General features: G+C 63.4%; 89 protein-coding genes and 8 pseudogenes (2 of these 97 cut by a window edge). 51 read left to right on the plus strand and 46 right to left on the minus strand.

The genetic code is table 11. From position 1 onward, the window contains the following. The 4 genes and pseudogenes from ACLIVD_RS38635 to ACLIVD_RS38650 form a co-directional block, all read left to right on the plus strand. Positions 1 to 1,956, plus strand: partial view of an acetate--CoA ligase family protein gene (locus ACLIVD_RS38635; protein WP_491933239.1) — the 3' portion only. It extends 198 nt beyond the left edge of the window; 1,956 of the gene's 2,154 nt are visible here — the last part of the coding sequence; its start codon lies off the left edge, out of view; it ends in the stop codon at positions 1,954 to 1,956. 972 nt (positions 1,957 to 2,928) lie between these two features. Then, positions 2,929 to 3,966, plus strand: a complete 1,038-nt coding sequence (locus ACLIVD_RS38640) for an extracellular solute-binding protein (RefSeq protein WP_164061873.1) — start codon at positions 2,929 to 2,931, stop codon at positions 3,964 to 3,966. A 352-nt stretch (positions 3,967 to 4,318) separates the two neighbouring features. After that, a pseudogene (locus ACLIVD_RS38645) lies at positions 4,319 to 4,462 on the plus strand (alkene reductase); the annotation flags it as partial. A 695-nt stretch (positions 4,463 to 5,157) separates the two neighbouring features. Continuing rightward, positions 5,158 to 6,067, plus strand: a protein-coding gene (locus tag ACLIVD_RS38650) for an IS5 family transposase (protein WP_491933075.1) whose coding sequence is annotated in 2 segments (ribosomal slippage) — positions 5,158 to 5,532 and positions 5,534 to 6,067 — 909 coding nt in all. Because the reading frame shifts where the segments join, the coding sequence is not laid out codon by codon here. A gap of 172 nt (positions 6,068 to 6,239) precedes the next feature. On the opposite strand, the gene ACLIVD_RS38655 is transcribed toward ACLIVD_RS38650, so the two are convergent. The 6 genes from ACLIVD_RS38655 to ACLIVD_RS38680 all read right to left on the minus strand — a co-directional run bounded on the left by ACLIVD_RS38655 (position 6,240) and on the right by ACLIVD_RS38680 (position 13,010). Further along, positions 6,240 to 7,373: an IS701 family transposase gene (locus ACLIVD_RS38655; protein ID WP_491933241.1), complete on the minus strand. Its 1,134-nt coding sequence runs from the start codon at positions 7,371 to 7,373 to the stop codon at positions 6,240 to 6,242. 415 nt (positions 7,374 to 7,788) lie between these two features. Then, positions 7,789 to 8,016: a hypothetical protein gene (locus ACLIVD_RS38660; protein WP_491933242.1), complete on the minus strand. Its 228-nt coding sequence runs from the start codon at positions 8,014 to 8,016 to the stop codon at positions 7,789 to 7,791. 339 nt (positions 8,017 to 8,355) lie between these two features. Then, complete coding sequence (locus ACLIVD_RS38665; RefSeq protein ID WP_164061874.1) at positions 8,356 to 9,411, minus strand: acyl-CoA dehydrogenase family protein; 1,056 nt, start codon at positions 9,409 to 9,411, stop codon at positions 8,356 to 8,358. Positions 9,412 to 9,419: 8 nt separating this feature from the next. Further along, positions 9,420 to 10,643 (minus strand): acyl-CoA dehydrogenase family protein, encoded by a 1,224-nt coding sequence (locus tag ACLIVD_RS38670; protein ID WP_491933244.1) that lies wholly within the window; start codon positions 10,641 to 10,643, stop codon positions 9,420 to 9,422. Then, positions 10,640 to 11,404, minus strand: a complete 765-nt coding sequence (locus ACLIVD_RS38675; RefSeq protein ID WP_061043360.1) for an enoyl-CoA hydratase-related protein — start codon at positions 11,402 to 11,404, stop codon at positions 10,640 to 10,642. Before ACLIVD_RS38675 ends, ACLIVD_RS38670 begins: the two co-directional genes overlap by 4 nt. A 7-nt stretch (positions 11,405 to 11,411) precedes the next feature. Continuing rightward, on the minus strand, positions 11,412 to 13,010 hold the full coding sequence (locus ACLIVD_RS38680) for an AMP-binding protein (protein WP_491933245.1): 1,599 nt from the start codon (positions 13,008 to 13,010) through the stop codon (positions 11,412 to 11,414). 221 nt (positions 13,011 to 13,231) lie between these two features. Here ACLIVD_RS38680 and ACLIVD_RS38685 point away from each other — a divergent pair, with 221 nt between their 5' ends. From ACLIVD_RS38685 to ACLIVD_RS38700, 4 genes are all read left to right on the plus strand, one after another. Beyond that, a complete protein-coding gene (locus ACLIVD_RS38685; RefSeq protein ID WP_082764675.1) occupies positions 13,232 to 14,023 on the plus strand; it encodes a FadR/GntR family transcriptional regulator in 792 nt (263 codons plus the stop codon). Between the two features lie 147 nt (positions 14,024 to 14,170). Beyond that, the gene (locus ACLIVD_RS38690) at positions 14,171 to 15,523 is read left to right on the plus strand and encodes an MFS transporter (RefSeq protein WP_095869595.1); all 1,353 of its coding nucleotides are present in this window, start codon (positions 14,171 to 14,173) and stop codon (positions 15,521 to 15,523) included. Between the two features lie 589 nt (positions 15,524 to 16,112). Next, positions 16,113 to 16,739 (plus strand): GIY-YIG nuclease family protein, encoded by a 627-nt coding sequence (locus ACLIVD_RS38695; RefSeq protein WP_206016734.1) that lies wholly within the window; start codon positions 16,113 to 16,115, stop codon positions 16,737 to 16,739. A 101-nt stretch (positions 16,740 to 16,840) separates the two neighbouring features. Continuing rightward, positions 16,841 to 16,984 (plus strand): hypothetical protein, encoded by a 144-nt coding sequence (locus ACLIVD_RS38700; protein ID WP_491933246.1) that lies wholly within the window; start codon positions 16,841 to 16,843, stop codon positions 16,982 to 16,984. 107 nt (positions 16,985 to 17,091) lie between these two features. Here the strand turns inward: ACLIVD_RS38700 and ACLIVD_RS38705 are convergent, their stop codons facing one another. After that, entirely contained in the window at positions 17,092 to 17,649 is a 558-nt protein-coding gene (locus tag ACLIVD_RS38705; RefSeq protein WP_491933247.1) for an FAD-dependent oxidoreductase, read from the minus strand. A 12-nt stretch (positions 17,650 to 17,661) separates the two neighbouring features. Between ACLIVD_RS38705 and ACLIVD_RS38710 the strand changes: the two are divergent. Further along, positions 17,662 to 17,850 (plus strand): annotated as a pseudogene (locus ACLIVD_RS38710) (transposase); the annotation flags it as partial. 188 nt (positions 17,851 to 18,038) lie between these two features. Here ACLIVD_RS38710 and ACLIVD_RS38715 read toward each other — a convergent pair. From ACLIVD_RS38715 to ACLIVD_RS38730, 4 genes are all read right to left on the minus strand, one after another. Then, positions 18,039 to 18,413 (minus strand): hypothetical protein, encoded by a 375-nt coding sequence (locus ACLIVD_RS38715; RefSeq protein ID WP_206016993.1) that lies wholly within the window; start codon positions 18,411 to 18,413, stop codon positions 18,039 to 18,041. Positions 18,414 to 18,868: 455 nt separating this feature from the next. Continuing rightward, positions 18,869 to 19,975 (minus strand): 2-oxo acid dehydrogenase subunit E2, encoded by a 1,107-nt coding sequence (locus tag ACLIVD_RS38720; protein ID WP_206016737.1) that lies wholly within the window; start codon positions 19,973 to 19,975, stop codon positions 18,869 to 18,871. Between the two features lie 16 nt (positions 19,976 to 19,991). Continuing rightward, positions 19,992 to 22,328: a thiamine pyrophosphate-binding protein gene (locus ACLIVD_RS38725; protein WP_491933520.1), complete on the minus strand. Its 2,337-nt coding sequence runs from the start codon at positions 22,326 to 22,328 to the stop codon at positions 19,992 to 19,994. Between the two features lie 303 nt (positions 22,329 to 22,631). Then, positions 22,632 to 22,919 (minus strand): hypothetical protein, encoded by a 288-nt coding sequence (locus ACLIVD_RS38730; RefSeq protein ID WP_133987642.1) that lies wholly within the window; start codon positions 22,917 to 22,919, stop codon positions 22,632 to 22,634. A gap of 410 nt (positions 22,920 to 23,329) precedes the next feature. On the opposite strand from ACLIVD_RS38730, the pseudogene ACLIVD_RS38735 reads away from it, so the two are divergent. After that, positions 23,330 to 24,021 (plus strand): annotated as a pseudogene (locus ACLIVD_RS38735) (thiamine pyrophosphate-binding protein); the annotation flags it as partial. Between the two features lie 50 nt (positions 24,022 to 24,071). Here ACLIVD_RS38735 and ACLIVD_RS38740 read toward each other — a convergent pair. From ACLIVD_RS38740 to ACLIVD_RS38800, 13 genes are all read right to left on the minus strand, one after another. Then, on the minus strand, positions 24,072 to 25,694 hold the full coding sequence (locus ACLIVD_RS38740; protein ID WP_491933248.1) for an AMP-binding protein: 1,623 nt from the start codon (positions 25,692 to 25,694) through the stop codon (positions 24,072 to 24,074). Between the two features lie 167 nt (positions 25,695 to 25,861). Next, a complete protein-coding gene (locus ACLIVD_RS38745; RefSeq protein WP_206016740.1) occupies positions 25,862 to 26,965 on the minus strand; it encodes a 3,4-dihydroxy-2-butanone-4-phosphate synthase in 1,104 nt (367 codons plus the stop codon). Next, complete coding sequence (locus ACLIVD_RS38750; RefSeq protein ID WP_332113150.1) at positions 26,965 to 27,540, minus strand: flavin reductase family protein; 576 nt, start codon at positions 27,538 to 27,540, stop codon at positions 26,965 to 26,967. Before ACLIVD_RS38750 ends, ACLIVD_RS38745 begins: the two co-directional genes overlap by 1 nt. 156 nt (positions 27,541 to 27,696) lie before the next feature. After that, the gene (locus tag ACLIVD_RS38755) at positions 27,697 to 28,428 is read right to left on the minus strand and encodes a creatininase family protein (protein WP_491933250.1); all 732 of its coding nucleotides are present in this window, start codon (positions 28,426 to 28,428) and stop codon (positions 27,697 to 27,699) included. Between the two features lie 32 nt (positions 28,429 to 28,460). Beyond that, on the minus strand, positions 28,461 to 30,380 hold the full coding sequence (locus ACLIVD_RS38760) for an AMP-dependent synthetase/ligase (protein ID WP_477925037.1): 1,920 nt from the start codon (positions 30,378 to 30,380) through the stop codon (positions 28,461 to 28,463). Continuing rightward, positions 30,377 to 31,534, minus strand: a complete 1,158-nt coding sequence (locus ACLIVD_RS38765; protein ID WP_206016743.1) for an ABC transporter substrate-binding protein — start codon at positions 31,532 to 31,534, stop codon at positions 30,377 to 30,379. The genes ACLIVD_RS38760 and ACLIVD_RS38765 overlap by 4 nt, the downstream gene beginning before the upstream one ends. Before the next feature lie 232 nt (positions 31,535 to 31,766). Then, complete coding sequence (locus tag ACLIVD_RS38770; protein WP_206016744.1) at positions 31,767 to 32,486, minus strand: ABC transporter ATP-binding protein; 720 nt, start codon at positions 32,484 to 32,486, stop codon at positions 31,767 to 31,769. Next, the gene (locus ACLIVD_RS38775) at positions 32,473 to 33,258 is read right to left on the minus strand and encodes an ABC transporter ATP-binding protein (RefSeq protein ID WP_206016745.1); all 786 of its coding nucleotides are present in this window, start codon (positions 33,256 to 33,258) and stop codon (positions 32,473 to 32,475) included. Before ACLIVD_RS38775 ends, ACLIVD_RS38770 begins: the two co-directional genes overlap by 14 nt. Beyond that, positions 33,258 to 34,247, minus strand: a complete 990-nt coding sequence (locus ACLIVD_RS38780; protein ID WP_206016746.1) for a branched-chain amino acid ABC transporter permease — start codon at positions 34,245 to 34,247, stop codon at positions 33,258 to 33,260. Before ACLIVD_RS38780 ends, ACLIVD_RS38775 begins: the two co-directional genes overlap by 1 nt. After that, positions 34,244 to 35,110, minus strand: coding sequence for a branched-chain amino acid ABC transporter permease (locus tag ACLIVD_RS38785; protein WP_065491475.1), 867 nt, complete (start codon positions 35,108 to 35,110; stop codon positions 34,244 to 34,246). The genes ACLIVD_RS38780 and ACLIVD_RS38785 overlap by 4 nt, the downstream gene beginning before the upstream one ends. Positions 35,111 to 35,120: 10 nt before the next feature. After that, positions 35,121 to 35,915 (minus strand): enoyl-CoA hydratase/isomerase family protein, encoded by a 795-nt coding sequence (locus ACLIVD_RS38790; RefSeq protein ID WP_491933253.1) that lies wholly within the window; start codon positions 35,913 to 35,915, stop codon positions 35,121 to 35,123. Between the two features lie 3 nt (positions 35,916 to 35,918). After that, positions 35,919 to 36,785: an enoyl-CoA hydratase/isomerase family protein gene (locus tag ACLIVD_RS38795; protein ID WP_133987632.1), complete on the minus strand. Its 867-nt coding sequence runs from the start codon at positions 36,783 to 36,785 to the stop codon at positions 35,919 to 35,921. Further along, on the minus strand, positions 36,782 to 37,975 hold the full coding sequence (locus ACLIVD_RS38800) for an LLM class flavin-dependent oxidoreductase (RefSeq protein WP_477926210.1): 1,194 nt from the start codon (positions 37,973 to 37,975) through the stop codon (positions 36,782 to 36,784). Before ACLIVD_RS38800 ends, ACLIVD_RS38795 begins: the two co-directional genes overlap by 4 nt. A 339-nt stretch (positions 37,976 to 38,314) precedes the next feature. Here ACLIVD_RS38800 and ACLIVD_RS38805 point away from each other — a divergent pair, with 339 nt between their 5' ends. Beyond that, positions 38,315 to 38,917 carry a TetR/AcrR family transcriptional regulator gene (locus tag ACLIVD_RS38805; protein ID WP_065491471.1) on the plus strand — a complete coding sequence of 201 codons (603 nt, stop codon included), beginning with the start codon at positions 38,315 to 38,317 and terminating at the stop codon, positions 38,915 to 38,917. 843 nt (positions 38,918 to 39,760) lie between these two features. Here ACLIVD_RS38805 and ACLIVD_RS38810 read toward each other — a convergent pair. Then, on the minus strand, positions 39,761 to 41,017 hold the full coding sequence (locus ACLIVD_RS38810) for a CynX/NimT family MFS transporter (RefSeq protein ID WP_491933254.1): 1,257 nt from the start codon (positions 41,015 to 41,017) through the stop codon (positions 39,761 to 39,763). A 48-nt stretch (positions 41,018 to 41,065) separates the two neighbouring features. On the opposite strand from ACLIVD_RS38810, the gene ACLIVD_RS38815 reads away from it, so the two are divergent. Continuing rightward, on the plus strand, positions 41,066 to 41,731 hold the full coding sequence (locus ACLIVD_RS38815) for a FadR/GntR family transcriptional regulator (protein ID WP_164065310.1): 666 nt from the start codon (positions 41,066 to 41,068) through the stop codon (positions 41,729 to 41,731). A gap of 231 nt (positions 41,732 to 41,962) precedes the next feature. Beyond that, on the plus strand, positions 41,963 to 42,316 hold the full coding sequence (locus ACLIVD_RS38820; protein ID WP_491933255.1) for a VOC family protein: 354 nt from the start codon (positions 41,963 to 41,965) through the stop codon (positions 42,314 to 42,316). Positions 42,317 to 42,800: 484 nt separating this feature from the next. Here ACLIVD_RS38820 and fdhD read toward each other — a convergent pair whose 3' ends face one another. The 3 genes from fdhD to ACLIVD_RS38835 form a co-directional block, all read right to left on the minus strand. Then, entirely contained in the window at positions 42,801 to 43,628 is an 828-nt protein-coding gene (gene fdhD / locus ACLIVD_RS38825) for a formate dehydrogenase accessory sulfurtransferase FdhD (RefSeq protein WP_491933256.1), read from the minus strand. Next, entirely contained in the window at positions 43,628 to 45,931 is a 2,304-nt protein-coding gene (locus ACLIVD_RS38830) for an FdhF/YdeP family oxidoreductase (protein ID WP_317571283.1), read from the minus strand. The genes fdhD and ACLIVD_RS38830 overlap by 1 nt, the downstream gene beginning before the upstream one ends. A gap of 81 nt (positions 45,932 to 46,012) precedes the next feature. Then, positions 46,013 to 46,927, minus strand: coding sequence for a LysR family transcriptional regulator (locus tag ACLIVD_RS38835; protein ID WP_133987626.1), 915 nt, complete (start codon positions 46,925 to 46,927; stop codon positions 46,013 to 46,015). Between the two features lie 729 nt (positions 46,928 to 47,656). Here ACLIVD_RS38835 and ACLIVD_RS38840 point away from each other — a divergent pair. The 3 genes from ACLIVD_RS38840 (at position 47,657) to ACLIVD_RS38850 (ending at position 52,687) form a co-directional block, all read left to right on the plus strand. Further along, the gene (locus ACLIVD_RS38840) at positions 47,657 to 50,965 is read left to right on the plus strand and encodes a protein kinase domain-containing protein (RefSeq protein WP_491933521.1); all 3,309 of its coding nucleotides are present in this window, start codon (positions 47,657 to 47,659) and stop codon (positions 50,963 to 50,965) included. A gap of 262 nt (positions 50,966 to 51,227) precedes the next feature. After that, positions 51,228 to 51,674, plus strand: a complete 447-nt coding sequence (locus tag ACLIVD_RS38845; protein WP_164065315.1) for an RES family NAD+ phosphorylase — start codon at positions 51,228 to 51,230, stop codon at positions 51,672 to 51,674. Between the two features lie 251 nt (positions 51,675 to 51,925). After that, positions 51,926 to 52,687 carry an NADPH-dependent F420 reductase gene (locus tag ACLIVD_RS38850; protein WP_317571288.1) on the plus strand — a complete coding sequence of 254 codons (762 nt, stop codon included), beginning with the start codon at positions 51,926 to 51,928 and terminating at the stop codon, positions 52,685 to 52,687. Positions 52,688 to 53,228: 541 nt separating this feature from the next. On the opposite strand, the gene ACLIVD_RS38855 is transcribed toward ACLIVD_RS38850, so the two are convergent. Continuing rightward, positions 53,229 to 54,239, minus strand: coding sequence for an NADP-dependent oxidoreductase (locus tag ACLIVD_RS38855; RefSeq protein ID WP_095869568.1), 1,011 nt, complete (start codon positions 54,237 to 54,239; stop codon positions 53,229 to 53,231). Positions 54,240 to 54,474: 235 nt separating this feature from the next. Between ACLIVD_RS38855 and ACLIVD_RS38860 the strand changes: the two genes are divergently transcribed. The 12 genes and pseudogenes from ACLIVD_RS38860 (at position 54,475) to ACLIVD_RS38915 (ending at position 63,821) form a co-directional block, all read left to right on the plus strand. Further along, entirely contained in the window at positions 54,475 to 55,443 is a 969-nt protein-coding gene (locus ACLIVD_RS38860; RefSeq protein WP_005571151.1) for a polysaccharide deacetylase family protein, read from the plus strand. Positions 55,444 to 55,495: 52 nt separating this feature from the next. After that, positions 55,496 to 57,016 carry a long-chain-fatty-acid--CoA ligase gene (locus ACLIVD_RS38865; RefSeq protein WP_491933259.1) on the plus strand — a complete coding sequence of 507 codons (1,521 nt, stop codon included), beginning with the start codon at positions 55,496 to 55,498 and terminating at the stop codon, positions 57,014 to 57,016. Positions 57,017 to 57,102: 86 nt separating this feature from the next. Then, positions 57,103 to 58,056, plus strand: a complete 954-nt coding sequence (locus ACLIVD_RS38870) for a helix-turn-helix transcriptional regulator (protein WP_491933260.1) — start codon at positions 57,103 to 57,105, stop codon at positions 58,054 to 58,056. Between the two features lie 117 nt (positions 58,057 to 58,173). After that, complete coding sequence (locus ACLIVD_RS38875; protein WP_491933261.1) at positions 58,174 to 59,010, plus strand: SDR family oxidoreductase; 837 nt, start codon at positions 58,174 to 58,176, stop codon at positions 59,008 to 59,010. Between the two features lie 54 nt (positions 59,011 to 59,064). Beyond that, positions 59,065 to 59,257, plus strand: a pseudogene (locus ACLIVD_RS38880) (thiolase family protein); the annotation flags it as partial. A 132-nt stretch (positions 59,258 to 59,389) separates the two neighbouring features. Then, positions 59,390 to 60,163 (plus strand): 3-oxoacyl-ACP reductase FabG, encoded by a 774-nt coding sequence (gene fabG / locus ACLIVD_RS38885; RefSeq protein ID WP_005563657.1) that lies wholly within the window; start codon positions 59,390 to 59,392, stop codon positions 60,161 to 60,163. Continuing rightward, complete coding sequence (locus ACLIVD_RS38890) at positions 60,160 to 60,615, plus strand: MaoC family dehydratase (RefSeq protein ID WP_283335927.1); 456 nt, start codon at positions 60,160 to 60,162, stop codon at positions 60,613 to 60,615. Before fabG ends, ACLIVD_RS38890 begins: the two co-directional genes overlap by 4 nt. A gap of 613 nt (positions 60,616 to 61,228) precedes the next feature. Then, positions 61,229 to 61,648 (plus strand): MarR family winged helix-turn-helix transcriptional regulator, encoded by a 420-nt coding sequence (locus ACLIVD_RS38895; RefSeq protein ID WP_283335926.1) that lies wholly within the window; start codon positions 61,229 to 61,231, stop codon positions 61,646 to 61,648. Positions 61,649 to 61,684: 36 nt separating this feature from the next. Further along, complete coding sequence (locus ACLIVD_RS38900; protein ID WP_283335925.1) at positions 61,685 to 62,140, plus strand: hypothetical protein; 456 nt, start codon at positions 61,685 to 61,687, stop codon at positions 62,138 to 62,140. After that, complete coding sequence (locus tag ACLIVD_RS38905; RefSeq protein ID WP_283335924.1) at positions 62,137 to 62,403, plus strand: hypothetical protein; 267 nt, start codon at positions 62,137 to 62,139, stop codon at positions 62,401 to 62,403. Before ACLIVD_RS38900 ends, ACLIVD_RS38905 begins: the two co-directional genes overlap by 4 nt. Then, positions 62,400 to 62,723, plus strand: a pseudogene (locus ACLIVD_RS38910) (rhodanese-like domain-containing protein); the annotation flags it as partial. The gene ACLIVD_RS38905 and the pseudogene ACLIVD_RS38910, both read left to right, overlap by 4 nt. Positions 62,724 to 63,380: 657 nt before the next feature. Then, the gene (locus ACLIVD_RS38915; protein ID WP_283335923.1) at positions 63,381 to 63,821 is read left to right on the plus strand and encodes a hypothetical protein; all 441 of its coding nucleotides are present in this window, start codon (positions 63,381 to 63,383) and stop codon (positions 63,819 to 63,821) included. A 43-nt stretch (positions 63,822 to 63,864) separates the two neighbouring features. On the opposite strand, the gene ACLIVD_RS38920 is transcribed toward ACLIVD_RS38915, so the two are convergent. Then, complete coding sequence (locus ACLIVD_RS38920) at positions 63,865 to 64,305, minus strand: excalibur calcium-binding domain-containing protein (RefSeq protein ID WP_283335921.1); 441 nt, start codon at positions 64,303 to 64,305, stop codon at positions 63,865 to 63,867. A 132-nt stretch (positions 64,306 to 64,437) separates the two neighbouring features. On the opposite strand from ACLIVD_RS38920, the gene ACLIVD_RS38925 reads away from it, so the two are divergent. From ACLIVD_RS38925 to ACLIVD_RS38940, 4 genes are all read left to right on the plus strand, one after another. Then, on the plus strand, positions 64,438 to 64,875 hold the full coding sequence (locus ACLIVD_RS38925; RefSeq protein ID WP_283335920.1) for a helix-turn-helix domain-containing protein: 438 nt from the start codon (positions 64,438 to 64,440) through the stop codon (positions 64,873 to 64,875). A gap of 942 nt (positions 64,876 to 65,817) precedes the next feature. After that, positions 65,818 to 66,306 carry an Ig-like domain-containing protein gene (locus tag ACLIVD_RS38930; protein WP_283335918.1) on the plus strand — a complete coding sequence of 163 codons (489 nt, stop codon included), beginning with the start codon at positions 65,818 to 65,820 and terminating at the stop codon, positions 66,304 to 66,306. A 456-nt stretch (positions 66,307 to 66,762) separates the two neighbouring features. Then, positions 66,763 to 67,002, plus strand: a complete 240-nt coding sequence (locus ACLIVD_RS38935) for a hypothetical protein (protein WP_283335916.1) — start codon at positions 66,763 to 66,765, stop codon at positions 67,000 to 67,002. 258 nt (positions 67,003 to 67,260) lie between these two features. After that, positions 67,261 to 70,236, plus strand: a complete 2,976-nt coding sequence (locus ACLIVD_RS38940; RefSeq protein WP_283335915.1) for a UPF0182 family protein — start codon at positions 67,261 to 67,263, stop codon at positions 70,234 to 70,236. Between the two features lie 330 nt (positions 70,237 to 70,566). On the opposite strand, the gene ACLIVD_RS38945 is transcribed toward ACLIVD_RS38940, so the two are convergent. After that, positions 70,567 to 72,273: a DEAD/DEAH box helicase gene (locus ACLIVD_RS38945; RefSeq protein WP_491933262.1), complete on the minus strand. Its 1,707-nt coding sequence runs from the start codon at positions 72,271 to 72,273 to the stop codon at positions 70,567 to 70,569. A 1,573-nt stretch (positions 72,274 to 73,846) separates the two neighbouring features. On the opposite strand from ACLIVD_RS38945, the gene ACLIVD_RS38950 reads away from it, so the two are divergent. Both ACLIVD_RS38950 and ACLIVD_RS38955 read left to right on the plus strand, forming a co-directional pair. Continuing rightward, on the plus strand, positions 73,847 to 73,987 hold the full coding sequence (locus ACLIVD_RS38950) for a hypothetical protein (RefSeq protein ID WP_200887862.1): 141 nt from the start codon (positions 73,847 to 73,849) through the stop codon (positions 73,985 to 73,987). Positions 73,988 to 74,151: 164 nt separating this feature from the next. Further along, positions 74,152 to 74,433 (plus strand): hypothetical protein, encoded by a 282-nt coding sequence (locus ACLIVD_RS38955; RefSeq protein WP_269592235.1) that lies wholly within the window; start codon positions 74,152 to 74,154, stop codon positions 74,431 to 74,433. A 767-nt stretch (positions 74,434 to 75,200) separates the two neighbouring features. Here ACLIVD_RS38955 and ACLIVD_RS38960 read toward each other — a convergent pair. Both ACLIVD_RS38960 and ACLIVD_RS38965 read right to left on the minus strand, forming a co-directional pair. Then, the gene (locus ACLIVD_RS38960) at positions 75,201 to 75,950 is read right to left on the minus strand and encodes an IclR family transcriptional regulator (protein WP_164063825.1); all 750 of its coding nucleotides are present in this window, start codon (positions 75,948 to 75,950) and stop codon (positions 75,201 to 75,203) included. Further along, a complete protein-coding gene (locus tag ACLIVD_RS38965; RefSeq protein WP_164063827.1) occupies positions 75,947 to 77,419 on the minus strand; it encodes an APC family permease in 1,473 nt (490 codons plus the stop codon). The genes ACLIVD_RS38960 and ACLIVD_RS38965 overlap by 4 nt, the downstream gene beginning before the upstream one ends. A gap of 455 nt (positions 77,420 to 77,874) precedes the next feature. Here ACLIVD_RS38965 and ACLIVD_RS38970 point away from each other — a divergent pair, with 455 nt between their 5' ends. From ACLIVD_RS38970 to ACLIVD_RS38980, 3 genes are all read left to right on the plus strand, one after another. Beyond that, positions 77,875 to 79,812 (plus strand): primary-amine oxidase, encoded by a 1,938-nt coding sequence (locus ACLIVD_RS38970; RefSeq protein WP_164063829.1) that lies wholly within the window; start codon positions 77,875 to 77,877, stop codon positions 79,810 to 79,812. Between the two features lie 2 nt (positions 79,813 to 79,814). Next, positions 79,815 to 81,302, plus strand: a complete 1,488-nt coding sequence (gene eat, locus ACLIVD_RS38975) for an ethanolamine permease (protein ID WP_283336429.1) — start codon at positions 79,815 to 79,817, stop codon at positions 81,300 to 81,302. 163 nt (positions 81,303 to 81,465) lie between these two features. Next, positions 81,466 to 81,981 carry a hypothetical protein gene (locus tag ACLIVD_RS38980; protein WP_164063833.1) on the plus strand — a complete coding sequence of 172 codons (516 nt, stop codon included), beginning with the start codon at positions 81,466 to 81,468 and terminating at the stop codon, positions 81,979 to 81,981. A 983-nt stretch (positions 81,982 to 82,964) separates the two neighbouring features. Here ACLIVD_RS38980 and ACLIVD_RS38985 read toward each other — a convergent pair. Next, positions 82,965 to 83,897 carry a LysR family transcriptional regulator gene (locus tag ACLIVD_RS38985; protein ID WP_164063835.1) on the minus strand — a complete coding sequence of 311 codons (933 nt, stop codon included), beginning with the start codon at positions 83,895 to 83,897 and terminating at the stop codon, positions 82,965 to 82,967. Positions 83,898 to 84,335: 438 nt separating this feature from the next. Here ACLIVD_RS38985 and ACLIVD_RS38990 point away from each other — a divergent pair, with 438 nt between their 5' ends. Next, a complete protein-coding gene (locus tag ACLIVD_RS38990; protein WP_491933266.1) occupies positions 84,336 to 85,226 on the plus strand; it encodes an APC family permease in 891 nt (296 codons plus the stop codon). On the opposite strand, the gene ACLIVD_RS38995 is transcribed toward ACLIVD_RS38990, so the two are convergent. Further along, positions 85,180 to 86,493 (minus strand): IS256 family transposase, encoded by a 1,314-nt coding sequence (locus tag ACLIVD_RS38995; protein WP_242324308.1) that lies wholly within the window; start codon positions 86,491 to 86,493, stop codon positions 85,180 to 85,182. The two genes, ACLIVD_RS38990 and ACLIVD_RS38995, sit on opposite strands and share 47 nt — an antisense overlap. Between ACLIVD_RS38995 and ACLIVD_RS39000 the strand changes: the two genes are divergently transcribed. The 10 genes and pseudogenes from ACLIVD_RS39000 to ACLIVD_RS39045 form a co-directional block, all read left to right on the plus strand. Then, positions 86,486 to 87,247 carry an APC family permease gene (locus ACLIVD_RS39000; protein WP_491933268.1) on the plus strand — a complete coding sequence of 254 codons (762 nt, stop codon included), beginning with the start codon at positions 86,486 to 86,488 and terminating at the stop codon, positions 87,245 to 87,247. The genes ACLIVD_RS38995 and ACLIVD_RS39000 overlap by 8 nt on opposite strands. Positions 87,248 to 87,294: 47 nt before the next feature. After that, a pseudogene (locus ACLIVD_RS39005) lies at positions 87,295 to 88,100 on the plus strand (IS5 family transposase). A gap of 720 nt (positions 88,101 to 88,820) precedes the next feature. After that, the gene (locus tag ACLIVD_RS39010) at positions 88,821 to 89,627 is read left to right on the plus strand and encodes an SDR family NAD(P)-dependent oxidoreductase (RefSeq protein ID WP_164063856.1); all 807 of its coding nucleotides are present in this window, start codon (positions 88,821 to 88,823) and stop codon (positions 89,625 to 89,627) included. A 115-nt stretch (positions 89,628 to 89,742) separates the two neighbouring features. Further along, the gene (locus ACLIVD_RS39015; protein ID WP_283336427.1) at positions 89,743 to 90,897 is read left to right on the plus strand and encodes an ATP-NAD kinase family protein; all 1,155 of its coding nucleotides are present in this window, start codon (positions 89,743 to 89,745) and stop codon (positions 90,895 to 90,897) included. A gap of 35 nt (positions 90,898 to 90,932) precedes the next feature. Then, positions 90,933 to 92,342 carry an aminomethyl-transferring glycine dehydrogenase subunit GcvPA gene (gene gcvPA / locus ACLIVD_RS39020; RefSeq protein WP_283336426.1) on the plus strand — a complete coding sequence of 470 codons (1,410 nt, stop codon included), beginning with the start codon at positions 90,933 to 90,935 and terminating at the stop codon, positions 92,340 to 92,342. Continuing rightward, positions 92,332 to 93,888, plus strand: a complete 1,557-nt coding sequence (gene gcvPB / locus ACLIVD_RS39025) for an aminomethyl-transferring glycine dehydrogenase subunit GcvPB (RefSeq protein WP_283336425.1) — start codon at positions 92,332 to 92,334, stop codon at positions 93,886 to 93,888. Before gcvPA ends, gcvPB begins: the two co-directional genes overlap by 11 nt. A gap of 314 nt (positions 93,889 to 94,202) precedes the next feature. Beyond that, positions 94,203 to 95,855, plus strand: a complete 1,653-nt coding sequence (locus ACLIVD_RS39030) for an AMP-binding protein (protein ID WP_491933269.1) — start codon at positions 94,203 to 94,205, stop codon at positions 95,853 to 95,855. Positions 95,856 to 95,979: 124 nt separating this feature from the next. After that, positions 95,980 to 97,287, plus strand: a complete 1,308-nt coding sequence (locus ACLIVD_RS39035) for an ArgE/DapE family deacylase (protein ID WP_164063845.1) — start codon at positions 95,980 to 95,982, stop codon at positions 97,285 to 97,287. Between the two features lie 326 nt (positions 97,288 to 97,613). Further along, positions 97,614 to 98,170: pseudogene (locus ACLIVD_RS39040) on the plus strand (malate synthase G); the annotation flags it as partial. A 521-nt stretch (positions 98,171 to 98,691) separates the two neighbouring features. Next, positions 98,692 to 98,820: pseudogene (locus tag ACLIVD_RS39045) on the plus strand (DUF4193 family protein); the annotation flags it as partial. Between the two features lie 409 nt (positions 98,821 to 99,229). Here the strand turns inward: ACLIVD_RS39045 and ACLIVD_RS39050 are convergent. The 11 genes from ACLIVD_RS39050 to ACLIVD_RS39100 all read right to left on the minus strand — a co-directional run bounded on the left by ACLIVD_RS39050 (position 99,230) and on the right by ACLIVD_RS39100 (position 113,803). Beyond that, on the minus strand, positions 99,230 to 99,820 hold the full coding sequence (locus ACLIVD_RS39050) for an ATPase (protein ID WP_283336422.1): 591 nt from the start codon (positions 99,818 to 99,820) through the stop codon (positions 99,230 to 99,232). Continuing rightward, positions 99,817 to 100,200 carry a TA system antitoxin ParD family protein gene (locus ACLIVD_RS39055; RefSeq protein ID WP_283336421.1) on the minus strand — a complete coding sequence of 128 codons (384 nt, stop codon included), beginning with the start codon at positions 100,198 to 100,200 and terminating at the stop codon, positions 99,817 to 99,819. The genes ACLIVD_RS39050 and ACLIVD_RS39055 overlap by 4 nt, the downstream gene beginning before the upstream one ends. Positions 100,201 to 100,859: 659 nt before the next feature. Then, a complete protein-coding gene (locus ACLIVD_RS39060; protein WP_491933270.1) occupies positions 100,860 to 101,864 on the minus strand; it encodes an acyl-CoA dehydrogenase family protein in 1,005 nt (334 codons plus the stop codon). A gap of 257 nt (positions 101,865 to 102,121) precedes the next feature. Next, entirely contained in the window at positions 102,122 to 103,180 is a 1,059-nt protein-coding gene (locus ACLIVD_RS39065) for a Rep protein (protein WP_491933271.1), read from the minus strand. Between the two features lie 1,592 nt (positions 103,181 to 104,772). After that, positions 104,773 to 106,197: a VldE C-terminal domain-containing protein gene (locus tag ACLIVD_RS39070; RefSeq protein WP_491933272.1), complete on the minus strand. Its 1,425-nt coding sequence runs from the start codon at positions 106,195 to 106,197 to the stop codon at positions 104,773 to 104,775. 227 nt (positions 106,198 to 106,424) lie between these two features. Beyond that, the gene (locus ACLIVD_RS39075; protein WP_491933274.1) at positions 106,425 to 108,704 is read right to left on the minus strand and encodes a hypothetical protein; all 2,280 of its coding nucleotides are present in this window, start codon (positions 108,702 to 108,704) and stop codon (positions 106,425 to 106,427) included. Then, complete coding sequence (locus tag ACLIVD_RS39080; protein ID WP_491933275.1) at positions 108,701 to 111,211, minus strand: ATP-binding protein; 2,511 nt, start codon at positions 111,209 to 111,211, stop codon at positions 108,701 to 108,703. Before ACLIVD_RS39080 ends, ACLIVD_RS39075 begins: the two co-directional genes overlap by 4 nt. A gap of 14 nt (positions 111,212 to 111,225) precedes the next feature. Continuing rightward, complete coding sequence (locus tag ACLIVD_RS39085) at positions 111,226 to 111,846, minus strand: hypothetical protein (RefSeq protein ID WP_491933277.1); 621 nt, start codon at positions 111,844 to 111,846, stop codon at positions 111,226 to 111,228. 158 nt (positions 111,847 to 112,004) lie between these two features. Then, positions 112,005 to 112,331, minus strand: coding sequence for a hypothetical protein (locus ACLIVD_RS39090; protein WP_005563479.1), 327 nt, complete (start codon positions 112,329 to 112,331; stop codon positions 112,005 to 112,007). 6 nt (positions 112,332 to 112,337) lie between these two features. Further along, positions 112,338 to 113,543 carry a conjugal transfer protein gene (locus ACLIVD_RS39095; RefSeq protein WP_491933279.1) on the minus strand — a complete coding sequence of 402 codons (1,206 nt, stop codon included), beginning with the start codon at positions 113,541 to 113,543 and terminating at the stop codon, positions 112,338 to 112,340. Then, entirely contained in the window at positions 113,540 to 113,803 is a 264-nt protein-coding gene (locus tag ACLIVD_RS39100; RefSeq protein WP_016880438.1) for a hypothetical protein, read from the minus strand. Before ACLIVD_RS39100 ends, ACLIVD_RS39095 begins: the two co-directional genes overlap by 4 nt. A 334-nt stretch (positions 113,804 to 114,137) precedes the next feature. On the opposite strand from ACLIVD_RS39100, the gene ACLIVD_RS39105 reads away from it, so the two are divergent. The 3 genes from ACLIVD_RS39105 to ACLIVD_RS39115 all read left to right on the plus strand — a co-directional run. Continuing rightward, positions 114,138 to 114,980 (plus strand): sigma-70 RNA polymerase sigma factor region 4 domain-containing protein, encoded by an 843-nt coding sequence (locus ACLIVD_RS39105; RefSeq protein WP_491933281.1) that lies wholly within the window; start codon positions 114,138 to 114,140, stop codon positions 114,978 to 114,980. A 31-nt stretch (positions 114,981 to 115,011) separates the two neighbouring features. Continuing rightward, the gene (locus ACLIVD_RS39110; RefSeq protein ID WP_491933283.1) at positions 115,012 to 115,242 is read left to right on the plus strand and encodes a hypothetical protein; all 231 of its coding nucleotides are present in this window, start codon (positions 115,012 to 115,014) and stop codon (positions 115,240 to 115,242) included. A gap of 73 nt (positions 115,243 to 115,315) precedes the next feature. Next, on the plus strand, positions 115,316 to 115,343 hold the 5' end (the start) of the coding sequence (locus ACLIVD_RS39115; RefSeq protein ID WP_491933285.1) for a cutinase family protein. It continues 1,928 nt past the right edge of the window; the window shows 28 of its 1,956 coding nt (coding positions 1–28); its start codon is at positions 115,316 to 115,318; its stop codon lies beyond the right edge, outside the window.

The following is a 115,343-nucleotide window of genomic DNA, read 5'->3' on the forward strand; positions in this document are numbered from 1 at the left end:
CACCAGTCGTGCGCCGAGATCGGCGAGCAGGTCGACCTGGCCTTGCTGCTGGTGGCCGCCGAGGCTGTCCCGAACGCGTTGCGCGACATCGCTGCGGCGGGGATCCGCTTCGCTGTGGTGCTAGCCGCCGGCTTCGACGAGATCGGCGCCAACGGACGTGCCGTGCAGCAGCAGATCACCGAGCTCGCTCTGGAGCTCGGGGTAACCTGCGTGGGACCGAACTGCCTGGGGTTCATCAACCTCGTCGACAAGGTGCCCGCTTGGTCCGGCCGGATGGCCGAGCTCACCACGGGCGGAATGGCGGTCGTGTCGCAGAGTGGCGCGACCGCGCACACTATCTCGGCCTTCGCAGCGCAGCAGAACATCGGCGTCAGCCACGTCATCTCAACCGGCAACGAGTCGATGGTCGACACGACCACGATGGCGACCATCCTCATCGAGGACGAGCGGGTCCGCTCCGTGGCGATGTTCATCGAGTCGATCCGCGATGCCCGAACCTTCCGGGGTCTGGCGCGTCGGGCGGCCGAGCTCGGCAAACCGATCGTGGCGCTCAAGGTCGGCTCGAGCGAGCTCGCTGCCGAGATCGCCCAGAGTCACACCGGTGCACTCGTTGGTGACGACCGTCTCGTCGATGCGGTGCTTCGGCAGTTTGGGGTCATCCGGGTCCGGTCTTTGGAGCAGCTGGTGATGACGGCTGGGCTGCTGTCGCGTACCGGTCCGCTGGCCACGGGTGACCTGGGCGTCGTGTCAATGTCCGGCGGCGCCTGCGACCTTGTTGCAGACCGGGCCGATGCATTGGGTGTCAGGCTTCCCGTCCTCGCGGATGCGACGAGGGCGCGGCTCGCCGAGTTGTTGCCGGAGTTCTGCACCCCGCGCAACCCGCTCGACTCGACGGGTGCGGCGTCGGCGAAGCCAGCGCTGTTTCGCGACTCGATTTTCGCGCTGGCCGATGATCCGTCGGTGGCGATCGTCGCTGCGATCCACGTTCATCCCACGGACGAACGTGGCGAGGCGATCAAGGAGCGGCTGCGGATCGATGCGCCGGCACTCGCCGATTCCGCCACGCCGGTGATCCTGCTCGACCAGACGATCGCGACGATAGACCCCGGGACGGTGCGCAATCTCGAGGAGCTTGGCATCCCGCTCGCCATGACCGGTCTTGACCACGTCGTCGAGGCGGCTGGCCATGCGATCTGGTGGTCGCAGTGGCTTCGCAGGGACCACCTGCCTATTGGGAGCGCACCCGATCTGTCCGACGTCGCCGGGTCCGGTGGGGTGTGGAGCGAGGTTGAGTCGCTGTCGCTGTTGGTCGAGCACGGTGTTCCAGTGGTTCCGTACGCCCATGTCAGGGGAGAGGAGGCCGCCGTCGAGGCGGCGGGTCGGCTCGGTTTGCCCCTCGTGGTCAAGCTCGTGTCGCCCGATATCGTCCACAAAAGCGACGTCGGTGGAGTCCTCCTCGGCGTGGATTCGCCCGAGGCGGTCCGGCGGGCGTACCGCCAGGTGCAGGCGGCGGTGCTGGCAGTGCCGGGCGCACAGTCCGAAGGTGCCCTGATCGCATCGATGCGATCTGGAGGCGTGGAGATGATCGTCGGGGTCGTGCGTGACCAGCAGTGGGGGCTCACTCTCGCGGTCGGCCTCGGGGGTGTCCTCGTGCACATCATCGACGATAGTGCGCTGCGGACCCTACCCGTGAGCGAGACCGATGTGCGGCAGATGTTGTCCGAGTTGCGTGGGAAGGCTCTGCTCGACGGTGTCCGCGGCTCCAAGCCCGTCGACCTCGATGCGTTGGTGGCTGCGATCCTCAAAGTCGCGAGCCTGGCCGAGCGGCTCGGCGACTCGCTCGAATCCATCGAGATCAACCCGTTCCGCGTGGAGGGCTCGACCGTCGAAGCCCTCGACGCATCGATCGTCTGGGTGTCCCAACGGCAATGCTCGCGACCGAGCGGAAGTCAGTGAAGCGGGAGACGGAGCGGCAGCGCGCCCGTGGGTCCTCCAGCGGGGAGAGGCGCCTATCGCCGCCCTCCGAAGGCAGGCGCCGGAAGGAGTCGAGGTCCACTTCGACAATGTTCGGCGGCGACCATCTCGAGGCGGCGCTCGCCGCGATGCGGCCCCTTCGGCCGTGTTCCCCTGTGCGGGTCGGTGTCTGACTGCGAGTCGGAGCCGGCCGGCCCGCGCAACATCTTCCTCCGCGCGGCGAAGAACCTCACTCTCCGGGGATTTCGCGGCAGCGCGAACTTCGACCTCTTAAAGGCGAGGCGGCAGGGGCTCGCGGCCTGGTTGCGCGAGGGCACGACGATCCATCGCGAGATAGCCTACGACGGTCCGAAAACGCGCCGACCCGCATGAACGACGAGCTGGCCGCCCGGACGACCGGCAAGACACTAGTAGGGCTCTGGGACCGACAGGCCGCGACATGCAGTTGTGATTGGTCGAACGGGATGACTCCACGGTGCAGCCGACGACGAGCACGGTGGCGTCATCGGCTGCGCGGCACCGTCAGTCGTCCCCGTCACCGGGTAATGAGATGCCGGCAGCGACGGTGTCAGAGGCGTGCGGTGTCCCGACAAGAAGTGAGCCCAACAGCCACTGCGCTGCGTGTCGAGCGGCATAGCGTCGTGAGTGAACTGGGGTCACTTCAAGCGATCAGGTGATTGACATCACGCCAAGACCTAACTAGGTTCAAACTGATTTCAGTTCAGGTCGCAAGAAGCATAGTGTCGATCGTTCACACGATGGCAGCCGACCGCTCTTGCGACTCCGGCGGACAACAAGTGTCCTTGGTCAAACGTACGTATACACGTCCCGATCATATTGCTGCACTGGTCAGGTCACTCGCGGAGTGGGCATGCCTTCTGTGTGTGGCTCCCCGCTCCGTCCCGAATACGCAGGTTCGCATTCGTCGAACCGATACGAAAGGGCTTTCATGCCATGAGAAGCGTGCCGATAAAGCTGATGGCCGTCGCGGTGGTCGCCGCTTTCGCCTCCGCCGCTTGCGGATCCGGTGGCTCCGATTCCACCGGTCCCGTGTCCGGCGGCTGGGAAGATGTCGTCGCAGCTGCCAAGGGTGAAGGTAGTGTGCTGCTGTACTCGAGCCAGAAGCCCGCCAATCTCGACGCTCTCAAAGTTGCCTTCGAGCAGGAGTATCCCGAGATCTCCCTCGAATATGTCCGGGGAACTGATGCCGACATCAACCCGAAGGTCGAGGTCGAGAATCAGACGAAGCGCGGAACCGCTGATGTGCACATGCTAACCGACGCCGCGTGGATCGAGACTGCCGCCGAATCGGGCACCTACTCGACCGACCTTGTCGGCCCGGCATTCGATGCGCCGGAATACGAACCGCAGACGAGCGTCATCTCCGACAAGTTCTTCTTGACGAGTGCGGCGGTGTTCTCTCTCGGATGGAATACGACAGCGCTTCCGGGCGGTCTGCAGAAGCCCGCAGATATGCTTGATCCCGCGTTGAAGGGCAAGATCGGAATCGTAAACCCTTCCGGTATCGCCTCATACGTCGATCTCTATCGATTCTACGAAAAGAACTTCGGCGCCGATTATCTTCAGAACCTCGCGGAGCTGAAACCACGCATCTACCCGAGTGCGTTGGGGGTCGCTCAGGCCTTGACATCAGGGGAGATCGTCGCAACCCCTATGGTGCAACCCCTGGTGCGGGAAAGGGAATCGGGCGCACCGGTGGACTGGGCATTGCCGACCCCTCAGTGGGGAACTCCATGGTTCACACACGTCCTCTCCGCGGCGCCGCACCCGAATGCGGCACAGGTGCTGGCCAATTTTATGGTGACACCCGCGGGCCAGAAGGCGTTGTCGCTCGGCTACGCGAGCGCGCTTCCCAATATCGAAGGAAGTGTCGCCCGCGCCCAGGACATCGCGCTGCCCAACGCCTCTGATCTCACGCCCGAAGCGCTCACGCAATACCAGTCGGACTGGGAAAAGCGATTCATCCAGTAGGCGCCTTCTTGCGCGATCTGATACGAGATTGCTCGCCTTGATCTACAGGTGGGGCGTCAGCGTTGCGTCGAACCTGGCAGCCGGGGTGTGACGATTGTCTGCCGGTATGGATCCACGGCAGATCAAGGTTGGACCGGAAGAGAAGATTCCACCTCTCGGTCGTGGCGCCCAGCACGAGTTGAGGCGCCCACGCAACGGCACGGCTCACTAATTGGGCTCAGCGCGGTGGGCTTGCGTCAGACGGGGGATGTCCGGCGCCGAGGCCATATTTCGCCCCGCGCAACCATGCAGCTTGATAACCAGATACTCGTGCTCGTGGGCGGCTCCCCTTCATCAGGGGCGCCGCCGCGGCTTCCTCGCCAACCCGGACTTTGTGGAGCGTGTCCGCCGAGGCGCTCCACTCAATGCCCCGGAACCCATCGGGGTCTACGGCGGCGACCACCGCGGGTATACGGACTACCCGACCCTGGAACAGGCACACCCGGTTCGTACGTGACGCGGCACTGAACACACTTGCGGTGCTCTGCGACTCAGAGCTTGACCGCGCTGGGCGCAGGTGACGATGTCGGAGATGTTGTCACGTCGCTCACCCGGTCTTCATCGGTCGCGTTGTCGCAGGCAGGGCGGTTGCAGCTTGCGCAGTCGCTGATTTGCGACCGTCACCGAGGCTGAAGACGCCACGCCGCGGGCGAGTGTGCGCCGGTCGGTTCTCGCCGCCGCCGTCGAGGTGGTCGACTCGCTGGAGGCTGCGCCGATCTTGGCCCCGATGAGTGAGCCGATCCGCAGCGTCGCGCAATAACGGTGCAGGGCGTGGGAGTTGGTCGGGTTGCCGATCGGCTGGTGACCGGACTACCGATACCTGGTGTTCCAATCGATCGGAGCCGGCACGAGATTCACGATTTGGTCCGGTATGCGAACCGGCGACTCGAAGTTGCGGATGATCCGTACGGTGCGGCGAGTTGGTGGCTGACCGCGACCGAGAATCCTCGGCGGCCGTACCCCGCTCGAGGACTTCGAGGCCGGGGAGCTGACCGAGATCGCGATCACAGGGTCTTCGACACGGCCCGCCCGGGCATGTGTGCGGGTGCGCACCGAGGACACGGTCACCGACTACTACGCACCCGGAAAGACCGATCTCGACTAGGGTGTGTCTCCCAATGATTTGTGGTGTTGTGCTGCAGACTCTTCGGTGTGGCAGACGTTGTTGATCGGTTTGAGGTGTTGACGGACAAGCAGTGGGAGTTGCTCGAGCTGCTGTTGCCCAGTTCCGACGGGCTCCGGGGGCGGAAGTTCCGGAACAATCGTGTGGTGGTCGAGGGGATGCTGTATCGACTGCGGACCGGGTTGCCCTGGCGAGATCTCCCGTCGCATTTCGGGCCGTGGAAGACGGTGTGGAAGCGACATCGCCGCTACGCCGGAGACGGAACCTGGGATCGGGTGCTGACGGCTCTGGTCGCGATGGCCGACGCCGGCGGGAACCTGGACTGGGCGGTATCGGTCGATTCCACAGTGGTCCGTGTCCATCAGCACGGTGCGAACGCCGCCCGCCACACAGGGGGATCTACCGAATTACACGAACCTCGGTGACGAGCCTGCCGATCACGGCATCGGCCGGTCGAGGGGCGGGTTGACCAGCAAGGCGCACCTGGCGTGCGACGGTCACGGGCGCCCACTGTCGGTGCTGGTCGGCCCCGGCCAAGCCGGTGACAGTCCGATGTTCGCCCACGTACTGGAGGGAATCTGCGTCCCGCGGCTCGCCGGCGGAGCGCACCGCACGCGCCCCGACGAGGTCCGGGCCGACAAGGCGTACTCATCACGGGCCAACCGGGAACTGCTGCGCAGCAGAGGCATCAAGGCGGTAATCCCCGAGAAGACCGATCAGGCAGCGAACCGGGTGAACAAGGGCCGCTCGGGTGGGCGGCCACCGAACTTCGACCCGGAGTCCTACAAGGGGCGCAACGTGGTCGAACGGGCCTTCAACAAGGCGAAACAGTGGCGTGCGGTGGCCACCCGCTACGACAAACTCGCCCTCACCTACCGCGCCGGATTCCTGCTCGCCGGCATCGTCGAGTGGCTCAAACTATTAGGAGACATGTCCTAGTACTGCAACGGCACTTATGGCAGGTGGCCGCGGGTTCGGTAATGACAGGTGCGGGCCTGGTGTTGTCGGCGTCTCCGCCAGTGCGACCAGGACCAGACGTGCTCGTCGGGGCGGGCGTGTCGCAGGATCAGATACACGAGTAGGCGGCGGATCTCGGGTACCGTGTAGCCGATCATGCCCTGATCATCGGTCCCGATTCCCCCTTTACCGCTTCGGTTTTCGTCCCGGCGAGCCAGGCGAGGGCGAGCATCGACAAGGTGATGTGGGCGTACCAGGCCCGGTAGGTGCGCACCTGGTAGTGGTCGAGGCCGGCCTCGTTCTTGGCCTGCTGAAAGCATTCCTCGACCCGCCACCGCGAGCCGGCGATGGTGGCGAGTTCGGTGAGCGTGGTGCGGCGGGGTCCGGCGCAGATGTAGTACGCGATCTCGGTCGGATCCGACAGGGACCGGCGGGCGAGCAGCCAGTGCCCACGCCCGGGTGCCCAGGCGATCCGGATCGGGATCCGCACCCAGGAGTACTCGCGCCTGCCGTGCGCGCCGTCGCCGACGGAGATCCGGCGCCACTGCTTCGCCGGGACCGCGGCGATCATCTCGTCGGCGCGGCCGGAGCGGCCGTGCCGGGTGAACACATCGTCGTTGCAACGGGTGGCCAACACATACGAAACATCGCGTTCCTCGAGCCAGACCCGCAGGTACTTCACCTGCCCGTAGGCCTCGTCGGCGGTGGCCCAGGAGAACGGGACCTGCGCGTCGAGGGCGCGTTCGATCATGCGTTGCGCCAGTCTCGGTTTGGTCGCGAACTCCACCTCGTCGCCGATCCCGGCGGCGCGGCACCGGTCCCGGTCGGCGGTCCACGACTCGGGGAGGTAGAGCTCCCGGTCGATCAAGGCGTGCCCGGCCGCGCTCGCATAGGCGAGGAAGACCCCGATCTGGCAGTTTTCCACCCGCCCGGCGGTGCCCGAGTATTGGCGTTGCACCCCGGCCGAGCGGGTGCCCTTCTTGAGGAATCCGGTGTCATCGACGATCAACACCCCGGCGCGGTCACCGAGCCGTTCGACCACGTAGTCACGCACATCGTCGCGCACCCCGTCGATGTCCCAGTCGGCCCGCCGCAGCAGACGTTGCATCCCGTCCGGGCTCACCTCGCCGGCCCGCTCGGCGAGGGTCCACCCGTTCTTGCGTTCCAGACCCGCAACCAAACCCGTCACATATTCACGGACCCGGGACCGCGGTTCCGACCGGGCGAACCGACCGGAGATCCGCTCATGCAACGCTTCCAACTCGGAAACAACCAAATCAAGGACCACACAACCAGTATCGTCTACCTGTCAAGCAAGTGCCGTTGCAGTACTAGCTGGCCGAGGACTCGGCCGACGAGCTGAAGGCCCCGAAAGAACCGGTCGAAATCGTCCGTCGTCGACGTCGAGGATGCGGAGGCCGCGGAGCCCTTCGAGCTGGCCGTCGCCGACTTGTCCGGTAAGAGTTCACGGTCCGCGTGATCTCGACGCTGAGCTGGGATGGCAGGTGGAACACCCGCAACAGCCGCGACTATTGCGCCGTGGTCGTCGGTGGTTGCTGCTGACGGCGCGAATCCCGCGGCACCGGTGCCAGCTGCGGCCACGCCCGCACCGCCGCGACCCGCCGGTTGATCGTCGACGCCGCCGTGCGCTGCCGGCCGTTCCTCGGCGTTGCGCCGGGTCGGGGATCACGGTGCACACCCTGTCAGTCGATCCACTCGAACACGGTCATCGGCGTCACGGCCGCCAATCCGAGATCGCGGGCGATCAGGAACCGCGCCAGGTTCAGCACATCGAACGCATACGCCCGCACCGTCGCCACGCTGAACGCCCGCCCGGCCAGATGTTTGAGGGACGCGTTCGCCGCCGCGTAACCCTCCCACTCGCCGTCGACCACAAAGCCGTCGTCCGCCGCGTGCACCCGAACGGCCATCGTCTGCCCCTCTCCTATCGACCGCCACCGTCAGCATGCGCCCCATCCAGCCGTCGGCCCCGGACCTCACGCCGCGGACAGAATCGTGTCGCCCGAGAGCCGGTTAACCGATCGGGGATTGTTGGACCAGCTCTGCCGCCAGATCAATCCGAACTCAAGGTTGCAGTGCACGCGTGGGTGCAGAGGACGTTCTTGCCGGATCGCCAGCCTGAGGGTGGACAGTGGTCCGCTCCATCCGATCTCGCGTGTGCGGGCGCGTCCGTTACCGACATTGGTGGTGATCGGCTGCAATCATTCCGGGAGGGTATTCCGGTTGGAAGGAACCGACTCCCCGAATACCTATATCACCGAAGCGGCAATGACCTCGTGGTGCGTTTCGGTGCTGCCGAATAGCAGTGTGTCGCTCTTAGCTCGCCGAAAGTACTTGTGTAGAGGGTGTTCCCAGGTGAATCCGATGCCGCCGTGGATTTGGATGGATTCTTCGGCGGCGTAGGTGAAGGCGTCGGACGCCAGCACATGCGCGATGCTCGCTGCAGTGGCGAGTTCATTTGTTGGCTTTTCGTCGGAGTTCGCAGCGTCCAGCACTGCGGCGTGCGCCAGTTCGAGTGCCACCAGCATGTCGGTGAGGCGGTGCTTGATCGATTGGAACGAGCCTATCGGTCGGCCGAACTGCTCCCGGGTCTTGGCGTACTCGACCGACATTTCCAGGCACGTCTCGGCGGCGCCGACCTGTTCGGACGCCAATGCGACGAGGGCTGACGCCTGGGCGCGTGGCAGCGTCGCATCTAGGTTCGCGTCGCCGACCGCCTGTGCGTGGGCGTCGAAGAACTCGATCCGGGTCAGTGGGCGGGTGGTGTCCAGGGACTCTAGCGGGGTACGCACGACGCCGGGGGCCGCGCCGTCGATGACGGCCAGCTCGAGGCCTTTCTCTCCGCGTGCGACAACGACGAGGAGATCTGCGTTGTCGCCGTTTACCACGAATTCTTGCGTGCCCCGGAGAATCAGCCGGCTGTCACCGGTTGCAGTGGCGGTAATCGGGGTGTCCGAGTAGGGGTACCCGGCGACCAGCGTGGCGGTGCGTTTGCCTGTTGCGATGGCGGGCAGATGTGCGGCGCGGCCCGCGTCCGAGGCGCATTCCGAGAGGGTGAGGCCGGCAAGGCACACGGACGAGAAGTAGGGGGCGTCGGAGATGGTGCGGCCGAGTTCGTGCATCACGACCGAGGTGTCTTTGAGGGTGCAACCGGCTCCACTGAAGCGCTCGGGGAAGGGGATCTCGGTCAAGCCGAGGCCGATGAGCCCTTCCCAAGGTGTGTGTTTCGTATCAGCGTTCTTCGTGAGGTAAGCGCGGACGCTGTCGCGAAGTTGTTCTTGTTCCTGGGTCAATTCGAGGGCCATGTTTGCTCCTAGCGTGGTTCTCTGGGCAGCCCGAGGCCGCGTTCGCCGATGATGTTTCGCTGGATCTCGTCGGACCCGCCGGCGATGCGGTAGCCCGGGGCGCCTAGGAGATGCTCGGTCCAGGCATAGGTGTTCGGGGTGCCCGTGTCGGCGAGGATGCGGGGTCCGAGGAATCGGGCCGCGGCGTCACCGATGCGTTTGAGATTTTGCGTCCACACGAGCTTGGCGATCGAGCCTTCGACTCCGGGGACATGGCCGGCGAGTTCGCGCTCGGCGTGCCGGGCGTTGAACATTGCGGTGGCGCGTTCGTAGACGATGACTTGGGCGACTGTCTGACGCACGTGGGGGTCGTCGGTGATGCCAAGTTGCCTGGCGAGCCTGATCAGGTCGGCTGCGCTGCCGCCGGCGGAGACGATTCCGCCGCTGGAGCTGCGTTCGAATCCGAGGGTGGTCAATGCGACGTTCCAACCGTCGCCGACCTCGCCGAGACGCAGCGAGTCAGGCAGTTCGACGTCGGTGAGGAATACCTCGTTGAAGGTGGAACCGCCGGACATCTGGCGGATGGGGCGGGTTTCGACTCCTGGGGTGTCCATCGGCACCAGGAATGCCGTCATTCCGCGGTGCTTGGGTGCGGCGGGGTCGCTCCGTGCGATGAGTAGTCCCCATTCGGCGAATTGTGCGCCCGAACTCCACACCTTCTGACCGGTGATCTTCCAGCTTGTGTCGGTGCGAACTGAGCGGGTCGTGAGCGCGGCCAGGTCGGAGCCGGCGCCGGGTTCGGAGAACAGTTGGCAGCACAGTTCGTCGGCACGCAGGAACGGTTGCACGAATCGCTGTTTTTGTTCCTCGGTGCCGAGCAGATGGATGGTCGGTGCGATCAGCTCCACAGTCACGAGGATGGTTTCGTGCCGCTCCGGGGCGCGGAACTGACGTTCGAGCTCGACGTAGATCCGTTCGTGGGAGGCGGTCAGGCCCGGTCCGCCCCATTCGGGGCCCCAGGTGATCGCGCCGAATCCGGCATCGACGCGTGCGGATTGCCAGGCCTTGCCGCGGACGAGTAGTTCGCGCTCTTCGGCCTCTGTGCGGTTGTGGAAGATGGCGTAAGACTGCTCCGCGTCGTTTCCTGGCAGGTCGGTGTCGGTGGCCGGCAGATGTCGGTCCAGTCGCTGGGACAGCCACGCGGTGGCGCGCTCGCCGAACGCGTCCAGGTCTTCCGGTGTTGCGGTACTCATGGGTTCTTGCCGTTCGTCAGTGCGGCCATTCGGGCCTCGACCGCAGTCTTGGAGTCCGGATGCTCGGACAGCCGGACGGTGAAGGTCTGTTCGAGTTCGTAGCCGCGCTTGAGGTCCATACCCTCGCAGCCGTTCAACGATTGCTTCGCCAGGGTCAGTGCGTAGCGGCTCTTCGAGGCGATGGACCGTGCGCGGGTGAGTGCGGTGTTCATGAGCGTGTCGTGGGGGACTACCTCGATCGGCGCGCCCCACCGCTCGAGGGTGTGTGCGTCGACGGCTTCTGCGGTGAAGAACAGCCGGCGCATTGCTTGCTGCGGCAGCATGCGGGCGGTGAAGCGGCCGCCGCCCAGTACCCCGACGTTCATTTCCGGCAGCCCGAACGTCGCCTTTTCCGACGCCACCACGAGGTCGCACGATGCGGTCAGGCCAAGTCCGCTGCCTAGTGCCGGCCCGTTGACGGCGGCAATGACGGGGATCGAGCAGTCGATGAGGTTGAACATCGCGCGGCGGACGTTGCGCATCTGCAGTTCACCGCTCGTCGTGTCCATGGTGCGGAAGTCGTTGAGGTCGTTGCCCGCGCAGAACACGTGGCCGCGTCCTGTGAGCACGGCGACGTTGACTGTGGGATCGTCCGATAGCCGGTCGAAGGTCTCGGCGAGTTCGCCGTACATTCGGTGGTCGATTGCGTTGACCTTGCCGCGGGCGAGTTCGACAAGGGCGATCCCTGGTTCGGGTTGGGAGATGAGAATGTGCTCGGTCATGTGGTCCTCACTTCTCATGCGTCGCATGAAGGCTGACGCCGACCATCTGTGGCGGGAGGTTGGTGCGGTTGCGGGTCCAGTCGCGGAGCGCGAACTTCTGGATCTTGCCGCTCGCGGTCTTGGGTAGAACGTCCACCACGAAGACGCTCTCGGGGATTTTCTGCTTGGCGACCTCGCGTCCGGTCAGGAACTCGTGGACGTCTTCGAGGGTGAGGTCCTGTGCGTGGTGTGTGACGACGAAGGCGCAGCCCCGTTCACCGGTCGTCGCGTCCGGCCCGGCGACGACGGCGACCTCGCTGACGGAGGGGTGCTCACTGAGCAGGTTTTCCACTTCGTGAGTGCTGATCTTCTCGCCGGAGCGGTTGATGATGTCCTTGATTCGACCCTCGATGTGGATTGCGCCGGTGTCGTCGAACCGTGCGAGGTCACCGGATCGGAAGAAGCCGTCCTTGGTGAACGCCGCGGCGTTGAGTGAGGAGTCGAGGTACCCGAGGAAGGTGTCGGGGCCGCGCCATAGGACTTCGCCGATGGAGCCGGGCGCGACGGGGCGATCGGCGGGGTCGACGATGATCACCTCGGTGGGCGCGAGGACTCGCCCGTCGGTTCGGGTGCGTAATTGCGGTGTGTCCCAGCGATTGCCTGCTGTGACGGACGGTCCTTCGGTGGCGCCGTACATTCGGACGACGGTGCCGAGCCGATCGGTGGCTCGGCGGGTCAGTTCGTCCGGCATGTCAGCGCCGCCGCAGACGATGTACCTGATCGACGGAGTGGGGCGACCCGCCGAGACCGCGGCGTCGAGCAGCCCTTGCAGGAACGGTGTGGAGAAGATCATGAAGCTGGCGTCGTCGCGGGCAATCTTGTCGAGCGCGGCGGCTGGATCCCACTGATCGTGCAGCACGACCGGCGCCCCGACTAGGAACGGCAGTGTCAAGGCGCAGTTCACCCCGGTCACGTGCGTGACCGGTGAGGGGTTGAAGATGACGTCGTTCTCGTTGAGGCCGAACAACTCGATCATCGAGAGGTTCTCGAATACGAGTGTGTTGTGGCTGTGCAGCGCGCCCTTCGGATCCGCGGTCGTCCCAGAGGTGTACAGCAGCAGGCAGACCTGATCCGGATCCGGCTCTTGCAGTGCGGCAACCACCTTTGCGGCTTCAGCCGGGGCGCCGCCTAGCAGCTCCTTAAATGTGGTCATCCGCTCGTCGGTGCTGCGCTCGTCACGGTCGCCGAGGACGACGACCTTCTTCACGTGCGGCAAGTCGTCGAGTAGCTGGTCATACATGGCGGCGTAGTCGAATCCTCGGTAGGTCGCGGGAATGAAGACGGCCGACGCCTGCGCCTGCCCGAGGATGAACCGCAGCTCGCGCCCTCGGTAGATCGGGATTATGGGGTTGGCGACGGCGCCGAGCTTCATGATCGCCTGGTAGATGATGACCGCTTCGGCCCGATTGGGGAGCTGGAAGGAAACCACGTCGTCGGTGCCGATCCCGTTCGAATGCAGCGCCGCAGCCAGGGTGGTCGCGTCGCGGTCGACGTCGGCGAAGGTCAGGCGTGTGTCGCCGTCGATCACGGCCACTGCATCGGGGAACAGCGACGCAGCGCGTGTCAAGTAGTGCCCGATCGGCTGATCACGCCAGTGCCCTGACTCTCGGTAGGTACGGACAAGGTCGGGCGTCGGTGGGCGCGTCGGCCACATCTTTACCTCCGGGAGATTATTGCGTTCGGATGTTGAGTGGGTGCCACGGGTTGACTGGTGTCACGCTAGCCACTTTCCCTAAATATGTACAGAGTTTGTCGATTCGCGCTCCGGCCTGGGTAGGGTTTGTACGCATGGCGGCTATGCACCGAACTGTCGACGAGTACACCGGGGACGCAATGACGAAGGACGATGCCCATCGCGCAACGGGCAGGGCCCCGAAAATGTCCGAGCGCATCGCGAACCAGATAGCGGACAAGATCCTCGGGGGCGGCATCGAGGCCGGTGACCGACTGTCGACCGAGAAGGAAATGGTCGCCGAGTACGGCGTGGCGCGCACGACTGTGCGCGAAGCCCTCCGCCTACTCGAGAGCCGGGGCCTGGTCACCATTCGGGCCGGTGTCGGCGGCGGCCCGGTCGCGTGCCGGCCGCAATTCGAATCACTGGGCAACACCATGAAACTGTTCCTGCAGCTCGAGGGTGCCAATCTCAGCGACGTCATCGACACCCGGCTCACCCTGGAACCGGTGGTCGCGCAACAGGCCACACCTCGAATTACAGACGGCCAACTGGACGAATTGCAGGCAGCGCTCGACAGCATGCGGACACAGCCCGACGACTACGACAACTTCATCGAGAAGAACGCGCTGTTCCACACCACCATCTACACCGCGTCCGGCAACCCGGTGCTGCGCATCCTCATGGAAACGCTGCTACTGCTGGTACGCGATGCGGAACCCACACGGCACCCTGAGATCACCCGGACCGCCGCCGTCGAAGCGCAGCAGCTGGTGCTCAATGCCATGCGCTCCCGAAATGCCTCCGCCGCAGGAGAGGCGATGGAGGCCTTCGTCCACGACACCGCGAAGTACTACCGTAAGCGCCTTGCACACATCATCTCCGAGCCCGTGCACTGGCAGCTTTAGCGGGTGCATCCCGCAGTTTTCGAAAAATATGTACAGATTTAGCGGCTGCGCGGTTATGGTGTGAAAAGCGCTCGCAGGATATGACTCACCCCCACCTACGGTGAGCGCACCTTCGGTCCACACTCTCCGCACAGAAATGAGACGTTCGTGGCGACCCACACGAATTCCACCTCGCGCACCCCTACCCTCGAGCAAACTAGGCGCCGCGGCGTTCTCGCCGCCGCCGTCGGCACCATCGTCGAGTACTACGACCTCACCGTCTACGCCTACCTAGCCGTGGTCGTCAGCCCACTGTTCTTCCCCGGCAACGATCCCACAGCCGCACTGCTCGCCAGCCTCGCCGTCTTCGCGTCGGCCTACCTCATGCGCCCCATCGGCGGCATCTTCTTCGGCCGCCTCGGGGACCGGCACGGACGCAAGCGCGCTCTGCTGGTCTCCGTGCTGCTGATGGGGGTCGGCAGCCTCCTCATGGCATGCCTGCCGACGTACGCGTCCGCGGGCATCGCCGCGCCGATCCTGCTGGTCCTCGCGCGTCTGGTGCAGGGCTTCTCCGCAGGCGGAGAACTCGGCGGAGCATTGACCTACGTCTATGAGACCGTCGGGGAAAAACGTAAGGGCCTCGGCGCCTCGTTCGTCGCACTCGGCAGCAACGGTGGTTTCGCGCTCGCCGCGATTGCGGTCGGGACCGTGTCAGCGCTCACCACTGAACCGCAGATGACGAGCTGGGGCTGGCGGATCCCGTTCCTGCTGGGCGTCCCCCTCCTGCTCTTCTGCCTGTGGACCCGGACCCGCATCGAGGACACCGCACAGTTCGAGAATGCCGCGGCCACGGACGACCTGGCGAAGTCACCGTTCGCCGAACTCATCCGCACACACCCCAAGCAGGTTCTGCAGGTGTTCGGGCTCGGCGTGGCACAGAACGCCACCGGCTACATGGTGCTCACCTACATCGGCATCCACCTGGTCCGCCAAGGTGGATTCGATCGGACCGCGGTCACCTGGACGACCGCGCTCATCATCGTGCTGATCGCGCTGTTGATGCCGGTCGCCGGTCTTCTCGTCGACAGATTCGGCAGCGTCCCGGTCGCGGCAGCCGGACTGATCGGATCCGGCATCCTTGCTTACCCGGCCATGTCCCTGATGGGCGGTCACGGGCTGGTCGTCGCGGGCGTGGCCTTCTTCGTCTTTGCGCTCGGCACCCCGCTCATCCAGGTCGCCACGGCACCACTGTTCCCGTCGCTGTTCAATTCTCGGGTCAGGCTCACCGGCGTCGCTCTGGGCTTCAATCTGGCGACGATCGCGACCGGCGGAACGGCTGCGTACATCGCCACCTGGCTGATCGACCGGACCGGCAGCGCCTTGTCGCCGGCATACTTTCTCGCAGGATCGTGCCTCATCGGGTTGCTGACGCTACTCAGCATCCGAACTGCAACCTACGGCGGCGTCCGCCGCGAGTCCGCCTCCCACACGGAAGCCGCTGCGTCCGTCGCACGTCGCTGATGTCGTCCACCCGAATGACATTTCCGATCGCTGCGTCTTTGCGACACTTACTACAGGGATCGTCCGTCTCTACCGTGGCGGGGTGACGTGAAGGGGGCAACCATGGCCCTGGCAGTGCGTACATCGCGTGTCGTGCGCGGCATTGCCGCCGCTTCCAGCGCAGTCCTCGCGTCCTTCGGTATCGCGTTGTCCGTGACGTCAACTGCGCACGCTGCGCCAACCGACGTGCAGTTCTTTCTTCCGACATATGGTGTTACGGCTGCTCCGCCCTACATGTTGTCGTCGGCCGTCGGTGGATGGGTCATCGCGCAGGCCGACCTTGAAAAACCGGGGATGACGCGATTTGTAAGCGATGACGCCAACTATTGCTTCTGCAGTATCCAGTGGCGAAACCTTTCGACGGGGGAGACGGGCATAACGCAGGTGGCACCTCGAAGCATGCTGAATCGGGGGTATGTACGGACAGGTCCGGGAGTGCTCGTCGCCTCAGTCGGGATTCCCGGGACTCCGAGCTTCACGTTGCTGCCGGGTGCCGGGGTGTGGACGGTTCCGTAGATCGCTGTCGCCGCCCTATGACAACATCCTCCGCATGAGTCCGATCGTTGACCCGCAGGATGAATCTGCGCTCTACCTCGCTGCCTCACCGCACACCCGCGAGCAGGTACTCGCCAGGCCGTGCCCCGTTCCAGCGACTGCTGGTGTCTACGGCTGGTGGTTCCGCAAATTGCCGGCCGCGATCGACACCTCGGGGTGCGCGACGCGGGACGGGCTCACGCTGCTCTACACCGGCATCAGTCCGAGCAAGCCGCCGACCAACGGCAAGGCTCCTAGTACGCAGAACATCCGGAAGCGAATCAAGACCCACCACACCGGTAACGCTGCCGGGTCGACACTCCGCCTCACGCTCGGTTGCCTGGTCGCGGACGAGGTCGGGATCGAATTGCGCCGTGTCGGATCCGGTAAGCGGTATACCTTCCACATCGGGGAGACGCTGCTGTCGAAGTGGATGGCCGAGAACGCCCTCGTCTCGTGGATCGCGCATGAGGAACCGTGGGACCTTGAGGATCGGTTGATTGCGAGCTTGGACGTTCCGCTCAACCTGGACGGCAACTCGCGTAACTCCTTCTATCTCCAGTTGAAGGCTGCGCGTGCCGCTGCGAAGCGCCGGGCAGATGATCTGCCAGTCCTTCCGAACCCCGGCGTGGGCGGGCGGTAATCGAGGTTCGATCGGGTTTCATCCAAGTGTTGCGACCCAAGGTTCTCGTCAAAGGTTCTGGTAGACCATAGATATGGACAGTGTGGCCGAGATTCGTGGTGATGGACTTGTACGCGACGGTGTTCCTCACTGAGAAACTGCGATTCAGGAGCGTACGCCGGCTTGCGCCGTTCAAGCTGGTGATTCAGCGCCGTATCGAGGGGCGTTTCCTGTCGGGCTTCGATGATCAGCTCGAGGCGGCGTAGGTCGAAGTTCTCGATCGCGATGTCTTCGCGGGTGGGTCGCGCGGGTAACGCGACGATCTTGCGGGACTCTATGTGCACGGCGGGGCTGTTGAGCGATTAGACGCACGTTAATGCGCCATCGCGGAAGCGGAGAACGGAGAACTTTCCGTTCGGGGGGTTGCCATGGACAGCGGAGCCATCTTGTTTGCCGGGGATGCCGACGATCTGGAGTTTATGGTCCCCTGTTGAATCCAGAACCAGGGGACCTGGTGATATTCGGTGGGTGTGCCGCTCAGTGTGCGGGCCAGTGCTCGGGCGTGGTCGACTGCGTTGTGGACTGATTCGAGCCGTGTCGGGGCACCGGCGTGGGTGCAGGAGAAGTGGGCGCAGTCGCCTATGGCCCAACTGTGCGCGTCGCTGGTGCGTAGGTAGGGATCGACCGCAATCCCGTTGAGGTTTGAAAGTCGGCCGCTGTGGCGAGTTCGGTGTTCGGATCGACCCCGATTCCGATCACGACTATGTCGGAAGGGTAGCGTTCGCCGCTCCGGCCGATTGCGGCACAGACGCGGGAGTTGTCGCCCTCGATCGCCTCGCCGAAGACGAGGCGGATCCCGGCGGATGCGTGCGCGTATGCGAAGTGTTGGGACACTCCTCGGATAGGACACGCGCCATGGGACGCTGCCCATGCTCGATCACGGTCGGCGGCCAAGATCATCGGTGAGAACGCCGACGTGGACCGCTTCCACTCGAAGGAGGCGTTCGCTCGACACAGTGGTACCGTGCCGTTACCGGTGTGGTCGTCGATCTGTGCTCGACATCGTCTCTCGCGCAGCGGGAACCGGCAGCGCAATGCAGCCATCCACCGGATCGCGCTCACTCAGGCCCGCTGCAAGATGATGCACGCCTACTCTTGGCCCGCCGCAATGCCAGTAGTGACGGCGGACTGGAGACGCTCCGCTTTCTCAACGCAGGCTCTCAGACGTCGTCTTTCGTGCCATGTTCGCCGACCAATCACTGTCAGTAACCATCGTCGCTGCTTGACAGCGGAGCTAGGGGCAGTCCTCCCATCGGCCCGTTATGGGCGTTGTGAGAAGTAGATGGATCGGAGGGTGGTGGCAATCTGGGGGTCGCAGTCAGGCATCGAGATGACGTCGGCCAGAACTTCGAAGTATCGGGCCGTTGTCATGCCGTATCGGACGAAAATATCTTCCGTGGGCATCTTTCCGTAGGGCGCCCATGCCTGTGCGAAACGTATGAGATCAATGCTTTCGCTTGGTAGCTGACAGTATCGCGCTCGGCGTAGTTCGTCGGATATTCGTGCGCGGCGCTGGCGGCGGTAGGCTTTCAGCTGGTCGGTGATGGAATCTGCGGACAAGGGTGTGTGGTTTCCGGTGGGAGTGCTGCGTTCGGGATTTTCCGAACGGCTAGTCGATTTCGGTTGTTCGGACATGATCGTTTCCTTTTCGCCCGCATCTCGGCCTGCTTGGTGATGAGAATCGTGCCGAGCAGAGATGCACGCTGAGGCTCCTAGTCGATCGCGTGCCAACTCTTGTTTTCCGCGGTGTGTCCCATTGGGGTTGTCGGCAGCGAGAATTGATGCTCGCTCTGCTTAATCGGGGATTGCTGGTCTTGAGGCGTCCAACTTGTGCTGGCAGAGTGTGATGATGCGTTGCCGGTCCGGTGGGTCCAAGCGTGGGCACGGTGGTGTCAGTAGGAGTGTGAGGAGTCTGCGGTAGTACATCGTTGGCTGCAGTCCGAACTCCGGCAAGATGTACTCGTCGAAGTCGGGGAGGGTGTAGTCGTTTACTGCAACTGTTGGGGCCCACCGTAGGGCGAATTCGACGAGTCGGTGATCGTCTCGGGTGCCGTGTCCGGGCACAGAGCCTGGGGTGTGTGCTGGCCCGTTCACTGTAGGTCCGAGGGGTCGAATCCGTCTTCCAGCCGCTGCCGGACGGTGGCGAGGTAGCGGGCGGCGTCGGCGCCGTCGACGATGCGGTGGTCGTAGGACAGTGACAGGTACGCCATCGACTTCACGTTGATCTGGAGTGCGCCGCCGTCACCGAGGGTGGGGACGAGGCGTTCGACGACGGCTCCGATTCCCAGGATGGCGGATTGGGGTTGGTTGATGATCGGGGTGTCGAAGAGTGCCCCGCGGCTGCCGGTGTTGGTGATTGTGAACGTGCCACCGGAGAGGTCGTCGGGGCGGATCGTTCCGGTCCGCACACTGGCGGCGGAGTCGGCGACAGCCCGGGCGAGTTCCGGGATAGGCAACGTATCGGCGTCGCGGATGACGGGCACCATCAGCCCCTTGTCGCTGTCGACGGCCATCCCGAGGTGTACTGCCCCGTGGTAGGTCACCTCGGTGCAGTCGGCGTCGAGCGAGGAGTTGATCACCGGATGCTCGGCGAGCGCGTCGACCGCGGCGGCGACGAAGAACGGCAGGAACGACAGCTTCACCCCGGTCCGGCGGTGGAAGTCTTCCTTCTCCCGGTTGCGCAGCCGGGAGATCTCGGTGACGTCGACCTCGAGGACGGTGGTCAATTGTGCTGATGTCTGCAGAGATTCGAGCATCCGCTGTGCGATGGTTCGCCGAATCCGGGGCAGCTTTTCCACCCGGTCGCCCGCGGCTGACAGTGCAGCAGCCTCCGGGGTAGTCGGGTTCGATACAGGTGCACGTGCCGGAGCAGAAGTGGCGGTTGTCGGTGCAGGCGCGGGAGTTGCCTCGGCAGCGGGTGCCGGCGTGTCCTGGGTATCACTGCCTTGTGCGCTAAGGACGGCAAGTGCCGCGCCGACCTCGACGACAGCGTCTTCCGTGGCGATGATCTCGAGGAGGGTGCCTGCGGCAGGGGAGGGGACCTCGGTGTCGACTTTGTCGGTGGCCACCTCGAGCAATGGTTCATCCTGCTCGATGTGGTCGCCTGGGGTTTTGAGCCAGCGGGTGATCGTGGCTTCGGTGACGTTCTCACCGAGCGACGGCAGCACCACTGTGGTGCCTGTCTGTGTCGTGGTCATTCTGGGTCTTCCTGGGTTAGTCGACGAGGTCGAGCGCGGTGCGGACGATGCTGTCGGTGTCGATGCCGTGGTAGCGGTAGACGTCGTCGAGGGAACCGACCTGCCCGAATTTGCTGACACCGAGCGCGGCGCCGGGGACGTGGTTGATCCCGGTCAGGAATGCGAGGGTGTGCGGGTGCCCGTCGAGGACGGTCACCATCGGCGCCGCCCGGCCGGCGGGGAACACCTGATCGAGGATCCACGACGGGCCGTCGGCGAGGCCGCGGCGCGCCTGCACCGCCTCGAACAACAACCCGGGACTGGTCACGCACACGACGTCGGCGGCAATCCCCTGCTCGGCCAACCGGTCCGCGGCCGCGAGGGTTTCGGTGATCATCGCGCCCATCCCGACCAGCGTGACCGCCGGCTTGTCGCTGTGCCGGAGGGTGTACGCGCCGGCGACCACCTGACGGCGGCGACGCTCCCGGGCGGCGGGATCGGTGGGGACGGCGGCGAGGGTCTGATCGACCGGGCGGGTCGAGAGCCGCAGATACGACGAGGAGCCGTCCGGGCGGCCCAGGCGGGAGATGCTGTCGAGCAGCGTCCACTCGACGTCGATCGCGAACGCCGGCTCGTAACTCACACACCCGGGCTGCTCGAGGCCGATCGACGGGGTCTTGATCGACTGATGCGCCCCACCCTCCGCCGCCAGGGTCACCCCGGACGGGGTGCCGACCAGGATCGACTGCCCACCCGCATAGATGCCGTACGACCAGGGTTCGAGGGCGCGTTCGACGAACGGGTCGTACATCACCCCGATCGGGAACAACGGCTGCCCCCACCGACTCCAGGTGGCACCGAGCTCGCCCATCAACCCGACCAGGTTCGTCTCGGCGATGCCGAGTTCCATGTGCTGCCCGGTGGGCTTTTCCCGCCAGTGCATGATCGTCTCGGCGTCGTCGTCGAACCAGTTGCGGCGCTCGTTCGGCGACCACACCCCCACCTTGTTCAGCCACCCCGCCAAGTTGGTAGTAGAGCTGACATCGGGGCTGACCGTGACCACCCGCTTCGCCGCGTCGGGGGCCTCCCGGGACAGGTCCAGCAGCGCCCGGCCCAAAGCGGCCTGCGTCGTGGACGTCCCGGAGGGGGTGCGGCCGATATCGGCCGGCACCGCGGGCGGGGTTGCCGGTTCGACGGGGTTCCGCCGCAACCGGTCCGCGGTCGCCGCGCACACCTGGCCCGCCGCACTGTCGGTGTCGAACCGGGCCCACGGGTTGGCCGGGTCCATGCCCAGTTCCGCGGCGAGCTGTTCGTACTGCTCGACGGTCAGCAGCGACGAGTGATTCTGCGGATGCCCCTGCGTCGGCAGGCCGCGACCCTTGATCGTGTAGGCGATGATCACCGTCGGGCGGGTGTCGTCGATCTGCGCGTACGCGGCGCGCAGGGCGTCGAGGTCGTGACCGCCGAGGTTCCGGATCGCCCGCAGCAGGGTCTCGTCATCGAGGCCGGCGATGAGCGATGCGATCGCAGCGGCGTCGGGACCGTCCCCGGGCAGCCGCACCCGCACCTGCTCTGCGTCGCACCGGAGCAGCCGCTGGTACTCCGGGTTGGGCATGTCCAGGATCCGGGTCCGCAGCGCCGCACCGCCCGCCCGGGTGAACAGCGACTCGAGCAGGGTCCCGAATTTCACGGTGATCACCTGCCATCCGGCGGCGGAGAACATGGCCTCGAGCCGGCCCGCGGCCATGTTCGGCACCACCCGGTCCAGGGACTGCCGGTTCAGGTCGACGATCCACACGATCTCCCCGAGTTCGGACACGGAGGTGTCGAGGATCGCCTCCCACACCGCGCCCTCGTCCAGCTCGGCGTCACCGACGAGCGAGTACTGGCGGCCCGTGCCCGCAGAACCGATCTGGGTGTTCACGTAGCGGCGGGCGATGGCACCCCAGATCGGGGCCGTCGCGCCGATGCCGACCGACCCGGTCGAATAGTCCACCGGATCAGGATCTTTCGACCGGCTCGGGTACGACTGGAGGCCACCGAATTCCCGCAGCGTCGTCAGATACTTCTCGTCCAGCTCCCCGAGCAGGTAGTTGATGCCGTGCAGCACCGGCGAGGCATGGGGTTTGACCGACACCCGATCCCCCGGCCGGAGCTGCTCGAACCACAACGACGTCATGATCGAGACCATCGACGCGCACGACGCCTGATGCCCACCGACCTTCAACCCCGTCGGATTCGGGCGAACCCGGTTGGCGTGGTGGATCATCGCGGTCGACAACCAGAGCACCCGGCGTTCGATCTCGCGGAGCACCTCAGGGGTCGGTGATTGTTCAGAAGGGGCGTGGAGATCAATCGTGCGAGTGCCGTTCATCATGTCCGTCCTTGCTGTGAGATCCTGGCGCCAACGTTGATCAGCATGCTCAGGGTGTGAGCGAGGCAAATCGTGTGGCAAAGGGAGCCGGACTTGGATGAGGCCGGTCCTGTCGATGACAGCGTTTCGAGCTACCCATCGCGAGGTGCGTTCCGGATGCGGAACTAGAGACAGTCCACCATCCGCATGGGCTTTCGGCAATACCGCTCGCCGAACTTGCGCATTCTGCGAATCATCGCCCACACAAGTGCAGTTGGGGGTTGGCAATATGCCCACCGGGAGCACCGTCGACTCCATCGACGCCTAGATCCTCAAGGCACTGACCGAGGATTCGCGGGCCACCGTCATCGCGTTGGCCGACATGGCCAGCCTGTCCCCCCGAAACACCGTGCAGGCCCGCTCGGCGAGCTCGAAAAACAGGGTGTGCTTCACCCGTTCGAACGCCGAATCGGACCTGGTCGCCCTCGGATACCCGCTGACCGCGTTCATCCTGACCGGTGTCACGCAGCGGAAGCCGACGCCCATCGCGGAGTCGCTGGACGGCATCCTGAGGTGGTCGAGGTGCACGGGACGCAGCGGGGTCACAGACATTCTCATCCACGTGGTGGCCTGCTCGCCCCATCGATGTCGAGGATCCGGCCCGCAATGCGGTAGAAGTCCGATGCGCCAGCTCGCTTACCGGCTGAACTCTCCGCTGGCATAGCTCGTCGACGGCCGTGACCGCGGCGGCGGCTCAAAGTGCTCACCGACGGTCTCGGAAAAGTCTCTGTCGCAGGCAGTCTGCTGAAGTAGTCACGGAGCGATTGGGGATCCGCCTTGGTTGATGCTGAATGCTCGTTCGCGTTTCCCGACCCGTAGTCGACACCATCCTCAGATCTCTAGGATGCGCGACAGGCAGCGACGTCGCACTCCGGATTACCGCCTCGCCGAGTCGCTCCCAGCGCTTTCGATTGCCACAGTGGATTCCCGTAAGCGTCCTGGCCCGTCTGCCAGCCCAATACATGACACACCGCCTCACCCAACGCTCCCCGGAAAGTGGCAGCGGAGCTCAGTCAGTGGTGCGCTGGCTCGAAGAACTCGGTGTCGACTGCGTGTTCGGCATCCCTGGGGAGCCATTTTGCCGGTATACGGCCCGCTGCTCGAATCGACCCGCATCCGACATGTTCTTGTCCGGCAGGAGCAAGCCGACGTCCATGCCGCCACAGGATATGTGCAGGCCGCTGGTAACGGCGGCGGCCACATGGCCACCTCCGGCCCCGGCGCCACCAATCTCGTGACCCCGGCTCGACGCACAGATGCACTCTGTTCCCCGCGTCGCGATCACCGGCCAAGTCTCCCGCGACCTCATCGGCACCGATGCCTTGTAAGACGCTGACATCCGCGGCATCACCATGCCAATCACCAAGCACAACTTCCTGATCACCGACCCGGCCGACTTCCCACGCACCCTCGCCGATGCCTTCCACATCGCCTCCAGCGGACGCCCGGGGCGGCACTCGTCGACATCGCGAAAGACGTTTTGCAGGCTGCAGCCACGCTCTCGTGGCCACCAGAGAAGCACCTGCCTGGCTATCGACCACCTGACGCGCCGTCGCCCGAACAGATCCGCGCCGCAGCCAGCATGATCGGCGAAGCCGAGAGACCTGTTCTCCAAGGTGGCGGCGTGATCAAGGCAGATGCCGCGAGCAAACTATGTCCCACGCGGTGCCGGGCGCCACCGACTGTGCAACAGCGCGGAAGATCTCAGCCGTTGATCATGTTTTGCAGTGAACTCCACTCCGCCTCACGCAGTTCGTTCTTGCGGATCTTTCCGGTTGAAGTTCTGGGAAGATCGTCGACGAACTCGACCGATCGTGGTGCCTTGTATGACGCGATACGTGATTTCACGTGTGCGATGACCTCGGCCTCGTCGATGTGCCCTCCACTGGCAGCCATCACGAACGCTTTTGGTCGTTCGCCCCACTTGTCGTCAGGTGCCCCCACGACGGCGGCTTCGAGTATCGCCGGATGCGACAGAATAGCTTGCTCTACCTCGATCGTCGAAATATTCTCTCCCCCGGAGATCACCACGTCCTTCGCACGGTCGAGAAGTTGCACGTATCCGTCGGGATGCATGACGCCCAGGTCACCTGAGTGGAACCAACCACCCTCGGTTGCTTTCCGCGTGCCGTCCTCGTCGTCGTAATAGCCTTTCATCACAGTATTGCCGCGCATGACGATCTCGCCCATCTCTGTGCCGTCTGCGGCCACGTCGGTCAACTCGCCCGCCGGTGAAAGTCCGGGACGCACAACCCGCAGCCGCTCGGCAGTGATCGTGCCGACACCCTGGCGCGCCGTGAGTTTCGCGTGGTCCTCGACATCCAGCTCGTCCCACTCGGGCTTGGGTTCACAGACGGAGTAGGGTCCGTAGGTTTCAGTGAGGCCGTAGATGTGCACTATCGATGCGCCCAGAGCGCGGATCCTGGCGATGATGGTGGGGCTGGGTGGCGCACCTCCATTGCTGATGGTCAACGGTGTTGTGAGGAGATGGGCCTGCTCAGCGTTGGCCAGGAGGGTCAGAACTGTCGGTGCTCCGTTGAGGTGTGAAATCTGGTGCTCGTCGATCAGCGACCACATGCTGTCGGCGCGCACCGCCCGGTAGCAGACGTGTGTACCGAGCGCGGCAGTGACCGCCCAGGTCGTGCACCATCCGTTGCAATGGAACATCGGCAGGGTCCACAGATACTTGGTGGTCTTACCAAATCCTGAATGTAGGATTCCGCCGAGCGAGTTGAGGTAGGCGCCGCGATGGGAGTACATGACTCCTTTAGGGCGGCCCGTGGTGCCGGAGGTGTAGTTGATTGCTATCGTGCGGTTCTCGTCGTCTATCTCCCAGCGTAGATCGTCGTCCTGGCCGCGAGTGAGCAGCGAGTCATAGCTGTGAAGTTCGTTAGGTGCGGTGAAAAGGCCTTCCACCGTGGGTAGTTCGATCCACTCGTTGACGGTGGCGAAATCTAGTCCGGCGTCGAGCAGCGGCTTCAGTAGCTCGATTTCACCGAAGAGCAGGTGCACACCAGCATGCCCGCAGATGTACTCGATCTCGGCCGCTGACAAGCGTGTGTTGATCGCGACGAGTACACCGCGTGCGAGGGGGACGGCGTAATGGGCGATGAGCAGCTCGGCGGAGTTGGTGGACAGATATGCGACCCGTTCGCCATCCGTAATACCGGAAGTTCGAAGTGCTTTTGCGAGGGCCTGTACTGCGGCGCCGAATTCACGGTAGGTCCATCGGCGCTCGCCGTCGATGATTGCGATTTTGTCGGGCATGACCTCGACTGCACGTTCGAGGAAGCGAATGGGTGTCAATGGAATGTCGAGACCGGTCACGGATCCTCCAGGTGAAGCAGCGCTTCATACGAAGCGCTGGGCGGGTCGGGTGCTTGTTGCGAGTTTGCGGCGGCGACTACGTCGATGCCTCGAGGGGAAGTGGAGTTCCTGCGCCGGCGTTAAATTCGCGCCCACAGCTTTCGTCCCCCTGCCGCGGTTCGAGGCAGTCAGAGCGACGCGGCGGTCTTGTAGGCCGGATTGCGGACAGTCGGCGTCAGGTCGAGCGCGCAGGCCGACGTCGGGATCTGACCACCCGGCCATCCGCACACCATGACCGTGGTGAATCCAAGGTGAGTGAGGATGGAAGTGATGGATCCCTGTGCCAGTTCGTGTCCCTGAACCGTGTACTGGTTGGCGGGCCGCGGGTTCGACCGCAAGTAGACGATGATCCCGCCTTCTGTGGCGATTTGGGCTCGACGGGTCTCGAACTCATGTCGGCACCCGCAGTCGGATACGAGCGGATCGCGGTGCGAACATTCGAAGACGATGTACACCGTCGGAGCTGCCGCAGGCGTTGTTGAACCGATGAAGGCCGTGTGGTGGGCGCCGGTCAGTTCGTCGTCGAAGTCGACTACGCGCATGGACCTGTCTGGAACGTCCACAATCCGTGTAGCAGTATGGCGAACCCGCCCAACGTGGCCGTCGCCGTGATGTAGGCGGTAGTGCACCACATCCTGGAGCTGCACTACTGGAACGCTGTGAACCCGGGCGAATGCCGCGAGTTCGGTGCCCTGCAGCAGGGTTCCATCGTCACTCAGCAACGTGGCCGTCAGCGCTACTGGCGGAAGTCCGGCGATTTCGCACAGGTCGACCGCCGCTTCCGCACTGTTTCGGTGCTCGATCACTCCGCGTGGAGCTGTTCTCAACGGCAGGATGTGTCCCGGCCGCGTCAGATCCACTGGGCGGGTCTGCGGGCTGGCGAGCACCCGAGCGGTCCGCGACCGGTCTGTCGCACTGATACCGGTTCCGACGCCGGCAGCGGCGTCCACACCTATACCGAAGGCCGGAGTTGTTGCGCTGAAGCCGTTGCCCCGCACCATTGCGGGCAGTTCCAGCTCGTCTGCCCGGGTCGAGCGCATCGCCGAACACAACAGTCCGGAGGTGTATCGAACTGCCCATGCGGTCCACCGTGGGCTGGCGAGGGCGGCGGGAATCAGCACATCGGCGACTTCCTGATCGTCAGCTCCGCTGACGATCAGTACCGGCGCTCCGGTGGTCAACGCGTTTGTCGCGGATTGGATTCTTTTTTTCAGATCACAGACGTCGGTCATCACGATTCCTCACCGATCACGAGGGTGCGAAAACGGCTGTCATGAAAGACAAGGGGTTTCGCTGTCTCATTTACCGCGGTGCTGTTGACCTCCAGAAGTACAACATCGTGGTCCCCTGCGGGGATCGACGTTGAGATCCTGCAATCGAGCCATGCTGCGGCGTCGGCTAGGAATACTGCAGTGGATTCGCCTGCAAACCAAGAGATCCCGGCGAACCGATCGGTGTTCTTGGCCGCGATCTGGCGACTCGCCGCTTCGTGCGTCGATGCCAGGACCGAGATACCGAGATGGCCGTCCTTCGACAGAGTCGGCCACGTCGTCGAAGTGTGCTGCACGCAGATCGACACCAACGCCGGGTCCATGGACACTGGTGTGAACGAGGTAGCTACGATTCCCACCGGTCGTCCCTCCTGGAGCGCGCATACTGCCGCGACGCCAGTCGGGTACTGCCCGTACAGTCGGCGGAGCCTGGTGGTATCCCGTTCCGAGTCACCTGTCTTTACTGGATCGAAAGTCATCATGGCGTACCGCCTTGGCTGAGTGGTGAATTGATCTGCTCGTTGAACACACTGCATCGCTCACGGAGGTCGCCCTCCGAGTGGTGGAGGCGATCCGGCGACGACCGGTACGAAGTCGGGTTGAATGTCCCCTTCGTTGTGTGGGGACGATTGTATCGAGCGGACTTATCGGCGTCGGAGGATCGCGTAAGGGTTGCTCCCATGTCGTGCATGTCAGGCACCCCGGGCACGCGCATGCTGGACGATGAGGGAGGTGACGGCATCGAGGCATGCCGCCCCGATGGATGGCGACGCGCCCGTAGGGTCTCCCAGGACACCGTTTGGCGATATCGAACTGATGCCCTCACGGAAGGCGCGATCGAGGAGTCCCTTGTCAACCATGCCCGAGTATCCGCGGGCAAAGCGCTCGACGCGAACCTTGTCCGGGTGAAGTGCGAGCATCACAGAGGTTTCCGCGACGTCGGCGTGCCCACCGACGTTGCCGCCCAGGGAGGCCATGTCCTCGGCGGCCCAGCGCCAGGCGTCCAGAATCGCTTCACTGTCGGTGAAGACGATGACCGACAGTGGTGCCAATTTGTCCGCCAGACGCAACTCGAAGTCGCGCATGACCGGGTAGTTGCCGATGTGGCCCGAGAACAGGACAATCCGCTCGAAACCGGACGCGGCCAGGTGGGCGCCGTAGTCTTCGCAGATCGCCTCGAGAGTCGACGCCCGGAGAGACAGTGTGCCGGGGTATCCGAGATGATGTGGCGAGTATCCGACACGAACGGTCGGCAGGACGAGCGCACCGCCGAGGTCGTTCGCGACCCGCACGGCAAGCTCGTCGGCGTGGTCGGCGTCCATTGATAGCGGTAGATGCCGGCCGTGTTGTTCGACTGCACCGAGGGGCAGGATCGCTGTGCGTGCCCCGTCTGCGATTGCGTCACCGATTTCGGCACTCGTCATGTATTCGATCCGAAGTTCGTTCATAGTGGCACCTACTTGCGATCCGTCCTGGCAAATCGAGCCTGGCGGGCAATCTCGTCCTGCTCGCCGACGTCGTACATGTCGTCGACGAGATCGGTGAAGGAGGCGAGGATGTTGGAGCGCCGGATGGTGGCTTTGGCCGTCAGCTCGCCCGCTGCTGCTGACAGCGCCCGCGGCAGAATCCGGAACTTCTTCAATTGCAGTGGACGGGCGAGTTCGGAGTTGACCTCGTCGATCCATCGGGTCAGAGCAGCATCGCGTTCGTGTGGAGTCATTGCCTGCGTCTCGTCGCTGACGCTGAGCAGTACCGTGAGGTATTTCCGGCCTTCGCCTACGACGATCGCCTCGTCGATGAGCGGACTCGCTTTGAGCCGTACCTCTATCGGCTGCGGGCTGACGCTCTTGCCGCCGCTGGTCTTGAGGACATCCTTCATTCGCCCGATGATCGTCACCTCGCCATCGGAGCTCAGCTCGACAAGATCGCCTGTGCGATACCACCCGTCCTCCAGAGCCGAGGCTGTGGCTTCCGGATTGTGCCAGTAGCCGTCGAAGAGACATGGGCTGCGCACCTGCAGCTCGCCTTCGTGGGATACACGGACAACCCACCGGGGATCGGGCATGGCCTTTCCGATGGTTCCTGGCGCCGGAAAGGCCCGGTCCCATTGGGCGATCACGGAGCCACACGTTTCTGTTGTACCGAAAAGCTCGCGAAGATCGAGACCCCACATATGCCAGAGCGCGGCGACGTCGGGGGTCATGCTTCCGGAGGCTGTCCAACTGACCTTGATGCGGTCCATGCCGACCTTCGCCCGCAGTGGTAGGAAGACGCATTTCATGCACAATCCGTAGAGCGCTTCGAGGTACCTTGGCACCTGACGCCCACGCCAGCGTAGATCACTGACCTTGCGGGCGACCTTCATGGCAATCGAGTATCCGAGGCGGAAGGCTCTGCCGGACTCGGCAAGCGTCTGCAGCACTTCGCTGGCGAGCTTCTCATGCATCCTCGGCGGCCATAGGACGGCAGTTGGCCGCACCCCGATGAGCGCTTCAACTCGCTGATCCATTGTGCAGTACGTGATGACGAGTCGCGTCATTATCGGCGCGAAGACGCCGACTAGAGCCGGCGCGACGTGTGATAGTCCGAGGAATCCAACGAGATCGTGCCGGGTCGTCCCGATCTCGGGGTAGGACATTGCGAAACCAAGTACGGAGTACTGGAGAGTGCGGTGCGTGTGTCTCACGCCCTTTGGCGCGCCGGTGGATCCAGACGTGTAAAACAGCGCGGCCAGCTGGTCTATGTCGCCCGCTTCGACAAGAAGCGTGAACAGTTCCGGCTCAGCCACAGCCCGTGCGCTTCCGACGGCGCGTAAGTAGTCCCAATGTACGGTTTTGACCGTTTCCGGCAGGTCCGCTGGCTCGGCATCGAACCCGATAGTTGCACGCAAATGTGGCAATCCGGCAGCGACCGCGCGGACCTTGGCGATGTCAGATGTGCCCTCGGCGAAAATAGCAGTTGCGCCGCTGCTTTCGAGCGCGTACTCAACCTCGGGGACCGAGCTGGTTGGATACACGCCGACGGGAACGCCGCCGACACTCAGGATGGCGAGTGCCGCCACGACCCACTCCCGGCGGGTAGAAGACATGATGGCCACCCGGTCGCCCGGCGCCACCCCGAGATCATGGAGGCCCAGGGTGGTCTCCCGCACTTCCTCCAGGTACTCGCTCCAGCTGGTCGGGCGGGCATCGCCGTCCACCCAACTGCAGAATGCGACCGTATCCGGTTCGCGCTCGGCGCGGTCGCACAGCATCTGAGCGAAGGTGCGATCCACGGCTTCGAATCCCGACACGCTGCGCAGCACGGGTACCCCGTTCCTGCCGCCTTCAGGCGAACTCTTTGAAACCATGTTCTTCATCTCCGTCCCCACGGTCACTGCAATTCCTCAGCCAGATCATTGATCTCGGTGCCCGTGTAGCGCTTGACTACCTGCCACTTCCCATCGACCACCTGATATACGCCGTAGTCGGGTGCGGCCGTGTTCGTCGAGTTGAAGTCGACGGGGCCGCTGGCACCGTGATAGTCGATCTTCTCATCTCTGGCCAGGAGATCCAGGCCCTCATCCAGGGAGAACACCGGCGCGCCACCGGAATCAGTCACGTTGTGAAGATTCTCGGCAATCGCCGTGCCTGTAGCCTCGCCACCGGCCGCCATCGCCAAGAGTCCCGAAACGATCGCATCGTATGCCATGGCCGCCGTGGGCTGCTGAGCGATGGCCATGCCTTGCTCCTGGCCGTACTCCTCGATCAGCATATCGCGCATCCCCGAGACGGACGGCGAGTCTGCTGCGAACGCGGACTGCCCGTACGCGCCTTCGAGGTATTGGGCACCGACCTCGTCGAGTAGCACGGGGAAGGTCAGCTCGGCGATAAAGGACCATTTGCCAGGAATCCCTGACCGCGCCCACTCGCGCACGATCGGTACAGCAGGCTCGACGGAGCCGGCGAGAAACACCATATCGGGTTGGGGTTCAAAGGCACTGCGAACCTCCGGCAGATAGGAGCTCTGTCCCCCGTTGAATGCGACTTTCGCCACGACCTTGCCGCCGAGCCGTGTGTAGTAGTCCTCCAACCAGCTCGATGTGCTTCGTGCTGAGTCAGAGTTTTCGTAGAGTATCGATAGAGTCTTGAAACCGTTGTCCCAGATGTTTTTTGCAACCGCCAGGCCATCGAAAGTGTCCGGGCCAATGGTACGGAAGGTGTAGGGGTTGGCCTGGTCGTCGTACTCGACGATGCCGGCATACGGAGATGCGATGGCAACCTCGCTGCGTTCTGCCTGGCTGAGCGTCGCCATGAATGTCGATGACGTCGGACCCAAGATGAATTGCGCGTCATCTTTATTGATGAGCTTGGTGACGGCGCGGACTCCATCCTCGGCGTTGAACTTCTCGTCCTCGCTCACAACCTCGAGTGTAGTCCCGTTGATGCCGCCGCGTTTGTTGACATGGTTCACTACTGCTCGGGTGATCGAATCGACGGGCCCGCCGAAAATGGCGGCTTCACCCGATAGCGGCGCGGCCACACCGATCACCGTGGTTCCGCCGGACGCCCCTCCACCGTCGCCACAACTTGTGAGCACTGCCCCGGTCGCCATGACGACGCACGCGACTGACACCTTACCTGCTGTTGCTCTTAGTACTTTCATCCTCAAAATCTCCTGTGGGACTATTGCTTCGGGGAGGGCGGTAGACACTTCTTGGTAGAAGCAAGGAGAGTCAAACCGGTATTCTCTATCTGCGATCGCGTAAAACCATGCGTGGCGCTCACGCCTGTGGAATTCGGGCACCCAAAAACATCTCGGCGAAGCCCGGATCCGCGAGCAGTTGCGGCCCGTTCGCCTCGTGATGAATCTGGCCGGATTCCATGAGAAATACGCGTCCGCACAGCGGCAGGATTTGGCTGGGATGCTCTTCGATCACCCATAAGACGCCAGTCCCGCTGCGCTCGATAACGCAGATCTGCTCGATGAGTGAATCGACAATCTGTGGCGCTAGCCCGGTGGTGGGTTCGTCGAGGATCAACAGCCTCGGCCGCATGAGCAACGAGGAGGCGATGGCGAGCTGCTGGCGTTGCCCGCCTGAAAGCGTCCCAGATCGCTGCTTCCGGCGCTCGGCGAGGATCGGGAACAGCTCGAAAACCTCATCCACGCGGTCATGAGGCAGCCGCATCGCGCGCGTGACAACTTCCAGATTGTCCTCGACGGATAGTGCGCCAAAGACGTTGCGCAGCTGAGGCGTATATCCGAGGCCGCGGCGAGCTCGCTCGCGGGCGGGCATCCCATCGAGTGGCTCTCCACCAAGCTTGACGCTCCCGCCGCGCGCATCGACGACCCCGGCGATGGTCTGCACGAGGGTTGTCTTGCCGGCGCCATTAGGACCAATGATGGCTGTGATCGATCCTTCATCAGCAGCAAAAGATATGCCACGGATGATGTTATTTCGACCGTACCCGCTGGTTAGGTTCTCGACATCAAGCAGTGGCACTGCGCACTCCCAAATAGGTTTCGATAACTAGGGGGTCGCGGATGACTTCCGCCGGTGGGCCGCTTGCGATGACATGGCCGTCGTGCATTACGTACAGTGCATCGGAAATCGCGTTCATGAACGACATGTTGTGCTCGATGACGAGCACCGTTACACCCTCGACGTCGCGCAGCTGACGCACTGTCGTCGATAGGCGGTGCTGATCGTCGGGGTTGAGCCCCGAGGAAGGCTCATCGAGCATCAACAGCGACGGCGGCTCCATGAGCAGTCTGGCAATCTGGAGCAGGCGCCCCTGGCCGATCGACAGATCTCCCGCGCGGGCATTCGCCAGTTCCGTCAATCCCAAGCGATCAAGCAATATCCATGCACGGTCGACCAAGCTGCGCTCACTCACCGAAATCTGCCGCGGAGACGTGAAGAGCCGTGACAGGCGCTCGCCTGGCACTGTGCGCACAGAGGTGAGCAGATTCTGCACGACCGACATGTCGGTGAAGTCGGCGGTGTTCTGAAATGTGCGCTTGAGACCCATCCGGGCAAGTTGATGCGTCGGTGCCCCTGTCACGACGCGACCGTCGAACAGGACCGTCCCCGCATCAGGCTCGAGGAAACCGGACACCGCGTTGAACAGCGTCGTTTTGCCGGACCCGTTTGGCCCGATGAGACCAGTAACCTTGCCTCGGCCCACTACCATGTCGACACCGTCGAGCGCCCGGAGCTGACCAAAGCTCTTCACAACGCCCTTCACTTCGAGCAAGGGATTCGGTGTAGTCATCAGCGACCACCTGCCGCAGAAGTGGCCAGCACAGCAGGCGCCACGGAGGCGGAGCGGGGTGGCGGGTAGACGGCCAGCCGCGGCCGGAAGAGACCACCCGGCCAGAACAGGAGTATCACAATGAGGACCAAACCCTGCAGTGCGTCCTGAAGACTGGCCAACAGCTCCGGCGTAATGAAGTCCACCTGGATGTATGTGAGGCCTTCGCGCAGACCCAACAGGACGACCGCACCAAGCACCGCGCCGGCATTGCTGCCTGTCCCGCCGATAATCAGAGCAATGAAGACCGTGAAGGTGATATTCACGTTGAAGAATGTCGGAGTAAGGATCGACAGATACCACACGTACATGACCCCGGCCAGACCCATGAAGAACGCGGCAAAGACGAAAGCCTTGAGCTTGACCGCGTAGACGTTCACACCGAGCGAGCGAGCGACTGCTTCGTTCTGGTTTATGGCGCGCAGGCTTCGACCGAAAGCCGATCGCGTCACACGCCGGAAGAGCAGGTAGCTGATTCCGAGAACAACCACAACGGCCGCGGCGACGAACAACGCCTGCGCTCGGCCCGGGATGATGTCGAGACTGGGCACCGGCGCGTTCAGCAGTCCGCGCGCCCCATTAGCGATCGCCGGTTGGTTGATGAACAGCTGGCGGATCACCTCGGCAAGCGCGAGCGAGACAACAGCGAGGTACTCACCACCGACCCTCAGTAGGCCGCTTCCCACAACGAACGCGAGTAGAGCTGATACAAGACCACCGATGATTGCGCCCGCCCACCACGGCAAGCCAAGCCCGAGAATATATGTGTAGGAGCCGGATGGAGCCGGCATGACAGCGAGTGCGTAGGCGTAGGCGCCGACACCGAAGAACGCCGCCACACCGAAGTTCACCATCCCGCCGACACCGAACTGAAGGTTCAGCGCTAGGGCTGCGACGGCGTAGATCCCCATAAGGGTGATCAGTCCGCCAAGAATCAGCAGAGTGCTCATGCGACACGCTCCTTCGGACCGCTGAAGAGGCCCTCAGGCCGGATGAACACGACCAAGGCGATGACCGCGAACACAACCATCTGGGTGTATTCGGACGGGATGACGAGGGTCGCGAGACTTGACGTGAGACCAACGAGGACGGCCGCAAGCATCACGCCGTAGATACTGCCGAGTCCGCCGATGATTGCGGCGGCGGAAATGATCAGCACCTGATCCCAGCCAAGCTCGGGGTAAATGCGTGCGGTGAAGGCGATGAGCGTTCCCGCCAGCGCAGCCAGCGCACTCGCCACCGCCCAGGTGAGGTATTGCAGATAGGAGGTGTTGACGCCGCGAATTTGAGCCAGCGCCTGATTGTTGGCCATCGCGCGCAACGCCCGTCCGCTGTAGGACTTCGACAGCCAAAAATGCAATGCCACAACCACCAGGGCGGCAATGATGACTACCGCGACCTGATCAATTCCGGCCACTGCAATCCCACCGATGCGGAAGGTCTCTTGCAGAGGGACGTTGAGCGTCTTTACGCCGTACCCCGTGAATACCTCGATCATTGCGTGAATGAAGAATGCGAGACCGACGGACGCGATCATCGGGATATAGTGCGGACGTCCGCGCATCGGCCAAAAGATCAGCCGAGCCGATACGACGCCCGCCACCGACGTGACCGCGATCGCCGCGAGACAGGAGACTATCCAGTGCAGCCCAAGCAGCACGTTGAATCCGTACGCACTGAACCCGCTGAGCACAATGAGCTGGGGAAGCGCGATATTGAGGAAGCCCTCCACCCGGCGCACGAGTTCAAAGCCCACTGTCGCGAGCAGCAGAACCGCGCCGCTGACAAAGCCTGCAACAACGACGGCTAACACGATTCCACCTTCATCCCTTTCCTCCTCGAGATCGTCTGCCGTTCCAGCTATCTCGCAATCCTCGGGCAACGGGGTCGTCGAAGTATTCGGCGGCAGACCCAAGTGTGCGCTGCAGAGAGGTACCGTCGCGGGCGTCGTCTGGATCGTTCAGGCTGCGTTTCAAAGCGCCGTAGAGCACTGGTGCCTTTGCCCCGGCGAGTCTCGCGGATGCGACTGCCGCATCGACAAGCTCTGCGGGGTCCGCGAGAACATCGACGAGGCCGATCTCCAGTGCGCGCTCGACATCAAATAAGTCCCCCGACAAGAGCAGTTTCCTCGCTGCGCGTGCTCCGAGTAGTCGGGTGGCGCGCTGAATGCCCGTATCGGCCGGTAGGAGGCCATGATTGATCTCTGGGAAACCGAATCGCGCACCTTGGACGGCCAACACGGTGTCGGCGAACAGGGCAATCTCCATGCCACCGCCCACACAGTAACCATTGATCGCGCCGATCACCGGTCGCGGGTATCGGTCCATGGCCACGAGTAGCGCATGAAACTCCCGCATCCGGGCGTCCAGCTCTTCTTGGGCGGCTCCCTCGAGCTCTCTTATGTCGCCTCCGGCACAGAAGAATCGTTCTCCCTGACCTGTGAGGACGACCGGCGGCGCTTCACGCATCTCGCCGAGTTCGGCAAACAGCGCCGCGAGACTGTGAATGGCAGATCGGTTCAGTGCGTTTGCCGGCGGCCGGTCCACGGTGACGACCAGGACGCCCGCGCGGTCTACAGTGGTGAACCCAGCGGCCTGTCGGGTCTCAAGTCCTGACATGCTTCACCTAGCAACTTCTTGCGTCGCCGGGGAATCAAAGACGGAGTGGTTATCGCGGCGGGCGGAGGGGAATTGGGCCGGCCGGCCCTCGCGGAAGGCTTGTCGGGCCTCTGTGTAGTCCGCGCCGGCGAAATTGAGGGTCTCCAACGCCGCAGACAATTCCTGCTGAGGGAGGGCGTTGGTCAGCCAACCTGAGTTCAGCGATCGCTTCGTCCAGCGGATTGCCTGCTGCGAGCCCTGCGCAAGATCATCGGCGATCGCCAGGGCACGCCCGAGCACGGCGTCCTTCGGTTCGGTGAGGCTTACCAGGCCGATGCGCTCAGCCTCCGCGCCAGTCAGACTTGCTGAAGTGAGTTGGTAGTACTTCGTTTTGGCCATGCCGGCCAGCAGCGGCCAGATCAGGGAAGAATGGTCGCCGGCGACCACCCCGATGCGGGTGTGGCCGTCCAGGAGCAAGGCGTCCTCAGCGGCTACGCTGATATCCGCGAGCAGTGCCATCGACAAACCCCAGCCCACCGCCGGTCCGTTGATCGCCGAGATGAGTGGCTTGTCCATGTTCAGGAGGCTCATGATCCGTCGCCGTTCGTCCTCCATGAGTTCGATCGCATCATCCAGAGTGGGGTCCGGTTGGCGCACGTCCATGCCCGTGCAGAAGCCGCGGCCGGCGCCGGTGATGACGGCGACTCGCGTCTGGGGGTCTCGGTCGACGTCCTCCCAGATTTCGGACAGGTGCTTGAACATCGGCATCGTCAGGGAGTTCAGTCGCTCGGGACGGTTGATGGTGATGAGGAGGACCCCGTTCGGCTTGCGCTCGATCAAGATCTCCTTCGGGTAGCGGCTAAAGATGTCATCCGCGGCCAATGTGCTCATCGTGCTTCTCCTACCTCGACGGTGTTGCCGGTTGTTTCCTTCTGTGCACTTTCGAACGCTTCGAGCTCGGCATAGTGGGCCGGTCGTGCGGTGCGAATGTCGTCCAGAATCGCCTCAGGGGTGCGCACGACAGCCTTGGGGTTCTTGAACTTGGGGATTACGTATTTGCCGAACAGTTCGATCGACTTCATCAGTTCCTTGTGGGGGAGCCCGTCGATGCGCATGACGAGGGAGTCGGCGCCCAAGTCGGCGAATCGCTGGACCTGGGCGACGCAGTCCTCGGGATCTCCTACGATGAAGCCGGACGACTCTTCGAACATGTAACGTTCGTCGTTGAAGTCGAGATGCTTGACGGCTCCCATGTACTGGTAGTCATCGGAGAGTTTCGAGAGGCGCTGGTATGCGTCCGTCGATAGTGCGACTGATTCAGTGAGGCCCCTTGCCCACTTGAGGGCTTCGTCCCGGGTTTCGGCGCAATGCATACCGCCGCCGACCGCGACGAGCTTTTGTGCCTGTCGTGGGTATGTGTGCGTCGCGCCGGCGAGAGCGTCGTCGTAGATGCGGAGCATGTTCTCGAGGAATTCGAAGCCGAGGTAGAAGCCTCCGACAATCGCGCCGACGCCGAGTTCGGCGGCAGTTCGAACAGATTCGGGACTTCCGGTGGCCATGTGGATCGGTGGATACGGAGTTTGAATTCCTTTGGGTACCAGGCTTCGTGGTGGGATCTTGTAGTGCTCGCCCACGAACGAGAAGACATCGTTGTGCAGTGCGCGGCGAATGACTTCGAGCCCTTCAATCTGCTGCGCCTTGTTTTCCGTCGGCGAAACCTCAAAGGCGCGCAGTGCGAGTGTGGTATTGCCTCGGCCGACACCGAGTTCCACGCGGCCGTTGGACAGAATGTCTTCGGTGGCCAGCCTCTCGGCGACCCGAAGCGCGTGGTTGATGCGTGTGGGCAGCAGGGTGACCAGGTGCACGAACCGAATGCGTGTGGTGAGGGCCATCAGGTACGGATAGAGGACCTCCGGGGCGGATGTCGTCGCTGTGCCGATCGCCACGTGCTGCTCAGAAGTGCCGAACGCATCGAATCCCACCTCTTCGGCGAGGAGGACCTCGTCGACGAGCTCCCGGTAACGGTGCTCATGGGTATGCCCTGGGGGCGTTTCGCCCTCGCTCATGAAGATGAATCGCATAGCCACAACCTTTCGTGTGTGAATGCGCATTAACGTGAATGAGCATTAACGTAGAACGAGAGTGTGAGCTTGTCAACACTTGGCGGGCAATCCAGCGCCTTCATTGGGCCCGGCTAGCAACATGCCTGACCAGACGTGAAATCGTGGGGTCCCGCGGGGGAGTGTCGGCCCGCAGCTAACGACGGCAGGTGTCCGTCTGCTGTCCGATTGTGTTAATGAGTGTTACCATTGGTTGCATGGAACTGATCAAGATGGTTGGGCGCGCCGCCTGCGGGTGGTGTGCGACTCTTCATGCGCCGGTCCCTGATTTTTTGGGCTCTCCAGTTGCTGGTGTGAACCATGAAGACTGACCAGATGCCGGCAACGGCGCCAACGGTTCGCCCGTCACGCCGGGAGCTACTGCTAAGAGTCGCCGCCGATCTGTTCCTGCACAAGCCCTACGACTCGGTCACGGTCGAGATGATCTGCGCGAAGGCGGGAATCTCCGCTCCCGGGCTCTATCGTCACTTCCAGAACAAGCAGGCCCTCCTCATCGCAGTGGTGGAAAATCCGTTGGAGTTTCTCCATCAGTCCGCGCGGGCGACGGTGGAATCGGAGCCCGATCCGCGTGCTGCGCTGGACGCCATGGTCGACTTCCACATCAGGTCGGTGCTGTCTGCGGCTCCGACAACGCTAATTTTCCTCAAGAACGAGCACGCGTTTCCCGAAACGGATCGTCGGCGCATCCGACGAGCGATGAATATGTACGCCGAGGAGTGGATTTCGACAGTCTCGTCGCTGCGGCCCGAGCTGTCGGATCCGGAGGTGCGCCTGCTCACGCAGGCGGTGTTCTCGATGTTGAATACCGTACCCACCCTCAACAAAGGGCTTGACCAGGAGTCGATCGTCAAGACAATGTCGACTGCGGCGGTTCAGGCATTGATCTCGCCTCGAGCCGAGTGAGGTCGGACCCACCCGGATTGATAAGGTGCCTACGAAACGTCGCGATAGCAGCGGGTACTGGGCTGTGAGTCGATCCCCGTTCAATTAGATATCCTGATTGAACGGGGTTTGGCGTTTGATCGTCGTCGATCGGGCGAAGGCGGCTTCCGCCTGTGTCGGCCGCTTCAGTCTCGACCTCGAAGTTTCAAATGTGCTGTTGCACAATCAGTCTAGGCAGCTGGTTGATCCTCAATGCGGCATTTGCAACGGAACGACTTCACAGGGCCCGCCCGGGTGTCGCGCAATGACGGGATTCGCGCCCTTCCGTGCGGAAGTGTCTGGCCGGACCGGTAAACGTGGTGGTGCGGCGCCAGAAGGCGACGTCGTCTTCAGGGCAAACTATTACACCTTCGGCCCCGGGCGACGTCGACGAGGACGGTGCGACCGCCTAGGGGCGGACCCGGTATGGGTAGTCCGCTGCCATGGTCAGTCTTGGTGAGTGAGCGCCAGTCCGGCTCCACGCGCGTACGTCGCCGCGGAGACGATCACCGGCTTTGTGGACACCATCCTGCGCCGAGAATGCCCATGCCGAAACCGGAGATTTACTGCGGTGTCCCGCACGCTGCGAGAGGCGCCCCTGGGGTTCACGCCGGCGCCATTCAACACTGGCTTAATCCAATGCGCATCGAGCCCGGGCCTTATCCAACGTTCGATGAAGCTACTCCGGGCGGGGCGCACGGCTACGTGCATGCGGACCTACTGACGACCGCCCGCGACGGCTTGCTTTACGAACTCGCCCTCGTTGACCGCCCGACGCAGTCCTGAGCGAGATCCGACACGGCAAGCGGCCGCGGGCGGCACGGGTCAGACGTACCGGTTACGTCCGGCCAAGGCGCCGGTGACGATTTGAACGGTGCACACCGCAAGAAACAGGATCCAAGAAGCGGTCCATCGATGCGTCAGCTCATGGAGAAGCCCGAAGAACAGGGGGCCCGCGCTGGCGATCAAGTACCCGAATCCTTGAGCCATTCCTGATAGCTGAACCGTTTCTCCCGTAGTCTTCGTCCGGAGGGCGATGACAGTGAGAGCCAGTGCAAAGACGCTCTGTCCGACACCGATGGCAATGCTCCAGATCAGTGGATGGGAGGCCGGGGCGACCATGGCCCCCACCGCGCCAATCACGCCGACCGTGCTGAGGCCGACGATCCACGCACTCTGGCTGCGTTTGCGCGCGGCTAGAGGGGCGATCACTAATGCAATTGGAACGCCGATCAATGCCGACATCCCCACGATTATCCCAGCCTGCAGTTTTGGCACGCCTGCATCAATAAAAACCTGTGGCAACCAACCCATTACGATGTATGCCATGAATGATTGACTGCCGAAGAACAGCGTGACGGTCCAAGCTAACCGGTTGCGAAGGAGCGATCGGCGCGTCTCAGACACTTGAGCTTGTACCCACGTAGCACCGTGTCGCCGCGCCGCCAGTACCCACACCACTAGGGCGGTGACTGCAAGTGCGGCCCAAATCGCCAGGGCAGGCCGCCATCCGCCCAGCGGTTGTTCCAGACCCGGGGTCAGCGCCGAGCCTATTGCTGCGCCGCCTTGAAGGGCTGCGGTGTAGATCCCTGTCATCAGGCCGATCTTGGCCGGAAACGAACCCTTGATAACGACTGGGATCAGCACATTCACCAACGCAATGCCGGCGCAGGCCACGAGGCTCGCTCCAAGAACCAAGGCCGGCCCGTCGAGGGCCCTCACGGCGAGACCGACTGTAATCATGACAAGAGAGCACGAGATCGCGCGACCCAACCCGAGATGGGTAGCCAGCCTCGGGGCTGCCAAGCCTGCGGCAGCGAAGCATAAGACAGGCAAAGTGGTGAGCACGCCTGCCCAGGCCGCCGAAACGGCTAAGTCCTGTTGCATGTCGCCCAGTAGTGGGGCCACGCTCGTCACCGCGGACCGCAGGTTTAACGCCGTGAGGATGACGGCTATGGCAAGCAAGGTGCCGCCAGCCAGCGCGGGCACGGGGCTCGCCCGCATCTCGATCGCACCGTCGATCTCCAGCGCCACGTTGTCGGCGTAGTCATTCTGTCGCTTTATTCGCTGCATCGGCCTCATTTTTGGTATCGTTGCATACATCCCATCATTGGATGAAAGGTTGTTTGTGTGGTGTTGAGCACCGTTCGACGAGCCGGTCTAGTCGACCAAGTCATCGCGCAGATCAGAGTGGGAATCACAAAGGGGGACTGGCCAGTCGGGCAACGCATCCCGAATGAAACAGAACTCGTACAGACTCTTGGTGTCGGCCGCAATACGGTGCGTGAGGCGGTCCGCGGTCTAGCTCATGCAGGAATCCTCGAGGTTCGGCAGGGCGACGGGACCTATGTCCGCGCCACCAGCGAGGTGTCCGGGGCGCTGGGGCGGCTGTGCGGCACCGAGCTGGAAGAGATTCTGCAGGTTCGGCGTGGACTGGAGGTCGAAGGCGCCAGGCTCGCCGCGAGTAATCGCACCGACGAAGAACTAGCCGAACTGCGCGCACTGTTGGCGAAGAGCCATCACGTTGCAGGCGGACCCCTCGATGAGGCTGCCGCCGCCGACGCCGAGTTTCACTTGGCCGTGGTGCGCTGCTCGCATAACACGATCTTGATTGAGTTATACCAGGGCTTAATTGAAGCCGTCGCGGCCAGTGTCGAGGCCACCGCAGACATCCCGGGGCATGAAGTCGTCCACACTGCATTGATCGAGCACATCGCCGCCGGCGACCACACTCGGGCCGCCCAGGCTGCGGGCACGCTTGTGGACCACATGCTGTTCGGGGTGAGACGACGCTAGGAAGGCACCGTTACGGCATCGGGGGCGGAAGATGAAGGAAGGGTGTCGAACTCGGTGTTGGTGAGCGCAATAGTCGTCGCTCATGCGCAGGATTTGTCGTACCGGCTGCGGTTGAAGCCGGGCACACGGTGATGACCATCTGTCTCAGTAACGGCGGGGTGCGTGCCGGCCCGACCCCGCCTGACTCCGTCACAAGGCCCGGAATGACCGAGAATTACATGGGAGGCACCGTTGAGCGAGCATGAAGTGCGAATGATCGTCCTGTCGACCGACAACTTGGACGAATCGATCCGGTTTTACTGCGAGACCCTGGGAATGCCGTTGAAGTTCCGCGACGGGGACCACTTCGCGGCCCTCGATGGAGGGACTGTCACTGTCGCGTTGGCGACTGCGGTGGACCATCCCATACCCGGGCAGGTTGTCGTCGGCATTAGGACAGCCGATGTCGACACTGCGGCAAAGGCCATAGAAGCCAGCGGTGGTGCCATTGTGGAAGGCCCGTATGACGACGGACATGAACGCCGTGCAGTGGGCTACGACAATAACGGCAACGGCTTGGTGTTCTACAGTCCGCTAACCCGATAAGATTTCGCCGCCACACCGGCGCTACGGACCGAGGTCATCTGCAATACTTCGCTGTGCGCGCACCGGCCAATTCGCAGATTAGCTATGCAACAAAGGTGAACAGACTCCGCGTCTCCTTCGGAGGCTGCGCTGTCTGCCCCATACCGCTTATGTCTGAAAACGCGAGGGAGTAACACGAGAGGATTGTCGGTACTCGAAACGCTGGTGGAAGGCGAGGACGGATGTCAGCGTCGCCGAAGTGATCGGAATGCCCACGAGTGCCGACCCTCGACGCGTTCGCATGACGACATGCGTCCACAGGATACTCGCGGAGCTCGCCGAAGCCAGTTGTGTACGACGGCACGGCCCCTGGGTCGAGTACACGTTTGACCGGTTCGTCTCCTGGGGCCCACGACACCTGTCCAACATCGGCGCAGTTGACCTTGCCGCGCCTCTCCGCGCAGAACTCGCGGCCGAAGCCCGCGGGCCCGTGCATTTCACGTGGTCAGCCCTGCACTACCCGATGGGTGTGGGTGTAGAGGTTCATGTTCTGGCCGCGAAGAAACCCCACGAGTGTTAGTCCTGTTTCGTCTGCGAGGTCGACAGCGAGTGACGACGGCGCGGAGACAGCGGCAAGTATGGGTATGCCTGCCATTGCGGCCTTTTGGGCGAGTTCGAACGAGGCGCGACCGCTGACCATGAGGATGCTGCCCCTGCAGGGGATGCGGTGTTGAGCGATTGCCCAGCCGACGACCTTGTCGACGGCATTGTGTCGGCCGATATCTTCGCGGAGGGCGAGTAACTGCCCGTACTGATCGAAAAGTGCGGCTGCATGTAAGCCACCGGTGCTGTCGAATACTTTCTGCGACTGGCGTAGCCGGTCGGGCAGCGTCGCCAGAACATCGACATGCACCGTGGTGGTGTCCTCGGCTGGGGAATGGACCGTCGCGAGGCGAACGGCGTCGAGCGATGCTTTCCCACATACTCCGCATGAGGAGGTTGTGTAGAAGTTGCGTTCGACACCGGGTTGAGGTGGGGGGATGCCCTCGGTGAGGGTGATGTCGAGGACGTTGTAGGTGTTGAGGCCGTTGTCGTCCACTCCGTCGCAGTAGCGGGCAGAAGCGACGTCGTCACCGCTGTTGATGACTCCTTCAGTGAGGAGGAAGCCGTGCGCGAGTTCGACATCGTGGCCCGGGGTGCGCATCGTGACCGCGAGCGTGGAGGCTCCGACGCGGATTTCGAGTGGTTCCTCGACAACGAGTGTGTCGGGCCGAGATGTGGAGTTCGGTCCACGCACGCGCACGATGGGGCGGCGGGTGGTGATGCGTCCCATCAGGGTCGGTGCTCGAGCCGAATCAGGACGGCTTTGCTGACGGGTGTGTTGGATTTGTCTGCGACGTGGTCGAGGGGAATGAGGGGGTTGGTTTCGGGGTAGTAGGCGGCGGCGTTGCCGACAGGCGTGGGGTAGGCGACGAGTCGGAAGTTGTCGGCTCGTCGTTCTTCGATGGACCCGCTCCGGTTCTTCCATTCGGAAATCAAGTCGACGTGGTCGCCGTCTCGGTATCCGAGTTTCTCGATGTCGCGGGTGTTGACGAACAGAACTCGCCGGCCGCCTTTGACGCCGCGGTAGCGGTCGTCGAGACCGTAGATGGTGGTGTTGTACTGGTCGTGACTTCGCATGGTCTGCAACATGAGTCGGCCAGGCGGAACAGGTAGCCACACGAGGTCGTTGACGGCAAAGTTCGCTTTCCCAGTCTTCGTCTGGAACGTGCGTGAGTCTCGCGGCGGGTGGGGGAGTCCGAACCCTTCTTTCTGCCGGACCTTGGTGTTGAAGCCCTCAAAGCCGGGCACGACGCGTGAGATCGCGTCCCGGATGAGGTCGTAGTCGGCGGTGAACGATGTCCACGGCACGGGATGGCCGGGGCCGAACAGCGTCTCGGCGATGCCGCAGACGATGGCGACTTCGGAGCGCATGTGGATACCCGACGGGGTGAGACTTCCGCGGGAACGGTGGACCATCGACATCGAATCCTCGACGGTCACGAACTGCTTGCCAGTCGCCTGGACGTCCTTGTCGGTGCGGCCGAGCGACGGCAGAATGAGTGCGGTGCGGCCGTGAACGAGATGGCTCCGGTTGAGTTTTGTGGACACCTGGACGGTCAGCGAACAGTTCCGGAGGGCGGCCTCTGTGACGTCGGTGTCGGGCGTGGCGGACACGAAATTGCCACCCATTGCCATGAACACCGAGGCTCGCCGTTGTCGCATGGCGCGGATGGAGTCGACGGCGTCGAGGCCGTGTTCTCGTGGTGAGGTGATGTCAAATTCGGTGTCGAGGGCGGCGAGGAACGATTCTGGCATCTTCTCCCAGATGCCCATGGTGCGGTCGCCTTGGACGTTGGAGTGCCCGCGGACGGGGCATACCCCGGCTCCGGGTTTGCCGATCATGCCGCGCATCAGCAGCAGGTTCACTGCTTCTTCGATCGTGGCCACACCGTGTGTTTGCTGGGTCAGCCCCATCGCCCAGCAGATGATGGTGGCGTTCGACTCGATCAGAGCCTGGGCTGTGTCGTGGAGTTGTTCGATTGTCAGGCCGGTGGCGTCGACGACCGTGTCGAGATCGACTCTGCGGATGTGATCGAGCCATGCGTCGAACCCCGCGGTGTGGCGGTCGATGAAGGGGCGGTCGAGGACGGTGCCTGGTGCGGCGTCCTCGGCGGCGACGAGCAGTTTGGCCAACCCCTGGAAGAGGGCCATGTCGCCGCCGATGCGGATCTGCAGGAAGTCGTCGGAGATCGCGGCTCCGTCGCCGATGACACCATGAACCTTCTGTGGGTCTTTGAACCGCAGTAGTCCGGCTTCGGGGAGCGGGTTGATGGCGATAACCCGGGCGCCGTTGGATTTGGCTTTTTCGAGTGTGGAGAGCATGCGTGGATGGTTGGTGCCCGGGTTCTGGCCGGCGATGAGAATGAGGTCGGCATTCTCGATATCCGGAACGGATACCGATCCTTTGCCGATGCCGATCGAGGCGGTCAGTGCGCTGCCGGACGATTCGTGACACATGTTCGAACAGTCGGGCATGTTGTTGGTGCCGAACGAGCGAATCAGTAACTGGTAGAGGAACGCTGCTTCATTAGACGTTCGGCCGGAGGTGTAGAAGATCGCCTCATGTGGGCTACCCAGCGCGTTCAGTTCGTCTGCGATGATGCGGTTCGCGTCATCCCATTCGATTGGTTCGTAGTGTGTGGTGCCTGGGCGTAGCACCATCGGGTGGGTGAGGCGTCCCTGCTGCCCGAGCCAGTACTCGGTGCGGCCGAGGAGATCGTCAACGGAGTGCGTGGCGAAGAAGTCTGGGCCGACGGTCCGCTTGGTGGCTTCTTCGGCGACGGCCTTGGCGCCGTTCTCGCAGAATTCGGCGTGCTTGCGGTGGCCGGGTGTTTCCGGCCAGGCGCAGCCGGGACAGTCGAAACCTTTGCGCTGATTGAGTTTGGCGAGAGAGGCAGCGGTGCGCGTCGCACCCATCTGTGACATGCCGCGTTGAAGTGATACGAGCACCGCCGGTACGCCTGCGGCGTACTGCTTGTTCTTCGTCACGACGATGCTGTGCTCGTCGTATTCGTAGTCGTCTCGACGAGCCATCAGCAGTGCAGCCTTCCCCAGGTTTACAGACAGTCGGTCGAGGGTGCACCACGGATATGGGTGGTGTCCAAGATGCCCGTCCTACTGGTCGATAGGCGTCGCCGATGATGTCTGGTCGAGGACCGAAGCCGTCGCTTCAAGAGCCTGAATGAGGAGGGACGACGGGTCTTCTGCGCGGGTGATCAACCCGACCACTGGAGCTGTGCGACCTTCGATGAGTGGAGTGGACCGGAGGCCAGGTGGTTCACCGAATACTTTGAACCACACCTGAGGTACCACGGCGGCCCACTGCCCGGTCTTGACGTGGGCATAGAGGGAAGCGATGGAATCGGTTTCGACTTGTGCGGTGTGGACTGCTCCGTCGTCGGCGAAATAGTCGTCGAGGATGCGCCTGCCGCGCATGATCGACGGCAAAGTGCACATCGGCAACGTCGACGCTTCGCGCCAGGAGATGTCGGCGCGGCGCGGGCGGGTCGGATCGTCGGCGGTCAATAGTGCGTATCGCTCGCGATAGAGCGGGAAAGCGTGGTAGCGCAGGGCGATGTCGTCGTCGAGGTAGGTGATGCCGCCGTCGAGCTCGAAGCGATCGAGCCGAGCTGTGATTTCGCTCGAAGACAGGTCTTCGGTGAGACGCACCGTGATGAGGGGGTGCCTCACACACAATGGGCTCGACAGGTCGGCGACTGTCGCGGATGCGGTGGGAATGACCCCTATTCGGAGGGTGCCGGTGACGCCCGACCGTAGGCTGGCGGCCTCGTGCAGGAGTGATTCCTGGTTGGCAAGAATTCTTTGAGCCCAACGTACGATCTGCTCGCCCTCCACTGTGAGGCCTTCGAACTTGTGGCCTCGAACGATCAGCGGCAGATCGAGTTCGATCTCCAGTTTGCGGATCGCCTCCGACAAGGCCGGTTGAGAGACAGCACATGCATCCGCTGCGCGAGTGAAGTGCTTCTCGCGCGAGAGAACGACGAGGTACTCGAGCTGCCGGAACTGCACAGCATAATCTTCTCATCCCGTCTCGCTCCCGGTGGAGGCGGCGAAGCTTTGCGGCCAGATAGCCAAGTATCGGATGCGTCGCTCACGCCAGGGAGGCATATCGGTCTGCATCTCGAAATAGATTGTTGTACAGGGTTTATCCGCCGCGATTGCATGGTCTACACACAGGAACCTCAGTGGAGACGGAGACGGTGAGTCTCGCGGTAAGCGGTCTTCGAATCAAACGTCCTGATCAACAGAGTGCGCACCTACCGCGAGTTAAAGCCCAGGTTGACTGCGTGCACAGGCTCGTGCAGGGCCTTGCGCATCAGTCGACCGACCGATCGATCGTTTGGCCTACCCGGCTGGATCGGAAATGCGGACCGTGTGCGCCGACAATCTCATCGGGGGGCGATCGTCGAGATCTGCCCCACAGTGATCACGCGAGAAGAACCGGCGATCGAGAGGTCAGAGTGGCCTGAGCGCGAGCGCACCCATTGGTGTCAAGGCCATCTCTCGCGCATCGCTGGCCGTGGTCTACTCCCAGTCCAGTCTGGCCGTTTCGGGCATCGTGGTGACAGGGCTTCCCCTGGCGACTGCAACGGAACCAGACGGTCGGTATCGATGATTTGATCAACATAAGTGCCCGACTCGATGCCAGGTGGAGCTACCCTGAGTGCACATCATTGAGGGACAAGGAAATGCTGTGTCTTCGGGAGACCGTCGGATCGAGTGAATCGCCAGCTGCGCATGGCAAATGGTGATCCGCTCGAGACTCAGCGTGACGTGGCGTCCGCCGTCGTCGCGGAGTTGACCACGGCAGGGTTTGCGGAGGTCCATGCAATCGGACATGGCGGCTTCGGTCTTGTCTACCGTTGCGGGCAGCCCTCGCTGGACCGCACTGTCGCGGTGAAGGTCCTCACCGCCAACCTGGACGAAGACAACCGGGCACGGTTCTTTCGAGAACAGCGGGCGATGGGCCGCCTTACGGGTCACCCGAACATCGCTAACGTGCTCCACATTGGAACCACAACCAGTGGTCGGCCCTACATCGTGATGCAATACCACTCGCACGGATCGTTGGACACCCGAATCCGCCGGCAGGGCCGACTTGAATTAGACGAGGCTCTGCGATTCGGAGTGAAGTTGGCCGGCGCGCTCGAGACCGCCCACCGTCTCGGCATCCTCCATCGAGACGTAAAGCCGGGGAATATCCTGATCACCGACTACGACGAGCCGGCCCTGACTGACTTCGGCATCGCGCATTTTGCTGGGGGATTCGAGACCTCGACGGGCATTATCACCGGATCCCCGGCTTTCACAGCCCCCGAGGTCCTCAAGGGAGAGGAGCCGCCCAGCGCGGCCTCCGACATCTACAGTCTCGGCGCGACCTTGTTCTCGGCCGTGACAGGGCACGCAGCTTTTGAACGTCACAGCGGCGAGCAAGTAGTCGCACAGTTCCTCCGCATCACCACCCAACCTGTACCAGATCTCCGTGAGCAGGGAATTCCGGATGATGTCAGCGCGGCCATCGAACACGCGATGTCAGAAGATCCTCGGGAGCGTCCCCTCAGCGCGGCGCAGTTCGGTGACGAATTACGCCAGAGTCAGCTCGCTCACGATTTTCCGGTCGAAGAGATGGACCTGCTCGCCGAACCAGGCGCGAAGCGCTCCGAACAAGACCTACCAAGAGCCCGTCGCCGCTCCACTGCCGGCCTGCTCCACAATGCGATCCCGCCGTCAACACGGGGAGCGGCGGGAGATCTTCCCTTGGACCTCACTAGCTTCGTAGGCCGCCGTCGCGAGCTGACCGACGCAAAGGCGAAATTGTCTACTTACCGTCTGGTCACGTTGACTGGGATCGGCGGGGTCGGCAAAACGCGCCTCGCGCTACGCGTTGCGACGGACGCGCGGCGCGGGTTCACCGGCGGTGTGAGACTGGTCGAGCTTGGTGAACTGAACGAGCGGTCACTGCTCGTGGATGCGGTCGCTGCGGCGGTCGGCATACGCGATCGGTCGGCACGACCACTTGAACGCGTAATTGCGGAGTACCTCGCCACACGCAACCTTCTGCTCGTTCTCGACAACTGTGAGCGTTTGGTGGATGCAGTCGCCACGCTCGCCGGGAAACTGCTTCGGACCTGTCCCGAGCTTCGGATTTTGGCCACGAGCCGGGAGGCCCTCGGTATCGAAGGGGAAGCTGTGCTGCGCGTACCGCCGCTGACGATTCCCGACACGGACGATGAGTCGTCCCTGCGCGGGCTTCCCCAGTACGACGCCGTGACGCTGTTCATGGAACGTGCCGCCGCCGCGGTGTCCGGGTTCGAGTTGACCGAGGACAACCGGATTACGGTAGCGCACATCTGCCGTGCACTTGAAGGCCTACCCCTGCCGATCGAGTTGGCGGCCGCGCGGTTGCGGGCGATGTCCGCCGATCAAATCGCCGAACGACTGAATGACCGGTACAAACTGCTGACCCTGGGAAGTCGTGGAGCGCCGAGGCGCCAACAGACGCTGCGGTTGTCAATGGACTGGAGTTACGACCTGTGCAGTTCCCCGGAACAGCGGCTGTGGGAACGCTTGTCGGTATTCGCCGGAACCTTCGAATTGGATGCGGCGGAGGGCATTTGCGAGGGAGAGGTGGCTCCTGAGGATCTGCTCGACATGCTGACGGCGTTAGTCGACAAGTCGATCCTGATCAGGGACGCTCCGGGTGGAGTGGTCCGTTTCCGCCTTCTCGAGACGGTGCGTGACTACGGCCGACACAAAGCAGAGCAGTCCGGCGACTACCAGGCGTTGCGCTGGCGGCACCGGGATTGGTACGAGAAGCTGGCACTGACAGCGGAGGCGGAGTGGGTCAGTTCCCAGCAGTTGAAATGGATCGCACGTCTCGGGCGCGAGCAGTCGAATCTCCGTGAGGCGATGACGCTGTGCCTGTCCGAGGCTGGCGATACCGACACCGAGGCCGGGCTGCGGATCGCAGCCGCGCTCTATCCCTTCTGGCTTACCCGCGGCATGCTAATCGAGGGACGGTACTGGCTCGACCGCGCCCTAGCCTGCCATCCCCGGAAGTCCACCGCTACACGCGTAAAAGCCCTGTACTACAGCAGTGTGCTGTCCGAACTGCAGGGCGACATCCCCGCGGCGACCGCCCTGGTCGAGGAGGGGCGATCCGTGGCTGAGCAAATCGACGATCCGATGACGCATGCACTCGTCGCCCAAGCCGAAGGACTACTCGCGATCAACAACAGCGACCTTCAGCGCGCGAGCGGACTTCTGGAAGAAGCCCGCAATATTTACGCGACACTGAACGATGACCATCGGAAGGTTGCAGTTCTGTACCTGCTGGGTTTGGCATACGGACTGCGTGAGGACATTCCGCGGGCGATGGCATGTCATGAGAAGGTAATCGCGATGACGGAAAACCTGGGCGAGTCGATATATCGCTCGTATTCGTTGTGGTCCATGGGCGTTGGGGTGTGGCAGCAGGGAGATTCAAATCGTGCCGCCCGCTTGTTTGAACAGAGTTTGCGGCTCGGCCGACTGGCGGACGATCAAATTACCGTCACCGTGTGTCTGGAATCCCTCGCGTGGCTCTGTGACGAGCGCCGTGCAAAGCGTGCTGCGGTCCTTATGGGTGCCGCCGAGGAATTGGGGCACACCGTGGGCAGCTCGACGGTGATGTTCCCTCACCTCCTCGTCCACCATGAAGAGAACAAGCGCCGGATTCGCCATGCGCTCGGTGAGCGCGCCTTTCAGGCCGCCCACCGGGAAGGGCGGACGCTCGGAATTCAAGGTGCCATTGTTTATGCCCTGAGCGAGCCGCCCAGGGGCACGACGCCGCCCGCTGGTACCGCGACGAACCTGACCAAACGTGAATGGCAGGTCGCCGACCTTGTAGCCAAGGGATTGACCAACAGGGCGATCGCCGCCAGTCTCGTCATCTCGGACCGTACCGCCCAAGGCCACGTAGAACACATCCTGACCAAGCTCGGATTCACCTCACGAGCACAGATCGCGGCCTGGTTCGTTGACCAGACCCGACGCGAAGAACTCTGATCGTTCGAGCTCAATCAAGTTTGATGTGGGCGTGCAGGCTGCGGTTGAGACGGGAGCCCGAACAGGGGTGAGCGGTACAGGGGCGTCTTGGGAACGAATGGGGACGGCGGCGATCTTGGACAGTCCGTCCAGACCTCCGGCTTCGTACTGTTTGCGCCTGTCGTGACAGTTTGTCAGGAGACCTCGAACCGTTCGGGTACGTCGACGATGCGTGCGCCGTCACGCACCTCGGGGACGGCTCGTAGTCGGATCTCCACGGTCGGTGGCGCGTCCCGGTTACGGCATCTGGTACGGCGCCGTCAGTCCTCGCGGCGGGTTGGCCGAGGCGTTTCAGAGCGCCCGGGTGATCGACCGGCACCGCGGCGACCCGTATCTGACCGGGCTGCGATTCACCCGCCCGCTGAGACTGCTCGATGTGTCCGGCATCGGGGAGGGGGCGTGGGTGACCCGGGTCGGCGGCAACCACGCCCTCGACTCCGCCGCGCACGGCCGAACCCAGCACTGGGCCCGCACCATTCACCGGGCCCATGACGATCTCGATGGGATCGCCTACCGCGGCCGGTTCGCCGGCGGTGTCTGCATCGCGATCACCGAACGCGCCGCCGACGCGTTTCCTGCGCTGCCGGCGTTGTCGCTGCCGTTGTCGCATCCCGGGTTGTCCGGGCCGATCGACAGCGCGGCCTATCAGCTCGGCTACACCATCACCTGACGCTGCGACGCACGTGGGCGAACCGGTTGGGCACGCGGCACACGGCGTCCGGCGCCGGGGTCCGCGTGCTCACGCACGTGGCGCGGCGAGTAGGGCTCCCACCGCCACAACGCGAGTTCCAAGAGCAGCTCACGATGCACAACGCGATCCGTGCCGCAATCGGGGTAGTCCACTCACCCACGAAGGACCGAGAAAGCGGACCGTCGGCCGTCTGAGTCGAACTGTCCAGTATTTGAATCAGTTCGAGCTGAATGCGCCCACGCGGAACTATCCGACGGTGTCCGTTGTTGACGCATACAGCAGTGGCGAAGTGTCGCGGCACTCGACGAAGGAGCACAAGAGATATGCGCATCGGAATCATCGGAGCTGGTCAGATCGGTGGCACGCTGACACGCAGGCTGACTGCGCTCGGTCACGATGTGCGCGTGTCGAACTCTCGGACACCCGACACCCTCGCAGACCTCGAGGCGGAGACCGGCGCAAAGGCGGTACTGAACACCGAAGCCGCCGAGGGTGCAGACCTGGTGATCGTGAGCATCCCGCAGAAGAACGTCGTGGACCTTCCCGCCGGGATCCTCGCCGGCGCTGCCGATGGTGCTCCGGTGATCGAGACCAACAACTACTACCCGCAGCAGCGAGACGGATTGATCGCCGCCATCGAAGACGGTCAGGTAGAAAGTGAATGGGTGCAAGAACATCTCGGAGTGCCGGTGTTCAAGGCATTCAATGGAATCTGGTGGAAGCACCTTCTCGAGAAGGGCCTACCGGAAGGGTCGAGCGGACGGATCGCGATCCCCGTGGCCGGCGACGACGCATTGCAGAAGCAGGTGGTATTCGATCTGATCAATCAGCTCGGCTTTGACCCTGTCGACGCGGGCACCGTCGAAGATTCCTGGCGTCAGCAGCCGGGAACCCCGGTTTACGGCAAGGATTTTGATCGGGAGGCGACGTTGAAGGCACTGGCGCAGGCAACGCCTGAGCGCACGGACGAGTGGCGTGCTGTGGCAGAGTGAGCGTTCGGTGTCGAGTGGCGGTTCCGAATAGGAAGACGCCGCTCGGCCGTTAGTCCTGGTGCGGAGCGCGCGCCCAGGACGGCATCGGTATCGCGGCTGCGGGGCGCTGGCGCCTGGTCCGGTGTACGGCCAGCCGCTGGGCAGCGTGCGGGCGGTACTCATTTCGGTGGCGTTGTTGCGGGTGGCGGACCCGGATCGGGACCTGGTCGACGATTCGGTCCCGCTGGCTCCCGGGGTGGCCTGCCTGCACAACACCACATCGCGACCCGCGCTAGCCGCGATGTCCTGATTTGGCTCGTTGACGCACAACTTGTTGGACATGCACAATCGCTGAACGCCACTTCCGGTGCCGTCGCCCTCCGCAGCGCGTTCAAACACAAGGTCTGGCGCACTCGACTGCCCTTAATGCATACAGCTCCCAGGGACTCCACCAGCTCCCAGGCAAAAATCGGCCGGATACCCCTTGCATGCGTCGGAGGCTGTATCCCGGCCGCGCGGTGACGGGATACGAACCTCCGACTGAGGTGGCTTCAGAGGCGGGCTACGCAGTCAGATCGATGATGAGCTTGCCTGGTTGGCCGTGGGAGAACGAGTCCACGAAGGCAGCCGGCAGCTGCTCGAATCCGGGCAATACCGATTGCACGGCCTCCAACTGTCCGGAACTGATGAGTTCGGCGAGCGTGGCTTCAACCTCTGCCGCACGGTCCATGTAGTCGAGCACGACGAATCCCTGTGTGAGGATACGCTTGGTGAGAAGCTGTCCGAAATTTTTTGGGCCGGATGGTCGTTCGGTCAAGTTGTAGCCGTCGATCAGGCCACACAACGCGATGTGTGCGTGGTTGTTCAGCCGGGCGATCGACGCCTCGAACATCGGGCCCCCCGAGTTCTCGAAGAGGCGGTCGATGCCGTCCGGTGTTGCCGCCTCGAGCTGGTCCTGCCAATCAGGGGCCTTGCGATCGACGACGGCGTCGGCGCCCAGTCGAGCCACCATCGAGCACTTCTCGGCGCCTCCTGCGATGCCGACAACCTGTGCGCCCGCCTGCTTCGCGAGCTGGACTGCCACGCTTCCGACTGCGCCAGAGGCGCCGGAGATCAGAACGGTGTGCCCTGGTTCCGGCCGCAAGATGTCGCACACTCCGGCCCACGCGGTCAGGCCCGTCATCCCGAGGACGCCAAGGTAGTGCTCCAAGGGAACGACCTCGCGTGATGCGATCCGGTCCCAGTCGGTACCGGGCGAGCTGACGATCTGGTGCCGTTGCCAGCCGACGAAGCCACGAACGATGTCGCCCGCGGTGAAGTTGCTGTTGCGTGAGGCGGTCACGCGGGCCAGTCCGAAAGCGCGAACTGGCTCTCCGATTGCGACTGGCGGAAGATAACTCGGTCGGTCGTCGAGCCAGCCCCTGATGGCCGGATCGATCGAGATGAAGAGGGTCTCGAGTGCGACGTCGCCAGCCTTGAGTTCGGGCAGGGCGACGTCCTCCACGCGGAAGTCCTCCAAGCTCACGTGCCCGTGGGGGCGCTGCGCGAGGACGATCTGTTGTGATGAATTCACGGTGTGCTACTCCTTCGTCACCAACGACGGTAGAAGTCATGACAAGGCGAAACTTGGCCCTATGCGCACGGGAGTCGAAGAGCGCGCACAGCGCGCATCTCGAAGCCGAATGCGATGCGCCTGAGGAAAGCAGGTGCGCGCAAACAGCCAAGACGTGATGTCCATCACTTCATAGGGTCGGTGACAAATGGGCTTCGTGCCGAAAAGCCCTCCTGGTAGATCTGGAGTCAACGCAATGAATGACACACGCGCCGACCGACCTCTTAAGATTGCGGTCACGATCGATGACTTCGTCCTGTGGGACGGCGTTCCCATGCCGGACGACACGACTCCCACCGACATCACGCGGTCTGTGGCGAAAACGTTGAACGACTACGGACTCAAGGGGACCTACGGCTTCTCTCACACATACCGGCTCGAGAACGAGCCAGAGCAAATCGAGGCCTTCGAGGCGTGGGCCGAAGCAGGCCATCACCTGGGTAACCACACTCACCAGCATGCGCCGCTGCGCTGGATGCCCGAGGCGGCATTCCGACGCGATTTTGAGACGGCCGAGAAGTACATCGGTCATCTGATCGACGCCGCACCGTCGAAGTACTTCCGGTACCCCATGGACATGTCGTCAGGATCCGAACGACGTCGAGGGGAAGTCGAGAACTACCTCGCTGATCTCGGCTACCGCACTGCCCCGATCACCAGTTGGTTCAGTGATTTCGCGTTCATCATGCCGTACTTCCGCGCGATGACCCTAGGCGACAAGGACGTGCAGAAGCAGGTACGCGACCTGCACGTGTCGACCGCTGTTGACATGCTCTACCAGCACGCGGACACCGCGCATACCCTGTTCGGTGCCGACGCGCCTCTCATCTGGCTCGTACACGGCACCACGATCTCTCGTGACACCCTCGCTCCGATCCTCGAGGCATTCCTCGAGCGTGGCGTGGAGTTCGTAGCCCTCGATGAGGCGATGAAGCATCCGGTGAACTTCGGGAAGCCGCCGTGTAATGAGAGCTTCACCAACCAGCTTCAGAGGTTCGCGCTTGCTGCGGGCTTGCCGAAACCTGAACTCGACGTCGAGCGGCTTGCCGAGATCCTGAACCTCGCGCCCATTCCCGGCCTCGACACGATGGCGACTTACGAAGAGCGCATGTTCAAGCCGTTGGCGAAGCGGGTGGGAGCTGAGTACGACTGGGATTGGTCCTGAGTCGGCAATCCACATTCACAACGTCACACCGTCATTATCTGAAAGCAGGATCATGCTCAACCTGGCCACCATGCTTGCCGACACTGCTCGACGCACTCCCGGCAGAACCGCTGTCATCGAAGGTGACCGAACCCTCACCTTCGGTGAGATCGATGCGGCTGCGAACAGTGTTGCCCGTTTTCTTCTCTCACGGGGGTTGCGCCCAGGCGACCGCGTTGCCCTGACGATCGCGAATGTTGTCGAGTTTCCGATTGTCTACTTCGGCATCCTCAAGGCCGGTGGAGCCGTCGTGCCGCTCAACACGATGCTCAAGCGGGAGGAGGTTGCCTACCACCTCCGTGACTCGGGCGCGACGGTGTACTTCTGTACCGTGCTGGGGCTCGACGACGAGGCGTGGCGCGGATTCCAGGACGTCGAGTCCTGTGAGCATCTGGTCACCCTTGGCTCCGCAGTGCTCGATGAGCCAGGCGTGGGAACTACCTTGGCTGACGCATTGGCCGAACACCCCGCGGAAGAGGTCCTGCAGGTGACCGAGGCAACGGACACAGCGGTGGTCCTGTACACGAGCGGGACGACTGGCAAGCCGAAGGGGGCGGAGCTCACCCACGCCAACATGGTCCTCAACGCCATCGGGCATAACCAACTGCTCGACGCCCGCGCCGACGACGTACATCTGGTCACTCTTCCGCTCTTCCATTCGTTCGCACAGACCGTACAGCTGAACGCCGGCTTCGCAATGGGGGCCACCCTGGTCCTGCTGCCACGATTCGACGCAGCCGAGGCCCTGGCGTTGATCACGCAGCACCGGGTGACAGTCTTCGCCGGTGTCCCGACGATGTACTGGGCTCTGCTCAACAAGGCCGCTGACGGAATAGACGTTGACCTCGCCGGTCTCCTGCGAATCGCGCTTTCCGGCGCAGCTGCCATGCCCGTCGATGTGCTGGAGCGGTTCAGGGATGTCTTCGGTGTCGGGATCCGGGAAGGCTACGGACTCTCCGAAACCAGTCCCACCGTCACGTTCAACCCGCTCGACCAACCAAACCGGTCGGGATCGATCGGCAAACCGATCTGGGGAGTAGAGGTGAAGCTCATCGACGATCACTGGAACGAGGTCCCCGTCGGTGAACCAGGAGAACTCGCCGTACGTGGATACAACGTGATGAAGGGATACCTGGGGCGGCCCGAGGCGACAAAGGAAGTGATCCGCGACGGCTGGTTCCGCACGGGCGATATCGCAACGCGAGACGAGGACGGCTACTACTTCATCGTCGATCGCGCCAAGGACTTGATCGTGCGGGGAGGCTTCAACGTCTATCCGCGCGAGCTCGAGGAGGTGATCATCGGCCATCCAGAGGTCAGCCTCGTGGCCGTCGTCGGAATCCCCGATGAGCGAATCGGTGAGGAAGTGAAAGCCTTCGTCATCCGCGAGCCCGGATCGGAGTTGAAGGAGGAAGACCTGATCGGCTGGTCACGGGAACGGTTGGCGGCTTACAAGTACCCGCGCCTGGTGGAGTTCAGGGATACCTTGCCGATGAACGCGACAGGAAAGCTACTCAAGCGGGCTCTGCGATGATCACGCCGTTGGCGTGGGCGCCGGCGCGCACTAGCGTCGACGGTGGCACGAGTCGCAGTTTCGGCATAGCGGTGTGAGAAGGTGCTTTGACGTTGTATTCCGTCGATACGTTGCGCAGCAACGAGCACGACCAGCGCGAGCGTGGTGATTGGTGGCGCGATCAGGTCTCGTCGATCCACTGTCCGATGGCCTTCTCCCTTGCGGACAGCTACCAGGGAATCCTTCAGCATCAACATTCGGACACGTACCAGCTAGTTCGTTGGTGGGGCGAAGCGGAGGTCCTCTCCCGCACGGCAGCGGACATCCGTCGACATCCACATGGCGCCTACGAACTGCTCCTACCGGTCCGGGGCGAAGTGATCCTCGAGCAGGATCGTCGTGAAGCCACGATCACACCGGCGGTCATGGCTCTCACATCGCTGGACACCGCGACTGTTCTGCGCCATGGTGATGGCTTCTCTTCTGTTGCATTCGTGATTCCACGTGACCGGATCGAGGCGCGGGTGCCGACATTGCCGCAAGCTGGCACCGTCCTCGATGCGACATCTGGACTGGGACGCATCGTTGTCGACGTGGTCAGTAGTCTGCGCAGGGAGCGGCACGAGCTCACCGGGAGTCAGTTCGATGCGATAGCCGACCGAATCGTCGATCTCGTGGCGCTCGCCTACAACGCAGACACGGCCACCCCCTCCGTCGATGTTCAGGAAGGGTTGGTCACCGCCATCCGGCGCTTTGTTCGAGAGAATGCGCACGACCCGAACCTCACAGGAGCCGTGGCAGCGGCGCGCCTCGGCTGGTCGCTCCGGCACGTTCAGGCCCAGTTGCAGCGGATTGGGACAACACCGTCGGATCTCATCCGAGAGGAGCGTCTGGCGTTGGCGCGGTTGCGTCTGCAGGACCGTGGCTGGAGCCACCAGAGCGTGACTCAGGTGGCCTACTCCTCAGGATTCGGCGACCTCAGCACCTTCAGTAATGCGTACCGGCGGGCCTTCGGTGAGCGCCCGTCCGACACACGTTCTGCGGCATCCGCAAACGACTGAATCAGCGGCCCGCGGGCCCGCTCGACGACCGGGTCTGCGCGTGTCTGCTGCGCGCGATGCAAGCGAAGTGCGCTGCCCCCCAAGAGATAACGCCAATGCGGACCTAGCGTAGATGGCATGAATAGTGCAACCACCTCAGAAGTGCGACCGGCGCCCGACACCCTCTTCTCTGTCGCCAGGCGGACCGCCGTCGTAACCGGTGGCTCACGAGGGATCGGCGCCACGATCGCCCGCGGCCTGGTACTGGGTGGTGCCCACGTTGTCATCACCAGCCGAAAGGAAGAACAGTGCCGCGCGACGGCCGAAGCCATCAATGCCGAGGCAGACGCTGCGGGAACGGCAGGACGCTGCACCCCCGTCGCCAGTGACCTGTCGTCGGCCGAAGGGGTGACCGGTCTGGTCGAATGGCTCGGCGAGCACCTGACACGCATCGACGTCCTGGTGAACAATGCCGGGGCCACCTGGGGTGCGCCACTTGAAGAGTTTCCCCTCATCGGTTGGACGAAGGTGCTCAACACCAACCTTGTCGCTCCGTTCTACCTCATCACGGGAACGCTACCGCTTCTTCGCAATGCGGCACGCCCAGACCGGCCCGCTCGTGTCATCAACATCGGCAGCGTGGATGCCTTGGCTACACCTAGCTGGGAGAACTACTCCTACAGTGCGAGCAAAGCCGGGCTGCACATGGTCACCCGCCATTTAGCCAAGCAACTGGCATCCGACGGCATCACCGTCAACGCGATCGCCCCCGGACCGATCCTGACGGACATGCTCGGACACGTCGCGGCGGATCCAGAGGTCGAGGCAGAGCTCCTCGAGCGCGTCCCGCTGGGCCGCTACGGACAAACCGACGACCTGATCGGCACGGTCCGGTTCCTGGCCTCCCGCGCCGGCTCTTACCTGACCGGCACCATCATTCCGCTCGACGGCGGGATCTCCGGCTGCGCCGGCTGAACCTTCGCCTCCACCTTCTTCCACGTACAGCAATCACCAATTCGAGGAACAACCATGCCTGAAGTTGTCATCGTCGCCACTGCACGTTCGCCGATCGGAAGAGCCATCAAGGGCTCCATTGAAGGACATTCGGCTCGATGACCTCCCCCTCCAGATGGTCACGGCCACGTTGGCGAATCTACCCGCACTCGATCCAAGCGCCATCGACGACCTCATGCTCGGTGTCGGCGAACCCTCATCAAACTCACTGCAGACGCACGACAAGCAGTTCGGCCTCGAAACCATGTGCGTAGGCGGAGGACAGGGCATGGTACTGATCCCCGAACGCTCTCCTGACCCGAAGTCACATCGATCCAATCCTTGAGAGGTACCCCATCTCGTGAACGCATCACCTCATCCCGAACACCGCCGTACCGCAATCGTCACCGGTGCTGCACGGGGAATCGGCGCCGCCGTCGCACGGCGGCTCGCCGCAGACGGCCACGCTGTCGCCGTCCTCGACCTCGAGGAGGCCGCCGCCCAGTACGTGGTCGACACGATCACTCAGGCCGGAGGCACTGCACTTGCTGTCGGCGCAGACGTCTCCAACGGAACTGGTGTCGAGAAAGCAGTGGATAAGATCACAACGGAGCTCGGAGCGCCGGTCGTTCTGGTCAACAACGCTGGCGTCACCCGCGACAATCTTCTGTTCAAAATGTCGGCCACCGACTGGGATACCGTCCTGAACGTCCACTTGCGTGGCTCGTTCCTGATGACGAGAGAGGTTCAGGGACACATGACTCAGGCCGGTTTCGGACGGATCATCAACCTCTCGAGCGTGTCGGCGCTCGGAAACCGCGGTCAAGCGAACTACGCCGCAGCCAAAGCCGGGCTGCAAGGTTTCACCAAAACCCTGGCCCTCGAACTCGGCAAATTCGGCGTTACCGCCAACGCCGTTGCTCCCGGTTTCATCGAGACCGAGATGACAGCCGCGACGGCAGCGCGAATGGGAATGAAATTCGACGATCTCAAGAAGAGGGCGGCCGCCGACATCCCCGTCGCCCGAGTTGGGGTCCCCGACGACATCGCACACGCGATCTCATTCCTTGCCAGTGAGGGAGCCGGATTCGTCTCCGGGCAGGTTCTCTACGTCGCCGGAGGGCCCAAAGTATGAAGACACTCAACGGAATCGATGAATTGCACGCGGTGGCGAACACCCCGATCGGCTACTCGTCATGGCACACCCTCACACAGGAGAAAATCGACGCGTTCGCTGACGCGACGGGTGACCACCAGTGGATTCACGTCGATCCCTCACGGGCTGCTGACGGACCGTTCGGTGCCACCATCGCCCACGGACATCTGCTGACTTCGATGATCCCGATGCTTGTATGGGAGGTCTACGTTGTCGACGGCGTCCGAATGGGAATCAACTACGGGTCGAACAAGGTTCGATTCCCGGCACCCGTTCCCGTCGGCTCGCGGATTCGGGCTGCGGTTGAAATAGCAGACGTTGAAACCGTTCCCTCGGGCGTCCAGGTTGTCACGGCCGTCACGATCGAACGCGAGAATGCCGACAAGCCGATTTGTATTGCTGAGATTGTCAGCATCTACTTTCCGAATTAACGTCGCAAATTTGCGAAATCCCCACCGGATAGATTGCACGATGACAAGTGATCGAAGGGGGCTGCACTGGCTCAGCGGGTCTTCTCGCTTGCGGCGACCACGTCGCGGCGGAAACTCTTCGGGGAACGGCTTCGGGATCGCGAAAGACTTCGGGATTTCCGAGGCGACCCTGCACAACTGGTCAAAATGGGTCTCGGTGACGAGGGAAGTGGGGAGTGAGGCTCCGGTGAAGACGTCGCCGAAGGAGATTCGTGAGTGGGCGATCAGCGAGGGTCACGAGGTGTTGTCCCGCGGCGGATTTCGGCCGAGCTCGAGCGAGCCTTCCGTGATGCTCAGGTAGCGACGCCGGTCGCGTGAGTCGCAACATTGCCCTGTTCCAAAGTGTGGCCATCCTGCCAGGGAGGCTATGAGCCTGCGGGACGATGATCTTCGGCGCCGTGCGGTGGCGGTTGTCCGCGTCAGCGGTGCCGGCGTCGGGTCTTCGCCGGCACCGGCGAGGCTGGTCAGGGCCGGGGGTGGACTTCGGCTTCTCTCGGCGTGAACTCTGAGGGGGAATCGACGGGTTCGCCCACAAAATTGAGCTGTGGTGGTGCGGTGTGGGTAGCCTGCTCCCATGTCGCAGCCTCCGCCTTTCAGTCCTACGGTCACGCTGCTCACGGTGAGCCGGGTGTGGGAGGCGGCATTCACCGACGGTTTGAAGCCGCTCGGGTTGACTACCCGCAAGTACGGGCTGTTGGGGCACATCCGCGGGACGCCGGGCATCTCGTTCAGTGAGCTCGCTCGGCGTTCCCGCATCACCGTGCAGAGCGCTCACACGGCGGTCGCGGCGTTCGTCGAGTCCGGGTTGGTCGACGACTCGACCGCGCACGCCGGGGCCGCCTCGACCCTGCGGATCACGGCGGAGGGCGAATCACTGCTGGCTCGCGCGGCCGAGGTAGTGGCCCGTCTCGATGACGAGTTCGCCGCGCAGCATCCCGAGCTGACCGAGGCGCTGCGGGCGCACTTGGTGCGGGTGATGTCGGCGACTGACTGACACCTCACCCGCCAACCTTCAGTTAGGCTGAAGGTCATGGAATCGTTGTTGCTCTCCCTCCACGTCGTGGCGGGCATCCTCTTCGTGGGCCCGGTCGCGGTGGCCACCAGCCTGTTCCCCCGGCACGCGCCGGTGACCGCCACAGTGGGCGGTGCACAGCAGATCGAGCGGAACACCAACACCGCCCGGGTGCTGCACCGGATCACCCGTATCTACGGCGTCCTGGCGATCGCGGTCCCGGTCGTCGGCCTTCTCCTCGCCACCGTGCAAGGCCGCACGAGCGAGGTCTGGGTCGTGGTCGCGATGGTGCTCACCGCGATCGCCGGTGGACTGCTCGCCCTGCAAATCGCCCCGCTCCAACAACAGGCGCTCACCACACCCGACGACGGAACCCAACTCCGGCGCCTCGGCATGGTGACTGGCCTGTTCAACCTGCTGTGGGTGGTCGTCGTCGTGCTGATGATCGTGCGACCCGGATCGAGCTACGTATGACCGGGTTGCTGTGCACGCTGGCCGTGCTCTCGGCACTCGAGACCGTCAGCGTCCTGGGGTTGCTGGCCAACCTCGGCACCGTGCACGACGCCGCGGTCGCCGGTGTCCTCGGCCCGATCCACGGTGCGCTCTACCTGTCCGTCGCCGTCACGGCACTGCTCGGTCGCGGCCTGCCGACCCGGACCCGCATTGGTGCGCTCGTGCCCGTGCTCAGCGGCCCTCTCACGATGGTCAACCTGCGGCAGGAGGCGCGCAGCGCATGAGTCTCAGGCATTATCTGCGCCGACCGCCGGCGATCAGCGCCGCGGAGGCGGTCCGCCTCGTCGAACACGGTGCCCTCGTTGTCGATGTCCGCCGCCAGTTCGAGTGGAACCGGGTACACATCCCCGGCGCCGTGCACGCGCCACTCGAGGAACTGCTCGACCGCTGCCTGGAGTTCCCCGACGACCGTCTGCTCATCACCTTCTGTACCGGCGGAATTCGCTCGGCCGGGGCTGCGAACCTGCTGGTGGAGAACGGCTTCGACGCGGTGAACATGAGCGGTGGCCTCGTCCACTGGCGCGGTGCGGGCGGGTCACTGACCGCCCGGGGAGAGGGTGGCACTCTCCCCGCGATTCCGTCCCTTGCGACACTGGTCGAGCTGGCACCCGGCCTGGGCGGATCGTCTAAGGGTGTGCGCCGCCCGCCCGATACTTGGTGTCATTCGCTCGATATGCAATGGGTGTCGACTGGAGTGACGCCATGTCCCGCAAGGGCGGAGTGGTGGTCCGCGCTGCGTTGTCGGCGTTCTGCTCGGCGCCACGCGGGAGGCATAGTTCCTACTCGCACTCCGCTGGGGTGGGATGCTAAGACCGTGAGCGAGCGAAACGTAGCCGACGTCGAGCGTGAGCTCGCCATGCTCGCCTACGTCCGCGACCGCCTCCGGGTCTCGGAGGGCACAGACTTACGGATCCCGACCACCGCCGTAGACCGGGTTCTCGATGAGCTCAACAGTCTCGAACGGGCGCCGCGGAAGCGGAACTGACCCCCGCCGGTGCGGACCGGTGGCGGGGCCTCGCATCTGAGGTGGCCGGCCGCGCACGGTTGTAGCGGCCTCTATGAGGTGGATCTACGCATATACCCCGCCGATGACCCACGACAGCGCTCGCGTTCCGGCTTTCTCGTTGGCGTCCACCGGTTTTTCGGGTCGGCCGCAGGGCAGGAGTGGTGCAATGAAGGTGTGTGACGAGGTGAGTGAGCGATGAAGCAGGTCCTGAAGGCGGTGCTGGTGTGCCTGGTGGTCGGCGCCGCGGTGCTGGTGGTGTGGGCGGTCGCGTCGCGGCCGGACTCGCCCGAGCCGCCGCGCCCGCTGCCCGATACCACGGTCATGGTCCACGGCGGACCGACGACGTGCAGTGAACTATTCGGGTCTCCCTGTGATTTCGGGTTGCAGTCCGCCTTCAACCGGTGGGGGACAGGCCTCGCTCCGTTCGTCGATTCCGGGGTCCTGGGCCCGTACGCCGAGCGGATCGGGTTCGTGGCGTCGGCGAAGCTGAGTCTGGACGCCTGCGCACTCTCGCACACCACCGGAAAGACGGTCCTCGAATTCATCGAGCAGGCGCAACGGCAACACCCGGACGCCGGCAGCCCCGAGCTGTTTCCGTTCTGGAACCGGACCCGGCAAACACTGTGCCCCCTGTGACCCGCACCGTCGATCACGGCACGACGTCGACGATGTTGACGCCTCACTTGTCGCAGGCGATACCGTCCTTGTCCCGGTCGAGCTTCGTCGAGTAGCCGGGCTCGCCTTGGTAGATCGGCGCCGCACCGGCTGCTTTTGCGTCGGCGCAGGACGCGAAGCTGACCGATGATTGCGGGGCGGTGTGGATCGGCGCCGGGGGGTTTGCCGGAATGACGGCGGGGGCCGGCGGGGGAGCAACGGCCACGGTTGTCGTGGGCGCGACCGGCGGGGCGACGGCCGCCGTCGTGATTACCGGCAGGGCGGCGGTTGTCGTAGCGGGCGCCGCGCCCGTGGTGGTCGTGGGCCGTGCGCTCGATGCGTCGATCAGCCGGGCCACCGAGGCCGTGGTGGTGGGCGACGTGCTGCTGGACTGCGTGCCGCCACCGCAGCCGCTGATGAGTGCGGAAACGGCCAGCGCTGCCATCCCCAGGGTTGTCTTCTTCATTGCGGCATGAAATCAGGAAAACAGAACGTTCGGTATCCGCTGCGTGACCGACAGGCGAAGGCCCCCCACGGACCGAGCACGCCGTTGCGGTTGTTTCGTTTGTTGCGTATATATCGTTTAGGACGTGGCGTGATGTCCGCAGCACATGATCAGCCGACCGTGGTCGAGCAGGAACAGGCCCGGCAGGCACTGCAGCTGCTTCGTTACGTCGAGCCGGCGGGGGAGACCCTCGATGTGACCGTCGCCGGCACCGCAGAGTCGGTGCATCTTCCTCGCGCGGCACTCGATCTGATCCGCGAGGTCTTGGCGAATATGGCCGCGGGCCGGGGGGTCACCGTCGTCCCGGCACACGCGGAGCTGACGACCCAGCAGGCCGCGCAGATACTCAACGTCTCGCGCCCACATGTGATCAAGCTCCTCGACGAAGGGCACATCGAGTACCGGATGGTCGGCCGCCATCGCCGAATCCTCGCCTCCTCGCTGCTCGCCTACCAGCGGACGCAACTGGGGACCTCGCGCGGCGCCGCGGACGAGCTGGCGGCCCTGACGGAAGACCTCGGGCTGTACTGACGTGCCCTTCACCGTGCTTCTGCGACGCGAATGGGCTGTACCCGAATGTTTTACGAGACGTGCTGATCCGGCTCGCGCAGACCGGCCTGGCGCACGCGCGGTGGACGGATCGCATCCCCGGGTCCGGTGTTCGAGAACTTGGCGGAAGATCGCCCGGACATCCGAGCGATGATCGTGGCGAAGTCAAGGCGACGGGGGATCGATCTGTTCGAAAAGTGGCACCACCTTCGCCGCGCGGAGCCGCTTCTTATGTCGCTGCCGCTCCTCCCACTGCGCCGTCCTGCCGGCCGCCTCGGCCTCTCGTCGCTCCTCGAGTCGCCGCTGTTGCAAAGCGACGGTCATCTGCGTGGCCAGGATATGGCGCCGCAACTCCTCGGCGCGCTCCGCGGCGACAGTGTCACCGAGATGAGTGGCGGCAGTTCGGTCGCAGAAAGGCCAGACCGTGCACGTCCGCATCGTGGACAAGGAATCCCTCGTAGGTCAGCCTGGACCGGTCGTGCTCATCCAGGCGTGATTCCGCGACCTGTTCGATCAATTGCAAAGGGATACGCAACAATCGGTAATTCATTCGCAAAAGCGTGAGCGGTATCGACCGCAAGCTTGTCACGCTCTGGGATGCTAACCCTCGCGGCGGAAACATGTGGGTGATCGGCCTGCCGAGGTCGGTACGCAGGAAGCATCAGCAGCTCACGCACGTCGCGCACGGCCGCCGACCATACCGCCCTATGAGCGGCAGGAGTTACGGGTGAGTTGCCGATATGTCCAGATCACCAGGAAAGAAGCACCGGGGCTGACCACACTGTGCCGAGCGGTCGGTTTGGCATTGTTGGTGGCTACTTGCCCCGAGTAACGTCAAATTCAGCGGCCCGGGCGGCCGCGAAACGTCTGATGCGTGGTCGTCCGCTTCGCGTCCCCCACAGCGCGAATCGAAGGAGTGCGGTCATGATCACATCAGTTGTATCCAACCTGTCAGGTTGGGAATCTGCAGGCCTTGGTGCACATAGTCGACGCAGACCTGCGCGCCGCCTGAGGGCCGGAATGTTGACCCTTGGAGCCACCGCCGCGGCAATGATCCTGGTGGCTCCACCCGCCGCAGCTGCGACCATCAACACCACAACGACAATCTCGATCCAGGGTATGGCTGCGACAACGTGCCCAGTCACCTTGACCGCCCAGGTCACGCCCGCTTTCACCGGTGGCACGGTCACATTCAAGGAGGGCAATGCGACGCTCGGCGCCGCAGCGGCCGTGACGAACGGAACCGCCAGTGTCCAGCACACCTTCAGCACGACGGGCGCGCATGTGGTGGTAGCAACCTTTGGCGGAGCAAAAGTTGGTGTGGACGATTTCAGAGCCTCAACGTCCGGAGCGCTGACGGTCACCGTCGCGACAGGACTGAACCTTGGCTCGGTATGCCTCCCCATCGGCTAAATCCGGGGTCGTCGGGTCGGGTCAACATCTCCGGGTTCAGAATTGGTACGGCGAGATCTGAGGTGGCCTCGGAATCGTTGGACGCCCCCACCTTTCCAAGAGGTGGGGGCGCTCCACGAAACCCATGCAGATCACACCGAAGTCGAAGCTTTGGGAGGAGGACTCGCTGAGCCGGCCTGGGCTTCGAAGCTGAGATCTTGGCCGGGCAACCCTGCTATTCGACGGCGAGGATTATCGCCCGGTCGTAGCGCAGAGCGTGTTCTGGATGAACGTACCGCTCGGCGTGCTCGCCATGATCGCGGTGCAGGTTTCGGTGTCGCGCCGCGATCCGGCGCACGAACCCGTCCGGGTGGATGTGGCCGGGGGCTGCTGCTCGCGGTCGCCCTTGGGCTGGCCGTCGTCGGCCTGTACAACCCGGACCCGCGCACCGCCGTGCTGCCACCGTGGGGAGGGCCGATGCTGGTCGGGGTCGGTGTCGCGACCGTCGCCTTCGTCGGCTGGGAGCTGCGCGCCAAGACCCGGCTGATCGACCCGGTCGACGTGCAGATGGGCGCGTTCCTCGCCGCGCTCGGCGTATCCGGTGCGGCAGGCGTCGCGCTGATGGTGACCCTGGTGGACGTCTCGATCATCCGGCAGTACATCGAGCAGCAGCGGCGACCGCCCCGTGCTCCCGGTAGACCGAAGTCGATGCGCTAACCCGGCCCTGAAGGACCGGGCTTGCGCGCTCCGCTCCGCGGTCACCGGCCGAGGAGGAACCGGCGACGAGCCGCGCCCTCGAACCCGGCGGCGCTCCACTCGCGGGTCCACTTCGCCCAATCCGATGCCGAGTGCGCGCCGGCCAGGATGAGCCCGGCGCCGCTTAGAAATAGAATGGGGTGATACGAACGCCTTCGCTGGATCGGGCGAGGTGGTCCGCGGCGGGGCTGCTCGTGAGCCGACCCGTGGGAGGTGGCCATGCAACCGTCCGACCGGATGCGGGCGCTGCCGCGGCGGGCCCGGGTCATGATCATGGTGACGGTGGCGCTCATTGCGTTGCTGGTGATCGGGCCGCGTCTGGTCGTGGGGTATACCGATTGGCTGTGGTTCGGTGAGGTTGGTTACCGTCGCGTGTGGGGGACGGTCCTGGTCACCCGCCTGATCCTGTTCACGGCGGTGACGCTGCTGGTGGGTGCGGTGATCTTCGCGGCCGTGGTGTGGGCGTACCGGTCCCGCCCACTGTTCGCGGCCCCGGGCGCGAACACGGCGAAGGATCCGGTCGAGCGGTACCGGGAGGTGGTGTCGCGCCGTCCGCGGTCGTTCACGGTGGGGATCGCATTGCTGCTGGCGTTGCCGTTCGGGCTGCACGCGCAGGCGAGTTGGGAGACGGTGCAACTGTTTTTGCACGGCGGCGCGTTTGGCATCGTGGACGCGGAGTTCGGGTACGACGTCGGCTTCTACGTCTTCGATCTGCCGTTCTACCGGCTGATCCTGGCGTGGCTGTTCATCGCGGTGTTCCTGGCGTTGTTGATTGGCCCGGGAACCCACTACCTGTTCGGCGGCATCCGGCTGGCACCGAGCAAGGACCATGTCATCGAGGTGTCCCGGCCGGCGCGCATCCAGCTTGCGGTGTTCGCGGGCACGTTCATCGCGCTGAAGGCGGCGTCCTACTGGCTCGACCGGTACTCCTTGTTGTGGAGCGGCCGGAAGGAGCCGACTTTCACCGGCGCCGGGTACACCGACATCAACGCGGTGCTGCCGGCCCGGTTGATCATGGTCGCGATCGCGGTGCTGTGCGCGGTGGCGTTCTTCGTCGCGATCGCGGTGCGGGACCTGCGGATCCCGGCGATGGCCACGGCACTGCTGGTGCTCTCGGCGATCCTGGTCGGTGGAATCTATCCGGCGCTGATCGAGCAGTTCTCGGTCCGCCCGAATGCCGCCGACCGGGAGAGTCCCTACATCGAACGCAACATCGCCGCGACCCGGCAGGCCTACGGAATCGGCCCGGACCGGGTCGGCTACCTCGACTACCCCGGGGTGGGCACCCGGTCGCCCCGGGACATTCCCGCCGACGTCACCACGATCGCCAACGCCCGCCTGCTGGACCCGACCGTGCTCTCGCGCACCTTCACCCAGCAGCAACAGCTGAAGAATTTCTACGGTTTTCCCGAGCATCTCAACATCGACCGCTACACCATCGACGGACAACTCACCGATTACATCGTCGCGGCCCGCGAGCTCTCCCCGAACAGCCTCAGCGGCAACCAGACCCAGTGGATCAACCGGCACACCGTTTACACCCACGGCAACGGGTTCATCGCCGCTCCCGCCAATAGGGTCAACGCCGCCGTCCGCGATGTCGCCGGGCAGAGCGCGAGCAGTGACAGCGGGTATCCGATCTATGCGGTCAGCGATATCGCCTCCCAGGTGGGCGGCGACCAGGTGATCCCGGTCGAGCAACCGCGCATCTACTTCGGTGAGGTGATCGCGCAGGCGGACCCGGACTACGCCATCGTCGGCGGCCCGGAGGGTGTGCCGCCGCGCGAGTACGACACCGACACCGCCCAGTACACCTATACGGGCAGCGGTGGGGTGCCGGTGGGCAGTTGGGTCAACCGGTTGGCGTTCGCCGCCCGGTACGGCGAGCGAAACATCTTGTTCTCCGGCGCCATCGGGTCCGAGTCGAAGATCATCTTCAACCGGGACCCGGCCGGCCGGGTTGAACACGTCGCCCCGTGGCTGACCACCGACTCCAACCCGTATCCGGCGGTGGTCGGCGGCCGGATCGTGTGGATTGTCGACGGCTACACCACCGCCGCGCACTACCCGTACTCGCAGGTCGGTTCACTCGCTGAGCCGGTCGTGAACGACACCGGCCGAACCCTGGCCCGCGAGGAGGTGTCCTATGTGCGGAATTCGGTGAAGGCTACCGTCGACGCCTACGACGGCACCGTCACCCTGTACCAGGTCGACGAGAACGACCCGGTCCTGGGGGCGTGGATGAAGGTGTTCCCCGGCACCGTGCAGCCGCCGACGGCGATCCCGACCGAGCTGCGCGCGCACTTCCGCTACCCCGAGGATTTGTTCCGCCTGCAGCGGGACCTGCTGGCGAAGTACCACGTCGATGATCCGCGGGAGTTCTTCACCACCAACGCGTTCTGGTCGGTGCCCAGCGATCCGACCGCCGACACCGGTGGGGAGCAGCCGCCGTACTACGTTCTGGTCGGCGACGCCGGTACCGCGGCCCCGTCCTTCCGGCTCACCAGCGCCATGGTCGGCTTCAACCGCGAATTCCTCTCTGCCTACCTCTCGGTGCACTCCGACCCCGAAAACTACGGCAGGATCGACATTTTGCGGTTGCCGACGGACACCCAGACCCAGGGCCCGCGGCAGACCCAGAATTCGATGATCTCCGACACCCGCGTCGCCTCCGAGCGCACCCTGCTCGAGCGGTCCAACCGGATCTACTACGCCAACCTGCTGACCCTGCCGATCGCCGACGGCGGCATTCTCTATGTCGAACCGGTGTTCACCGAACGTTTGACCAGCACGCCCAACAGTTCCACGTTCCCGCAGCTGGCCCGGGTCCTGGTCAGCTACCGCGAACCCGGCACGGGCGGGGTGCGGATCGGGTACGCCCCCACCCTCGCCGAGGCCCTCGACCAGGTCTTCGGCACCGGCACCGGCGCCGTTGCCACCGCACCCGGCGGCGATGCCACCACACCACCACCTACCGGCGGGCAACCGCCGGCGCCGTCCCCACCGGGCGCCCCGCCCGCCCCGCCGCCGGCGGCATCGGACCAGCTGACCGCCGCGGTCCTCGAACTCAACGACGCCCTGGCCAACCTGCGCGAGGCGCAACGCACCGGCGACTTCACCGCCTACGGTGCGGCCCTGGACCGCCTGCAACAGGCCATCGACACCTACCTGGCCGCGGGAGGCACCCCGCGCTGACCCATCCCCTCCGCGCGATCCGCGCAATGACGTTGTCCCGTATGGAAAATTGCGGATTCGGGCTGTAGACCGGCCAGGACCACCCGCCGGCCGCGCACGCGTTCACCATCGCCGTCTCTCCGCCCCCCTCGAACTGATCAAGATCGACGGCGGCGAACTCTCTGCCGATCCTCGGTCTGGTTGCGCTCCCGCTCATCGGGTAGCGACCCATCCTTGTGTCGTTACTCGGCGGCCCACACCAAGGTGGACACCCAACTGTGAGCACACTTGCGGGGGTTATGTACATCCGCTCGCTCTCGATTGTAGGAGTCCCTGGTCCAGGCATCATTCCTACTCGAAGATGCTTTCGGGAAGCCAGTCTGCGTCGAACAGTCGGGCCAGCTTTCCGAACGCCCCGAGATCGCCATCGACACTGGCTGATGTCACCATGAGCCGATTGATCATGATCCGAGCCGCCTGCGCCTCCACCGTTCCGGCGGCGAACAGGAGTGACCACGAGCAAACCTGCCCGTCGCGATGCGCACGACCCATCGTTTGGCGTGCGGCAATTCCGGAGTAGCGAGGCTGGTGGAAGAACCCGATGCGACGTGCCGATGAGGCGCGGGAACCGTCGACCATCAACTCGGACGCCTGCAGATTGATCGCAGATGCGGTGTTGAACACCACGACCGGGTTGTGGCCTCGCTGAAATCGAATGCGCTCCGTCTCGAGATCGCCCGCGCCGAAGATGCGGGAGACGCCAATGCCGTGCTCCTCCAAGAGGTTGGCTACCGGGTCGGCGGCCGTGGTGACCAATTCGACGGCGACGAGTACCTGGTAGCCACGTTCGACGTGTGCGGCTACCAGCTCGGCGGTCTGCGGGGCTCGCAGCATGCCTGCCTTCTGCCGGAACCGCATCAGAGCGGCACGGCCGCGGGCGGTGTCGTTCCCCTGGCGGGCGATCCTCATCGCGCTGCGGAACTCACTCCAGTCCTGGTGGTACGCAGCCCATTGTGTGGCGGTGAAGTCGAGTGGCAGGCCGTCGATAGGTGGCGGCCCCCAGGGCGCGTCGCGATGCATCATGACGGGCGGGTCGCAGTCGGTCATCCATTTTCGGACGCGGGTGACGGCCTGATGCTGCAGCCGCTGAGAGCCTTTTGCTTGGTCGTTCCAGTCCCATTTGCCCTTGTCCCACCCGGGAGTCAGGGGTAGGCCATGCTCGACCAGTTTCTTACCGAGATCGGCCCACTCGCCCGGCGGGTCATCGTGCAGTTGCGCGAAAAGCGAAGACAAGTAGGTGTATTCGCCTGGGTGATGACCCGGCGTCGCCGTCACGGTGATGACGAACGGCGCCTTCTCAGGCGTCGCGGAGAGACGGTTGATGCGCCGCTGGTACTGGGTGCGCTGGGCCGTGAGGTGCCTGAATTGCTGTGCCTCGTCATTGATGATGAGGGAGAAGGAGTACTTCGGTTGGCCGTTGCGTCCGAGTAACTTCTTGAGCTGGTCCGGGGAGATGATCAGCCACCGATAGCCTCCGTCGCCGAACGCAGCGAGGGCGTCGCGCCACGCGGCGATGGTGATCTGGGCCGGCCGGTCCACGGTGATGAGTACGGTGTCGCCGCCCCCTAATTTCAGCGCAGCTTTCGCGCCGAGGATTGCGCTGCCGGTCTTGCCTACACCGGGCTCGTCGGCCAACAGGAATCCGCGCTTGCCGTGGTGAAAGGCCGTCGCGATCGCCTTCGCGGCGTCCACCTGTTCGGGCCGCGGTATCTTGTGGAAACCAGTAGCGCCCGGTTGCCGCACGCCGTTGAAGTCCTCTTCGACCCAGCGAGCGTACGAGTACGGTTTCGACGCGTAGACGGTGAGTTCGTCGGGCAATTGAGTGCCGATGTAGGCATATGCTTTGAGCGCTTTGTAGTACTTGGCACCGGGCGCGGATGCCCGATAAGGGACATCGAGGATCCAGATCTGCTCCCCGTGCCCCGGGGTGGGTATCAGCGGCGCGGCGCTGGCTCGTCTGGGCTTGGAGCGTCGCTGGGTGGTCTTCCGTGCGGCCATGAGTGCAGGCTATTCCCCAGGCGGATCGTCGGGGTCGACGACGTCGTCTGCGGCGGATGCGGTTGCGACCGCCGCGGCGGCTGGCACCGAGGAATCGCGGGCTGTCGCGGCGGGCGCGGGGCCCGGTGCAGGGCGATTATGTATGTCGATAGTCTCCACAACCTCAGGTTCGGCGGATGGTTCCACTGCTCTCGACTCGGCGGTGCACGCGGTGGCGTGGAGGGCGGCGGCGGGCGATGCAGGCGAGCGTGACGGACGAAACGGACGGACGGGCCGCTGCATGCATATATGGAACATCTGGATGGAGGGGTGTTCACCTATGGCGAAGGATGATGCGGGCGTTGGTAGCACCATGAACTGTCTGGGCGGCAACCACGCGTGAGAGGGGCCTCCAATCACACCTGATTCCGCTTGTTGCGGGCACGTTCTGCGCTACAAGGACCCTCGTCAGCCCGCCCAGTCGGTGTGCACCGTGTGGGCGGGCTGACGATCAAGGAGCCTTCCGTCGCAACGGGGATTGTGCCGGGACATAGCTTGTTGGTTCCGGTGCAGGAAACGAGAGGTGGAATCTATCGCCCCCGTACGTGCTGCTGAATCGAATCTGGCTCGCCCTGGTCGCCCTCGCGGTCGAGGTCACCGCAACCGTCTACCCAATTCGGGTCAGGGGCGCCGAGAATGCATGTGGAAATAGGCGAACGAGACTGGGGCAAGGGGTGACTCGCTCGGAGGGTGACACGTGATCCGAGGGGCGCCGCGTCACAAAATGCGAACAGCGGCGGTGACACGGTTGATGTGTTGTGGCGCAGCCAAGCGCAGCCCCCGCCAACGATGTAGATCAGCTGGCAGGGGCGCTACACGGACAATCTGCACGCAGTAACGAGCAGTGCATAATTGATCTTCGTGAGCCTGCACGGGGAAGTCCAGGGAGTGTGATCCATGCCATCGCAGTATTTTTCGCACCTCCGAATTACCGACCAGTAAGTGTGAGTTCGACGAGGCCTACTGCAGTGCGTGCACGATCCGGACGCGAGCTTCTGAGGGCGAAATGCGCGATCCAGCGACAAGGTGCGCTACTGGACCCGTTGTTCTGCCTCGCCGTAACAGTGCCGGCAGGCTTCGATAGCGGGCGATCAAGTGACAGTTCCGCTTCGCTTACCGATTGTTCTGTGCTGCACAGTGTCCAGTCGCATGGGCAACTGTTCCGCGCCATCGAGTATCTGCGGCGAGCCGCGCACCTACAGTTGTCGCCGACGACCAATGGCCGAGCCGGATCGCCACCGGCAGGCGGGCCGGCAACCCCACACGAATTGTGCTGGCAATGCGAAATGCGTGGGCGACATAGCTCAGGCACCAAGTCTGTGACGTAGAACACAGCTGAATTTGTGGGAGAAGCCTGGCGCTCGGGGATGTTCGGTTGCGACCCTGAACTGAGACCCAAACCTCCAGACCCAAATACGGTTATGGGCGTAGGTAGTTCGGCCAATGTGCAGGTGTCGAAATCGGTCCAAGGTAACCGGTACGCCACCATTCGACGTGGCTGCCGAAATTATCTGCACGTGAGAGAAGAGTTGTCATGGCACGGATTACCGAGAACCTGGGCGCGAGTCTGCTGAACACGTTGCGGGTCGGTGTTGTTAGCACTGTTCTGTACGCCGGACTGATCATGGGCGTGGTTGTGGTGGCGGTGTGGAAGTTCCCGATGCCCGGCGTATAGGGCCGCCCGCGGCCATCCATAGTCCTGCGCCGATGCCGGCGAGTGAAACACTCGGTGGCAGTTCGGCGATAGAGCTGACAGGGGCGTGGTTGTGCCCGTGGCCTCGCGTGGCCGGGGATCACGCGCGATACCCGTGACGGGCCCTGTTTACTGTGGAAGGGACGATGATGTTCGGGACCGGCGTAGGCCTCATGGTTGCACTGCTGGCGGTGACGCTTCTGGTGGTCCCCGTCTCGTTCGGTGTGGCGGCACGAGCGGACGCAAAAGTCCGCCGCCTTGCGGAGTTCCGAGCGTCTCATCCGAATCCGGTCGGCTCGGTCGCTGTCGCGGATGTAGACGAGCGGTGTGATCGGTGGCGGCAGCTGGCGACGCGGGCGTGGTTGATCTGCGTCGGTGCCTCCCTGGCCGCAGTAGCGGTCGTCGGTGTCCTGATCTGTGTCGCGTGAAGACGACTACATTGCCGCGAGTGCGCGGGGTGGTTACTTCTCGGCTGTCAGTGCGCGGCGAAGCTGCACCCTGCGACACCCAGCCCGCGCCTGCGGTATTACCGGAGTCTGAAACTATCTCGGCCCCAGTGTCATACGCGCCAGAGGCGCAGTTACGCCCCGGTGGGCCGAAGCGGCCCGGTCGGAGTGTAGTCCGCTCCGGCCGGGCCTCGCCGGGACATTCAACAGGTACCCGCGTGAGCCCTGACCGCGTTCCTCAGCACTGCGCGTCGGGAGGGGACGCGCTCCAGTCGAGAAGCGCGGTTCCGTGTTGGTGTACCTGGGTGGTGGGCGTCGCTGATGTCTCCTCGGATGTGCTGCGTGCGAAGTAATCGACCGGAGCCACGAATTTCGTCGGAGCAGTGCACCAATCCCTGCTAACCAGTCCAGGATTGGCTTGCGCCGTGTTGGGTTATCGACCTGCTCCTTCGTGTTCCGATGCGAGGAAATGGTAGATCCACCGCCCGCCGCGATCGCTGAAATGTGACCCAGGCCACACGCCTTTGTCGGTGGTCCAACTTCGGCCGGCTGCCGTCGGTCCAAGCTCGCCCGCCACCGAGTGCGTGTGCGGCGATGGTGATCGCTCCGGACGCCGCCCCCACAGCTCTCCCACGCATCCGGGCCACCGAGTGATCCGACCGCGCCGGGGCCCGCTGGAGGCCGGGGACCTCGCGGGCGGTCGCGCCGCTGCGGTGGATCGGTGCACGGTGGATATCTTCATATGCTGCCTAGAACAGCAACGGCGCGAGCACACCCGCGCACTGTTGCAGCGAGTCGGCGCGACGGAGGAGCGCGTCGATGCGGGCGGATGGGCCGGCGAGGCAGAGGGCGCCGGCGGTGTCTCCGTCCGGGTCGCGCAGCGGCACCGCCAGGCAGGCGAGGTCCTGTTCGAGTTGGTCGACCTGAACGGCGAACTGCTGATCGCGGATGGTGCGCAGTTCGGTGTCGAGAGCGGCGAGATCAATGACGGTGGCCGAGGTCAGCTGCCGCAGCGGAGTCGAGGGCAACGCTTCCTGCCAGATGGTGCGGTCGGCGAGTAAGAGTTTTCCGGCGGCCGAGGCGTGCAGGTAACGCACCAGCTCACGCGTAGCGCGCACGGGGTGATCGGGGTCGGCGTCGAGGACCCGCAGCGTCGTGTTGTGGAAGGCAATCACGTGGACGGCGAACCGCACGCTGTCGCGGAGGTCGTCGAGTTGCCGGCGCGCGGCGGTAGGAACGGTGGGGGAGACGGCGGCGGTGACCAGCCCGTTGAGGCGCGCGCCGAGCCCGAATCCGCGCAGATCCGAGGTCCGCACCAAATACTCCTCGGCGACGAGCGAGTTGATGAGCCGGTAGGCGGTGGCCTGCGGGAGGTGCAGGGCGCCGGCGATCTCCTTGGCGGTGACCCCGAGGCCGAGGGTGGCGACCACCTCGAGGATGTCGAGAGAGTTCGAGACGGTACTGGGGTGGTGTCGGGACGGGTCGGTGCGTGGGCTCATTGGAACGCGGCCGTGGGCAGCAGGTCGGTGCGCTGGGTCTCGTCGTAGATACCGACCGAGGCGAGCCGGTGCGGAGCCAGACGCCGAAGCGCAAGGGTGTAGAGCACCGCCGCAGCCATGATCACGGCATAGACCGCGAGGAGCACGATCCCGTCCTGGATGGCAAAGACCACGGCGTTGACGACCAGGAACAACAGGATGACGGTGGTCACGACACCGAGCACCCAGACCGCGGGGGTCGACTCTCCGATGCGCCGCAACAGGATCGGCGCGGACAAGCACCCCGCGAGATAGCTGCCGATATAGCCGCAGGCGCTGAGGGTGAGAAAGATGCGCAGACCCTGATCGGGCGAGACACTGGCGAGCAGAACCGCGATCGGCACAGCGGTCACCACGACCATCGACGCAGCGATGGCAGGGGCGGGCGTCTGAAAACGCGGGTGCGTGCGGCCGAGGGCAGACGGGGCGACGCCCTCGCGGCCCATGCAGAACAGCACTCGTACAAGCGCATTGACCGACGCCAGGGTGCAGGCGAAGAACGAGGCCGCGATTCCCAGGTCGAGGATCGCCGACAAACCGGTCGAGCCCTCCGAGACCAGCAGTGCCACCAGCGGTGTCGCACTCTCGCGCACCGAGTCGGGGGCCTCGGCGAGGGCGATCGCCTGCACCGGCAGGGCGATCAGATACAACGCGGCGGCGGCGACCGGGGTCCACCGGATCACCCGCGGCACCGACAGGAATGGGTGGCGAGCCTCCCCGCTCAGTGTCGTGGAACTTTCGAAGCCAACGAACGCGCTGACGGCGACGATGACGGACAGCGCCATGCCCTGTGCGTTGCCCTCCCAGCTCATGGCGGCGGCGACCGGTACGCCGGTGCGAGTCGTGGTGACCAGCAACAAGATCAGCAGGGCACCGACGAGGCCGACGGAGACACACTCGACGAGCAGGGTGATCCGGGCCGAGATCCGGATGCCGCGGATCATCACCAGGGCGGCCACCACGGCGGCCACCACCGTGACGGCGACGATCGCACCGGTGGGGGTGCCCCGCGCCAACCCGGTGGTGACGGCGATGTGCGAGAGGTAGGTGCCGACGGCGAGCAGGCCGGCCATGCCGACCGTCGCATATCCGACGATCGCGGACCAGCCGGTCGGAACGGCGGCGGTCGGACCGAGGCCGCGGGCGGTATAGCTGTAGATTCCGCCGACCGAGGCCATCCGCTGTGCCATCGGCCGTAGGCACGCCGAGACGAGCAGGATGACCACGGCCGCGCACACGAAAGCGGCGAGCGCGCCGCCCCCGCCGGCGGTGCCGATCACCAGCACCGGGATCACTGCCGCCGCACCCGACGGCGCGACCGCCGCGACGGACTGGGCAAATACCGGTATGAAGGGCAGCTGACGGCGCGGCAACCCCTGCACGGGTGACTGCGCCGCGACCAGCGCCCGCTTGTGCGGTGAAGTCGTCATGTTCCGCACGCTCATCTCTGAAAGAAGCAGCGAAGTCGCCTGGTCAGCAGCTGCACGCGGCCCTGGGTGGTGATCGATGTCACGCCCAGCGTCGAATCCATCCATTTCCGATACATGACGAGAAGGTTTCATCCATGTTAACCAGCTAGAGAATTTTCCGGCACGAAGTTCTCACCTTCGTTCTCGCCGGCGTGTGCTCCCAATCACAAAGCAGCGTTACGGTTCTTGCTGTGAACGGTTGACCGCACCCTGGCAGGTTTCTCTTCAGGGACACCTCGAAGGCGTCGGCGACCGATCACATCGCTAAGCGAAAGCCCGTGATCTACGCAGACATCTCCACCGATCGATTCATGAACCGACCCGGCCACCGTGCCACCCGGAAAATGCCCACCATCGAGGGCGCCTCTTCGTGATGTCGACGCGTGGCCGAACCATGCCCAAGGAGCGAGACACCCATGTCCATTCAGGAAATCGATCGCACGGTCGCCGCCCCGGGAACACATCCCCTCGACCCCCTCAGCCGGGACGAAATCTCGAAGGCGGTGTCGGTGCTGAAGAGCACGCAGGCGCAGGCGGACAGCTTCCGGTTCGTGCAGGTGGAGTTGAAGGAACCGTCGAAGAAGGCACTGCGGGGTGACCTCTCGCAGATTCGCCGCGAGGCCAGCGCCGTGCTGATCGACCGGTCCACTGGATACGGCTACGAGGCCACCGTCGACCTCGAGAACGAGAGCCTCGAGCGGTGGGTGGAGCTGCCGTCCGGCGCGCAGCCGCCGATCATGCTCGACGAGTTCGAGGAATGTGAGGTCAACTGCAAACGCGATCCCCGCGTCGTCGAAGCCCTGGCCAGCCGCGGGCTGACCAACCTGGACCTGGTGTGTATCGAGCCGTGGTCGGCCGGCTATTTCGGCAAGGATGACCAGGGTCGCCGCCTGATGCGCGCCCTCGTCTTTACCCGGCTCGACCCGGACGACAGCCCCTACGCGCACCCGGCCGAGGGCCTGATCATCATCTATGACCTCAACAACGGTGAGGTCGTCGAGATCGAGGACAACGGCCTCATCCCCGTTCCGCAGCAAACCGGCAACTACCTGCCCCAACAGGTCGGTCCGGCCCGCACCGACATCAAGCCCCTCGAGATCACCTCACCTCAGGGCCGCTCCTTCCGGGTCGACGGCCAGCACGTGACCTGGGGTGACTGGAGCTTCCGGGTCGGCTTCACCCCTCGTGAGGGTCTGGTGCTGCATCAGCTGATGTTCCGGGACGGCAACCGTGACCGGTCGGTGATCAACCGCGCCTCTCTGGTGGAGATGGTGGTGCCCTACGGTGACCCGTCCCCGGTGCAGCACAAGAAGAACGCCTTCGACGCCGGCGAATACAACATCGGTGCCCTGGCGAACTCCCTGGCACTCGGCTGCGACTGCCTCGGCGAAATCCAGTACTTCGACGGCATCGTCAGCGACAGCCACGGCAACCCGATGACCATCAAGAACGCGGTCTGCATGCACGAGGAAGACGACTCGATCATGTGGAAGCACTACGACTACCGGCAGGACACCGCCGAGGTCCGGCGCTCACGGAAGCTGATCATCTCCTTCATCGCCACCGTCGCCAACTACGAGTACGGCTTCTACTGGCACCTCTACCTCGACGGCACCATCGAGTTCCTGGTCAAGGCCACCGGCATCCTCTCCACCGCAGGCCAGCAGCCGGGCACCAAGTCGCTGTACGGGCAGACCCTCAACAACGATGGCCTCTACGCCCCCATCCACCAGCACATCTTCAACGTGCGTATGGACTTCGAGCTCGACGGCACCAAGAACGCGGTCTACGAGGTCGACACCGAGGTGCCCGGCACCAACCCGACACAGAGCTGCTTCTACACCGTCGACCGTCTCCTCGAACGGGAACAGGACGCCGCCCGCCTCGCCGACGCCGGCAAGCACCGATTCTGGAAGATCGTCAACCACGACCGCCGCAACATCGTCGACGAACCGGTCGCCTACCGGCTCCAGCCCACCGACGCGATCACCCTGTCCGCCACCCCCGATTCCTGGGTGGCCAAGCGAGCCGGGTTCGCCACCAACAACTTCTGGGTCACCGCCTACGACGAGACCGAGCGCTTCCCGGCAGGGGAGTACCCGAATCAGTCCCGCGGCGGCGACGGCCTTCCCGCCTACATCGCGGGCAACCGCAACATCGTCGACGAGGACATCGTGGTCTGGTACACCTTCGGCATGCACCACGTGGTGCGCCTCGAAGACTGGCCGGTCATGCCCCGCCAGCACGTCGGCTTCATCCTCCAACCCCACGGATTCTTCGACCAGAACCCCACCCTGAATCTGCCCCGCCCCGAGCGGCAGGCCGAGGGGTCGCACTGCGGATGCGAGGACTAGCCATGAGCACCGATCCGGTGGCGGCCCCCGGCCGCCACACCCACGCGGGCACCACCGGTGCCCACGCCGCGGGCGGAGTCGGCTACGACAACGTCGCCGACGACTACATGCTCCGCCGTCAGCTGCGCCGCGGCACCGCAGGACCGGTCCTGCTGATCGGACTCGGCGTCGGCTACGTCGTCGCCGGTGACTACGCCGGCTGGAATTTCGGAATCGGCCACGCCGGCTGGGGTGGCATGCTCATCGCGGTCGGACTGATGGGCCTGATGTACACCGCGATGTGCCTGGCCCTGGCCGAGATGGCCTCGATCATCCCCACGGCCGGCGGCGGCTACGGCTTCGCCCGCCGCGCGATGGGACCGTGGGGCGGCTTCCTGACCGGCACCGCCGTGCTCCTCGAATTCGTCCTCGCCCCGGCCGCGGTGGTCACGTTCATCAGCGCCTATGTCGACAGCCTCTTCGGGATCAGCGGACCCTTGGTGTATGCGGTGTTCTACATCGCCTTCATCGGTCTGCACCTGTACGGCGTCTCGCAGGTGCTCAAGCTGATGTTCGGCATCGCCATCGTCGCCGTGATCGGGTTGCTGGCCTTCTCGATCGGAATGATCCCGCATTTCGATGTCAGCAACCTCATCGACATCGCCCCCACCAATGCTGTCGGCGCCAGCAGCTTCCTTCCATTCGGCATCGTCGGAGTCTGGGCCGCCCTGCCCTACGCGATGTGGTTCTTCCTCGCGGTCGAAGGCGTCCCCCTCGCCTCCGAGGAAGCCCGCAACCCGGTGCGCGACATCCCCAAGGGACTGATCGGTGGTGTGCTGGTGCTGCTCACCCTCGCCGCGCTGCTGCTGACCCTCGGACCCGGCGGATCGGGCGCATCGACCCTGCAGGACTCCGACAACCCGTTGATCGACGCCATGGAGGCCGCCAACGGCGGCACCACCTGGCTGAGCCAGTTCGTCAACGTCATCGGCTTGGTGGGTCTGGTGTCGAGCTTCTTCACCATCACCTACGCCTACTCGCGGCAGACGTTCGCGCTCTCGCGGGCCGGCTACTTGCCCAAGGTGCTGTCGCTGACCAACGGGCGCAAGACCCCGTTCCTGGCGCTGATCGTGCCCGGGGTGATCGGATTCATTCTGTCCCTCACCAGTTCCGGGGACCTGCTCATCCTGATCTCGGTGTTCGGGGCCACCGTCTCCTACATCCTGATGATGATCTCGCACATCGTCCTGCGGATCCGGGAACCGCACCTGCACCGCCCCTACCGCACCCCCGGTGGAATGCTCACCTCCGGAATCGCCCTGGTCCTGGCCGTCGCCGCCCTGGCAGCCGGGTTCATGGTCGACCCCTCGGTGGTGTTGTACGCGGCCGCCGCGTACGCGGTGATGATCGCGTACTTCGCCTTCTACAGCCGACACCACCTCGTCGCGAAGGCACCCGAAGAAGAATTCGCCGCCCTCGAGGAGGCCGAATCCGAACTCGACAACAGATGACCGTGACCGGTTCGGTCCGCGCCCATCAGGGTGCGGGCCGGCCACACACTTCTGGCAAACCCGCCGCACTGCACCATCGCCGAAAACCTGTGCGCCCTCTTTCCGTACCCAGCTCAGGGCGCGTCCTTGCCGGGAACCACGAGTGAACCCAAGGAGAGAACTCATGGCCACCTCCGCCGCCGCCACCGTTTGGCGGCCCACCCTGCCGGTCAATCCCGTGCGGGCGACCGCCGCCGGGAAGGTCGCTGCCCTCTTGGTTCTGGCCTGCGTCGCAGCACACATTCCGGTGCTGCTCACCCACCTGCCCCACTCTCCCGGCACCAGCCTGCTGATGCTCGCCCTCTCCTGCGCCTGCCTGTTCTGCGTCGGGCATCTGTGGACCAAGCCGACCATCCGCGACTGGTCCACCACGGGGGCATTGGCAGCCGGGATGCTCGTCTTACACGCGATGATGATGGTCTCGATGACGAACACCCTCATCGGCGCGGCGAACACCGCGACCCCCGGACACCGTCACCGCTCGGCCCCCCACACCGTGGACGCCGCCCCTCCGCCGAGCGGTACGCTCGAGTTGCTGTTCTATGGTGCGAGCGCACTCGCACTGATCCAGGTTTTTCTGGCGGTCGTGATAGTCCTGCCCACCATGCTTCGGAGCCGAAGCCAGCGCACCGCCGTCTGATGACTCGTGATGCTTGATGGCTCGTGATGTCGGAGAGTGTTCCGCGCTTTTCGGAGGTAGGGATGCGGCGCAACCTTAATTCACCCTCGGGCAGCAGCCGTGCGTTGTCGGCGTCGTTGCGGTGGAATTCTCGAGTGGCGCGTGTGCGGTGCTAATCGATGTAGGGCAGACCGGGGCCGGTCGCGGCGCCGATCGGCCGGTGTGGCCGCCATCTGCCGCTGCCCGTCGCGGCGATGATTGGTGCCGAGATTTGGGCGGTCATCGCCGGGCACCGCACCGGCATTTGCGCCGCAGCACCCCCCGCGCCGTCGAATCAGGCGACTGCGCGACGACGACGCCGCGGATTACAGCACGACCATCGCTGCACAGGAGACGCCGGCGATTGACCTCGGCTCCGAGTACTACCGCACTGGGGTCGAGGCGCGTCGCCGCGCTCACGCCGCCTTGACCGACGTCCCCGACCTGGTCGAACAACGTCGAGGACCGGATCGAGCAGCTCTTGCAACGCACCCTCGACCTACTCGACGCCGAGAGCCGTGTCTGAGGTGCGTCGAAGGGGAGCGGCGAGCTGTTTGTCAAGATGTCTTGACGGTCCAGCTGGCATCGCACCGAATTATCGGTCGCAGCGGACGCGACTTGAGACGCCACCTGGGGGGATCAGCGACTCGGCCAGTAGATGGTCGAGGCCTTTCGGCATCGCTGTACGAAAAATTCTTGCTCACCGGTTCCGGCGAATCGGTGATCCCGTCCTCTAGATGAGCTTCGACGTCCGCCTACTGCGCATGAGGTGGTTCACGGGCTGTGCAGGTCGATGACGGCGGGTCGGTGCGCCGCGGCGGACGAGTGCGTCTCGTGTGGTTAGTCTAGCCGTGATCACGCGTATTCAGCAGTTCGGGAATAGCTGTGCCGGTGAGCTTTCCGGCGTGAACTGCGGCTCGAGTGGTTGCCACTGAGTCGGGTTCACTGCAAGTAAGAAGTACCCATCAGTCGGCGCTACCGCTTTCAATTCGGGCCACGAGGTCGCGGTGCTCGTCGCGGACTTTTCGCGAGACGGCTATGAATGCTTGGACCAGTGGAGTTGGTTGTCCGCGCCATCCGACACATAGCGTCGATCCCGCCACTTGACCCAGCGTTCGGTACACCAGCGACGCCCGATGTGCGAATCGGTCCATGCTGGGCACAGACACCGACAAAGTGAGACCCGCCGCTACGTTGTCCAGCTCTTCATCCATCGTTGCGGTTTCCCTGCTGATGCGGGGCAGATTGTCATCGTCGACCCCGAGATCACGCAGTGTCCAAAATGCGCGCCAACGTGCGTCGTCGGTAGCCGGTGCTGAAATTACCTGATCCTGCAAATCAGACAACAGCACCACGTTCTGCGCTGCAAGAGGGTGCGAGCTCGTCATCCCAATTGCAAGCGGTTCAGTGAACAAAACTTCAGAGTTCAGGTCGGCCAGATCGATCGGTAACCGCAAGAACGCCACATCCGTCTCTCCGGACCGCAGACCACAGGAGGGATCTGTGAGGTCGTAGCTTTCGATCCGAGGGCTGACGGACGGGTGACGAGTTCTGAACTCCGAAATAATCAACGGTGTCAGCTCCAGTGCTGACGCGGCAAAGAACCCGATGCGCAGAACACCGGACATTTTGGAATGCGCTCGGTGCGCGTCTGCCACGCCCGCGTCCAGAACTGCCAACGCCTCACGCGCTGAACGGAGAAAGGCCTTGCCAGCGTCGGTCAGTTCGACTGCTCTCGTTGTCCTTTTAAGCAGCGGTACGCCTACATCGTGTTCGAGTTCAGTGATGCTGCGACTCAAACCCTGCTGCGAAACGTACAGACTCTCTGCTGCACGGGTGAAGTGAAGGGTCTCTGCAACTGCCACGAAATGCCGTAGACGACGCGTATGAACGTCCATCGAACTCGCTCTCGGTATCTAAAACTGCAACGCCAACCATCATGGCCCCCAGGGCTCCGATTCACAACAGATCTGCGTAAATAGAGTCAAAAATTTTGTTTCCCTCACCTCAGTTTCGTGCGGCACACTCGCAGTTGGATGTGATGCGCGTCTCTGAGATCCGCCGATTCGACCGAAAGGAGCGAGTATGCAGCGAACGCTTCTGACGCTGGGACGCTCCTTGGTGAACTCCGCTGCGGGGCGATCACGTCGACGGCCATAAGTCCAAAGCCGTGAGGTCACAATCACCAGCAGACTGCAAACGAGCGGTGCGTCGACAACCGAGTCAATCGATACCCTAATCGGTCGTATTTCCAGGTTGACAGCAAGAATCTCTACTTTCATCATCTCGCACTAGACCGATCGGCGAGATCGACAACCCACGTCAGGTAGGCAGGCATGTCTCAAAAATCGTCCTCGACATCCTCTGGTTCAGTCGTCAGTACTGAGACCGGCACCGCCACGGTCCCCATGGGTAAAGGCATCGGCGTCCGAGGCGTCGTATTTTTGGTAGCTGCCGGTGCTGCCCCGCTGGCGGCAGCAGTAGCGGTGTTTCCAGTTGTCGTCAGTGCCAGCGAAAGTCCCGTGTCACCCCTGTTCTTCGTTGTCGCAGCGCTGGCTTTGGCTGTATTCGCCGTCGGCTTCACTCGAATGGCCCATGAAGTCACAGACGCCGGCGCATTCTACGACTTCATTCGTGCTGGCCTGGGCCACGTCTGCGGACGTGGGGCAGCCACACTGGCGCTGGTGTCGTATGCGCTGCTGTTCGTCGCGCTCGTCGGATATTTGGGCGCTTCCACTGCAAGTGCCATTGAGTACTTCACCGGTGCCGTGATTCCGTGGTGGGCGTGGAGCACGGTGTCGCTCTTCATCACTGGGGTGTTGGCTTACCGCGACATCGCATTGAGCACCAAGGTTCTCGGCGTTTCGTTGGTCCTCGAACTTGCGATCATGCTGGTGCTCGATTTCGTCGTGGTGTTTCGTGGTGGGCCCGAGGGAACCACCGCATCGGCCCTGAACCCACTACACTTCACCGACGGCACGCCATCGCTCGGCCTGATGTTCGCCTTCTTCGGGTTCGTGGGCTTCGAGGCCACTGTTATTTTCCGAAGCGAGGCGCGTAATCCACGTCGAACGATTCCCCGAGCGACATACGTGTCCATCGTCGCCATCGGATTGTTCTATGCATTCAGTCTTTTTGCCGTTGCAGGAGAAATCGTCAAATCCTGTGGATCGAGGTGTGTCAGGCGACCTCGGATACCGGCGTGTCCGGTGACGGTTCTGGGGTGATCTCGACAGGCCGTTCGAGGAGCTTGCCCTTGTGGAAGAGCGCACCGGCGCGCACCAACGCCACCAGGTGCGGTGCGTTCACGGCCCGCCACCGGGCTTGGGCGGCCTCGATCAGTTTGTAGGCCATCGCCATCCCCGCCGCCCGTGACCCCGGCCCCTTGGTCACCTTGGTCCGCAAACGCACTGTCGCAAAGGTCGATTCGATGGGATTAGTGGTGCGTAGATGTACCCAGTGCTCGGCCGGATACCGGAAGAACTCGAGCAGCACATCGGCGTCGTCGGTGATCTTCGCGACCGCCTTCGGGTATTTCGCACCGTAATCGATCTCGAAGGCCTTGATCGCCACCTGGGCCTTGTCGATGTCCTCGGCGAGGTAGATCTCCTTCATCGCCGCCAACGCACCAGGATGCGCGGACTTCGGCAGCGCAGCAAGAACATTCGCCTGCTTGTGGAACCAGCACCGCTGTTCCCGGGTTTCGGGGAACACCTCGCGCAGGGCCCGCCAGAACCCCAAGGCACCGTCACCGACCGCCAGCACCGGGGCCCGCATCCCACGCCGCCGGCAATCCCGCAGCAGATCCGCCCACGACTCGGTCGATTCCCGGTACCCGTCGGAGAGGGCGACGAGTTCCTTGCGGCCGTCGGCGCGGACCCCGATCATCACCAGCAAACAGAGCTTCTCCTGCTCGAGCCGCACTTTCAGGTGAATACCATCGACCCAGAGGTAGACGTAATCCGCCTGCGTGAGATCCCGCCGGGCGAAGGCCTTGGCTTCGTCCTGCCACTGAGTCGTGAGGCGGGTGATCGAGCTGGCCGACAAGCCGGCACCTGTGCCGAGGAACTGCTCCAGGGCGGGGCCGAAGTCGCTGGTCGACAGCCCGTGCAGGTACAGCAGCGGCAGTACCTCGGACACCTGCGCGGATTTGCGGGCCCATGCCGGCAGGATCGCCGAGGAGAACCGCTGACGGTCACCGGTGTCGGGGTCGATGCGCTTGTCGTTGACCCGTGGCGCCTTCACCGCCACCGCGCCGGCGGCGGTGACCACCTCGCGCTCGGCGTGGTAGCCATTGCGAACCACCAGTCGGTGACCGTTGTCGTCGATCTCACCGGCATGCCGGGCGATGTAGTCGGCGACCTCGGCCTGCAGGGCTGCGGCGAGCATCTGCCGGGCGCCGTCGCGGACGATCTCGTCGAGCAACGAGCGGCCCGCGCCGACTGCCTGGCGGGTCTCGTTGGAGTCGTCGTCGTGGTCCACTATCGTGAGCACGGGCGTGCCTTCCCGCCAGCGTTGGCGCGCTGGACTTGATCAGAATCCTGTTCGTGTACAGATCATCATCCGGGAAGGTGCGCCCTCCCGGGATCCACAGGTTTCGATCATTCCTCCCGTTGCAGTAGGTACCGGCCCCAACAGTCTCGTCGCGAAAGCAATCGAGAACCCTCAGACCCTGGTCACCGAACTGGCATGGACGTTCCTAGGCGTCTTCGGACAGGACGCCGTTCAGATACTTGTTCTGGTAAGTCTCTTCGGTTGCTTTCTGACCTTCCACAACGTACTCGCCCGGTTCACCTTCAACTTCGGGGCGGCGGGTCTGCTTCCCTCGGCATTGGGTCGGGCCCATCCCCGTCATCACGCACCGTCGCGGGCATCGCTGGCAGTCACCGCTTACTGCCTCCTCGCCATCGCAGGATCCGTCATGCTGGGATTGGATCCAGTGCTCGATCTGTACACGTGGTTCTCCGGCGCAGCCACTCTGGGAATTATCGTGTTGATGGCTTTGACCTCGTTGGCGGTCATCGTGTTCTTCCGCGGACACGAACGAGGATCCTGGCTGACGACGTTCATTGCGCCGACTGTGTCGCTCGTGGCGTTCGGGGCACTGGTATTTTTGGTAGTGAAGAATTTTCCGTTGCTGGTCGGCGGTTACGGCGTAGCAGTGGCGCTGATCGCGGTGCTGGCAATCGCATTGGCGGGTGGAGCAGCAAGCAGCTTTGTCAGCAGGTCGTCGGCGAGAAATCTTTAGAGCGTGTCTCATGTGGATGAAGTGACTTGTGGTGCATTATGTGACGCGTGGTAGATGAGCTGTCTCTGCGGTTGGTGCCGGATGCGTTGTGGGAGATCGTCGAGCCGTTGATTCCGCGCTTCGCCGCCCGCCCGCAGGGAGGTGGGAGCGCGCCGGTCGACGATCGTGCGATCTTCACCGCGATCGTGTTCGTGCTGACAAGCGGGTGCGCGTGGCGGCACCTTCCGCCGTCGTTCGGGGTGACCGTCCCTACCGCGCACCGCCGGTTCACTACCTGGGCGGCGGCCGGGGTGTTCGAAAAACTGCATCGCGAGGTGCTTGACCGGCTCGGCGGCGCCGACGAACTCGACTGGTCGGCAGCGATCCTGGACGCGGCAAGCGTCCGGGCGAAAAAGGGGGCTCGCTGACCGGACCCAGTCCGGTCGATCAAGGCAAAAAGGGATCGAAGATCCACGTCCTATCCGATCCAAACGGAATCCCGCTGGTCGTCGACGTTTCCGGAGCGAATACCCACGACAGCACCCTGCTGCAACCGATGGTCGGCGCGATCCCTCCGGTGAAGTCCCGGCGTGGTCCGCGCCGCAGGCCCGGAAAACTCCGCGCCGACAAGGGCTACGACTACGACGTCCACCGTCGGTGGCTGCGCGCCCAAGGCATCGTCCCGCGCATCGCCTGACGCGGGATCGACAGGAACGATCGGCTCGGGCGATACAGGTGGAAGATCGAACGCACGATCGCCTGGCTCACCGGTTACCGTCGCCTGACCATCCGCTACAAACGCCACGGCGAACACTTCGCCGGATTCCTCCATCTCGCCGCCGCACTCACCTGCTTCAAGAAACTCTCCACATGAGACAAACTCTTAGTGCCCTGTCCTGGGACTCTCGACTTGCTAGAGCCCCAAACGGCGCGCAGAGATCCGGGCAGTCGACGTCAACCCCGTCCTTGCTCCGCAACTAATAGACAGTCTTGGTGTCCGAGTCGCAGACGGCTAATGCCCTCCGCCCACAAGATTGTCGCAAAACCACACAACCTCACCAGACCTCGACGATCCGCCGATGTTGCGGCAAGCAATCGGGTCGTAGCGTCTCACTTCCACGCCAACCGACGCGCCAAAGTGCGTATGAGACACAGATCGATCGTCTCGTTCCGTACCGTCCCAACTCGCGGTGCTAGGAGACGACTATTTCCGACGCGCTGTGCACCGTAGGGAAATCGGCCTCGTTACTTCGATATCGACTTGGCGACCGAGGCCACTCTCACTCAACGGTGGGGGTCATGACAGCTCCCGCACTGGACGTCCAGTTGAAATGTGCGAGACCTGCCCCACGGACATCCGATCAAACAATCCACAACAGAAGTGCGTAAATCTGAATGGACTCGTTGTTTCTCTCGTCGGTAAAACTTCGGCAGAATCAGAGGCGACAACAGATGTGATGTGGACCTCTCGAAGGGTCTCGCGGCCGGGGAACCACACAGCAACCTCTGAGACTCTCCTCGCACACTCGCGCTTGCATGCCGTCTTCAGCTCGCCGCTTGGTGAGTGGCGCCGTTCTACAGAAAGAGAAACACCATGGCCGGCCAGTTAGAGAACAGAAGTATCGTCATCACGGGGGTCGCCGATCCTCAGGGCATCGGCTTCGGGAGCGCCCGGGTGCTGGCGCAGAAAGGTGCATTGCTGACTCTGGTGGACATCTCCGAGCAGGTCCACGAGCGACGAGATGATCTAGAGCGGGAGGGGTTCGACGTCCGATCCCACACCGTGGATCTGACGAATCACTCGGATGTCGTCGACCTGATCGACCAGGTAGTGAAAGACGCCAGTGTCATCGACGGCCTGGTGAATCTCGCAGGAATCGCAGCGCGGGCAAAGAAGGGTGACGATGTCGATTTCGAGGTGCCGATACTTGCCACGACTTCGATCGAATCATGGGAGCGCACTCTCGCCATTAATCTCACCACTCAATTCAATTGTGTGCGGGCTGTTTTACCGCACATGATTGAAACGAGGTACGGCCGCATCGTCAACTTCTCCTCTGTGACCGGTCCTGTTGGCGCGATCGCTGGGTTGGGCGCCTACGCCGCAGCCAAAGCGGGTGTTGTCGGTCTCACCAAGTCCATCGCACTGGAGAACGGCCAGTTCGGAATCACTGCGAACGCGATCGCGCCCGGATACGTCAACACCGCAGCGTTGACGCCCGGAATGCATATCGGTGGCGAAAACACCCCACTCAGGCGAAGCGGTGAACCCCGTGAAATTGGTGCTCTCGTTGGCTTTCTCGCATCGGAAGAGTCTTCGTACGTGACGGGTCAACTCATCACCATCGATGGTGGAAACATGATTCAGGAATACAAGGGCCCGGGTGAACTGGTTCTCTAATTGGCCGACCGGCACCAACCCAATCCATGCAGTCGAGCAACTACCGTTCTCACCGCTCGCCGATTCGCACCGCAGCAGTCGATTGCGGCCTGCCCGCGCCGGATAGGAGATAGACGTGCACGAGACCTCCACACAGGATGACGACGCGACGCTGCCCACACTAGGACTGATCGTCAATCCCGTGGCAGGGATGGGCGGCGCCGTCGGTCTTAAAGGCACCGACGGAGCCGACATACTCCGCGAAGCGCAATCGCGTGGCGCCCGGCCCACCTCGCAGGCTCGAGCCAGCCTCGCGTTGACACAACTCGCTGCTACCACAGGTTCTTTCCGACTCCTCACCGGTCCTGCCGAGATGGGCGAATGTTCTGCGCGCGCAGCAGGTCTGACGCCGGAAGCGGTGTACGAATTGGCGGCTGGTTGCTCAACCGCTGCCGATACACGAGCGACCGCAGCCATCATGGCCGCTCGACCGGTTGACCTGATTCTGTTCGTCGGCGGCGATGGCACTGCGCGAGACATATTTTCGTCAGTAGGGGATCGTGTCCCCATGGTCGGAGTGCCCGCCGGTGTGAAGATGCACTCGGCACTGTTCGGCACGAACCCAGCGAACGCTGGCCGTCTAGCCGGTCTGTACTTGTCCCGAAATCCTGTGGCCAGGTTGCGCGAGGCAGAGATCATGGATCTCGACGAGGCAGCGATCCGCAACGACACGATGTCCGCGCGCCTCTACGGCTACGCGCGCAGCCCTTTCGAGCGTCATCTCGTCCAGAACGCAAAGTCCGGCTCGCGGCCGGGGAGTGAACAAGATCTGGAGGCCGCCGCTCACCAGTTGGCGCGAGGGATGCGGCCCGACTGCCTATATATCCTTGGCCCGGGAACGACTACACAACGCATAGCCAGTGCTTTGAATCTGCACTCGACCCTGTTGGGTGTCGATGCCGTTCTCGACGGCGAAATGGTCGGAACCGACGTCGATGAAAGTACTTTACTTCGACTGATGAGTGGTCGAGAGACTCGAATAGTCGTCGGCGTTCTCGGTGGCCAAGGCAGCCTCTTCGGGCGCGGAAATCAGCAAATCAGCCCAAGAGTAATTCGCGAAGCTGGGCTCGATCGCATTATGGTTTTCTCGTCTATCGAGAAGCTGATTGCGCTCGGCAATGCGCCGCTCCGTGTCGATACCGGCGATCTCGAATTGGACGAGAGGCTTACCGGTTATATCCATGTTCAAACTGGCAATGATCATAGTGTGATTCATAAAGTCGCCTCATGAAAAACGTCAACCATAAAAGGCATAAGGAGGCATCAATGAGTAACAGCACAGCGCATCCGTACATGGCAAATTCGGTGCCCGCGCTTCAGCAGGAGATGCTCGACGCAATAGGCGTCCCCACCATCGCCGAACTCTTCCAGCAAATTCCCACCGACCACCGCACTACTCGGAAACTCGATCTGCCGCCGACCCTCGGTGAAGCCGAACTCCGACGGCATCTCGTGAACACCCTCGCGAAGAACCGCACGTGCGAGCAGAACTTGAACTTCCTCGGAGCCGGCCTGTGGCAACACCATGTCCCCGCAGCGTGCGACGAGGTGGTTCGCCGAAACGAATGGCTTACCTCAGTCTTTGGTGAGCCCAGCTCGGATCACGGCCGTAATCAGGCATGGTTTGAGTTCTGCAGCCAGCTGGGCGAGCTGCTGAAACTCGACCTGGTGGGCCTACCCGTCCGAAGTTGGGGTTCCGCCGCGGGCCATGCCCTACGAATGGCTGCCCGCATTACACAACGCACGGAGGTCGCGGTTGTCCGCGCGATCGATCCCGAGCGGTTGTCCGTGATCCGCAACTATTGTGAGCCAACAGAGATGGAGAGCCACATCGCAGTCCGGCTGATCGATTATGATCCTGCCAGCGGGCTGATCGACCTGGACGATCTTCGGGCAGCGGTAGGTGAGCACACAGCGGCGGTGTACTTCGAAACGCCATCGTATCTTGGCGTAATAGAGCATCAAGGGGCCGAGATCGCGGCCATTGCGCGTGCTGTAGGTGCGGAAACCATCGTCGGTGTCGATCCCATTTCGCTCGGGATTCTCTCATCGCCGGTAGATTTCGGCGCGGACCTCGTTGTCGGAACGATCCAGCCGCTTGGCATCCATATGCACACCGGCGGGGGAGTCGGCGGTTTCATAGCCTCACGCGACGAGGATCGCTACGCTCATCAGTATCCCACCTTGTTCATCAGTATTGCCGAAACGACCAAGCCTGGGGAATACGGATTCGGTCTCAGTCTTTTCGAGCAATCGTCTTATGGTTTGCGAGACAAGGGAAATGACTGGACCGGCCATTCGGTGTACATGTGGGCCATCGCTGCAACCACATACATGGCGTTGATGGGGCCTCAAGGGTTCGAGGACGTCGGGGGGTTGATCCTGCAGCGCGCGCACTATGCGGCACAGTTGTTGTCGGAGATCGATGGGGTCCGAGTTGCCTTTCCGTCGGGTTTCTTCAAAGAGTTCGTCATCAACTTCGATAACACAGGTAAGACCGTTGAAGAGATCAACGATGCATTATTGAATATCGGGATCTTCGGTGGGAAAGACCTGACGAGGGATTTCCCTGAGTTAGGTGCCAGTGCACTCTATTGTGTCACCGAGATCCATACAAAAGCTGATATTGATCGCCTGGTGGGCGCTCTCAGAGAGGTGACTGCAAATGAGCACTAGGGTAAACGAAATCCAGGCCCCGGTTTGGAACGAACCGATCATCATGGAGATGGGCTACCCTGGCCGTCGAGGTGCAGTGTTCTCTCACGCCGAGGACGACATCGAAGCACGGGTTGGCGCAGCGGTCGACCTTATCCCCACCGCCGTGCGCCGATGCGACCGTCCCGGGTTGCCCGAGATGTCCGAGCCGGAGGTGCTGTACCACTACCTGCGATTGTCACAACAAACGCTGGGAATGATGGGTGTCAGTCTTTTCGGAACCTGCACGATGAAATACAATCCGCAGGTCAACGAAGCACTTGCGTGGCGGCCGGAAGTCACCGAAGTACATCCGCTGCAGCACGAGGACACGCTGCAGGGAACACTGGAGATTGTGCACGGGATGGATCTCATTCTGCGTGAGCTTTCCGGAATGGACCAGTTTGTGTTTCAAGCTGGTGGTGGGGCGGAAGCTGCTTTCGTCAACGCCTCGGTGACCCGCGCCTACCATGCCTCCCGGGGTGAGCTGGAACAACGAAACGAAGTCATCACGACTATTCAAACTCACCCTTGCAACGCCGCGACAGCTGCTGCCGCGGGGTTCAAGGTGATTACGTTGATGCTCGACGAGAAGGGCTACCCATCCCTCGACGCGCTCAAGGCTGCTGTGTCGAATCGGACCGCGGCCTTGATGGTCGGTAATCCCGATGACATGGGCGTCTACAACCCGGAGATGAAGGAGTGGGTGGAGATTGTCCACGAAGCGGGTGGCCTCTGTTTCTACGACAGCGCCAACTTCAATGGCACGATGTCGAAGATACGACCCCGTGAAATCGGCTTTGATGCATGTATGTTCATGCTTCACAAAACCTTCGGCGCACCTAAGAGCGGCGTCGGAGGACCCGCTACTGGCGCCTATGGGTGTTCGGCTGAGCTCGCCCCGTTCTTACCCGCTCCGCTTGTCACCTTCGACGGTGAGCGTTACCACCTCGATCACGACCGCCCCGACAGTGTCGGAAAAATACGCGAATTCTGGGGCAACGTGCCGGTCATCCTTAAAGCGTACGCATGGGTGCGAGCAATGGGCGCTGAGGGTATCGCCCAGGCGTCCGACATTTCTGTATTGGGAAACAATTACATGGAAAAAGGACTACTCGCAATCCGAGGCGTCACTCGGTCTTACCCTGAGAGTACGAGCCCCCGCCTCGAAATGACGCGATACAGCATGCAGACCCTCAAGGAAGACACCGGCGTCGACGTGCACGATGTGCAGAACCGTATGACTGACTTCGGGATCGACGCGATGTGGACGAGCCATGAACCGTGGCTAATTCCTGAGCCCTTCACACCAGAGGCCGGCGAGATGTACGGCAAAGAGTCCTTGGATCGATGGATCGCGGTACTCGCCCAGATTTCTGATGAGGCATATTCGAATCCCGATATTGTGAAATCAGCCCCACACAATCAGGCAATTCATCGATTGAAGCCCGGTGTTACCGATGACCCCAGTACTCGCGCTATGACCTGGCGCGCTTTCCAACGAACGCGCGCGCAGATCCGCTCGTAAGCACTCCCAGTCGGCGGCTGCTGGACATATTAAAGTAGCGAGTCTGCAGTAGCGCTGGATGACACATCGTGGATTGCGTTGGGTACCGCCATCGCAAGGTTGTCAGCATATTAGTTGGGGCAAGTCCAACATCTTCCTTCCCGAGGTGGATTCAAGAAATCGGTGCGCTTTGTCGATCAATGTTACGCGCGGACAGCCCCACGCGTCGGGCACGTGTGAGACGCCACGCATGGACATTCAGAAGCCTTGGGAGCGTGCACACGGGCGTTGACCAGCGAACGGCGATCGACTGCGCACGCTGAGTCGCAACGACAATGACCAAACCGTTTCAAATTGAAGGAGCTTTCGTGACAGGACTGGACACACCGATAACGCCTTTGAAATTCCTTGAGCGCTCGGCCCAGGTACATCCGAACAAGACCGCGGTCGTAGACGGGGAGCGGCGCATATCGTATTCTGACCTCGCATCCATTGTCACACGCCTTGCGCACGGTCTTCGCCAGTCAGGAGTCGGATCCGGTGACCGAGTTGCCTATCTGGCAACCAACTCGGCTGAGCTATTGGCGGCCCACTATGCAGTCCCTCTTATCGGCGCGGCACTGGTCGCAATTAACACGCGATTGTCGCCACCGGAGATCGAGTACATATGTAACCACTCTGAGGCTGTCCTTCTGCTCGGCGAACCCGTCTTGCTCGAACAGCTGCATGATGCGTCGCTACTGACAGTTCGGGAGACGGTACAACTACCGCAGCAGGACGGTAGCTACCTGGACACCGGGCAGTCACACCTCACCTATGACGCACTCATGGCACGCGGGTCGGAAGAGCCTTTGCCCTGGGAGGTCGACGACGAGACCCGAACCATCTCGATCAATTATACGTCGGGCACCACCGGTCGCCCGAAGGGGGTGATGTACACCCATCGCGGCGCGTACCTCAACTCTCTCAGTCAGATTCACCATCAGCACTTCGACATCGACACCAAATACCTGTGGACACTGCCGATGTTCCACTGCAACGGCTGGTGCGGCCCCTGGGCAGTCACTGCCGCATCTGGAACTCACGTATGCATCCGTGCGGTTCGCGGTGACGCGATGTGGTCACTCATCGACAGCGAAAAGATCGACCACATGAGTGGGGCACCGACGGTTCTCACGACGCTCGCCACTGCCGATGCAGCGCATCGGCTCGACCGGAGCATGACCATCACTACAGCAGGAGCTCCACCCAGCCCAACCACAATCCGGGCGGTCAGAGCACTCGGAGCCGAAATCGTGCATGTGTACGGCCTGACCGAGACGTACGGACCGTGTGCAGTCTGCGAACCTCAGGCGGACTGGGCCGCGCTCGATGAGGACACACTGGCGAGGCTGCTGGCGCGTCAGGGAGTGGGAATGCTCGCCTCCGGCCCAGTGCGGGTAGTCCGCACTCAACGCGGTCCGCATGGCGAACTCGTCGACGTCGCCAGCAACGGTACCGAGATGGGCGAGATCGTCATGCGCGGAAACATAGTCATGAAAGGGTACTTCGGCGACGATTCGGCCACCGCGGAGGCCTTCTCCGGGGGCTGGTTCCATTCCGGCGACCTGGGAGTCATGCACCCAGATGGCTACACACAGCTCATGGACCGCGCCAAAGACATCGTCATATCCGGCGGTGAGAACATCTCGACAATCGAGGTCGAGCAAGTTCTCATGTCCCACCCATCGGTGTTGGACGTCGCGGTGATCGGCGTTCCGGACACGAAATGGGGAGAACGACCCAAAGCGTTCGTGGTTCTGAAGACGGATTCCACCGTCTCCGACTCCGACCTGACGCAGTTCGTACGGGACCACATCGCGGCGTTCAAGGCGCCACGAGAAATCGTGTTCCTACCCGAGCTACCGAAGACCTCGACCGGAAAGATTCGCAAGAACGAGTTACGCGACCGCGAATGGCATGGAGAGCGCGAGCGGATCCGAGGCTGATCGCTTCTGGACAAGCGGCATGGCCACCCCGATGACTGCAGATCGATGGTTTCGTGGACCAACCGGGTCAGGCTCCACTCAGCCAATGGCTCTCATGATCACATCAATTCGAAAGGACGCGGGCATGACAGAACATGCAGTTCGGCGTGTACTCGCCGCGATCGAGGACTCGCGTCAACGAATAATCGACGACGTGAAACGTCTGGTCGAGGTGCCCAGTGTGAATCCGAACTATCCTGGCGTCAGGTCCGAAGACTATCTCGGTCAGGAATCCGAGGCGAACCTCTTACTCCGCGACAGATTCGGCTATCTCTTCGACAGCTCCCAACTCGTCAAGAGCCAAGAAAAACGCGAGAACCTCGCTGGTGTCGTGAAGGGCGGTGGCACAGGTCGGTCGCTGTTGCTCAACGGCCACATCGACGTCGTGCCGGCGGGGAATCTCGATACATGGACAGGTGACCCCTTCGTCGCGAGCGAAGTCTCCGGCCGAATACACGGCCGAGGGGCAAGCGACATGAAGAGCGGGATTGTCGCTGCCTTCAGTGCGATCGAAGCGATCCGAACGTCAGGTATCGAGCTTGCCGGCGACCTGGTCGTTCATTCCGTGGCAGGTGAAGAATTGGGCGAGCATGAAGTCGGGACAGGCTGCGTGCTGCAGAATGGATACATTGCGGACGCGGCGATAGTCGTCGAGCCATCCGCTAGTTTCGATTCCCCGCTGACGATCAATCCAACTGCTGCGAGCTTGTTGTGGGGTCGAGTTCGAGTCGAGGGACTCGCCGGGCATCCAGGGCTTCGCCGCGAGCTGGTACGGGCCGGCGGGGCCGGTGCGCAGGCGGGCGTGAACGCGATTGACAAAGGCTACTTGGTTCTGCAAGCGCTATACGGGATCGAAGAGCAATGGGGGCTGAGCAAGCAACGCCCACTGTTCAAGCCGGGACATTTCGTCGTCATGCCCGGAACGATTCACGGACGCGGGAAAGACATCGACATTCCATTTGTCTTTGCTGAGTACTGTGAGATCGATTTCATCGTGTGGTATCCACCGGAGGACGACTCCGACGCAGTGAAGCTCGAGATCGAGAGTTTCGTCAATCGGTCGGTCTCCTTGGACCCTTGGTTGGCGGAGCACCCACCCACCTACGAGTGGCTGGTCGAGTTTCCGGGCTTCAACACCCGAGATGATCACGAAATCGTCCGCACTCTCGGTAACGCTCACGAACAAGGGACCGGCAGCACAGCAATAGTCGAAGCTTTCCCCGCCGCCTGCGATGCGACATGGATTGCGCGAACAGACATCCCGGTTGTGAATTATGGGCCGGGCCATCTGGCAAACGCTCACAAGCCGAACGAATACTGTGACGTAGACGAAATCATCTCCGCAACCAAGAGTTTGGCGCTCACTGCACTCGATTGGTGCGATGTGAAGTAACCGTTGCAGGCATCCTCGTCGAGCTGAACAAGAACAGGGAGACCAAGTTCAACGGACTTCATCAAGTGGTCCTTGACGACAAGGGCTGCGGTCGCCACACCTAATTTAATTCATGCTCCTGTCGTCAATAATCCGACGGACGGGGTCGCCGGATGTGGTGGCGCTGGGAATCCCCTGAGTAGCAACCGACGAGCCCAGTCACGGCTCGTGTGGCGGCATCCACCTTCAACATCGACGGGCTTTTACTTTCGGGAAAGTTGCAGTCCGTTGACTGAGCAAGCACGCGCCTGTTCGAGCTGATGACAAAGTATGGGACCGAACAGACCATGACCGATCGCAAGAGTGTTGGTGGTCTTCAGGTTGCCAAGGTGCTGTACGACTTCGTGCAGAACGAGGCGCTCCCGGGTACCGGTGTCGATTCCCGATCAGTTCTGGGGTGGCGTCGAAACGGTGATGACCGATCTGGCACCGAAGAACAAGGCGCTCCCGGCGGTGCGTGACGAGATCGCAGGGCAAGGCCGACGCCTGGCACGGCGAGCATGCCGTTCCCGACTACGACCGCGCCACCTACAAGGCGTTCTTGAAGGAGATCGGTTACATGCGACGAGCCTGCCGACTTCCCTCACGACCTCGGGCGTCGACACCGAGGTCATCATGACGGCGGGCCCAGTTGGTGGTTCCCGTGCTCAATGCACGCTTCGCGATCAATGCCTCCAACGCTCGATGGGTTTCGCTGTACGACGCGTTGTACAGCACCGACGCCATCTCCGACGAGGGCGGCGCCGAGAAGGGCACCTTGTACAACAAGGTGCTCGGATACAAGGTCATCGCGTTCGCTCGCGGGTTCCTCGACGAGGCCGCCCCGCTGTCCTCCGGTAGCCACGAATGGGATGGGGCACAAGGTGGAGAACGTGCGTGATCCCATTCCGCGCATGAACCTCCGCAGCCAGCCCACGGCCACAGGGCGTGCCCGGTGGCAGGAACCGAGCCAGTGCCAGCGCGATCATCGCGCTACCCGGCGAACGCCGCTGCCCGCACGCGCAGGGTCTCCGGGTCGGTATCGATCAGGCAGGCCGGGTGTGCCCGTCCACGACGGCGCTGCCCCTGAGTGGTTGTGTCGTCGGAGGAACTTGCCCCGGGCACGCGCGCCCGGTAGCGGCGCCGTGAGGTGATGGGTCGGTGGGATTTCGATGCGAGTTCAGCCCGCGGGCGGCGAACCAGACGTTGTCGGATTCCGGGTTGGCGTTGGTGTGTGTACGTGGGCCGCAGTGCCGGTGGGCGGATCTGATCTTGCTCGGGGATGAGGTGGTGGGGGAGTGGATCTGGCTGGCGCGGCATGCTAACGAGATCGCCGAACAGTACTGCCGCGACCACCCCGGGAGCGGCACGCCGGTGTCGTGACGTGGTTCAGACCTGTCCGGCGAAGAACTCACCGCCCGGGTCATCCCGAAGCAGGCGGGCGAATTCACGTGCACCAGTTACTTCCTCGTCCACCACCGCATCTGCCTCGCCAGCGGTGCCCAGCTGATCTGCGGGACTGCGGGACTGCGCCTGAGAACACCGAACATCCGAGGGCCGCATCTTCGAGCCCTCGAAACATATCGCGCCCCTCCTGAGGTCACCTACTGACCGGAGTCATCACCACCGTAGTGGCACCGCACACACCCCAAGCACCCGAACACTTTCCGAGGGCACGGGACCTGAGCACGTTCTTCGACGGGCCGTAGACAGTCAGCTCCAGGGCCGGCAGTTCGAAGGATTCGGCGGTGTCGTGTCCTCGACGTCCACGATGGGGGACTGGGTGTCTTTCGGCTGGCGGTGAGCTGTTCGAGGGCGTGTCGGGCTCGTCGGAGTCGGTGACTTTCGGTGCGCCGTGGTCGGTGGCCGTGCCTGTTGGGTTCTCGTGTTCTGGGTGTTCGGATCCGCCGGGCTGTTACCGCACCTATGGGTGCTCGCCCCGGCTGGTGTGCGAGGTCAGTTCTGCGGGTGTCCAGGCGGGCCAGGTGGCTTCGCCGACGAGGTGTCCGTCGGTGAACTGGGCGACGATGCGCGGGCCGGTGCTCGAGCTGTTGTCGTACACGGATACGTGATCAGACCGTGGGAACGCCTGAGCGAGCAGACCCCATATTCTTTGGTATCGCTGGCGGATCTTGTCTTCGGGCACTTCGTGTCCACCGGCTCGGACCCGGTAGCGCACACGCTGGACCGCTAGTTCCTCGGGAATCATCACCACATGTAAGACGACGGTGTAGTCGTGTGTGCGTGCTTCGTCGATCAGCTCCAGCTTCGACGGATGGGAGAACACCGTCTCGGCGATGAACGATTTCCCTAGGGTGAGCAGGTGTGCTCGGGTCTTCGCGGCGATCTCTGCCGCCTCATAGGAGTGGGCAGCCGGATCTGCCGGCCATCGTTGTTTGGCGATCTCGTCGGCATTGACGAACGGGCTGGCTGGAAGCAGTGGAGCGAGGGTGAAGGCCACGAAGGTGGACTTGCCGGCGCCGTTGCAGCCGGCCACCAGGTCGAGTCGTTTCACTCGGGCAGGACTGTGCGCGTGCCGTCGGGACGGTACTCGATGATCTGACCGTCCTCGGACAGCGCGACCGTGGTGATGCCCTGGGCCGCGAGCGCGGCACTGTAGTCGGTGGTGGCCAGTTGTTCCTCGATCGCCGCGTTGATCTCGGCGTTGAACACTGTGCCTTCTTCGGGTCCGAGTTCACCGATCGGCAACCGGCCGGCTAGAGCGTCTTCTACTCGGCGCCGGGCCGCGGTCTGCCGGCTCGAGACCGCACGTCCCACCCGGGCCCAGTGTTCGAGTTGTTGGCGTCCGGTGCGGTGTTGCCGTTCTCCCTCGGCCATGGCGCTGGCCACCAGGTCCGCTGCCAGGCGGGTGACCTTGTCCGCAGTACTTTGCATCACTTCACTCCCGGGTGGTGTAGCTAGTTGCTACAAGTGTAGCTGATAGCTACAGGCGCTGTTGGGTTCCTGTTGTCGGAAGGCCTGCCCGAATCCCGCCGACGATCGTCGGTCCTTCCTTCGAGACCACGCCGCCGGGTGCGGTGAAGGTCCCCCTAAACGACAAAAAGCCGCCCCCAACTGGCCATTGAGGTCACTCCGGAGGCGGTTTAACGTGAAGGGTGCGGGCCGTATTCCGTCGGGTCGAGACTTGGCATTCCGGGATGCGACCCGCCGGTTTTGCTGACTCCTGCCTCCGCTGCGAGCCGCCTAGCTGAGCCGCCAGCGAGCACCGCATTCCTGAGCGCGGTGCTCCACGCATGGTTTGAGGGCGCAAGGGTAACTGGCCGAGACTCGCCGAGTCGCCTTACCGCGAAGTGGTAGGCCCGGGGTAGATGGGACTCGCGGCGGGGTTGGGTGATGCACCGTGCATCACGGTGGGCGGCGACCTGGCCGACGATTCTTCTGTTGGGCGCTGTTCTGCTTACTGATCAGACGGGTGGGTCGGTCCGCCTGATCGCCGGTTCCGGTGGAGTGAGACGGGGAGGCTTGCGATGGGACTGAGGGTGCGAAAACGGGGTCTGGGATCGCCGTCATGCGTCTCGGTCCGGCGGTTCCCTCTAAGGAGTTCCTGCGGTCAGGATGCGTGACTTGATTTCCGGGGTGGTGGTGCAGACGGCACTGAAGGCGGCTTCCCGGGCCAACCGCTCGGTGGGCTCACCGCGTTGGACGGATCGGCTCCCCGCGGCGGTGGCGACGTAGGTGGCGGCGGTGACGGCGAATTGGCTGGCCTGGGCGCGGGCGTTGTAGATGTCTCCGTCGCCTGTGGCCGCGTTGTTGAGTGCTGTGCGGATCGTGGTGTGTGTTTCCCGCAGTTGCGGGCAGGGGTGTCCGATGCGGTCGGCTTCGGTCAGGCACGCTCGTGTCACGCCGAGGGCGAGGGAGCCGTTGATCCGGAGAATGGCGCGGTCCGCGATGCTGAGTCCGCCGCGACGAGCCTTTCGGACGTGGATGACCGAGGCGTGGGGGACTTCGTATCCGTTGAAGGTCAGTTCGACGGTGTTGGATGCGCCGGCCGCGGACAAGCAGATTCGTTTCGCGTGGACACCTCGACCGTCGGTTGCGTCCATGAGGAAGGTGACGGTTTTCTGGGCTCGGGTGTCGTATGCGGTGACACCGATGACGTTGACGAGGCCCCATCCGGTCACGAACGGTGCCTGCCCGGTAACGGTGTATCCGTTGTCTGTTTCGGTCGCGACGATGAGGGGGTTCTCCGGGTTCGCGTAGCCGCTGCCGGACACCCCGGCGGTGACGGCGCCGCTGCGCAGGTCGGCGAGATAGCGGGCTTTGAGGGTGTTGTTCCTCGACATCACCATTCGGAGGAGGGTGCCGTGGTGCTGTGCCCAGACGAATGCGGTCGCCAGGCAGCCGCTGATGAGGATTTCGCCGACGTCGGCGAGGGTGTGGACGGGATCTGTGGTGGCGAAGGCGAGGCCGTAGAAGCCCCGGTCGCGTAGTGCGGCGAAGTGCGATGACGGGAGCTTCCCGGCCCTGTCGACCTCCGCCGCGGCGGGCCGCAGCACGTCGTCGGTGAGGTCTTGCGCTTGCTGCACCCAGTCCGTCATGGCTGACACCGTATCCACACTGCGCCGCACCCAGCCGACGTACTCCAATGGTGGGCGGACGCCGTGAGACTCGTCCAGCTTCTGAGAACTCGCACCCCTGCGGCAGCGGTCCGCTGCCGCAACGTCGATCGAGATGTTCCCCATGTCGCGTCCGGTGTAGTCCCACGGCAGTAGCAGTCGGTCCGTGACCCGAGGTGCGGCGGCTCGATGATGGTGGAGGACTACCCGCGAGACTGGTGAACGTCCCGCTGGACGGCTCATCGGACATCAACTCGGCGATGTGCGGTGTGACGCAGGGCGCGGCGGATCTGTGCGAGGGCGGCTTCCCGCTGCTCCGGGGTTGCTCGCATGGCGTTGCGACGGTGGATTGCGGTGCGGTGGGCTTGTTGTTCGCGGCGGCGCCGGGCGTCGGCCGCGGCGCGGTGCTGGCTGGGTGAGGGGCCGGTCCAGTCGATGTGGGTCAGTCGCCAGCGAAGGAGGGCGACCGGTGAGCTGATCCGGTCTGCTGTGGGCCAGGTCCAGCCACGTTCTCGGGTGTCGCGGTCGAGGGTCTGTGCGATGTCGTGGCCGGTCCAGCGGGTGGTGTCGATGCCGGCGGCCTGGATGGTGTCGCAGATGTTGCCGATATGGCCTTGGGCGAGAACGGGGGAGCGGGCGATGAGGGTGGCGGCGGCTCGTTGGAGGTGGAAGGGTCGGGGTTGTGGGGTGGGTGTGGTGGGCCGCGCGTGTGCGCGTTGGTGAGTACTTCGTAACGAAAGATTATGTGAAGGAACGTAAGTGCTGGGGGATAGGGTGTCAGCGCCGGTGGCCTGGGGACGGGGTGTGCTGGCCGCGGTGGTGGGTTGTTGGGGCCGGGTGCGGTGGCGTGCGAGACGTCGGGCGGCGCGGGTGCGGCGCGAACGCGATGGTCGTTGTGGGGGTGGGGGAGTGGCGTCGACGACGTGTTTCGGGGAGCTGAGTGCCCAGACGGATGCGGCTTGGTGTTGTTGCCCGCCGTGGTGGAGTTCGGCGGCCATGTATTCACGGGTGCGCAGTGTTCGGCCGCGTTCGACTTCGACGCCCATCTGGAGGGTTTTGAGGACGCGGCGGGCGCGGTTGACGACGGAGAGTGAGACTCCGGCGTGGTGTGCGATGAGTTGCCGGGATGCGGTGACACCACGGCCGGTGGTGGAATCCGCGAATCGGGCGTGGGCAGTGGCGACGGCCATCAGGCGTTCGATGCCGATGCTGTGGGCGGTGAGTGCGGCCTGGCCGGCGGTGGTGTGGGTGATGTGATGGCGGAGTTGGCGTAACCATTCGGTGCGGCCGGACCACACGGGGATGGCGGCTTCGCGTCCGGGTGTGATTGGGAGCGTGAAGGATCGGCCGCGTTGCCCGGTGTCGCGGTTGTACTCGTGGAGCTGGTTGATGGCATGGGTGGCGGCGTGGACGGACGCTTCCCAGGTGTCGACTTCTGTCGACTGCAGAACGCGACGTCCGGCGTGGACGGATGACCTGGAGTCTGTGGGCGAAACGGGTTGTGTTGATGCTGATTCAGGATATGGGTTAGCCTGAGACGTACCACCTGGCATAGGTAGTCCCTTCGGGAAATGCAGTACGAGTGTCGGAAGCGGTAACTTCCGGCACTCACCCTCAGAGAATGTGACGGCTCGGCAAGGCCTTCACCCTCTCGGTTGAGGAGGACCGGCAAGTCCTCCTCAACGAAATGCCGCGGAGCGGTTCGGGAACTTCAAACCACCCCCACCAAGGGGGTTTTCGTGTTTCTGCGGGCCTGCGCTATGAAGTTCGGATTGTCGGGGTCGCGCAATGGGTTCTGGTCAGGGGCAACGCCTTGCTGTGGGCGTGGGTGGGTGCCGATTCGCTCGGGGCCGCCCCGGCGAACTGTGGAGGTTCGCGTGGGGTCCGGTAAGGGGTCGGAGAAGGGTTGGTTGTGGCCGCAGCTGCACCGGTCACGCCGACCGCGGTGCTAGCTGGACGGGAGCAAACTTCTATAGCGCAGCCGACGTCACGGGTCTGCTAAGTGGTCGCCTTTCCGAAACCGGATGAAGGCCATCGCCACGAGGTTGCACGTTGACCCGACTCTTAGAACTGACGACATGATTTGCGTTGCCAAAGCCAGCCCTCGACTCGGTGCACCCGACGGCTGATCCGTGACGCCACAACCTTGCGTGCACCGCTCTCTGATCAGTACGCATTTCCGCGCTGCTCCTCTCCTGGTCCGGCGGGCACATAAGCTCACCGCCAATTGATCTCTCCTACTCGGAGGAAGATCCCGGCAAGGGGGCCCTGTGTGACACGGAAGCCGCATTTTTCTTGTCAGTGCACATCTCCGCATGTAGTACACACACCGCTACTTGGAGCGTCCCCAGGTGTCCCACCACATTCCGCCATGCGGACCGTGTGCAACCGTCTTACTTCCCTGGCGCAGCAACAGAATTGCCCCGGCCAGCTCTTGACACGTGCGCTACGCTCCAGACAGCGCAACGAAGAGAGCACGGATGGAGCGAAGCCGCTCCGCAAGGATATTCTCGCGCTCAGGCAACTACCCCTTTTGCATCCCAGCGGCACTCTTCAGCGGTGGAATGCGAAACGCGTTGAGCCCAGTGAACTAGTGACATCACAGGTCACACTAGCCAGGACCGTCTCATCGTCGCCGGATGTCTATAACACCGACCCCGTAGGGGCATAATGAGATTTCTGTTTGGGGCGAACCACTACCTTCTTCGGTATCTGATTCACGAGTGCATGACTCGCTGCGCATCGTCATATTGCCTCTAGTAGATGCCGAAGGTGAGCAGAGATACCAAACCAAAGGCGCGTTCGGAGTACCGCCGATCGTGCCGGTGAGTGAATCGCGTGAACGGCACCGATTCCTCGTGTGGCAATGAGGTCCCGGGTAGATCGAGTGTCAGGATGCCAACTTCTTCATGTGCTCACGCACGGCCGGCACGTATGCCTGGGTCTGGCCGAACGGCGGAATCCCGCCGTATGTAACGACGGCACCCTCCCCGCCGTTGTAAGCGGCGATGATCAGATCGGTGAAGTCGCCCTTGACGGCTCCACTGTCGTGATGTGGTCGAAGGTAGTCGGCGATGTAGCAGAGATAGCGCCCTTCCGAGGCGATCGCGTCGTACGGATTGAACGGGTCGGCAGCGTTCGGTGGTTCGGCTTTTCCGCTTCGATCTAGACCGGAATCCGTACCGAATGCCTTCCAGGTCTCCGGCATGAACTGACTCATTCCTTCGGCGCCGCCCTGGTTTGCGCCATCGCCCTTGCTGACGACCTTTTCGTTGAACCCGGACTCTTGTCGAACGATGCCGGCAACCAAAACCGGACTCACCTCTGGGCACTGAGACCCAGCGGCCGAGACTGCGTTGGTGTATTGCGGCGGGATGCTGCCAGGGGCGAACTTGGTCTGATCACCGCCCTCTGGCGGGCACGGCTCCGTGGTGGTCGTACCGCCCGGAGCGCTGCCGTAGCGGGTGTCGGCGGTCGGCATCCCGCCGCCCTCGAGTGTCACGTGTACGTGGTCGAAGTGGTTTGCGGTGTAGCCGTGCCGGTCCTCCATCAGCAACCAGTCACCGGTGCCATCCCAGTAACGCTGTTGCCAGATCAGGTACTCGACGTTGAGTGCCACTTTGTTCTGTTGGAGGTACAGGGCGATCTTGTCGCCGAGCGCCTTCCCTTGGGCGCTCGCGGAATCGGGAATCATGATGTCGACCGCGCGGCCGTCGGGGTGGTCCTGGGCGACGTCGTCCGTGGGGCGCCATCCGCCGATGGTTGTGATCTCGGGGAAGGCCGCCGCGATTGTGCGCATGACGCGGATGGAGTCGACCTGCATGTGCGCTTCGCTGCCTTTGTCGGCGGGCAGCGGTGGTAGGTCTCCACCGGTGGAATCGGTATGTGCGACCAGCTCTGCTGGTCCTCCATTGGGCGAGATGGTTCCTTGTTGTTTGAGCCACGGAATGGGATCTACTCCGCCGCCCAGTGACCAGCCTTCGGGGTAGATGCCGAAGTGAAGATGCGGTCCACTTGACTGTCCTTCGCTGCCCACCTTGCCGATCAGTTGGCCCGCTTTGACCTTGTCTCCGGTGTGGACGAGGACCCCGGACGCCTGCATGTGCCCGTATAGGGATTCGACGATCTGGCCCTCGATGGTGTGCCGGATCCGAATCCAGTGTCCGTAGCCGGCGGCGGGCTCGGCGGCGATGACTTCGCCGTCACCGGCGGCGTAGAACGGGGTGTCCAGTGGTGCTGCGTAGTCCTGGCCGTCGTGCATGCCTCCCTCGCGCATGCCGAAGGGTGAGCTGATTGTGTAGGTGCCTTCGGCCATCGGGACCGCGAGGGATCCGGGCTTGATTCCCATGAGGCTGCCGCCCCCGGCGTCTGGCACAGGTCGACCGCAATTCGTGTCACCACCGGTCGTCGCGAGGATGACCAGTATCGGAGCCATCATGATGACCATGGCGAAGGCGGGTATTCCGGCGAGCAGCCACCACCACATTTTCGAGCTGCCTTCCTGTGTGTCCGGGGTCGACGGTGGTGTGTCGAGGAGCGTCATCAGCGAGCTCGGTGGGCCAGTGCGCTCGGCTTGACTACCGGCGCGGATCCGGACTGCGCTGCGGCAGCGAGCAGCTGAGCAGTCTTCGACCCTGAACCGTTGGGGATCCCTGATTCAGGAGAGCTGGGTCTGGCTGGTCGCGGGATGCGGCTCGGTGTAGTCGGCAACATCACCGGCGCCCCAGATGTGGTGGTGAATTCGCGGAATCGGCGACCGTCAGGGCTACTGGTCGTCGTGGCCGAGGCGCGGACCTGGCCAGGATTGGGGACCGGCAATGACGGGGCGACCCCGATGGGGTGCTTGATGCCGGCCTTGTCCGACACCGCCGTTTTCGACAGTCGACTCCGGACAGCGTCGGCAGCAGCGTTCGTACCGGCGGTTCCACGACCGGTCTGGGCACCGACCGTGCCTGAGGTGGACTTCGGGTAGCTGTCGGGATCGGCGATCGAATCGACCTTGTTCTTCGCTCGCTTCGCCGTCGAGGAGAGGACCCGTCTGGCAACCAGCACTGCGGCTGCCCCGCCGGTTGCTGCGGTCGACGTGGCTCCGGCGGCGACTTTTCCGGTCGTTGCCGCGGCAGTGCCGGACTTCTTCGCTAGTGCTCCTGCCCCCTTCACCACGGCCTTTCCGCCCTGGTATATGTGGCGTCCGTTGGCGGCCATCGCAGCGATGTCGCGCGCTGTGGTGGGCGTTGAGCGACTAATGGCGGTCGGTGCGGCGTTGGGCCGTTTAGCCAGAATTGTTGCCAGGTTGTCCGACATTCGCTTCATTCCCTTGACCGCTCGGCGGAAGAGGAGAAGTGCGGTGACCAGGAAGATGTCGACGAAGAACACCGTGCGGATCAGGTTCGATTCGTCTGCAGCGAAGAGATCCTCGATGACCATGACGTATCCCACGAGGAAGACGATGGCGAAGATCATCTGCAGCAACGCCATTGCGACGTTGGCAATGGTCCGCCAGAACTGCCCGCGCATCGAGGGTGCGATGGCGAGGACGACTCCTGGTATCGATTTGATGGCATTGCCGATCGAGACACCTGCGGCGATGATCAATCGGCCGGCGAGGTAGATCGCGAAGGCCATGAGGAGTGCGCCGGCGAAGATCAGGAAAAACAGGCCCATTGCTTGTCCGGGACCGGGGTTGTCGGCATAGGCCTTCATCGGCCCGTCCTCCCCCTCACATTTGGCGATGGCATCTTTGACGCGGTCTTCCGGTTTCGCGTCGGGATTGATCAGGTCAAGGGCTACGCCTGCCCCAGGGGCGATCTCGGAGACGACGTCCTGTGCTTTGTCCGCGAGTCCAGGCTCCTTTGGCTTCGCGAGGTACGCGGCGTCGAACTCTTTGACGCATTTCCCGTTGTTTTCCGGGGCATCGAGAACGACTCCGAAGTTGATCAGTTGTGTTGGTTGGCGGATGAACGTGTCGATGAGTTTCGATTCGATCGTTTCGATCTCTGTCTGCGGGTTTCCGCTGGTATCACCGCCGTTCGCCAGCCCTGAGGCGACTTCCAGGCCGGCATCTCGCGCCGACAGCACCAGCCCGTCGTCCCCGAGGACGCGATCGACCGGGTTCGAGAGAACGCCCACGGCCGCGGCCGCGATGACGCAGGACATGAGGAGCTCGTAGATTCCGGTGGAGAATCGGCCGCGGATGATCCAGATGGCGACGCTGAGTCCGGCGACTGTGAGCATCAGCGGGGTCAGCGCGAACTGGTCGGTGATGGAGGTGACCGAGTCGGCGATGGTGCGCACGGGGGTGAGGATCAGCTCGAGCCATTCGAACGAGAGCACCCAGGTGATGAACCAGATGGCCGTTGCCATCAGGAAGCGGAAGACCTCGTATTCGAGGGTGATGATGTACGCCCAGATCATGCGCCAGCCGCCGCCCACCGAGGCGTTGCCTTTGTCGATGGACAGGAAGTAGCCCCACGCGTCGATGCCGTGCGAATCTTTCAGATTCATCCAGGCGAAGAACGGGCTCGCACCGCCGCCGCCGGCGGGATCGGCGAGAGCCGGGGTGGCCACGATCATCAAGATGGCGCCGGCCGCGTGCCAGCCGGCGATGAGGCGGATGAGTAGCCGGCTCCACCAGCGTGCCCACAGCCAGCGGGTTACTGGACGGGTCAGGTGTATCAGTGCGGTCAGCCAGGATTGCGGAATCCATGCGGTGACAAGCCACAGCAGTGAGCGTTTGGCCGCGGCGCGGGCACTGAAATACTCCCGGGGTTCGGGGGCGCCGACCACCTCCCGTTCATGGGAGGACGCCGCGGCCGCGGTCATGCTTTCACCAGCTTGTTGTCCTTCGGAGTGGTCGACACTGCAATTCGGCGCGACTCGGTTGCCGGCAGCAGCGTCTTGATACGACCGACGTTTCCGCTGCCATCGCGCATGTAACCTTCACCGCGGCGGTGCGGTTCGACGTACTTGTCTTTTCCGGTTGCCGGAGCTGTCTGCTCCATGTATTGCTTGACCAGTCCGTAGTCGTCCGGGTCGAGGCCAAGCCATTCAATGGCGCGCTTGGCGAGGGTTTCGTCTGTATGACGGTGCGCGATGCGGGTCTTGATCAGTCCACGCAGCTTCGGGGTGCCGAACGCGCAGTCCTGGTCGCCGAGTCCCACCGCGGCCGAGGACTTGCGGCCCTGCAGCACGAAGTCCTCGACGATGTCGACTCCGTCGTCGGCGCCCAGGAGGTGGTGTGCCTCGTCGACGAGGAACAACGCCATCTGGTCGGGGTCGGCGAAGCACTGTCCGCGGGCGACCTTCGCTATCAGGGTGTACACCGCGTGACCGAACCTCTTCTCCAGCGGCAGGTTCTCGTAGAGGTGCTGCTTCTCGGTCTGCAGCTGGGTCGGCAAGTCGACCTTGTGGGTGCGGAAGATGATGCCGGGAGCAGTAATGGGCAGCGGGGGTAGATCTTTGCCGAACAGTGCCGCCGCGTAGGTGCGGCGGGCGTAGACGTTCATCGCTTCGCCGAGATCTTGGGCGTGGGCGATCGGGCAAGCACCGGACAGGAGGTGTTCGGTCAGCTCGCCCAAACCCTGGTAGGCGTGCTCTGCGCGGTACTCGGGCTCGAGCACCCTGGCCAGTGCGATGCCCAGGTCTGAGGAAGGCTGGATTCGGAGCAGTGTCAACAACACGGACTGGGCCATTTCTGCTGCGAGTCCGGCCTCGAAGATCCTCAGTGGGTCCATGCTGTATTCGGGTTCGACGAGGTCGACCACGACTGCCTCGGTGACGGCCTTGGCCCAATTGGCGTACTCGCCGAGATCGCTTTGGTCGATACCGATGACCTGCCCCCCGCAGTCGACGACCTGGCCGGCGATCACCTTCATGGTGACCGACTTGCCCGATCCGAGCTCACCGGTGACCGCGAAGGATCCGGACTGGTCGCGCAGCGACTTTCCGGTGACGTCGTGGTGCACCACACCGATCCGAGAAGTGGTGATGTTCAGTGCCAACAGCGGGCCACTGCCATCGCCGAGATCGTTGCGAATGAACGGCATGTACGCCGCGAAATGCGTCGACGTGGTGATCTGCGCGAACTCGCGGACGATCTTCGAGGTGGGAACGCCAGGCAACATCGCCCACCACAGGTCTTCCTGGTAGCCGACCGGTGCGACCACCTTGTATTCCTGCTGCTCGAACGCTTTCACCAATGCCTTCGCATCAGCGAGTGCACGCTCCTCGGAATCAGCTCCTACCGCGAACAACGCCGTCCAGGTAACCTCTACCTCATCGCGGTTCGTCTCGAGCAACGAGGTGTATTCGGTCAACGCGGCGGCAGCGAGGTCGAGAACACCTTGGCCGCCGGCCAACTCTCCTTCCCGCTGTTCGTACTGCTCCTTCAGGTTCTCGAGCGCGCGCTTGTTCGCTCGCATGACATCGGCACCGGCGGTGACCTTGAGCCGTACGGCGAAATCGACATCGATATCGCCGAAGTCGTCAGCGAGGGTGAAGAACTCCGAGCCGGGGAAATAGACGCCACCGGCGGGGGTGTCAGCGAGCGCGAGGAGCACTTGGTAGGAGGCAGGGTGGTCGACGAATTCGTATGGCTGGTCCACTTTTAGGACCCGACTGAACGTCGGGACCTTGCCTCGCCAACCCGGCGCCTTCTCTCGATCCGATTGGGCGCCCTCGTCGATCCGGCATGCGGACAGTGCGGCACCTGACTTTGTTCCTGGCGTCACGGCTGCGTCGGGCAGGTCAGGGTCGATATGCAGTCCGCGCGTCATCGCGTGCTGCCACAGCCACATCATCTGAGCGGGAGTGGCCGGTTGCGCATCGAAGACACCGGGGATGTCGGCCATGATCCGGTTGGCCTGCCGGACACGGGCCCGGATCTCGTCATCGTCAATTGCGGTCCGCGGCAGCCCGATGTAGTCGGAGAGTGTGGTCCAGGCCGAATGAGCCGCGGCCTTGACCTGATCGACGACCTTGGGTGTGGTCAGCGGAATGCTCAGCCAGTAGATCCTCTGCCCCGGGCGGTATAGCTCGATCGAGTCGAGAGTCGCTTCGCATTCGGTTGCCCAGTCCGGGTGTGCATCGAGATCGACGCCTTCGGTCATTCGGGAAACGACGACTTCGGCGCTCAACGATGCTGCGATGCCCATCAACAGTGACTCGCCCGGAAGGGCGCGGACGAGCATCGTGTGCAGGGTACGAGCAGTGCGCTTGTCCACGTCGGGGCGGTAACCGTAGTCGATGCCTGTGAGCACGTAGTCCGCCCAGACAACGCCGGACTTCGTCCACCGGATGTTCGCGGTCATTGACAGTGTCGGCTGTTCCATAGTGGCGGTGCTTTCTACTCGGAGGTGCCTGCAGCAGCCAGAGCGAGGAGTTCCTTGACGCTCGATCGGCCGGCGCGATGGGTGGGTCCGCTTGCCGGTGTGGGCACCGGAGCGGAGGTCTGCGGTCGTGGTGCGACAGGTTCTGCCGATGCGGTTTCGGTGACCTCGGCGGTGGCGATGTGCACGGCCTGCGGGACGACCGTGGCGCTGAGTTCGGCGGCCGTGGGGTCGGCAGTGATGTAGCCACTCGGACGCACGAGGTGGGGTGGCCGGATGGTCACCCGGCGGCCGTTGATCTGGATCTTGGCACCGGCCGGCGCGAAGGCTGCGGCGCAGATTCCCTGTGCCACTGAGGCGGGGCTCCGGCCGGCAAACCGGAGTTTGCCGACGACAAGGACGGTGCCCAGTGACCAGAAGGCGAAGAATCCGACGTTCCAGGAAATGCTGTCCCGAAGCCACAGGGGATGCAGGAGCCACAGGAGCCCTCCGACGATTGCGCCGCTGACGGCCTGCGGAACGGTGTAGGGACCGAACGGCAGCTTCTGTCCCTCGGGTGTACGCCCGATCAGCTGCGGCACCTTGCGAGCGCGGGTGAAGTTCTTGATGACTTCCCCGGTGGTGCGCTCGTCGCTCATCGCAGCACCGGCCCACTCGTGACTTCGTGCCGGCGAAGCCGCGAACCCGCTTCCGCAGTGCTAGCTACATCGAACATTGGAGCCTCCTTGTAGAGGTCGGTCGCGCAGTGAGGTCATTGCAGACAAGCCGTCTTTCAGCCGGTGCGAATGAGCGGAGATCACACGGGAAGGTCTAAGCCGGAACTCGGCTCGGCCACGAGGTGCACCGCGGCGGGAGCGCTCTCCAACTCCTCACCTGTCGAGTCCTTCAGGACGTCCATGTTGAAGACGACCCACAGTGCTGCTCCGCCGATGAGCGCTGATGTGATGAGTCGGGCAACTGTGAATGAGGCCATCAGATTCTTGAGAAGGAAGAACAAAACGAGGCAGCCGGCGGCCGACTGGAGGAGCAGCTTGCCGTCGCTGGTGAACTCCTGCGCCTTGTCGAAAAGCCCTACGGCGAGGACTGCGTTGTTGGGATCGGTGGCGGCGAGCGCAATGGACATGATGGGTTACCTTCCGGATGAATGAGGATCGGTTCCTGACGGGGAGAACAACGGCACGTCGCCGGCAGCCGGCACTGAGAGTGCGGGGGTCTGCCCTGATTCAGATGCGGGAACCTGACCTGAATCAGACGATGCAGACTCCGGGGCACCCGCACTTGGTGTGGTCGAGCTCGGTGCGGTCGTTGACGAGGATGGTGTGCGGGGTGCCGCCGGCGGGTACAACGGCGTTGCGTCAATTGCGCTGACCTCCCACCGGCCGCCGCGGGAGGTCATCGTCAGCGCGTACTGCCCACTGACCGAATCGACCTCTGTGACGTTCTGCGCTGCCGTCACCAGGAGGCGCACAACATCACCGTCAGGCAGCGGTGCCGATGCACTGGCAGTACTCAGGTCTTCCGACGAATAGACATCGGTGATTGCTACGCTGCGATACGGCGCCGGGACAATCTGTGCGATCGAAACCCCCGGTGTGAGATAGCGGGCTACTTCCACGTTGCCGGTCAACATCGCGGACAGGAACTCGTGAGCGGACGTGGCGATGGGATGGTTGGCGACCCGGTACTTGTAGCCGAGTTTGACGTCGATCGAGGTCGACGGTTCAGCTACTGCGGCGGGGAGTGCGGCGGCCCTCACGCCCGCTTCGGTGACCACAACCGGCACCTGAAAGTAGCGACGAACTGTGGCCGCATTCGCATCAGTGGCGGCTCGAACTGACACCGAGACCGTCACCGCGTATGTCCGTGACGTCTGCTCGTAGTCGATCGACGCGACGGCCGGATCAGTCGCGGCAAACAACGGCGCGCTTGGAAGGCTCGGTTTTCCCGAGACGAAATGATCGAGTTCTTGTTCATTCCCACGCGATGCCTGGAGCCAGGCAACGACGAACTGCCGAGCAAGATCTTCGGCTTTCGCTTGACCGATTGTGTCGACGTCTGTGGTGTCCTTGGTGGCGTTGTCGGTGAGGTTCGGGGTGGGCGAGGATCCGAAGACGACGAGGATCAGGGCAACTGTTCCGGCGCCGAGTGCGGCGAGGATTCCTGCCTTGAGAAGTCGGGTGGTCCACACCTGCCGAAGGCCCCACTGTGCACGCTCCGCGCGCGCCAACTCCTCGGTTTCGTCGACAACGGAGTCGACGCCATTTTCGGTCGCCGGATCGGTCTTGCTCTTGGGCCTGCGGCCGAAGTTGTTGATTTTCGCGAGGTCGATTTTCATCGGATGCCGGCTTCTGTCGTCGGGTCGGACGTTGCGCAATCGGGGACGGAAACTGTGACGTCGAGTGCGGACGCCCGCGACAGCGCGGCGCGCGCGGCCGGGGCTTCGACGAACACCAACAGCCACAGCGAAGTGCTCGCCTCTTCATCGAGAGGGTTCACCGCCAGGGCTGCCGCGACTCGGCGGATCTCCTCGGTAACGGCGTGCACGTAGCCGAGATCGTGCAGCTGGGCTTGCAGCGAGTTGTCGAGCTCGTGCATCCGGTCCTCCTGGCGACTGGGGTGTGGAAGAGCGCCACACAGAAAAGTGGGGTTCTACTTGGAGGAAGATCCGGGTCCGGGGGCTTGAGTGACATCGCTCGCGAAGCCTCTTGAAGTTTTTTCTGCAGTCGCCAAGGGGTTATTGCCTCAGCCGAAAGAGCGCACGTGAGGGGCACTTCCTGCCCACCGCCGCACAGCCGGAACCTTCACGGCAACAACGCCTTGGCAATAACGGGCAACCCCTCCGGCAACAACAAACACGCAGGTCAGAGGCAATATCCGGTTGCTGTACTGGGCGCGAGACCACCTCGCCCGCGCCCAGAGGAGACCGATCGTGGAAACGTCCACCCACGTACCCACCGCCACCACAGCTTCATCGGCAACGCCGGTCCGCAGCACCGCGCAGAGCAATCTGTACAGCCGCTTGAACACGGAGTGGATGTACCTCTGCGCTCGCCCCGCAGCCGCCGCCGAAGTCTTGACGTGGTCGGTGAGCCAGGACGCGCTCCGTGAGGTCGCGGATCTCAACGATCTCGCCGCGGCGCACCGCCGAGATCGTGATGGTGTGCTTCTGGCGCTGCTGACACTGCATCAGGAAGGAAGCTCCCTTGCCGGGCGAGCGCTACTGCAGCTGATGCTCGGCAAGCTCATCTCACTCACGCGCCACGCACGGGTCAGTGGGCACGATCGGTATCACGCGTGCGATGAGAGAGCGGCCTCCACTGTGGCCACGTTCATGTCACTGATCGCCACCTACAGGCCGTCCGGTGAGAACGTCTACGCGGCACTCTTCCTGCACACGCTGAAGAAGATCACGCGCGAGGAAACCTTCGCCCAGGAGATCCCCGCCTCCGATGTCATGGACGAGTCCGACAGTGCTGAGAACGAGCCGGAAGCGGATATCTCTGCTCCGGCGCTGCTCTCCTGGGCGGTCGAAAAGAAGGTCATCAACGACCTCGATCGCACCCTGATTCAGCGGGCATACCTCGAACAGACCGATTGCAACCTGGCCGTGATTGCCGCGGAGATTGGGATGACTCCGGCAGCGCTTCGCCAGCGGCTCTACCGCGCGGTCACACGCATTCGCAAAAGTGTCGTCGCCTCCAACCAGCCGACTCCTCGACCCCGGTTTGCACGCGGTCGTCGTCGGACTGCAACGACTACTGCGGCGATCTGATGACCCGTAGTCTCGCGCCTCTGTTCACGTCATGGTCTTCATCGCGGCGGCGATTCTTCTGACCGAAACGTCCGTGCTCCTCGAAGCGACGCGAGAATTCGATGCTGCACTCACCCACCCCACAATCGCTCGTCTCGGACTGCTCGCCGAGTCCTCGCATGCGATGAGCAGAGTCGCTCTCACTGTCGCTGACTTTCTCCCCCGCGACATCACCAACCATCTCGACAGCGGTCGGGTCATCGTGCCGGCGCTGTATCGCTGACGAAAAGAGAACACTCATGACGCACCTTCACGCACCAACTTCTGCGGACGGTCGCACCAACTCTCGCGCCCGGGTGCCCCTGCTCGTCGCCTCCTTGCTCA

It is taken from the genome of Rhodococcus sp. G6(2025) (assembly GCF_058628105.1).

Coding starts and splice junctions, on each gene's coding strand:
- ACLIVD_RS38940 (WP_283335915.1), top strand. CDS start 67,261: ATGCAACCGTCCGACCGGATGCGGGCGCTGCCGCGGCGGGCCCGGGTC.
- ACLIVD_RS38840 (WP_491933521.1), top strand. CDS start 47,657: ATGGCAAATGGTGATCCGCTCGAGACTCAGCGTGACGTGGCGTCCGCC.
- ACLIVD_RS38905 (WP_283335924.1), top strand. CDS start 62,137: ATGACCGGGTTGCTGTGCACGCTGGCCGTGCTCTCGGCACTCGAGACC.
- fdhD (WP_491933256.1), bottom strand. CDS start 43,628: ATGGGACGCATCACCACCCGCCGCCCCATCGTGCGCGTGCGTGGACCG.
- ACLIVD_RS38955 (WP_269592235.1), top strand. CDS start 74,152: ATGATGTTCGGGACCGGCGTAGGCCTCATGGTTGCACTGCTGGCGGTG.
- ACLIVD_RS38755 (WP_491933250.1), bottom strand. CDS start 28,428: ATGACGAGTGCCGAAATCGGTGACGCAATCGCAGACGGGGCACGCACA.
- ACLIVD_RS38685 (WP_082764675.1), top strand. CDS start 13,232: ATGGCGGCTATGCACCGAACTGTCGACGAGTACACCGGGGACGCAATG.
- ACLIVD_RS38780 (WP_206016746.1), bottom strand. CDS start 34,247: ATGAGCACTCTGCTGATTCTTGGCGGACTGATCACCCTTATGGGGATC.
- ACLIVD_RS39110 (WP_491933283.1), top strand. CDS start 115,012: ATGGTCTTCATCGCGGCGGCGATTCTTCTGACCGAAACGTCCGTGCTC.
- ACLIVD_RS38965 (WP_164063827.1), bottom strand. CDS start 77,419: ATGACGACTTCACCGCACAAGCGGGCGCTGGTCGCGGCGCAGTCACCC.
- ACLIVD_RS39060 (WP_491933270.1), bottom strand. CDS start 101,864: ATGACGGACTGGGTGCAGCAAGCGCAAGACCTCACCGACGACGTGCTG.
- ACLIVD_RS38810 (WP_491933254.1), bottom strand. CDS start 41,017: ATGAGGCCGATGCAGCGAATAAAGCGACAGAATGACTACGCCGACAAC.
- ACLIVD_RS38775 (WP_206016745.1), bottom strand. CDS start 33,258: ATGACTACACCGAATCCCTTGCTCGAAGTGAAGGGCGTTGTGAAGAGC.
- ACLIVD_RS38830 (WP_317571283.1), bottom strand. CDS start 45,931: ATGGCTCGTCGAGACGACTACGAATACGACGAGCACAGCATCGTCGTG.
- ACLIVD_RS38850 (WP_317571288.1), top strand. CDS start 51,926: ATGCGCCCACGCGGAACTATCCGACGGTGTCCGTTGTTGACGCATACA.
- ACLIVD_RS38865 (WP_491933259.1), top strand. CDS start 55,496: ATGCTCAACCTGGCCACCATGCTTGCCGACACTGCTCGACGCACTCCC.
- ACLIVD_RS38675 (WP_061043360.1), bottom strand. CDS start 11,404: ATGACCGAGCACATTCTCATCTCCCAACCCGAACCAGGGATCGCCCTT.
- ACLIVD_RS39055 (WP_283336421.1), bottom strand. CDS start 100,200: ATGCAAAGTACTGCGGACAAGGTCACCCGCCTGGCAGCGGACCTGGTG.
- ACLIVD_RS38945 (WP_491933262.1), bottom strand. CDS start 72,273: ATGGCCGCACGGAAGACCACCCAGCGACGCTCCAAGCCCAGACGAGCC.
- ACLIVD_RS38715 (WP_206016993.1), bottom strand. CDS start 18,413: ATGTCCGAACAACCGAAATCGACTAGCCGTTCGGAAAATCCCGAACGC.
- gcvPB (WP_283336425.1), top strand. CDS start 92,332: ATGAGCACTAGGGTAAACGAAATCCAGGCCCCGGTTTGGAACGAACCG.
- ACLIVD_RS38640 (WP_164061873.1), top strand. CDS start 2,929: ATGAGAAGCGTGCCGATAAAGCTGATGGCCGTCGCGGTGGTCGCCGCT.
- ACLIVD_RS38930 (WP_283335918.1), top strand. CDS start 65,818: ATGATCACATCAGTTGTATCCAACCTGTCAGGTTGGGAATCTGCAGGC.
- ACLIVD_RS38980 (WP_164063833.1), top strand. CDS start 81,466: ATGGCCACCTCCGCCGCCGCCACCGTTTGGCGGCCCACCCTGCCGGTC.
- ACLIVD_RS38705 (WP_491933247.1), bottom strand. CDS start 17,649: ATGGGCAGCGTCCCATGGCGCGTGTCCTATCCGAGGAGTGTCCCAACA.
- ACLIVD_RS38935 (WP_283335916.1), top strand. CDS start 66,763: ATGCTGGTCGGGGTCGGTGTCGCGACCGTCGCCTTCGTCGGCTGGGAG.
- ACLIVD_RS38700 (WP_491933246.1), top strand. CDS start 16,841: ATGGACTTGTACGCGACGGTGTTCCTCACTGAGAAACTGCGATTCAGG.
- ACLIVD_RS38795 (WP_133987632.1), bottom strand. CDS start 36,785: ATGAGCACATTGGCCGCGGATGACATCTTTAGCCGCTACCCGAAGGAG.
- ACLIVD_RS38960 (WP_164063825.1), bottom strand. CDS start 75,950: ATGAGCCCACGCACCGACCCGTCCCGACACCACCCCAGTACCGTCTCG.
- ACLIVD_RS38890 (WP_283335927.1), top strand. CDS start 60,160: ATGAAGACACTCAACGGAATCGATGAATTGCACGCGGTGGCGAACACC.
- ACLIVD_RS39095 (WP_491933279.1), bottom strand. CDS start 113,543: ATGAAAATCGACCTCGCGAAAATCAACAACTTCGGCCGCAGGCCCAAG.
- eat (WP_283336429.1), top strand. CDS start 79,815: ATGAGCACCGATCCGGTGGCGGCCCCCGGCCGCCACACCCACGCGGGC.
- ACLIVD_RS39035 (WP_164063845.1), top strand. CDS start 95,980: ATGACAGAACATGCAGTTCGGCGTGTACTCGCCGCGATCGAGGACTCG.
- ACLIVD_RS38985 (WP_164063835.1), bottom strand. CDS start 83,897: ATGGACGTTCATACGCGTCGTCTACGGCATTTCGTGGCAGTTGCAGAG.
- ACLIVD_RS38750 (WP_332113150.1), bottom strand. CDS start 27,540: ATGCAGTGTGTTCAACGAGCAGATCAATTCACCACTCAGCCAAGGCGG.
- ACLIVD_RS38860 (WP_005571151.1), top strand. CDS start 54,475: ATGAATGACACACGCGCCGACCGACCTCTTAAGATTGCGGTCACGATC.
- ACLIVD_RS38695 (WP_206016734.1), top strand. CDS start 16,113: ATGAGTCCGATCGTTGACCCGCAGGATGAATCTGCGCTCTACCTCGCT.
- ACLIVD_RS38875 (WP_491933261.1), top strand. CDS start 58,174: ATGAATAGTGCAACCACCTCAGAAGTGCGACCGGCGCCCGACACCCTC.
- ACLIVD_RS38800 (WP_477926210.1), bottom strand. CDS start 37,975: ATGCGATTCATCTTCATGAGCGAGGGCGAAACGCCCCCAGGGCATACC.
- ACLIVD_RS39075 (WP_491933274.1), bottom strand. CDS start 108,704: ATGACCGCGGCCGCGGCGTCCTCCCATGAACGGGAGGTGGTCGGCGCC.
- ACLIVD_RS38950 (WP_200887862.1), top strand. CDS start 73,847: ATGGCACGGATTACCGAGAACCTGGGCGCGAGTCTGCTGAACACGTTG.
- ACLIVD_RS38720 (WP_206016737.1), bottom strand. CDS start 19,975: ATGACCACGACACAGACAGGCACCACAGTGGTGCTGCCGTCGCTCGGT.
- ACLIVD_RS38970 (WP_164063829.1), top strand. CDS start 77,875: ATGTCCATTCAGGAAATCGATCGCACGGTCGCCGCCCCGGGAACACAT.
- ACLIVD_RS39070 (WP_491933272.1), bottom strand. CDS start 106,197: ATGGCCGAAGGCACCTACACAATCAGCTCACCCTTCGGCATGCGCGAG.
- ACLIVD_RS38660 (WP_491933242.1), bottom strand. CDS start 8,016: ATGGCCGTTCGGGTGCACGCGGCGGACGACGGCTTTGTGGTCGACGGC.
- ACLIVD_RS38745 (WP_206016740.1), bottom strand. CDS start 26,965: ATGACCGACGTCTGTGATCTGAAAAAAAGAATCCAATCCGCGACAAAC.
- ACLIVD_RS38790 (WP_491933253.1), bottom strand. CDS start 35,915: ATGTCAGGACTTGAGACCCGACAGGCCGCTGGGTTCACCACTGTAGAC.
- ACLIVD_RS39100 (WP_016880438.1), bottom strand. CDS start 113,803: ATGCACGAGCTCGACAACTCGCTGCAAGCCCAGCTGCACGATCTCGGC.
- ACLIVD_RS38730 (WP_133987642.1), bottom strand. CDS start 22,919: ATGTCTGTGACCCCGCTGCGTCCCGTGCACCTCGACCACCTCAGGATG.
- ACLIVD_RS38805 (WP_065491471.1), top strand. CDS start 38,315: ATGAAGACTGACCAGATGCCGGCAACGGCGCCAACGGTTCGCCCGTCA.
- gcvPA (WP_283336426.1), top strand. CDS start 90,933: ATGAGTAACAGCACAGCGCATCCGTACATGGCAAATTCGGTGCCCGCG.
- ACLIVD_RS39090 (WP_005563479.1), bottom strand. CDS start 112,331: ATGTCCATTGCGCTCGCCGCCACCGATCCCAACAACGCAGTCCTCGCC.
- ACLIVD_RS38915 (WP_283335923.1), top strand. CDS start 63,381: ATGAAGCAGGTCCTGAAGGCGGTGCTGGTGTGCCTGGTGGTCGGCGCC.
- ACLIVD_RS39085 (WP_491933277.1), bottom strand. CDS start 111,846: ATGAGCGACGAGCGCACCACCGGGGAAGTCATCAAGAACTTCACCCGC.
- ACLIVD_RS38725 (WP_491933520.1), bottom strand. CDS start 22,328: ATGAACGGCACTCGCACGATTGATCTCCACGCCCCTTCTGAACAATCA.
- ACLIVD_RS38925 (WP_283335920.1), top strand. CDS start 64,438: ATGTCCGCAGCACATGATCAGCCGACCGTGGTCGAGCAGGAACAGGCC.
- ACLIVD_RS38920 (WP_283335921.1), bottom strand. CDS start 64,305: ATGAAGAAGACAACCCTGGGGATGGCAGCGCTGGCCGTTTCCGCACTC.
- ACLIVD_RS38665 (WP_164061874.1), bottom strand. CDS start 9,411: ATGGCCCTCGAATTGACCCAGGAACAAGAACAACTTCGCGACAGCGTC.
- ACLIVD_RS38895 (WP_283335926.1), top strand. CDS start 61,229: ATGTCGCAGCCTCCGCCTTTCAGTCCTACGGTCACGCTGCTCACGGTG.
- ACLIVD_RS38990 (WP_491933266.1), top strand. CDS start 84,336: ATGTCTCAAAAATCGTCCTCGACATCCTCTGGTTCAGTCGTCAGTACT.
- ACLIVD_RS38900 (WP_283335925.1), top strand. CDS start 61,685: ATGGAATCGTTGTTGCTCTCCCTCCACGTCGTGGCGGGCATCCTCTTC.
- ACLIVD_RS38670 (WP_491933244.1), bottom strand. CDS start 10,643: ATGAGTACCGCAACACCGGAAGACCTGGACGCGTTCGGCGAGCGCGCC.
- ACLIVD_RS39080 (WP_491933275.1), bottom strand. CDS start 111,211: ATGGAACAGCCGACACTGTCAATGACCGCGAACATCCGGTGGACGAAG.
- ACLIVD_RS39030 (WP_491933269.1), top strand. CDS start 94,203: ATGACCAAACCGTTTCAAATTGAAGGAGCTTTCGTGACAGGACTGGAC.
- ACLIVD_RS39010 (WP_164063856.1), top strand. CDS start 88,821: ATGGCCGGCCAGTTAGAGAACAGAAGTATCGTCATCACGGGGGTCGCC.